The sequence below is a fragment of the Mycobacterium sp. FW102-FHT13B02 genome (genome assembly GCF_058790275.1).
The window spans coordinates 110,829-226,171 of sequence record NZ_JBYTCM010000008.1 but is presented as its reverse complement, the minus strand read 5'-3'; the positions used below and the strand labels follow the sequence as shown (position 1 = coordinate 226,171).

Annotated in this window: 107 protein-coding genes, 4 tRNA genes and 1 pseudogene (2 of these 112 cut by a window edge); 38 read left to right on the top strand and 74 right to left on the bottom strand. The window is 66.8% G+C overall.

What is annotated here, in order from left to right; all coding sequences use genetic code 11:
• From narH to AC3WTE_RS16710, 5 genes are all read right to left on the bottom strand, one after another.
• Positions 1-401: the 5' end (the start) of a nitrate reductase subunit beta gene (gene narH / locus AC3WTE_RS16730; RefSeq protein ID WP_492439162.1), read on the bottom strand. It extends 1,258 nt beyond the left edge of the window; the window shows 401 of its 1,659 coding nt (coding positions 1-401); the start codon lies at positions 399-401; the stop codon falls past the left edge of the window.
• On the bottom strand, positions 398-4,081 hold the full coding sequence (locus AC3WTE_RS16725; protein ID WP_492439160.1) for a nitrate reductase subunit alpha: 3,684 nt from the start codon (positions 4,079-4,081) through the stop codon (positions 398-400). The genes narH and AC3WTE_RS16725 overlap by 4 nt, the downstream gene beginning before the upstream one ends.
• Positions 4,082-4,335: 254 nt before the next feature.
• Positions 4,336-5,391, bottom strand: a complete 1,056-nt coding sequence (locus tag AC3WTE_RS16720; RefSeq protein WP_492439158.1) for a tellurite resistance/C4-dicarboxylate transporter family protein — start codon at positions 5,389-5,391, stop codon at positions 4,336-4,338.
• 85 nt (positions 5,392-5,476) lie between these two features.
• Positions 5,477-6,703 (bottom strand): NAD(P)/FAD-dependent oxidoreductase, encoded by a 1,227-nt coding sequence (locus AC3WTE_RS16715; protein ID WP_492439156.1) that lies wholly within the window; start codon positions 6,701-6,703, stop codon positions 5,477-5,479.
• 38 nt (positions 6,704-6,741) lie between these two features.
• Complete coding sequence (locus AC3WTE_RS16710) at positions 6,742-7,206, bottom strand: Rv2324 family transcriptional regulator (protein ID WP_492439155.1); 465 nt, start codon at positions 7,204-7,206, stop codon at positions 6,742-6,744.
• Positions 7,207-7,327: 121 nt separating this feature from the next.
• On the opposite strand from AC3WTE_RS16710, the gene ddaH reads away from it, so the two are divergent.
• From ddaH to AC3WTE_RS16695, 3 genes are read left to right on the top strand one after another with little or no spacing between them, the layout of a single operon-like run.
• Complete coding sequence (gene ddaH, locus AC3WTE_RS16705) at positions 7,328-8,206, top strand: dimethylargininase (RefSeq protein WP_492439153.1); 879 nt, start codon at positions 7,328-7,330, stop codon at positions 8,204-8,206.
• Positions 8,200-9,447 (top strand): ornithine--oxo-acid transaminase, encoded by a 1,248-nt coding sequence (gene rocD, locus AC3WTE_RS16700; protein WP_492439151.1) that lies wholly within the window; start codon positions 8,200-8,202, stop codon positions 9,445-9,447. Before ddaH ends, rocD begins: the two co-directional genes overlap by 7 nt.
• Positions 9,448-9,456: 9 nt before the next feature.
• Entirely contained in the window at positions 9,457-10,236 is a 780-nt protein-coding gene (locus tag AC3WTE_RS16695; protein ID WP_492439149.1) for a hypothetical protein, read from the top strand.
• Between the two features lies 1 nt (position 10,237).
• Here the strand turns inward: AC3WTE_RS16695 and AC3WTE_RS16690 are convergent, their stop codons facing one another.
• The 9 genes from AC3WTE_RS16690 to AC3WTE_RS16650 form a co-directional block, all read right to left on the bottom strand.
• Positions 10,238-11,089 (bottom strand): mycofactocin-coupled SDR family oxidoreductase, encoded by an 852-nt coding sequence (locus tag AC3WTE_RS16690; protein WP_492439147.1) that lies wholly within the window; start codon positions 11,087-11,089, stop codon positions 10,238-10,240.
• 92 nt (positions 11,090-11,181) lie between these two features.
• A complete protein-coding gene (locus AC3WTE_RS16685; protein WP_492439217.1) occupies positions 11,182-12,009 on the bottom strand; it encodes an SHOCT domain-containing protein in 828 nt (275 codons plus the stop codon).
• Positions 12,010-12,064: 55 nt separating this feature from the next.
• Entirely contained in the window at positions 12,065-12,784 is a 720-nt protein-coding gene (locus AC3WTE_RS16680) for a PP2C family protein-serine/threonine phosphatase (protein WP_459366680.1), read from the bottom strand.
• A gap of 147 nt (positions 12,785-12,931) precedes the next feature.
• Positions 12,932-14,122: an elongation factor Tu gene (tuf, locus tag AC3WTE_RS16675; RefSeq protein ID WP_138232222.1), complete on the bottom strand. Its 1,191-nt coding sequence runs from the start codon at positions 14,120-14,122 to the stop codon at positions 12,932-12,934.
• Positions 14,123-14,213: 91 nt separating this feature from the next.
• Positions 14,214-16,316: an elongation factor G gene (gene fusA, locus AC3WTE_RS16670; RefSeq protein WP_492439144.1), complete on the bottom strand. Its 2,103-nt coding sequence runs from the start codon at positions 16,314-16,316 to the stop codon at positions 14,214-14,216.
• A 109-nt stretch (positions 16,317-16,425) separates the two neighbouring features.
• Complete coding sequence (rpsG, locus tag AC3WTE_RS16665) at positions 16,426-16,896, bottom strand: 30S ribosomal protein S7 (protein WP_020101372.1); 471 nt, start codon at positions 16,894-16,896, stop codon at positions 16,426-16,428.
• Positions 16,896-17,270 carry a 30S ribosomal protein S12 gene (gene rpsL, locus AC3WTE_RS16660; RefSeq protein WP_133759556.1) on the bottom strand — a complete coding sequence of 125 codons (375 nt, stop codon included), beginning with the start codon at positions 17,268-17,270 and terminating at the stop codon, positions 16,896-16,898. Before rpsL ends, rpsG begins: the two co-directional genes overlap by 1 nt.
• 299 nt (positions 17,271-17,569) lie before the next feature.
• Entirely contained in the window at positions 17,570-18,742 is a 1,173-nt protein-coding gene (locus AC3WTE_RS16655; protein WP_492439142.1) for a SecDF P1 head subdomain-containing protein, read from the bottom strand.
• Positions 18,743-18,757: 15 nt separating this feature from the next.
• Positions 18,758-19,399 carry a TetR/AcrR family transcriptional regulator gene (locus tag AC3WTE_RS16650; RefSeq protein WP_459366682.1) on the bottom strand — a complete coding sequence of 214 codons (642 nt, stop codon included), beginning with the start codon at positions 19,397-19,399 and terminating at the stop codon, positions 18,758-18,760.
• A 241-nt stretch (positions 19,400-19,640) separates the two neighbouring features.
• Here AC3WTE_RS16650 and AC3WTE_RS16645 point away from each other — a divergent pair, with 241 nt between their 5' ends.
• Entirely contained in the window at positions 19,641-20,009 is a 369-nt protein-coding gene (locus AC3WTE_RS16645; RefSeq protein ID WP_492439140.1) for a DUF3060 domain-containing protein, read from the top strand.
• A gap of 48 nt (positions 20,010-20,057) precedes the next feature.
• A complete protein-coding gene (locus AC3WTE_RS16640; RefSeq protein ID WP_492439138.1) occupies positions 20,058-20,489 on the top strand; it encodes a DUF3060 domain-containing protein in 432 nt (143 codons plus the stop codon).
• A gap of 10 nt (positions 20,490-20,499) precedes the next feature.
• On the opposite strand, the gene AC3WTE_RS16635 is transcribed toward AC3WTE_RS16640, so the two are convergent.
• From AC3WTE_RS16635 to AC3WTE_RS16610, 6 genes are all read right to left on the bottom strand, one after another.
• Positions 20,500-21,264: a crotonase/enoyl-CoA hydratase family protein gene (locus AC3WTE_RS16635; RefSeq protein ID WP_492439136.1), complete on the bottom strand. Its 765-nt coding sequence runs from the start codon at positions 21,262-21,264 to the stop codon at positions 20,500-20,502.
• Positions 21,261-21,968 carry a PaaX family transcriptional regulator C-terminal domain-containing protein gene (locus AC3WTE_RS16630; RefSeq protein WP_492439215.1) on the bottom strand — a complete coding sequence of 236 codons (708 nt, stop codon included), beginning with the start codon at positions 21,966-21,968 and terminating at the stop codon, positions 21,261-21,263. Before AC3WTE_RS16630 ends, AC3WTE_RS16635 begins: the two co-directional genes overlap by 4 nt.
• A gap of 23 nt (positions 21,969-21,991) precedes the next feature.
• On the bottom strand, positions 21,992-22,906 hold the full coding sequence (locus AC3WTE_RS16625) for a crotonase/enoyl-CoA hydratase family protein (RefSeq protein ID WP_492439134.1): 915 nt from the start codon (positions 22,904-22,906) through the stop codon (positions 21,992-21,994).
• Between the two features lie 83 nt (positions 22,907-22,989).
• Positions 22,990-24,612 (bottom strand): acyl-CoA dehydrogenase family protein, encoded by a 1,623-nt coding sequence (locus tag AC3WTE_RS16620; RefSeq protein WP_492439132.1) that lies wholly within the window; start codon positions 24,610-24,612, stop codon positions 22,990-22,992.
• A 47-nt stretch (positions 24,613-24,659) separates the two neighbouring features.
• Positions 24,660-26,075, bottom strand: a complete 1,416-nt coding sequence (locus AC3WTE_RS16615; RefSeq protein ID WP_492439130.1) for an amino acid permease — start codon at positions 26,073-26,075, stop codon at positions 24,660-24,662.
• Positions 26,076-26,105: 30 nt separating this feature from the next.
• Positions 26,106-26,855, bottom strand: a complete 750-nt coding sequence (locus AC3WTE_RS16610; protein ID WP_492439129.1) for a deoxyribonuclease IV — start codon at positions 26,853-26,855, stop codon at positions 26,106-26,108.
• 287 nt (positions 26,856-27,142) lie between these two features.
• Here AC3WTE_RS16610 and AC3WTE_RS16605 point away from each other — a divergent pair, with 287 nt between their 5' ends.
• Genes AC3WTE_RS16605 through AC3WTE_RS16595 form a run of 3 tightly spaced genes read left to right on the top strand, consistent with a single transcriptional unit; the run spans position 27,143 to position 29,728 of the window.
• Positions 27,143-28,201 carry a type III polyketide synthase gene (locus tag AC3WTE_RS16605; RefSeq protein WP_459366689.1) on the top strand — a complete coding sequence of 353 codons (1,059 nt, stop codon included), beginning with the start codon at positions 27,143-27,145 and terminating at the stop codon, positions 28,199-28,201.
• A gap of 4 nt (positions 28,202-28,205) precedes the next feature.
• Positions 28,206-28,715, top strand: a complete 510-nt coding sequence (locus AC3WTE_RS16600; protein WP_459366690.1) for an isoprenylcysteine carboxyl methyltransferase family protein — start codon at positions 28,206-28,208, stop codon at positions 28,713-28,715.
• A complete protein-coding gene (locus tag AC3WTE_RS16595) occupies positions 28,712-29,728 on the top strand; it encodes an NAD(P)/FAD-dependent oxidoreductase (RefSeq protein ID WP_492439127.1) in 1,017 nt (338 codons plus the stop codon). The genes AC3WTE_RS16600 and AC3WTE_RS16595 overlap by 4 nt, the downstream gene beginning before the upstream one ends.
• Before the next feature lie 8 nt (positions 29,729-29,736).
• Here AC3WTE_RS16595 and AC3WTE_RS16590 read toward each other — a convergent pair whose 3' ends face one another.
• The 10 genes from AC3WTE_RS16590 to AC3WTE_RS16545 form a co-directional block, all read right to left on the bottom strand.
• Positions 29,737-30,456: a sensor domain-containing protein gene (locus tag AC3WTE_RS16590; RefSeq protein ID WP_492439125.1), complete on the bottom strand. Its 720-nt coding sequence runs from the start codon at positions 30,454-30,456 to the stop codon at positions 29,737-29,739.
• Complete coding sequence (locus AC3WTE_RS16585; RefSeq protein WP_492439123.1) at positions 30,453-31,190, bottom strand: sensor domain-containing protein; 738 nt, start codon at positions 31,188-31,190, stop codon at positions 30,453-30,455. Before AC3WTE_RS16585 ends, AC3WTE_RS16590 begins: the two co-directional genes overlap by 4 nt.
• 129 nt (positions 31,191-31,319) lie before the next feature.
• Positions 31,320-35,276: a DNA-directed RNA polymerase subunit beta' gene (locus AC3WTE_RS16580; RefSeq protein ID WP_492439121.1), complete on the bottom strand. Its 3,957-nt coding sequence runs from the start codon at positions 35,274-35,276 to the stop codon at positions 31,320-31,322.
• 60 nt (positions 35,277-35,336) lie between these two features.
• Positions 35,337-38,837: a DNA-directed RNA polymerase subunit beta gene (gene rpoB / locus AC3WTE_RS16575; protein WP_492439119.1), complete on the bottom strand. Its 3,501-nt coding sequence runs from the start codon at positions 38,835-38,837 to the stop codon at positions 35,337-35,339.
• A gap of 602 nt (positions 38,838-39,439) precedes the next feature.
• On the bottom strand, positions 39,440-40,465 hold the full coding sequence (locus AC3WTE_RS16570; protein WP_492439117.1) for an ABC transporter ATP-binding protein: 1,026 nt from the start codon (positions 40,463-40,465) through the stop codon (positions 39,440-39,442).
• A 259-nt stretch (positions 40,466-40,724) separates the two neighbouring features.
• Complete coding sequence (gene rplL, locus AC3WTE_RS16565) at positions 40,725-41,111, bottom strand: 50S ribosomal protein L7/L12 (RefSeq protein ID WP_138250490.1); 387 nt, start codon at positions 41,109-41,111, stop codon at positions 40,725-40,727.
• Positions 41,112-41,156: 45 nt separating this feature from the next.
• Complete coding sequence (gene rplJ / locus AC3WTE_RS16560; RefSeq protein ID WP_418004974.1) at positions 41,157-41,684, bottom strand: 50S ribosomal protein L10; 528 nt, start codon at positions 41,682-41,684, stop codon at positions 41,157-41,159.
• A 289-nt stretch (positions 41,685-41,973) separates the two neighbouring features.
• Complete coding sequence (locus AC3WTE_RS16555; protein WP_492439115.1) at positions 41,974-42,867, bottom strand: ATP-grasp fold amidoligase family protein; 894 nt, start codon at positions 42,865-42,867, stop codon at positions 41,974-41,976.
• Complete coding sequence (locus AC3WTE_RS16550) at positions 42,867-43,823, bottom strand: methionyl-tRNA formyltransferase (RefSeq protein ID WP_492439113.1); 957 nt, start codon at positions 43,821-43,823, stop codon at positions 42,867-42,869. Before AC3WTE_RS16550 ends, AC3WTE_RS16555 begins: the two co-directional genes overlap by 1 nt.
• Before the next feature lie 126 nt (positions 43,824-43,949).
• Positions 43,950-44,387 (bottom strand): anthrone oxygenase family protein, encoded by a 438-nt coding sequence (locus AC3WTE_RS16545; protein WP_492439111.1) that lies wholly within the window; start codon positions 44,385-44,387, stop codon positions 43,950-43,952.
• Between the two features lie 81 nt (positions 44,388-44,468).
• On the opposite strand from AC3WTE_RS16545, the gene AC3WTE_RS16540 reads away from it, so the two are divergent.
• Positions 44,469-44,897: a winged helix-turn-helix transcriptional regulator gene (locus AC3WTE_RS16540; RefSeq protein WP_459366700.1), complete on the top strand. Its 429-nt coding sequence runs from the start codon at positions 44,469-44,471 to the stop codon at positions 44,895-44,897.
• Here AC3WTE_RS16540 and AC3WTE_RS16535 read toward each other — a convergent pair.
• Genes AC3WTE_RS16535 through AC3WTE_RS16520 form a run of 4 tightly spaced genes read right to left on the bottom strand, consistent with a single transcriptional unit; the run spans position 44,798 to position 51,504 of the window.
• Positions 44,798-45,706: an ROK family protein gene (locus AC3WTE_RS16535; protein ID WP_492439109.1), complete on the bottom strand. Its 909-nt coding sequence runs from the start codon at positions 45,704-45,706 to the stop codon at positions 44,798-44,800. The genes AC3WTE_RS16540 and AC3WTE_RS16535 overlap by 100 nt on opposite strands.
• A gap of 8 nt (positions 45,707-45,714) precedes the next feature.
• Complete coding sequence (locus AC3WTE_RS16530; protein WP_492439108.1) at positions 45,715-46,326, bottom strand: DUF7158 domain-containing protein; 612 nt, start codon at positions 46,324-46,326, stop codon at positions 45,715-45,717.
• Positions 46,323-50,501 (bottom strand): glycoside hydrolase family 38 N-terminal domain-containing protein, encoded by a 4,179-nt coding sequence (locus AC3WTE_RS16525; RefSeq protein ID WP_492439213.1) that lies wholly within the window; start codon positions 50,499-50,501, stop codon positions 46,323-46,325. Before AC3WTE_RS16525 ends, AC3WTE_RS16530 begins: the two co-directional genes overlap by 4 nt.
• A gap of 40 nt (positions 50,502-50,541) precedes the next feature.
• Entirely contained in the window at positions 50,542-51,504 is a 963-nt protein-coding gene (locus AC3WTE_RS16520; protein WP_492439106.1) for a helix-turn-helix transcriptional regulator, read from the bottom strand.
• A 61-nt stretch (positions 51,505-51,565) separates the two neighbouring features.
• Here AC3WTE_RS16520 and AC3WTE_RS16515 point away from each other — a divergent pair, with 61 nt between their 5' ends.
• Positions 51,566-52,093 carry a DinB family protein gene (locus AC3WTE_RS16515; RefSeq protein WP_492439104.1) on the top strand — a complete coding sequence of 176 codons (528 nt, stop codon included), beginning with the start codon at positions 51,566-51,568 and terminating at the stop codon, positions 52,091-52,093.
• Positions 52,094-52,095: 2 nt separating this feature from the next.
• Complete coding sequence (locus tag AC3WTE_RS16510) at positions 52,096-52,695, top strand: DinB family protein (protein ID WP_492439103.1); 600 nt, start codon at positions 52,096-52,098, stop codon at positions 52,693-52,695.
• Between the two features lie 55 nt (positions 52,696-52,750).
• Here the strand turns inward: AC3WTE_RS16510 and AC3WTE_RS16505 are convergent, their stop codons facing one another.
• Positions 52,751-53,353, bottom strand: coding sequence for a TetR/AcrR family transcriptional regulator (locus AC3WTE_RS16505; protein WP_492439101.1), 603 nt, complete (start codon positions 53,351-53,353; stop codon positions 52,751-52,753).
• Between the two features lie 74 nt (positions 53,354-53,427).
• On the opposite strand from AC3WTE_RS16505, the gene AC3WTE_RS16500 reads away from it, so the two are divergent.
• The 4 genes from AC3WTE_RS16500 to AC3WTE_RS16485 all read left to right on the top strand — a co-directional run bounded on the left by AC3WTE_RS16500 (position 53,428) and on the right by AC3WTE_RS16485 (position 58,007).
• Positions 53,428-54,426: an oxygenase MpaB family protein gene (locus tag AC3WTE_RS16500; protein ID WP_492439099.1), complete on the top strand. Its 999-nt coding sequence runs from the start codon at positions 53,428-53,430 to the stop codon at positions 54,424-54,426.
• A gap of 71 nt (positions 54,427-54,497) precedes the next feature.
• Positions 54,498-55,850 (top strand): ABC1 kinase family protein, encoded by a 1,353-nt coding sequence (locus tag AC3WTE_RS16495; RefSeq protein WP_492439097.1) that lies wholly within the window; start codon positions 54,498-54,500, stop codon positions 55,848-55,850.
• Between the two features lie 120 nt (positions 55,851-55,970).
• On the top strand, positions 55,971-56,897 hold the full coding sequence (locus AC3WTE_RS16490) for an alpha/beta fold hydrolase (protein WP_492439096.1): 927 nt from the start codon (positions 55,971-55,973) through the stop codon (positions 56,895-56,897).
• A gap of 213 nt (positions 56,898-57,110) precedes the next feature.
• A complete protein-coding gene (locus AC3WTE_RS16485) occupies positions 57,111-58,007 on the top strand; it encodes a cyclopropane mycolic acid synthase family methyltransferase (RefSeq protein ID WP_492439095.1) in 897 nt (298 codons plus the stop codon).
• A 63-nt stretch (positions 58,008-58,070) separates the two neighbouring features.
• Here AC3WTE_RS16485 and AC3WTE_RS16480 read toward each other — a convergent pair whose 3' ends face one another.
• The gene (locus tag AC3WTE_RS16480; protein ID WP_492439093.1) at positions 58,071-59,987 is read right to left on the bottom strand and encodes a cellulase family glycosylhydrolase; all 1,917 of its coding nucleotides are present in this window, start codon (positions 59,985-59,987) and stop codon (positions 58,071-58,073) included.
• Positions 59,988-60,434: 447 nt separating this feature from the next.
• Here AC3WTE_RS16480 and AC3WTE_RS16475 point away from each other — a divergent pair, with 447 nt between their 5' ends.
• On the top strand, positions 60,435-61,379 hold the full coding sequence (locus AC3WTE_RS16475; RefSeq protein WP_492439091.1) for an endonuclease/exonuclease/phosphatase family protein: 945 nt from the start codon (positions 60,435-60,437) through the stop codon (positions 61,377-61,379).
• 1 nt (position 61,380) lies between these two features.
• On the opposite strand, the gene AC3WTE_RS16470 is transcribed toward AC3WTE_RS16475, so the two are convergent.
• The 13 genes from AC3WTE_RS16470 to AC3WTE_RS16410 all read right to left on the bottom strand — a co-directional run bounded on the left by AC3WTE_RS16470 (position 61,381) and on the right by AC3WTE_RS16410 (position 68,146).
• A complete protein-coding gene (locus AC3WTE_RS16470) occupies positions 61,381-62,043 on the bottom strand; it encodes a M15 family metallopeptidase (protein WP_492439089.1) in 663 nt (220 codons plus the stop codon).
• 172 nt (positions 62,044-62,215) lie between these two features.
• Positions 62,216-62,926: a 50S ribosomal protein L1 gene (gene rplA, locus AC3WTE_RS16465; protein WP_459366714.1), complete on the bottom strand. Its 711-nt coding sequence runs from the start codon at positions 62,924-62,926 to the stop codon at positions 62,216-62,218.
• Positions 62,927-63,044: 118 nt separating this feature from the next.
• Positions 63,045-63,476 carry a 50S ribosomal protein L11 gene (gene rplK, locus AC3WTE_RS16460; RefSeq protein ID WP_138232256.1) on the bottom strand — a complete coding sequence of 144 codons (432 nt, stop codon included), beginning with the start codon at positions 63,474-63,476 and terminating at the stop codon, positions 63,045-63,047.
• Between the two features lie 71 nt (positions 63,477-63,547).
• Positions 63,548-64,288 (bottom strand): transcription termination/antitermination protein NusG, encoded by a 741-nt coding sequence (nusG, locus tag AC3WTE_RS16455; RefSeq protein ID WP_492439211.1) that lies wholly within the window; start codon positions 64,286-64,288, stop codon positions 63,548-63,550.
• 155 nt (positions 64,289-64,443) lie between these two features.
• Positions 64,444-64,911, bottom strand: coding sequence for a preprotein translocase subunit SecE (secE, locus tag AC3WTE_RS16450; protein ID WP_492439087.1), 468 nt, complete (start codon positions 64,909-64,911; stop codon positions 64,444-64,446).
• Positions 64,912-64,974: 63 nt separating this feature from the next.
• Positions 64,975-65,047, bottom strand: a tRNA-Trp gene (locus tag AC3WTE_RS16445).
• 144 nt (positions 65,048-65,191) lie between these two features.
• Positions 65,192-65,704: a (3R)-hydroxyacyl-ACP dehydratase subunit HadC gene (gene hadC / locus AC3WTE_RS16440; RefSeq protein WP_492439085.1), complete on the bottom strand. Its 513-nt coding sequence runs from the start codon at positions 65,702-65,704 to the stop codon at positions 65,192-65,194.
• Between the two features lie 2 nt (positions 65,705-65,706).
• Positions 65,707-66,135, bottom strand: coding sequence for a (3R)-hydroxyacyl-ACP dehydratase subunit HadB (gene hadB, locus AC3WTE_RS16435; RefSeq protein ID WP_459366718.1), 429 nt, complete (start codon positions 66,133-66,135; stop codon positions 65,707-65,709).
• Positions 66,122-66,598: a (3R)-hydroxyacyl-ACP dehydratase subunit HadA gene (gene hadA / locus AC3WTE_RS16430; protein WP_459366719.1), complete on the bottom strand. Its 477-nt coding sequence runs from the start codon at positions 66,596-66,598 to the stop codon at positions 66,122-66,124. Before hadA ends, hadB begins: the two co-directional genes overlap by 14 nt.
• Before the next feature lie 9 nt (positions 66,599-66,607).
• Positions 66,608-66,775 carry a 50S ribosomal protein L33 gene (gene rpmG, locus AC3WTE_RS16425; protein WP_059015841.1) on the bottom strand — a complete coding sequence of 56 codons (168 nt, stop codon included), beginning with the start codon at positions 66,773-66,775 and terminating at the stop codon, positions 66,608-66,610.
• A 36-nt stretch (positions 66,776-66,811) separates the two neighbouring features.
• Positions 66,812-66,888, bottom strand: a tRNA-Met gene (locus AC3WTE_RS16420).
• A 66-nt stretch (positions 66,889-66,954) separates the two neighbouring features.
• Positions 66,955-67,027: transfer RNA gene (locus tag AC3WTE_RS16415), tRNA-Thr, on the bottom strand.
• 279 nt (positions 67,028-67,306) lie between these two features.
• On the bottom strand, positions 67,307-68,146 hold the full coding sequence (locus tag AC3WTE_RS16410; RefSeq protein ID WP_492439083.1) for a type IV toxin-antitoxin system AbiEi family antitoxin: 840 nt from the start codon (positions 68,144-68,146) through the stop codon (positions 67,307-67,309).
• A gap of 266 nt (positions 68,147-68,412) precedes the next feature.
• Between AC3WTE_RS16410 and AC3WTE_RS16405 the strand changes: the two genes are divergently transcribed.
• From AC3WTE_RS16405 to AC3WTE_RS16370, 8 genes and pseudogenes are all read left to right on the top strand, one after another.
• A complete protein-coding gene (locus AC3WTE_RS16405) occupies positions 68,413-69,126 on the top strand; it encodes an MBL fold metallo-hydrolase (RefSeq protein WP_459366721.1) in 714 nt (237 codons plus the stop codon).
• Positions 69,127-69,247: 121 nt separating this feature from the next.
• Positions 69,248-70,084, top strand: a complete 837-nt coding sequence (locus AC3WTE_RS16400) for a DUF8453 domain-containing protein (protein ID WP_492439210.1) — start codon at positions 69,248-69,250, stop codon at positions 70,082-70,084.
• Between the two features lie 75 nt (positions 70,085-70,159).
• Positions 70,160-70,867 (top strand): crotonase/enoyl-CoA hydratase family protein, encoded by a 708-nt coding sequence (locus AC3WTE_RS16395; protein ID WP_492439081.1) that lies wholly within the window; start codon positions 70,160-70,162, stop codon positions 70,865-70,867.
• A 47-nt stretch (positions 70,868-70,914) separates the two neighbouring features.
• Entirely contained in the window at positions 70,915-74,223 is a 3,309-nt protein-coding gene (gene recC / locus AC3WTE_RS16390) for an exodeoxyribonuclease V subunit gamma (protein ID WP_492439079.1), read from the top strand.
• The gene (locus AC3WTE_RS16385) at positions 74,223-77,534 is read left to right on the top strand and encodes a UvrD-helicase domain-containing protein (RefSeq protein ID WP_492439077.1); all 3,312 of its coding nucleotides are present in this window, start codon (positions 74,223-74,225) and stop codon (positions 77,532-77,534) included. Before recC ends, AC3WTE_RS16385 begins: the two co-directional genes overlap by 1 nt.
• 41 nt (positions 77,535-77,575) lie before the next feature.
• Positions 77,576-79,297 carry an exodeoxyribonuclease V subunit alpha gene (gene recD, locus AC3WTE_RS16380; RefSeq protein WP_492439208.1) on the top strand — a complete coding sequence of 574 codons (1,722 nt, stop codon included), beginning with the start codon at positions 77,576-77,578 and terminating at the stop codon, positions 79,295-79,297.
• A gap of 120 nt (positions 79,298-79,417) precedes the next feature.
• Positions 79,418-80,383, top strand: a pseudogene (locus AC3WTE_RS16375) (pirin family protein); the annotation flags it as partial.
• An 18-nt stretch (positions 80,384-80,401) separates the two neighbouring features.
• Entirely contained in the window at positions 80,402-80,731 is a 330-nt protein-coding gene (locus AC3WTE_RS16370) for a GNAT family N-acetyltransferase (RefSeq protein ID WP_492439206.1), read from the top strand.
• A gap of 12 nt (positions 80,732-80,743) precedes the next feature.
• Here AC3WTE_RS16370 and usfY read toward each other — a convergent pair whose 3' ends face one another.
• From usfY to AC3WTE_RS16345, 5 genes are all read right to left on the bottom strand, one after another.
• Positions 80,744-81,049, bottom strand: coding sequence for a protein UsfY (gene usfY, locus AC3WTE_RS16365; RefSeq protein ID WP_492439075.1), 306 nt, complete (start codon positions 81,047-81,049; stop codon positions 80,744-80,746).
• A 156-nt stretch (positions 81,050-81,205) separates the two neighbouring features.
• Entirely contained in the window at positions 81,206-82,519 is a 1,314-nt protein-coding gene (locus tag AC3WTE_RS16360; protein ID WP_492439073.1) for a L,D-transpeptidase, read from the bottom strand.
• A 356-nt stretch (positions 82,520-82,875) separates the two neighbouring features.
• The gene (locus AC3WTE_RS16355; RefSeq protein ID WP_492439071.1) at positions 82,876-83,928 is read right to left on the bottom strand and encodes a hypothetical protein; all 1,053 of its coding nucleotides are present in this window, start codon (positions 83,926-83,928) and stop codon (positions 82,876-82,878) included.
• A 120-nt stretch (positions 83,929-84,048) separates the two neighbouring features.
• Positions 84,049-84,519, bottom strand: coding sequence for a cyanase (gene cynS, locus AC3WTE_RS16350; RefSeq protein WP_492439069.1), 471 nt, complete (start codon positions 84,517-84,519; stop codon positions 84,049-84,051).
• A gap of 51 nt (positions 84,520-84,570) precedes the next feature.
• Positions 84,571-84,798, bottom strand: a complete 228-nt coding sequence (locus tag AC3WTE_RS16345) for a hypothetical protein (RefSeq protein WP_492439067.1) — start codon at positions 84,796-84,798, stop codon at positions 84,571-84,573.
• A gap of 107 nt (positions 84,799-84,905) precedes the next feature.
• Between AC3WTE_RS16345 and cynR the strand changes: the two genes are divergently transcribed.
• From cynR to AC3WTE_RS16330, 3 genes are all read left to right on the top strand, one after another.
• Positions 84,906-85,814: a transcriptional regulator CynR gene (cynR, locus tag AC3WTE_RS16340; RefSeq protein ID WP_492439065.1), complete on the top strand. Its 909-nt coding sequence runs from the start codon at positions 84,906-84,908 to the stop codon at positions 85,812-85,814.
• A gap of 177 nt (positions 85,815-85,991) precedes the next feature.
• On the top strand, positions 85,992-86,420 hold the full coding sequence (gene arr, locus AC3WTE_RS16335) for an NAD(+)--rifampin ADP-ribosyltransferase (protein WP_492439064.1): 429 nt from the start codon (positions 85,992-85,994) through the stop codon (positions 86,418-86,420).
• A 163-nt stretch (positions 86,421-86,583) separates the two neighbouring features.
• A complete protein-coding gene (locus AC3WTE_RS16330) occupies positions 86,584-87,210 on the top strand; it encodes a maleylpyruvate isomerase family mycothiol-dependent enzyme (RefSeq protein WP_492439062.1) in 627 nt (208 codons plus the stop codon).
• Between the two features lie 56 nt (positions 87,211-87,266).
• Here AC3WTE_RS16330 and AC3WTE_RS16325 read toward each other — a convergent pair whose 3' ends face one another.
• The 3 genes from AC3WTE_RS16325 to AC3WTE_RS16315 all read right to left on the bottom strand — a co-directional run bounded on the left by AC3WTE_RS16325 (position 87,267) and on the right by AC3WTE_RS16315 (position 90,312).
• Positions 87,267-88,463, bottom strand: a complete 1,197-nt coding sequence (locus AC3WTE_RS16325) for a permease (protein WP_492439060.1) — start codon at positions 88,461-88,463, stop codon at positions 87,267-87,269.
• A gap of 103 nt (positions 88,464-88,566) precedes the next feature.
• Positions 88,567-89,484 (bottom strand): alpha/beta fold hydrolase, encoded by a 918-nt coding sequence (locus tag AC3WTE_RS16320; protein ID WP_492439058.1) that lies wholly within the window; start codon positions 89,482-89,484, stop codon positions 88,567-88,569.
• 60 nt (positions 89,485-89,544) lie between these two features.
• On the bottom strand, positions 89,545-90,312 hold the full coding sequence (locus AC3WTE_RS16315; protein ID WP_492439057.1) for a glutaminyl-peptide cyclotransferase: 768 nt from the start codon (positions 90,310-90,312) through the stop codon (positions 89,545-89,547).
• A 389-nt stretch (positions 90,313-90,701) separates the two neighbouring features.
• Between AC3WTE_RS16315 and AC3WTE_RS16310 the strand changes: the two genes are divergently transcribed.
• The 4 genes from AC3WTE_RS16310 to AC3WTE_RS16295 are packed head-to-tail and all read left to right on the top strand — an operon-like array spanning position 90,702 to position 93,093.
• Positions 90,702-91,286, top strand: a complete 585-nt coding sequence (locus AC3WTE_RS16310) for an MspA family porin (protein WP_459370481.1) — start codon at positions 90,702-90,704, stop codon at positions 91,284-91,286.
• Between the two features lie 21 nt (positions 91,287-91,307).
• Entirely contained in the window at positions 91,308-91,937 is a 630-nt protein-coding gene (locus AC3WTE_RS16305; protein ID WP_492439055.1) for a hypothetical protein, read from the top strand.
• Complete coding sequence (locus AC3WTE_RS16300) at positions 91,934-92,338, top strand: hypothetical protein (RefSeq protein ID WP_492439054.1); 405 nt, start codon at positions 91,934-91,936, stop codon at positions 92,336-92,338. The genes AC3WTE_RS16305 and AC3WTE_RS16300 overlap by 4 nt, the downstream gene beginning before the upstream one ends.
• A 32-nt stretch (positions 92,339-92,370) precedes the next feature.
• A complete protein-coding gene (locus tag AC3WTE_RS16295; protein ID WP_492439052.1) occupies positions 92,371-93,093 on the top strand; it encodes a hypothetical protein in 723 nt (240 codons plus the stop codon).
• 218 nt (positions 93,094-93,311) lie between these two features.
• Here AC3WTE_RS16295 and AC3WTE_RS16290 read toward each other — a convergent pair.
• Positions 93,312-93,394, bottom strand: a tRNA-Tyr gene (locus AC3WTE_RS16290).
• Between the two features lie 116 nt (positions 93,395-93,510).
• Here AC3WTE_RS16290 and AC3WTE_RS16285 point away from each other — a divergent pair.
• Complete coding sequence (locus AC3WTE_RS16285; protein WP_020101292.1) at positions 93,511-94,002, top strand: YajQ family cyclic di-GMP-binding protein; 492 nt, start codon at positions 93,511-93,513, stop codon at positions 94,000-94,002.
• A gap of 3 nt (positions 94,003-94,005) precedes the next feature.
• Here the strand turns inward: AC3WTE_RS16285 and AC3WTE_RS16280 are convergent, their stop codons facing one another.
• Positions 94,006-94,428 carry a lipoprotein LppJ family protein gene (locus AC3WTE_RS16280; protein ID WP_492439050.1) on the bottom strand — a complete coding sequence of 141 codons (423 nt, stop codon included), beginning with the start codon at positions 94,426-94,428 and terminating at the stop codon, positions 94,006-94,008.
• 91 nt (positions 94,429-94,519) lie between these two features.
• Complete coding sequence (locus AC3WTE_RS16275; protein WP_492439048.1) at positions 94,520-96,373, bottom strand: alpha/beta hydrolase; 1,854 nt, start codon at positions 96,371-96,373, stop codon at positions 94,520-94,522.
• A 145-nt stretch (positions 96,374-96,518) separates the two neighbouring features.
• Here AC3WTE_RS16275 and AC3WTE_RS16270 point away from each other — a divergent pair, with 145 nt between their 5' ends.
• Positions 96,519-97,544, top strand: coding sequence for an NAD(P)H-dependent glycerol-3-phosphate dehydrogenase (locus AC3WTE_RS16270; protein ID WP_459366747.1), 1,026 nt, complete (start codon positions 96,519-96,521; stop codon positions 97,542-97,544).
• A 28-nt stretch (positions 97,545-97,572) separates the two neighbouring features.
• Here AC3WTE_RS16270 and AC3WTE_RS16265 read toward each other — a convergent pair whose 3' ends face one another.
• The 4 genes from AC3WTE_RS16265 to AC3WTE_RS16250 form a co-directional block, all read right to left on the bottom strand.
• Positions 97,573-98,130, bottom strand: coding sequence for a hypothetical protein (locus AC3WTE_RS16265; RefSeq protein WP_492439046.1), 558 nt, complete (start codon positions 98,128-98,130; stop codon positions 97,573-97,575).
• Between the two features lie 49 nt (positions 98,131-98,179).
• Complete coding sequence (locus AC3WTE_RS16260; protein ID WP_459366749.1) at positions 98,180-98,476, bottom strand: hypothetical protein; 297 nt, start codon at positions 98,474-98,476, stop codon at positions 98,180-98,182.
• 138 nt (positions 98,477-98,614) lie between these two features.
• Complete coding sequence (locus tag AC3WTE_RS16255) at positions 98,615-100,153, bottom strand: sensor histidine kinase (protein WP_492439204.1); 1,539 nt, start codon at positions 100,151-100,153, stop codon at positions 98,615-98,617.
• 64 nt (positions 100,154-100,217) lie between these two features.
• The gene (locus tag AC3WTE_RS16250) at positions 100,218-101,000 is read right to left on the bottom strand and encodes a response regulator transcription factor (protein WP_459366750.1); all 783 of its coding nucleotides are present in this window, start codon (positions 100,998-101,000) and stop codon (positions 100,218-100,220) included.
• Positions 101,001-101,464: 464 nt separating this feature from the next.
• Between AC3WTE_RS16250 and AC3WTE_RS16245 the strand changes: the two genes are divergently transcribed.
• The gene (locus tag AC3WTE_RS16245) at positions 101,465-103,642 is read left to right on the top strand and encodes a SulP family inorganic anion transporter (RefSeq protein WP_492439043.1); all 2,178 of its coding nucleotides are present in this window, start codon (positions 101,465-101,467) and stop codon (positions 103,640-103,642) included.
• 319 nt (positions 103,643-103,961) lie between these two features.
• Here AC3WTE_RS16245 and htpX read toward each other — a convergent pair whose 3' ends face one another.
• Positions 103,962-104,825 carry a zinc metalloprotease HtpX gene (gene htpX / locus AC3WTE_RS16240; RefSeq protein WP_459366752.1) on the bottom strand — a complete coding sequence of 288 codons (864 nt, stop codon included), beginning with the start codon at positions 104,823-104,825 and terminating at the stop codon, positions 103,962-103,964.
• Positions 104,826-104,927: 102 nt separating this feature from the next.
• Complete coding sequence (grcC1, locus tag AC3WTE_RS16235; protein ID WP_492439041.1) at positions 104,928-105,935, bottom strand: nonaprenyl/(2E,6E)-farnesyl/geranylgeranyl diphosphat synthase; 1,008 nt, start codon at positions 105,933-105,935, stop codon at positions 104,928-104,930.
• Between the two features lie 21 nt (positions 105,936-105,956).
• On the opposite strand from grcC1, the gene menJ reads away from it, so the two are divergent.
• Positions 105,957-107,207 carry a menaquinone reductase MenJ gene (gene menJ / locus AC3WTE_RS16230; RefSeq protein WP_492439039.1) on the top strand — a complete coding sequence of 417 codons (1,251 nt, stop codon included), beginning with the start codon at positions 105,957-105,959 and terminating at the stop codon, positions 107,205-107,207.
• Here menJ and AC3WTE_RS16225 read toward each other — a convergent pair.
• The 6 genes from AC3WTE_RS16225 to AC3WTE_RS16200 all read right to left on the bottom strand — a co-directional run bounded on the left by AC3WTE_RS16225 (position 107,200) and on the right by AC3WTE_RS16200 (position 111,797).
• Complete coding sequence (locus tag AC3WTE_RS16225) at positions 107,200-108,258, bottom strand: alpha/beta hydrolase (RefSeq protein WP_492439038.1); 1,059 nt, start codon at positions 108,256-108,258, stop codon at positions 107,200-107,202. The genes menJ and AC3WTE_RS16225 overlap by 8 nt on opposite strands.
• 78 nt (positions 108,259-108,336) lie before the next feature.
• A complete protein-coding gene (gene ppnP, locus AC3WTE_RS16220; RefSeq protein ID WP_492439036.1) occupies positions 108,337-108,618 on the bottom strand; it encodes a pyrimidine/purine nucleoside phosphorylase in 282 nt (93 codons plus the stop codon).
• 61 nt (positions 108,619-108,679) lie between these two features.
• The gene (locus AC3WTE_RS16215; RefSeq protein WP_492439034.1) at positions 108,680-109,435 is read right to left on the bottom strand and encodes an SDR family NAD(P)-dependent oxidoreductase; all 756 of its coding nucleotides are present in this window, start codon (positions 109,433-109,435) and stop codon (positions 108,680-108,682) included.
• A gap of 2 nt (positions 109,436-109,437) precedes the next feature.
• On the bottom strand, positions 109,438-109,887 hold the full coding sequence (locus AC3WTE_RS16210; RefSeq protein ID WP_492439032.1) for a hypothetical protein: 450 nt from the start codon (positions 109,885-109,887) through the stop codon (positions 109,438-109,440).
• Entirely contained in the window at positions 109,884-110,408 is a 525-nt protein-coding gene (locus AC3WTE_RS16205; protein WP_492439030.1) for a hypothetical protein, read from the bottom strand. Before AC3WTE_RS16205 ends, AC3WTE_RS16210 begins: the two co-directional genes overlap by 4 nt.
• Positions 110,409-110,417: 9 nt before the next feature.
• Complete coding sequence (locus AC3WTE_RS16200; protein ID WP_492439028.1) at positions 110,418-111,797, bottom strand: aromatic ring-hydroxylating oxygenase subunit alpha; 1,380 nt, start codon at positions 111,795-111,797, stop codon at positions 110,418-110,420.
• Positions 111,798-111,927: 130 nt separating this feature from the next.
• On the opposite strand from AC3WTE_RS16200, the gene AC3WTE_RS16195 reads away from it, so the two are divergent.
• Positions 111,928-112,530 (top strand): TetR/AcrR family transcriptional regulator, encoded by a 603-nt coding sequence (locus AC3WTE_RS16195; protein WP_492439026.1) that lies wholly within the window; start codon positions 111,928-111,930, stop codon positions 112,528-112,530.
• A gap of 127 nt (positions 112,531-112,657) precedes the next feature.
• On the top strand, positions 112,658-113,077 hold the full coding sequence (locus AC3WTE_RS16190) for a nuclear transport factor 2 family protein (RefSeq protein WP_492439024.1): 420 nt from the start codon (positions 112,658-112,660) through the stop codon (positions 113,075-113,077).
• Here AC3WTE_RS16190 and AC3WTE_RS16185 read toward each other — a convergent pair whose 3' ends face one another.
• Both AC3WTE_RS16185 and AC3WTE_RS16180 read right to left on the bottom strand, forming a co-directional pair.
• The gene (locus AC3WTE_RS16185) at positions 113,078-114,010 is read right to left on the bottom strand and encodes a CobW family GTP-binding protein (protein ID WP_492439022.1); all 933 of its coding nucleotides are present in this window, start codon (positions 114,008-114,010) and stop codon (positions 113,078-113,080) included. It abuts the gene before it with no gap.
• Positions 114,007-114,693 carry a demethylmenaquinone methyltransferase gene (locus AC3WTE_RS16180; RefSeq protein WP_492439020.1) on the bottom strand — a complete coding sequence of 229 codons (687 nt, stop codon included), beginning with the start codon at positions 114,691-114,693 and terminating at the stop codon, positions 114,007-114,009. Before AC3WTE_RS16180 ends, AC3WTE_RS16185 begins: the two co-directional genes overlap by 4 nt.
• A 95-nt stretch (positions 114,694-114,788) precedes the next feature.
• On the opposite strand from AC3WTE_RS16180, the gene AC3WTE_RS16175 reads away from it, so the two are divergent.
• On the top strand, positions 114,789-115,343 hold the 5' portion of the coding sequence (locus AC3WTE_RS16175) for an SDR family oxidoreductase (RefSeq protein ID WP_492439018.1). 270 nt of this gene lie beyond the right edge of the window; only the first 555 of its 825 coding nucleotides appear in the window; it begins with the start codon at positions 114,789-114,791; its stop codon lies off the right edge, out of view.

The window sequence follows — 115,343 nt, the reverse complement described above, 5'->3', positions numbered from 1 at the left end:
ATCGGCTCGCCACTGATCAAGCTACGCGGCGGAGCCACCGGCATGTGCTCCCCCAGCGGTGCCGACATCAGGTTCTCGTAGTCGTAGGTCCACGGCTCGTAGTAGTCATCGATCGACGGCAGCTTGGGATTGGCGAAGATGCGGGCCAGCTTGGCGAACCGACCGCCATCGCGCAGTCGCAGCCGCCCGCGCTTGTCCCGCACCCAGCCGCCGCGCCACTTCTCCTGATCCTGGTATGTGCGTGGATACCCTTGCCCGGGACGGGTTTCCACGTTGTTGAACCACACGTACTCGGTGCCGGCCCGGTTCGTCCACGCCTGCTTGCAAGTCACCGAGCAGGTGTGGCAACCGATGCACTTGTCCAGATTCATCACCATCGCCATCTGGGCCATGACCTTCACTGGTACCGCACCTCCTGGCTACGACGGCGCACCACCGTCACCTCGTCACGTTGGTTTCCGGTCGGACCGAGGTAGTTGAACGCGAACGTCGTCTGCGCATATCCGCCCGCCAGATGCGTGGGCTTGATGTGCAGCCGGGTCAGCGAGTTGTGGATGCCACCACGCCGGCCGGTGGTCTCCGTGAGCGGCACGTCGATGGTGCGCTCCTGGGCGTGATAGACGTACACCAGGCCCGCCGGCATCCGGTGCGACACGATGGCCCGACACACCACCACGCCGTTGCGGTTCACCGCCTCGACCCAATCATTGTCCTGTACTTGAATTTTCGCGGCATCCCCTGGACTCATCCACATGGTCGGGCCACCGCGCGACAGCGACAGCATGAGCAAGTTGTCCTGGTACTCCGAATGGATCGACCATTTGGAATGCGGCGTCACGTATCGCACCGTCAGTCCCACCCCGTCACTCGAGCCCAACTCGGGTTCGCCGAACAACCGCGCCATGTCCAGCGGCGGCCGGTAAGTGGGCAGCTGTTCGCCGAGCTCCTCGAGCCAGTCGTGGTCGAGGTAGAAGTGCATGCGCCCGGTGAGCGTGTGGAACGGCTTGAGCAGTTCGATGTTCACCGTGAAGGGCGCGTAGCGGCGGCCGCCCGTCTCGCTGCCGGACCATTCTGGGCTGGTGATCACCGGAACCGGACGGGCCTGGGCGTCGGCGTACGTGACGCGCTTCTCCTCACTGCCCTCGGCCAACTGCACCAGCCGCCGGCCGGTGCGCCGTTCCAGCTCTTTGAAGCCCGCCACGGCAAGACGCCCGTTGGTCGTACCGGACAGCGCCAGGATGACGTCGGCCATCCGCTCGGCCGTCGTCACAGCCGGGCGGCCCTGGCCCGCACCGGAATCCATCACGCCGAACTTGACCGCGAGCTCTGCCACCTCGCGGTCGGGGATGGTGGTGATGCCCTTGGTGGTCAACCCGAGTGTGTCCACCAACGGGCCGAGCGTCGACCACTTCTCGGCGATCGCGCCGTAGTCGCGCTCCACCACGACCAGCGGCGCCATCGTCTTTCCCGGCACCGGAATCTCGCCGGTTTCACGCCAATCCTTCTGCACTCCAGCGGGATACGCCATCGCGCCGGGGGTGTCGTGCTGGAAAGCACCCATCACCACGTCGGTGCGGCTGCCCAGATGCTTGCGGGCCATCACGCTGAAGGCGCGGGCGATGGCACCGAACGCCTCGTAGTCCGACCGGGTTTCCCACGGCGGGTCGATGGCCGGCGTGAAGGCGTGCACGAACGGGTGCATATCGGTACTGGACAGATCGGCCTTCTCGTACCACGTCGCCGCCGGCAGCACCACGTCGGACAACATGGTCGTCGAGGTCATGCGGAAGTCGATCGACATCAGCAGGTCGAGCTTGCCTTCGGGCACGTCGTCGGGCCACACCACATCCCTGGGCCGCACCGCTTCTGGTGCCGGCTGCGCCTGCAGGTTCGAAGCGGTGCCCAGCAGGTGCTTCAAGAAATATTCGTTGCCCTTGCTGGACGAGCCCAGCAGATTCGCCCGCCAGACACTGAGCACCCGCGGCCAGTTCTTCGGATTGTCCGGGTCCGTGATCGCCAGCTTCAGCTCGCCCGAACCGAGTTGCCGGGCCACATAACCGGGGATGTCTGCACCGGCCGCGGCGGCTTCGTCGGCGAGGTCGAGGCTCGATCTGTCGAACTGCGGATAGAACGGATTCCAGCCCATGGCCGTCGATGAGGCCAGCACGTCCATAGTGTGCTTGCCGGTGAACAGATTCCGCCCCACCGGACTGGACAGGGCGTCGGCGCGGTAACCGTCGTAACGCCACTGATCGGCATGCACGTACCAATATGATGTGCCGGCCACTTGACGTGGTGGGCGCGACCAGTCGGTGCCCATCGCCATTGCCGCCCAGCCGGTCACCGGCCGGCATTTCTCTTGGCCGACATAGTGCGCCCAGCCACCGCCGTTGCGGCCCATGGCACCCGTGAGCAGCAGCATCGCCAGCACCGCGCGATAGGTGGCGTCGGCGTGGAACCACTGGCAGATGCCCGCGCCCATGATGATCATGGACCGACCGCCGGACTCCTCCGCGTTACGGGCGAACTCGCGCGCGATCCGAATCGCCTGCGCCGCAGGGACTCCGGTGATCGACTCCTGCCAGGCCGGAGTGTACGGCCGGGTGTCATCGTCGTACCCGGCCGGCCACTCGCCGGGCAGCCCCGGACGCGCCACCCCGTACTGCGCAAGCATCAGATCGAAGACCGTGCACACCGTGTGTTCGCCCACCTGTAACACCGGAACACCCCGCCGCAGCGTCTCGCCGTGGCCGTCGAGGGTGTCGAACGACGGCAGTACCACCTCAGCGGTCCCGGAACCGTGTTCGGCGACCGTCAACGCCGGCACGATGCTGCCGAGTTCCAGATTCCACTTGCCGACCCCGTCCTCGCCGAACCGGTGTCCCAGCGAGCCGTTGGGCACCGCGACCTGACGGGTGACCCCATCCAGCAATACCGGTTTGAACGCGGCGTACTCGACCTCGTGCCCGAGGTCGGCGGCCGTCAGGTTCTTGCCCGGCACCAAGCCCCCGCCCCGTTCTTCGAGCTTGATCAGGAACGGCAGATCGGTGAACTGCCGCACATAATCGATGAAGAACGGGACCCGTTTGCGGACAAAGCATTCCGACAAGATGACGTGGCCCATCGCCATGGCCAGCGCACCGTCGGTGCCGGCCGCACACGGCATCCACTCGTCGGCGAACTTCGTGTTGTCGGCATAGTCCGGGCTGACGGTGACCACCTTCGTGCCCCGGTAACGCACCTCTGCCATGAAGTGCGCATCAGGGGTACGGGTCACCGGGACGTTGGAACCCCACAGCATCAAATAAGCCGCGTCCCACCAGTCACCGGACTCCGGCACATCGGTCTGGTCCCCGAACACCTGCGGCGACGCCACCGGGAGGTCGGCGTACCAGTCGTAGAACGACGTCATCACGCCGCCGAGCAACTCGATGAACCGGGAACCCGCTGCGAATGACACCATCGACATCGCCGGGATCGGCGAAAACCCCGCGATCCGGTCCGGCCCGTGCTCTTTGATCGTGTGCACGTGCGCAGCGGCGATCATCTCGGTGGCCTCAGCCCACGTGATGCGCACCAGGCCACCCTTGCCGCGGGCCTGCTGGTAACGGCGCCGACGCTCGGGATCAGCCTGAATATCTGCCCACGCCAACACCGGATCACCCAGGCGGGCCTTGGCTTCCCGATACATGTCGACGAGGAGGCCGCACCCGTACGGGTAACGCACACGCGTCGGCGAATACGTATACCAGGAGAACGCCGCACCCCGCGGGCACCCGCGCGGCTCGTACTCGGGACGATCGGGACCCACCGACGGATAGTCGGTCTGCTGAGTCTCCCAGGTGATGATGCCGTCCTTGACGTACACCTTCCACGAACACGACCCCGTGCAATTGACGCCGTGGGTGGACCGCACCACCTTGTCGTGGCTCCACCTGTCGCGATAGAACACGTCGCCCTCACGACCACCTTGCCGCGTGACGATACGGCCGTCGTCGGACACCGTCCCGCCGGGAAAGAACCGCGCACTGTCGATCAGAAATTCCTCGATGCGCCCGCCCGCGTGAGCCTCGGATGTCACGACTGAACGGCCTCGCCCACCGGCCCGGGTATTACGCTGTGCTGCCCTACTGCGCCGCTGTCCGTCATCGCTGACCCCACCTCGCTCGCCGACCGCTCGGACCGAACACCGCAACGTGCCCGCCACCCAGACAAGCACGACTCATCGACGCGAGTATGAATTTCGTCGAAATGACGCGAACCAACAGCATCGCCGAAAGACCCGACCAGCCGACCCGATCATCCGAAAAGGAATAGCCTGGCAGCGAATTGGGCCTACTTTGCCGTCCGCCCAGGCAGTACTCGAGCCACCAGGTGGCACACCATCGCAACGAACGTCGCCGCCCAGGCCGCCAATGCCACCCAGCCCTCGGCGTCACCGAACGCGACCAGCACCGGCACGTCATCGGCCAGGCCGAGGTAATGACCCGCCACCCCGTACATGCCCAACGGGAAGACCATGCTCCACAGCGCGGTGACGTAGTTCAGCGGTACGCGCTGGACCAGATGCCGCCAGACACCGGCAGCGATGAGCGCCGGAATGAGCCAGGTCCCGAAGCCGAAGAACAGCACTGCCACGCCGGCGATCAGCCCGCGCGTCGCCGCGATCAGCGGGGTGTCGACCATCTGCACCATGCGGGCACCGGCCAGCACGGTAATTGCCGTGGCTCCCATCGCAATCCAATACGGCGGGGTGAGCTCCTGGGCACTGACCGGATACAGCAGCATGCGCACGGCGACCAGGATGGCAGCTGCCGCATAGAGGAACCCGCCGACCGACCAACACACGACGGCGAGCAGCGCCAGCTCTCGGTGCCAGGAACCGAGCATCGGTTGCAACGCGGCCGCCAACACCGCGACGGACTGGCTGGCGACCACTGCGAGAAACCACGTCCCGTTGACCTGTGACAACGTCGGCCCCTCCGGATGGCCGAGGACCGCGGTCCACGGAATCAGGTACCCGAGGATCAGCCAGGCCAGGAAACCGACGCCCAACAGCCACACCGCAGACCCGACATGCCCGTCGGCCAGCAACCGGGTGCCCAGCACATTGGTGCCTGCGACGAAGGTGAACATGGTGAAACTGCGCTGCGGGTCGGCCAGGTCCGCCCGAAAGCTGGCACCGAACAACATGATCCGTGCGAGATTGCCGGCGACCAGCACGACGTAGGCGATGCCCGCGATCCACAGCAGCAGCTCCGACACCGCCGCGACCCGATGCACGTGCATCGCGGTCGAAACCACGCCGGTCGCCATGACCAGTGCGAAGTAGCCCGGTTCCAGGGTGCGCACCGCCTCGCGGAGGCCACCCCGGCTTGCGTCACCAGTCATGCCGACAGCCAAACACGGCACCCTGGGGACTTGTGCACGATTCCCGCGTGGCGCGCGGAAAATCGTGCACTAATCGCAAGGGTACTCAGCCCAACGCGTCGGCGATCGGGACGGCGGCCGCGACCTTGGCCCGGTTCTTCATCACCTTGCCCGGCATGCCGCCGCCGACCACGCCGGCAACCGCCCCGTCGCGCTCGTAGAACGCCAGGAACTTGCGGCCGTCGTCTTCGACGATGTGCACGGTGTCGCCGGCCTTGGGCTCACCGAGGCACTGGATCTTGACGTCGTACTGATCGCTCCAGAAGTACGGCACCACCACGGCCGGGTTGGATTCCTGGCCCAGCATCGCCGGCACGATCGCCCGCGCCTGCTCGGCCACGTTGCTCCAATGTTCCACCCGCACTTGGTGTCCGGCGGCATCCCGCCACGAGGCCACGTCACCGATGGCCCAGACATTCGGCGCACTGGTGCGGCCGGCGGCGTCGCACACGACGCCGTTGTCGACCGCGATGCCGCTGCCCTCCAGCCAGTCCGTGGACGGGCGCGAACCGATACCGACGACGACGACGTCGGCGTCCAGTTCGGTGCCGTCTGCCAGCTGCACCTTCTCGACATGATCTGTGCCGGTCACGCCGGTGACCCCGACGCCGCACCGCACGTCGACGCCCTCGGCGCGGTGCAGGCGGGCCACCAGCTCGCCGATCTCGGTGCCCAGCACCGACGCCAGCGGCGTGGGCTGCGGCTCGACGATCGTCACATCGATACCCAGCGTGCGCAGGCTGGCCGCCACCTCACAACCGATGAACCCGGCGCCGATCACCACCGCGCGCTTGGCCGAACCGGCGTGCTCACGCAACGCCACCGACTCGTCGTAGGTGCGCAGCACCCGGATGCCGTCGAGGGCCGGCAGCGACGGGATGGTCCGGGGCACCAGACCCGTCGCGATGACCAGTTCCGCGTAGGCGACGACGTCACCGCTCGCGAGGGTCACGGTCTGGGCGTCGGTGTCCAGCTTGACCGCGCCCGAGCCCAGCAGCAGCGTGATGTTGTTCTCGTCGTAGAACTCGGCCGGTTTGAGGGTCGTGTCGTCGGTCTCGGCGCGCAGCACGTCCTTCGACAGCGGCGGCCGGTCGTAAGGCAGATGGACCTCATCGCTGATCAGGGTGATCGGCCCGGCGTACTCGGCCTTGCGCAGTTGCTCGGCGGTACGCGCGGCAGCCAGACCGCCACCGACGATGACGATGCCTCCGTTTGTAGTCACGTGGGCTTTCTTACACGATGCAGCCGACCGGAGGTCGGCCACCCTGTCCATCGCTGCTCAGCAGAGCACCAGGTGGCGTCGGCGCGGGGCTAGCCGTGCCCCCAGCCCCCGCGCACCCTGCGCTCCACGATGTTGGACAGCACCACGATGCTCTCGCTGCGTTCGATGGCCGCACTACCCCGGATGCGCTCCAGCACCGCCTCCAGATGCCTCATGTCCCGGGTCACCAGATGCAGGATCGCGTCGGAGGTGCCGGTCACCGTCGCGGCCGAGACCACCTCGGGAATGCCCTCCCAGGCTTCCCGCAGCTGGGCCGGTGTGATGGTGCCGTGACAGTACACCTGGACGTACGCCTCTGTCCCCCAACCGATTACATTGCGGTCGACGACGGTGGTGAAGCCGCGGATGACGCCGGTGGCGAGCAGCCGGTCGACGCGTCTCTTGACCGCGGGCGCGGAGAGGCCCACCCGTTCGCCGATCTCGGCGAACGTGGCGCGTGCGTTGTCCGCCAATTCGGCCAGGATGCGCTCATCGGTCTCGTCGACAGTTTCCACCGACCGCGTACCTCCGTCACGCAATAGATTGTCGAATCGCGAGTCTTCAAACAATAGATCTGTTACACACGCGCAACAAGCATCGATTGCTTGCACGCAATAGTGCTCCTACCATCGAATTATGACGATTACTGATGTCGTCAAGATGGCGACACCAAACGCGGGTTGGCGACCAGACCGGGTAGCCCGCCCTCGGCACTACGTGATGACCCGGCCGACGCATTTCGCCGTCGAGTACGCGATCAACCCCTGGATGGACACTTCTGAGAGCGTCGATACCGCGCTGGCGGTGCGGCAGTGGGAGCGTCTGGTCCAGACGTATCGGAGCCTGGGCCATACCGTCCAACTGGTCGACCCGATCCCCGGACTGCCCGACATGGTGTACGCCGCCAACGGCGGACTGGTGCTCGACGACGGGTTCGAGAAGGTCGCCATCATCGCCAGGTTCACCTACCCCCAGCGGACCGGCGAATCGGTGGCCTACGCCGGCTGGCTGCTCGACCACGGGTACTGCCCGCTGTACACCGAGCACACCAACGAGGGCCAGGGCGACCTGCTGATCATCGGCTCGAAGATATTGGCCGGCTATGGATTCCGAACGGACCGCCAGTCGCACGACGAGGTCGCCAAGTTGTCCGGGCTGCCGGTGGTCAGCCTGCAGCTGGTCAACCCCCGCTTCTACCACCTCGATACCGCCCTGGCCGTCCTCGACGACGAAACCATCGCGTTCTATCCCCCGGCCTTCGGCGCCACGTCGGTGGCGTTGCTGCGCAAGATGTTTCCGGGCGTCATCGAGGTCACCGATGCCGACGCCGACGTGCTCGGCCTCAACGCGGTTTCGGACGGACTGAACGTGGTTCATCCGGCCGCGGCCACGGGCTTCGCCGCCCAACTCGCCGCCGCTGGTTTCCGGCCCGTCGGTGTCGACTTGTCCGAATTGCTCAAGGGCGGCGGTTCGGTGAAGTGCTGCACACTGGAGGTGTACTCGACGTCATGCTGAAGGCCGTTGCGGGAACGCCGGGGGCATCCGGCAGCACGGCTGCGCTGATCGACCTCGAGAACCGCTACGCCGCACACAACTACGCCCCGCTGCCGGTTGTCGCGGCATCAGCTGACGGGGTGTGGATCACCGACCCCGAGGGCCGCAGCTATCTGGACTGCCTCGCGGCGTATTCGGCGGTCAATTTCGGTCACCGCAACCCTGAGATCCTCGCGACCGCCCACGCTCAGCTGGACACCGTGACGCTGGTCAGCCGCGCATTCCATTCCGACCGCCTCGGTCCATTCTGCGCGGCACTCGCCCAGCTGTGCGGCAAAGATCTGGTGCTGCCCATGAACAGCGGCGCGGAAGCCGTCGAGAGCGCGATCAAGGTCGCGCGCAAGTGGGGCCGGGACGTCAAAGGCGTGACGGAACCGAACATCATTGTGGCGCAGGGCAACTTCCATGGCCGCACCACGACGATCGTCAGCTTCTCCGACGACGAGACGGCGCGACAGGGCTTCGGCCCGTACACGCCCGGCTTTCGCTCGGTGCCGTTCGGGGACGCCGATGCGCTGGCCGCGGCCGTAGATGACAACACCGCCGCGGTGCTGATCGAACCGATCCAGGGCGAGGCCGGCATCATCGTGCCGCCGGACGGCTACCTGCCGCGGGTACGCGGCCTGTGCACCGAACGCAACGTGTTGATGATCGCCGACGAGATTCAGTCCGGCCTGGCCCGCACCGGCCGCACGTTCGCCTGCGACCACTGGGATGTCGTACCCGACGTCTACCTGCTGGGCAAGGCCCTGGGTGGGGGCGTCGTGCCGCTCTCGGCGGTGGTGGCCGACCGCGATGTGCTCGGCGTGCTGCATCCCGGCGAGCACGGGTCGACATTCGGCGGCAATCCGCTGGCCGCGGCCATCGGCACCACGGTGGTCGGCATGTTGCAGCGCGGCGAATTCCAGTCCAGGTCAACCGAACTCGGCCGGCACCTGCACGCGCGTCTGACCGCGATGATCGGGCAGGGCATCACCGCCGTGCGCGGGCTGGGCCTGTGGGCCGGCGTCGACCTCGACCCCGCCGTCGGCACGGGACGCGAGGTCAGTCTGCGGCTCGCCGAGCGCGGTGTGCTGACCAAGGACACGCACGGCCCGACGCTGCGGTTCGCCCCGCCGCTCGTGATCACCCCGGCCGAAATCGATTGGGCGATGGACCGATTCGCCGAGGTGCTGGCCGAACCGCCGGCGGCGCGGTGGTAAACCCATAGGATGCGCTTCAACCCGCCACCCAACTGGCCGCCGTTTCCACCCGACTGGCAGCCCGGCCCGGACTGGCAGCCGGATCCGTCGTGGCCACTGCCGCCGCCCGGATGGGCACTCTGGGTGGACGACCAATACCGTTACGCCCCAACAGAACCAGGCCCACCACGCCGGCCCGATGGACGCAAATGGTTGATTGTCGGCGGCGTGGTACTGGCCGTGGTGATCCTGGTGGCGGGCGGCACCGTCGTCGTCACAAAGCTATCCCGCAGCAACGGCGCGGCCCAAGGCGGAACGACGACAACACCGTTCAACGGCCTGACCATCGTGCCGACGCACCCACCGGAGCCGACGAACTTCAACGTCTGGAGCCGCGTCGGCGGGGTCGACGCCACATTCACCGACGACGGCCGGACGGTGCGCCTCGATCCACACGACGTCGCCGGCACCCCGATGACCACGTGGACAGGGCTGATCGAGCCCGGTGATCCGGCGTGCTCACTGCGGTTCACCGGACGGGTTCGCGGCGCTTCGAGCGGCTACGCCATCGGGCTCACCACCGCCAGCAGTCCGGCCGATCCGGATTCGGGCCCGATCCCGGCACCGGCCGACAACGACTGGCACGCAATCGACGTGACGATCACCAAGACCGGCGACGTCTCGGTGGACCTCGACGGCAAATCTGCGCTGCGGCGCGGGATAGCGCCCGGCTGCGGCCGGCCCGCGATCAGAGTCTCAAGAGGCGCAACGGAATTCACCGATGTGCTGGTCGGGCAGGCGGCTGGGTAGCTCAGTACTTCATGACGCCGCGGTCGACGGCGATCTGGGAGCCGGAGATGGTCCCCGCGCCCGGACCGGCCAACCAGGTCACCACGTCGGTGACCTCTTCCGGCGTCATGAATTCCTGCAGACCGGCCTTGCCGTCGTGTGAGACGGGCTTGTACGGCATCGGTGCGAAGCTGTGCAGGTAGTTCGGGTACTTGGCGAAGATCGCGCCCATGGCGTCCGGCTCGATCATCGGCGTCATGATCGAGTAGGGGTGGATCGAGTTGACCCGGATGCCGAACTCGCCCACCTCGAGTGCCAGTGCGTTGGTCAGACCGACGAGGCCGAACTTGGAGGCCGCGTAGTGGCCGTTGCCCGGCGTCGCCTTGAGTCCGGCCGAGGAGCTGACGATGATGATCGAGCCACCGTTGCCGGCCTCGATCATCGCCGGCACCACCGCCCGGATGGTGCGCCAGGTGCCGGACAGGTTGACATTGACGACGCTGTCCCACTGGTCTTCGTCCATCTCGAACAGCCGTCCCCAGCTCAGGACGCCCGCATTGGCGACCAGGATGTCGAGCCGGCCGAACTGCTCGACGGCGTCGGCGACGACCTGCTTCTGGGCGGCCAGGTCGCGGATGTCGACCGCACGGGCGAGGACCTTGCGGCCTTCGGCCTCGACCAGGCGCGCGGTCTCGGCGAGATCGTCCGACGTCGGCATGGGATAGGTGATGGTGTCCGACACGGGACCACAGATGTCGATGGCCACGACGTCGGCGCCTTCGCGCGCGAACCGGATGGCGTGCGCCCGGCCCTGGCCCCGGGCCGCCCCGGTAACAAACGCCACCTTGCCTTCGAGTGCTCCGCCTGCCGCCATTGCCAGTCCTTCCATCACAGTTCGCGCGAGTTCTTAGCCAGGCTAGCAGCAAAACTGAAACGTGTTCTAGTAATGTCCGGACAGCGGGACAGCTAGAGCTCGGCGATGATCTGGGTGCGCTTCGCGGTGTACTCGGCCTCGCTGATGGTGCCCATCGCGCGCAGTGTCTCGATCTCCTGCAGCCGCTGCGCGGCCGACGGCGACGGTGGCGACACGACGGGTGGCGCCGCGGCGGCGGGTGCCGCCGTGGGCCCACGCTCGGCGGCCGTGGCCCGCCGCACCACATCCATGACCTGTTGCCGCACTGCCGGATTCGACCGCAGATCGGCCATCCCATCGAGCGGCACCCCATTGGCCTTCAAGATCTGCAGGATGTCCATGATCGGGCCCGCACGCCCGGTCAGATCGTAGGTGCGGCCGTCCTGCTCCGACGTCAACCGGACCGGCATCATGCCCGACACCAATGCGCTTCTCTGCCAGTCGATGTGGAACTTGTTGGTGGCCGGATCGACCAACACGACCAGCTTGCGTCCCGTGAGCATCGGCAACCGGCTCACCGACGCGAGCACCTTGTCCTGGGCATCGAACGGAGCCAGGCCCGGTCCTGATATGTGCAGATTGAGCCTCACCAGCGGTTGCTCGTTGATCCGCGTGCCCGTCTCGCCCATTCCGGTGACCTCGGCCAGCCCGAGTACACCACCGGCTTCCAGCGCCTGCAGCTCCGCCGACTGCTTGGCGCCGAAGTTCGCCAGGGCCAGCGCGACCAGTACGTCGATGCCCGTGACCAGCAGACCGGTCCAGAACATCCACTTCAGCAGCTCGTCCTGGCCGGAGAAGAAGTACACCGCCAGGAAGATCGGCCCCACGAGCCCGCCGCACAGCAGCACCATGGCCTGAGCCTTGAGGTAACGCACCAACATTTCAGCCACGCTCCTTGGATCAGCCGAACCGCTGCGAGGAACTCTAAGTGTGGCGTCAGTCGGCGAGGACGTCCAACAAGATGAAGGAAAAATTATCGGCGGCACCGTTGGTCCGGGCCGTCCCGATGATGATCGCCGCGCCATCGGCCCGGTCGTTGCATGACGTGGCCGCCTGCAGGTCGTGATGCTCCATCTGGCCGTGCACACCGTCCGAGCACATCAAATAGCTACCCGGCTGCAGCGGCGTCGCGGTCAGGTGGGCGGCGATGGGCACGCCCTGGCCCAGCGACTGCGTGATGATGTTGGTGGGCCGGCCCGACGCGTCGAGCACGGCGTCGTCGACCGACACCTGGGTCAGCGTCTCCCCGTCGATCGAATACACGCGACTGTCCCCGACGTTGAAGACGATCACCTCGTCCGCCGTCAGGCACACGCCCGCGATGGTCGTGCCCATGCCGGCCAACTCGGTGTCTCGGCCCATGTCGTAGAGCCAGTCACTGACGTACGACAGCGACGACGCGATGTCGTCGCCTCCGGTCCAGCCGGGCGACATGGTCGCAATCATGCTGAGCGCCGTCCGGCTGGCCACATCGCCGCCGACGTGCCCGCCCATGCCGTCGCACACCGCGCAGACGAACGGAAACCCGGGCTGCATCCGCATGTCCACCAGGACACCGTTGTGTGTCTGGCTGACCCAGCCGCCGACCATAACGGCATCTTCATTGCGCTTGCGCCGTAGTCCGGTGTCGGTGAATGCCCGCACGTTCACTCGCACGACAGGCCACCCCTCATCGCGTTCCCCTCCATCGCGAACGATCCTGCCATCTTGCCCGCAAGTACCATGCGTCGACACCTCTTTCTCGCCGCAAAACAAAGCGCCGCCCACCCGAAGGTGAGCGGCGCTCCGCCTGGAAAAACTAGATCACTTGATGATCTTGGTAACGCGACCCGCGCCGACGGTACGACCGCCCTCACGGATGGCGAAACGCAGACCCTCGTCCATGGCGACCGGCTGGATCAGCACGACGGAGATGTCGGTGTTGTCACCGGGCATCACCATCTCGGTGCCCTCGGGCAGAGTCACAACGCCCGTCACGTCCGTGGTACGGAAGTAGAACTGCGGACGGTAGTTGTTGAAGAACGGCGTGTGGCGACCGCCCTCGTCCTTGGACAGGATGTAGACGCTGCCCTCGAACTCGGTGTGCGGGGTGGTGGTGCCGGGCTTCACGACGACCTGGCCACGCTCGACCTCTTCGCGCTTGATACCACGAACCAGCAGACCGACGTTGTCGCCGGCCTGGCCCTGGTCGAGCAGCTTGCGGAACATCTCGACACCGGTGACGGTGGTCTTGGTCGTGGTCGGGCGGATGCCGACGATCTCGACCTCTTCGTTGACGTTGATCACGCCACGCTCGACACGGCCGGTCACCACGGTGCCACGACCGGTGATGGTGAAGACGTCCTCAACGGGCATCAGGAACGGCTTGTCGGTCTCGCGAACCGGGTCCGGGATGGACTCGTCGACGGCCTCCATGAGCTCCTCGACCGACTTCACCCAGGTGGCGTCGCCCTCGAGCGCCTTCAGCGCCGAGACGCGGACCACGGGGGCGTCCTCGTCGAAGTCCTGAGCGGCCAGCAGTTCGCGGACCTCCATCTCGACGAGCTCCAGGAGCTCCTCGTCCTCAACCATGTCGGACTTGTTCAGCGCGACGAGGATGTAGGGCACGCCGACCTGGCGGGCGAGCAGCACGTGCTCACGGGTCTGCGGCATCGGGCCGTCGGTGGCGGCGACCACGAGGATTGCGCCGTCCATCTGGGCGGCACCGGTGATCATGTTCTTGATGTAGTCAGCGTGACCGGGGGCGTCGACGTGCGCGTAGTGACGCTTCTCGGTCTGGTACTCCACGTGGGAGATGTTGATCGTGATACCGCGCTGACGCTCCTCGGGCGCGTTGTCGATCTGGTCGAATGCACGCGATTCGTTCAAATCGGGGTACTTGTCGTGCAGAACCTTGGTGATTGCTGCAGTCAGCGTGGTCTTGCCGTGGTCAACGTGACCGATGGTCCCGATGTTGACGTGCGGCTTCGTCCGCTCGAACTTCGCCTTCGCCACTTCTGTGTCCTCCTGGACTTGTTGGTGCTTGGTTAAGCAGGTGTGTTAACAGTGTTCAGTTGTGTGGTCCGCCAGGGACGCCGGTCAGAGACTACTGGCCCGTCGCCTTGGCGATGATCTCCTTCGACACGTTCGCCGGAACTTCGGCGTACGAGTCGAACACCATGGAGTAGTTCGCTCGACCCTGGGTCTTCGACCGGAGGTCGCCGACGTAGCCGAACATTTCGGACAGCGGAACCTGTGCCTTGACGACACGCGCACCGCTGCGCTCCTCCATGGCCTGGATCTGGCCACGGCGGGAGTTCAGGTCGCCGATCACTTCACCCATGTAATCCTCGGGCGTGGTGACCTCGACGGCCATGATCGGTTCGAGGATGACCGGCTGCGCACTCTGTGCAGCCTTCTTCAGCGCCTGCGAACCGGCGACCTTAAAGGCCATTTCCGACGAGTCGACGTCGTGGTACGCGCCGTCGAGCAGCGTCAGCTTCAGGTTCACCAGCGGGTAGCCGGCCAAGATGCCGTACTGCATGGCGTCCTGCGCACCGGCATCCACCGACGGGATGTACTCACGCGGAACGCGGCCACCGGTGACCTTGTTCTCGAACTCGTAGGTCGCGCCATCTTCGCCGACGAACGGCTCGATGCTGATGATGACCTTCGCGAACTGGCCCGAACCACCGGTCTGCTTCTTGTGGGTGTACTCCACGTTCTGCACGGCCTTGCGGATGGTCTCGCGGTAAGCAACCTGCGGCTTGCCGACGTTGGCCTCGACCTTGAACTCGCGACGCATGCGGTCCACCAGGATGTCCAGGTGGAGCTCGCCCATACCGCCGATGACGGTCTGGCCGGTCTCCTGGTCCAGGTGCACCTTGAAGGTCGGGTCTTCTTCGGCGAGCTTCTGGATCGCCGTGCCCAGCTTCTCCTGGTCACTCTTGGTCTTGGGCTCGATGGCCACCTCGATGACCGGGTCCGGGAAGGTCATGGACTCCAGAACGATCTGGTTGCTCGGGTCGCACAAGGTGTCACCGGTGGTGGTGTCCTTGAGGCCGATGACCGCGTAGATGTGACCGGCCGCGGCCGAGTCCACAGGGTTCTCCTTGTTGGAGTGCATCTGGAACAGCTTGCCCAGACGCTCCTTCTTGCCCTTGGTCGAGTTGATGACCTGGGCACCGGAGTCGACCTTGCCCGAGTAGACGCGCACGTAGGTCAGCTTGCCGAAGAACGGGTGCGTGGCAACCTTGAAAGCCAGGCCCGAGAACGGCTCGTCGGCCGACGGCTTACGCGAGATGATCTCGTCTTCCTTGCCCGGGACGTGGCCCTCGGCGGCCGGCACGTCCAGCGGGGTCGGCAGGTAGTCGATGACCGCGTCGAGCATGGGCTGCACACCCTTGTTCTTGAACGCGGAACCACACAGCACCGGGTAGGCGGCGCTGGTGACGGTCAGCTTGCGCAGGCCGCCCTTGATCTCCTCGATGGTCAGCTCTTCGCCGCCCAGGTACTTCTCCATGAGCTCGTCGTCGGTCTCGGCGACGGCCTCGATCATCGCGGTGCGGTACTCAGCGGCCTTCTCCTGAAGGTCGGCCGGGATGTCGATGGTCTCGTACTTCTCACCGAGCTTGGTCTCGCCGCGCCAGACCTTGGCCTTCATCTCGACCAGGTCGACGACGCCCTCGAAGTCACCTTCGGAGCCGATCGGCAGCTGGATCGGGATGACGTTCGCGCCGAGGCGGTCCTTCATGGTCTGGACCGAGAAGTAGAAGTCGGCGCCCAGCTTGTCCATCTTGTTGACGAAGCAGATACGCGGCACGTCGTACTTGTCGGCCTGGCGCCACACCTGCTCGGACTGCGGCTCCACGCCTTCTTTGCCGTCGAACACGGCAACGGCACCGTCGAGCACGCGCAGCGAACGCTCCACCTCGACGGTGAAGTCGACGTGGCCCGGGGTGTCGATGATGTTGATCTGGTTGTCGTTCCAGAAACAGGTGGTGGCAGCGGAGGTGATGGTGATGCCACGCTCCTGCTCCTGCTCCATCCAGTCCATGGTGGCCGCGCCGTCATGGACCTCACCGATCTTGTACGAGATACCGGTGTAGAAGAGGATGCGCTCCGTCGTCGTCGTCTTGCCGGCGTCGATGTGCGCCATGATGCCGATGTTGCGGACCTTGTTCAGGTCGGTCAGCACGTCCTGTGCCACGGCTTGGTTCCCACTCTTTCAGTTGCTTTGGTGAATCCGCGTCGCCCGGAAGGGCGGTCAGTTGTGAATCAGATGCGCCGGCCGCCGACATTGGCGGCCGGCGATTGAGTCACCAGCGGTAGTGCGCGAAGGCCCGGTTCGCCTCGGCCATCTTGTGGGTGTCCTCGCGTCGCTTGACGGCGGCACCCAGACCGTTGCTGGCGTCCAGGATTTCGTTGGCCAGGCGCTCGACCATGGTCTTCTCGCGGCGAGCCTTCGAGAAGCTGACCAGCCAGCGCAGCGCCAGCGTGGTCGAGCGGTCCGGACGAACCTCAACCGGCACCTGGTAGGTCGCGCCACCGACACGGCGGCTGCGGACCTCGAGGGACGGCTTGACGTTGTCCATGGCGCGCTTCAGCGTCACGACGGGGTCGGTGCCGGTCTTCTCACGAGCCTGCTCCAGGGCGCCATAGACGATGCGCTCGGCCAGCGACTTCTTGCCGTCCAGCAGCACCTTGTTGACGAGCTGGGTGACCAGCTGAGAACCGTAGACCGGGTCGTTGACCAGCGGCCGCTTCGGCGCGGGGCCCTTGCGTGGCATTAGCTCTTCTCCTTCTTGGCGCCGTAGCGGCTGCGTGCCTGCTTGCGGTTCTTGACACCCTGGGTGTCCAGCGAGCCGCGGATGATCTTGTAGCGCACACCGGGGAGGTCCTTCACACGACCGCCACGCACGAGCACCATCGAGTGCTCCTGCAGGTTGTGGCCTTCACCCGGGATGTAGGCCGTGACCTCAACCTGGCTCGTCAGCTTCACGCGGGCGACCTTGCGCAGAGCCGAGTTCGGCTTCTTGGGGGTGGTGGTGTACACGCGGGTGCACACACCACGGCGCTGCGGGCTGCCCTTGAGTGCCGCGGTCTTGACCTTGGTGGTCTTATCGTGGCGACCCTTGCGGACCAGCTGGTTGATGGTTGGCATCTATCGGCTTTCTCTATTGCGTGTCGTACTGCGGTTTAAGTCTCTGTACTGCGGTTTTCACCCAATCGCATACCCCGCGTCCGGGCGTGTCGCACGCGGCCAGGCACAAACCTTGCGGTGCACCACGGACATGCGAATTGGCCCGGCGTGCAGGCTTGCCCGCAAACACAATGAATGCAAGCGCCCAGTCGGCCAGGCACGAACCACCACGATACCAGTACGGACCGCCACGATCCAAACCCGGCCAGAGCACTCAAACCGCAGGTCAGAGGGGTTCGGCCCGGACCGTGATCAACACCTTATGGCTGACGGTACGCCTGTCGGGCCATCAGAACCACTCCGAGGATGACCGCGAAGATCACCACCAGACCGCCACCGAGAACCGCGATCCGTGGCAGCGTCCAGAACGTCGGAGCGATCTGTTTCGACTGCACCGCCTGCACCGATACCGGTAATGGCAGCGCCCCGCCGGCCACCACCGCGGCGAACGACTTCGCCGAATCAGCGGTGAACTGCCCATGGATCTGCGTGCGCCCGGTCGTGATGGGCTCGAGCAGCGCCGGCGCGCTGACCACCTGGGTGTCGACGGTGAAGGCGGTCCGGGCGCCGAGGTTGGCACCGGTGAACGTCGACCAGATGCCGGCAGCCTTGTCGTCGAACGTGACGAAGACGACGTAGTCGCCGCGCTGCCCACCCTGCCGGGCCGAGGCCTCCTTGATCTGATCGCCGCTGATGATGGACTTGTCCAGCAGATACACCTGCTTGTGGTCGTCCGAGCACGTGACCAGCGGCAGATTCGGGTCGTCATGGTCGGCCAGCAGGTCCGGCTGCGCGCAGCGGGTCGCCTGGAACTGCAGCGCCAGCAGCTGGATCTGCGGCTGCGTGCTCTGCCGCAGCGCCTTTTCATCAGCGATGCGCCGGCTGTCGGCCACCGGCGGGGTCCGCGGTGCGGGCGCCGTGTCCGAGTTCGCCGCAATCGCATGGATCACCGGCCTTATATAGAGGCGGCCGATCGCGGTGACGCCCCGCAGTTGGGCTTCGGTCACGTCGGTGGCCGTGACCTTGAGGGTGTTTCCGTCCAGCCCGACGGCCACGTCGTGTCCGCCGAGGTGGCCGATCCGCGATTCGACGATCTTCCGCGTCTGCGCCAGCGCGTCGGGGGTCGGCGCCATGCCGGGCAGCGGCTGAATCTCGAACGACGCCTGCACGACCGGCCGGGGTGCGCCGGGGCGCCAGATGTCCCTGGTCACGAACACCGTGACCCCATAGCTCAGGACCAGCACTGCCAGAACCAGGGCCACCAGCCACCGGGGCACTCCGGAGTGCGCAGGGGCGAGCGGTGGCGGCGGCCAGGCGGGCGGCGGTCCCGGCGGGAATCCCGGCGGCACGAAGCCGGGCGGCACCAAGCCGGGCGGCGTCTCCGGGGAGGGCGGCGGCTGGGGCGGCTGCCACCCGCTTTGATCTTCAGGCATCGCGCGGTTCCCCGATCAAGCCGAGTCGCGCTCGTTCATCCCCCGCGCCAGTCGCACCACCATGTCGGTGAACACCGCGTCGGTGTCGACACCGTCCATCACACCGGTCATCTCGAGCAGCACGAAGCCGTGCAGGGCGGACCAGAACTCCAGCGCTGCGTAGAAGGCGTTCTCGCCGTCGAGTCCGTAGGACGCCAGGACCGCGATGACGGGTCCGGCTGCCGCGTGCGTCGCCGCGGTGTATTCGGGGTCGTCGCCGCCCAGGGGCATCCGGGTGAACGCCGAGTACCGGCCCGGATGGTGATGCGCGTAGCTGCGATAGGCGCTGGCCATCGCCATCACGGCGTCGTCCCGGCTCCGACCCCCGCCCACTGTGTTGAGCATGCCGATGATGTCGTCGATGACGCGCATCCGGACCGTGCGCCGCAGGTCATCCAGGCTCTGCACGTGGTTGTACAGCGACGGCCCCTTGGTGCCCAGCTGATTGGCCAGCGCGTTGATGGTCAGCGCATCCCAGCCCTCGCGGTCCAAGAACGTCAGGGCCGCGCTGACGATAGAGTCCCGGCTGAGCTTCGTGGCGCGCGCAGTCGCCCGCGACCGCGCCGGCGCAGCCGGTCGGGCATCCCCAACGGCTTGCGACTCTGGGCGAGGTGCCATCTGCGCGATCCTCCGGTGTTCTATCTTTGAGTTCAACCGGCCGCGGCGCGACGAGTTAACTAATGACTCTAACCTCTAGACGCTGCAGATTCATGGCCATTTGGGCGAATCTTGTAACCGCGTCTCATGGCAAGTCCCACAGAACGGACCAACCTCCTCCGCGGCACCTCCCCGCAACGTAGGCTCCCAGATACCGCACCACGGTGCACATCATCGCCAGAGCAGAACGAAGGGGACCATCGTGATTCGCAAAGCGTGGGGAACCGCATTGGTTGCCGGACTGCTGACGGTCCCGTTCACGGTCAGCGCGCCGAACGCCGCCGCGGTCAACGACGACACCCACATCGTCGGCACGGGCCTCACGCAGACCATCGACTGCCACGGCGGCACCCTGTTCGTCAACGGGAGCGGCAACACCGTCAACGCGTTCGGGACCTGCTGGGCGGTGACCGTGCAGGGCTCGTCCAACACCGTCATCGCCGACACGATCGTCAATGACGTCACCGCCTACGGCTTCAATCAGACGGTCGTATTCCACAATGGGGATCCGGCACTCATCGACATCGGTCACCAACTGGGATTGGGCAACCGGCTCAACAAGATCCCCTGACCGGTTCCGGCATCGGGTGCCGGTAACGCCGACAGGGAGGGACACCGTATGAACCCCAACCGAATCGCGATTGCGGCCGCCGCCGTCGCCGCTGCCGCTCTGGTACTGACCGGCTGCGGATCGCAGGACAGCAAGACCGGTGGCGGCAGTTCGGCTGCGGGAGGCACCAGCGGTGTCTCTGGGGCACCGACCACCGCGCAGGTCGAGGTCGGCAACACCATCAACTACAGCGCGGTGGGCACCACCCGGGACCTCGATTGCGGCACCGGCAAATCGCTGACCGTGGGCGGCGCCAACAACACGCTCACCGTCAAGGGCACCTGCGCGAAGGCGAACATCGGCGGCACCGACAACAAGGTGACGTTCGAAAAGGTCGACCACGAGCTCGACGTCGTCGGCATGCACGCCACCGTCACCTACAAGGACGGGTCGCCGAAGGTCACCAACACCGGTACCGGCAACACGGTCACCAAGGGCTAGCGCACCGCCTTCACGACTGAGCGCCGTGTCGGCCCGCTCCCCCGGCGAACCGCTGCGCACCCGCCAGCGACTCCTCGGCCACCTGGGCCAGACTGGCGAACTCGAATTCCATTGCGGATTGCTCGGATTCACCCCACTGCCGCAGCGCCGACATCCGGTCGGCGCGCAGGCACAACTGCGGCAAGGCAGCCAGCTGGTGGGCCAGCTCTTCGGCTTTCTCGCGCGCCTGCCCGCGGGGCACCACCCGGTTGGCCAGGCCGATCTGCAACGCCTCGGCGGCGTCGACGGCGCGGCCGGTGAGGATCAGATCCATGGCACGGCTGTGCCCGATGAGCCGCGGCAACCGGACCGTGCCGCCATCGATGAGCGGGACACCCCAGCGTCGGCAAAACACGCCGAAGGTGGCGTCCTCCTCGACGACGCGCAGGTCGCACCACACCGCCAGTTCGAGTCCGCCGGCGACGGCGTAGCCGCTGACCGCGGCGATCACCGGCTTGGACAGCATCATCCGGCTCGGGCCCATCGGCCCCGGCCCGGTCCGGTGCGTCTGATTCATCTCCGGCGTGCCGAATGCCTTGAGATCCGCTCCGGCACAGAAGGTTCCGTGGTCGCCCCACAGCACCGCGACAGCAGCGGAGTCGTCGCGATCGAATTCGTCGAACGCCCGATGGAGCGCCGCTGCCGTCGGCCCGTTGACGGCGTTGCGGGCCTGGGGCCGGTCGATGACGACGGTCGTCACCGGCCCGTTCTTCTCGACGCGCACGGGCTCGGTCATATTGCCTCCATCGGTTCGTCGCGCCGCGCGACCAGTTCCGCGGCGAAGTCTGCGTAGGCCTGCCGTAATTGCTCGCCGGGCCAGCCGGCCGGCAGCAGTTCTGCAGGTAGTACCGGGTCGGCCAACAGGTGGCGGACGATCGCGGCCGCAGCCACGAACCGGCCGGGAATGTCTGTTGCCGAAGCCATTTCGTCGAGCAGCTGACGCGCGGTGGCGATCCAGGCCGGCAGGTCCCACAGGATGGCGGCCAGGCCCGCGGGGTCGTCGTCCCGGCTTGTCAGCACCCGGGCGTTGGCCGTGATCTCTTCCGGGATTTCGGCGGTCAGATTGGCCGGACGCAGCCACAGACCCTCGCGGAGCTCACCGAACCTGTTCTGTAACAGGTCATTTCGCAGCTCGGCCCGGGTCCGGGCAGCGGCCCCGACCGTGGTGATGACCACGGTCGTCCAATCGCCGTGCCATGGGCGAGTTTTCGGGTCGATGGCCGCATCCTGGCGACGTTGCCGGGCCAGCAGGCGGTCGGCGAGCCGGTAGCCGTCCGCCGAGCGCACCAGATCGCCGGCGCTGACCATCCTGGTCAGCGCCACCCGCAGCGTCTGCTCCTTGATGTCGAAATCCGAAGTGAGCCGGACCAACTCGGCCGCGGACGCCCAGGCCGGATGGGCACCCAGCAGCACGCTGAGCACCACCGAGCGCGCGGTCATCCGCTTCAGCTCAGCCACGGCCGTCAGACCCCGGAGGCAACCCGACCTGCGTCTCCGAACGGATCGTCGCGGTGCCGCACCGCCTGGCGGAACCCGTGCTCGACGGCGTCGGCGACGAAAGCATGCCCTTCGGGCGTGTGCCGGGCGATACCGTCGAACACTGTGCTGACCATCCGGCTGGTCGCAACCCCCTGTTGCAGGAGTGCGGTGTTGCAGGCCAACTTCGCCATGATCAGCTGGTTGACGGGCATCGCCGCAATGCGCGCGACGAGGCGCTCGGTCCGTTCGTCGAGGTCCTCGGGTTCCGGCGCCTCGACCGCCAGGCCCCACTCGGCGGCCTGCGCCCCGGTGAGGCAATCCCCCGTGAACAGAAGGCGTTTCGCGCGCTGGTCGCCCAGCCGGTGGGCCCACAATCCGCCCGCGGGCACGCCCCACACGCGCATCGGTGGATAGCCGATCTTGGCGTCGGAGGCCGCGATCACCTGGTCGGCATGCAGCGCGATGTCGGTGCCGCCGGCCACGCAGTAGCCGTGGATCTTCACGACCGTCGGCTTGTCGCAGTGCATGAGGCTGGAGAAGCCACGGACGAACCGGCTCATCATCTGGTAGTCGATCATGGGATCCCAGGGCTGGTTCGGCAGGTGGTTGACGGCCTGGGTCTTGCCGTCGAGCACGGTGCCCTGGTACGCCGATCCCCCGGCCGACGATGTCCCATCGGCGTAGGCGCTCAAATCGAAACCGGCACAAAAGCCTTCACCTCGGCCGGACACCAGGATCACGTGCACGTTCGGATCGAGGTCGGCCCGCTCCACACACGCCGCCAATTCCAGCGGGGTGTCCGCGACGATCGCGTTGCCCTTCTCCGGACGGTTGAACGTGATCCGGGCGACGCGGTCGGCGACCTCGTACGTCATCGTCTTCAGATTGTCGAAATCCACAAACTCACCTTTCCCGCGAGTTGACACAAACTGTCGAAAACCGCGGTTTTGGGACAGCTTTGGGTCAGCTCGACAGTTGAAGATCAGCCCTTGACGAGGGCGCGTTCGATGATCGGCGCCACGTCGAGGCCGGTGGGCAACGTGCCGAACGCACCACCCCACTGGCGGTCGAGGCGGCTGACGAGGAACGCCTCGGCCACCGCGGGGTGCCCGTGGCGCACCAGCAGCGCGCCCTGCAACGCCAGCGAGATGTCCTCGGCGACTTTGCGTCCGCGGTATTCGAGGGTCTGCGGATCGGTCAGCTGCGCCTTGAGTGCATTGACGTGGGCGTCCAGGCGGGGGTCCTGTGCCTGTGCCAACTCGTCGAGCAGCACCTCGATGCACTCGGGCTTGGTGGCCATGGCGCGCAGGGTGTCCAGCGCGCTGACGTTGCCCGAGCCTTCCCAGATGCCCATCAGCGGGGCCTCACGATAGAGCCGCGGCATGCCCGACTCCTCCGCGTAGCCGTTGCCACCGAAGCACTCCATGGCCTCCGCGGCGTGCGGCGTCGCGCGCTTGCACACCCAGTACTTGGCGGCAGCCAGACCGATTCGGCGGAACAGGCTTTCGCGCTCGTCGCCGCGGACAGCACGGTCGGTGGCCCCGGCCATGCGCATCGCCAGCATGGTGGCGGCCTCGGCCTCGACGGCCATGTCGGCCAGCACGTTGCGCATGAGCGGCTGGTCGATCAGGTAGGCACCGAACGCCTTTCGATGCTGGGCATGGTGCACGGCCTGGGTCAGACCGGTGCGCATGCTGGTGGCGCTACCGAGCGTGCAGTCCAGTCGGGTCAGGTTGACCATCTCGATGATGGTCGGCACACCGCGGCCTTCCTCACCGACCAGCCAGGCCGTCGCGCCGTCGTACTCGATCTCACTGGAGGCGTTGGCATGGTTGCCGAGTTTGTCCTTGAGCCGCTGGATGAACATCCGGTTGCGGCTACCGTCCGGCAGGACCCGGGGCAGGAAGAAACAGGACAACCCGCCGGGCGCCTGCGCCAGCACCAGGAACATGTCACCCATCGGCGCGGAGGTGAACCACTTGTGACCGCGCAGCGAGTAGCTGCCGTCGCCGTTGGGGGTGGCCTGGGTCGTGCCTGCGCGGACGTCGGAACCGCCCTGCTTCTCGGTCATCGACATGCCCGCCGTGATACCCGCTTTGGTGGCAGGCACTTTCAGCTCTGGGTCGTACACCCGGCTGGTCAGCAGCGGCTCGTAGATCTTGGATAGTTCGGGGTTGAACCGCAGCGCCGGGACGACGGCATAGGTCATCGAGATCGGGCAGACGTGGCCCGGTTCGGGAGTCCAGGCCGACATCTTCGCCGCGCGGACGACGTGGGCGCCGGGGCGGTCGTCGGCCCACGGTGCGCCGTGCAGACCGTGGGTCACCGCGGCGTTCATCAGCTGGTGGTAGGCGGGGTCGTATTCGACCTCGTCGATGCGGTGGCCGTAGCGGTCGTGCGTGTGCAGGATCGGAACGTTGCGGTCCGCGAGCTCACCCCAGCGCTGCACGACGCGGCTGCCGCTGAGGGCGCCGACCTCGTGGACCTCGTCGACGCCCCACGCTCCGCCTTCGCGAATCAGGGCCTCGGCGAGCGCCGGGAAGGTGGCGGGGTTGTAGTTCTCGAGCGGGGGAACTTGATTGGTGACGACATGCGTATCACTCATGCCATCACTATTACATTTTTCCTACAGTCGCACAAGAACTGTATATATCACTGGTGGCGCACCACGACCTCGGTGGCGGGATCCCCGCGGTGCACGAAATACCCCAGCGTCACGATGACGAACCAGATGGCGCCCACCAGGATCGCCGTCCGCCCGTCGTCGGTGAAGAACAGCAGCACGACCACGAGCGCCAGGAACCCGAGCGCCAGGAAGGTGGTGTACGGCGCCCCGGGCAGGCGGTAGTCCGACGCCGGCAGCACGCCTGCGGCCACCTGTCGCCGATACAGCAGGTGCGACACCAGGATCGAGCCCCACACGAAGATGATGCCGATGGTCGACACCGACGTGATGTAGGCGAACGCCTTGTCCGGCGACCAGTAGTTCACCAGGACGCCGACGCCCATGGTCAGGGCCGAGAAACAGATGGCCAGCATCGGCACGTGGCGGCTGCTCAGCGCCTGCAGGCCGGCGGGCGCGTCGCCGCGCTGGGCCAGGCTGCGCACCATGCGGCCCGTCGAGTAGATGCCCGAGTTGCACGACGACAGCGCCGCGGTCAGCAGAATGAAGTTCACGATGCCCGCGGCCGCCGGGATGTTCAGGTACTGGAACACCGCGACGAACGGGCTGTGGCCGGCGTGGTAGTGCCGCCAGCCCTGAACAGACAAGATCACGAGCAGCGCGCCGACGTAGAACAGGCCGATGCGGAAAGGCAGCGTGTTGATCGCCTTGCGCAACGTCACCTTCGGGTTCTCCGCCTCGCCCGCGGTGACACCTACCAGCTCGACGCCCACGTAGGCGAACACCACGATCTGCAGGCTCAACAGTGCCGAGCCGAGGCCCGTCGGGAAGAAGCCGCCGTCGTTCCACAGGTTCGCAACCGTCGAACCCGGACCGGGAGCCATACCGGTGAACGGCAGAAGCACGCCGATACCGATGAGGATCATGCCGATGATCGCGGTCACCTTGATCATCGAGAACCAGAATTCGGCCTCACCGAAGACCTTCACCGAGATCAGGTTCGCGATGAAGAGCACCACCAGGACGACCAATGCCGTCACCCACTGCGGGACGTCGTGTCCCCACGGCCAGTACTGCACATACTTGCCGGCCACGGTTATCTCGGCCATGCACGTGGTGGCCCACACCGCCCAGTACGTCCACCCGTTCGCGAAACCGGCGAACCGGCCCATGAATTCGTCGGCGTACTCCGAGATGCTGCCTGAAACCGGGCGGTACACCAGCAATTCACCGAGTGCCCGCATGATGACGAACACCGCCAGGCCGGCAAGGAGGTATGCCAGGATCAGCGCCGGGCCGGCTTTCTCGATGGCCCCACCCGCGCCGTAGAACAGGCCGGTACCGATGGCCCCGCCGATCGCGATCATCTGCACGGTTCTTGCAGACAGACCGCGCTGATAACCGGCGTCGGGAGTCTCTGTCACCTCAGTGTTGGCGTCTTGCACCCGAGGTGTCTATCACAATTGTCGGTTTGACTAAACGTTCTCGCGGAGGAACGCGATGTCGTCCTTACGGCCGTCTTCCGACGTCTCGCAGATGACCGGGGCATCCGCGGCGCGCACCACCGCTGCCAGCAACTGCGGATCGATCTGACCCATGCCGAAGTTGGCGTGCCGGTCGGCTCCGGAGCCGGCGGCGTCGCGGGAGTCGTTGCAGTGCACCAGATCGATGCGGCCGGTGATGGTCTTGATGCGTTCCACCGCGTCGACCAGCGCCTCCCCCGCCGCCCAGGCATGGCAGGTGTCGAGGCAGAAGCCGATGCCCTTGTCGCCGATGCGGTCCCACAGCCTGGCGATGGTGTCGAAGTGCCGAGCCATGGCGTGATCGCCGCCGGCGGTGTTCTCCAGATACACCGGCACGTCGGTCGTGAGGGCGTCGAGCGCCTTCACCCACCGCTCGAAACCGGCGTCCATGTCGTTGTCGTCGGCGTGCCCACCGTGCACGATGACGGCCGTCGCCCCGATCTCCGCCGCGGCGTCGCAGGTGTCCTGCAGGATCTTGCGCGACGGGATGCGCACCTTGTTGTTGGCCGACGCGACGTTGATCAGGTACGGGGCGTGCACATAGAGAGGCACAGCGGACGCACGTAGCGCCTCGGCGTCCTCGCGGGGCGCGGGCTTTTTCCAGCTCTGCGGGTTGCCGAGGAAGAACTGCACCGCATCGGCGCCGTCGGAGGCGGCAGCGGCCAGAGGATCGGTGTTGTCGACATGCGAACCAATCAGCACGGGCCCAGTCTAGGGCGCGGTCCCGACAACGGTTACCAGCTACCGAACCGGGTATTTGCCCCAGCAGCCATATGCGCTGCAGCCGGCGTTGCTGCCGCGCTGATCCGCAAAGTCCTGTGCCCGTTAGGAACCTGCGAAGTGCGCGATAACAGACCCGTCGAAAACGGTTGGCGCAGAACGCACACCGTCGCACAACAGCGCACCAGCCCGGCCCCGGCCACCGTGAGCTGCGTCACGAAGTGAACCGATCGGCGCTGGGTCTCGTGACCCCGGGTAAAGGAGAACAAATGAGCGTAATCGCAAGTGTCCGTGGAGAACTGCCCGCCAACCGGTACACCCAGGATGAGGTGACCGACGCACTCCTGGCGCTGCCAGGCTATGCCGAGCATGCAGATGCCATCCGCAAACTTCATCGCAGCGCCAAGGTCGCCAGTCGACATACGGTCCTGCCGTTGGAGGACTACGCCGGCATCACAGACTTCGGCCGCGCCAACGACGTGTTCATCGAACATGCTGTGGCCCTCGGCTGCGCCGCCGTTCTCGGCGCCCTGGAGGAAGCCGGATTGAAGCCGGCCGATGTCGACGTCATCTACACCACCACTGTCACCGGCGTGGCGGTGCCGACGCTGGACGCCCGGATCGCCGGACTGATCGGCTTGCGGCCTGACGTGCGGCGGGTACCGATGTTCGGGCTGGGCTGCGTCGCCGGTGCCGCCGGGGTGGCTCGCGTCAACGACTATTTGCGCGGGGCACCCGACAGCGTCGCCGTGCTGCTGGCCGTGGAACTGTGCTCGCTGATACCCAAGACCGACCCATCGATGGCGACCGTCGTCGGCTCGAGCCTGTTCGGCGACGGAGCCGCCGCGGTGGTCATGGTCGGCGACCGCCGCGCCGCGAGCGTCGACGCGTCCGGGCCGGAGGTGCTCGACTCGCGCAGCCACCTGTACCCCGATTCGCAACGCACCATGGGCTGGGACATCGACTCCAGTGGCTTCCGCTTGGTGCTGTCCCCCGACGTGCCGAAGGTCGTCGAGCAGTACCTCGGTGACGACGTCACGGAATTCCTTGCCGTACATGGACTTCAGACCACTGACATCGGTGCGTGGGTGAGCCACCCCGGCGGCCCGAAAGTGATCGAGGCGATCACCGCGACTCTCGGACTGCCCGATGACGCACTCGAGCTGACGTGGCGATCGCTGGCCGAGGTGGGCAATCTCTCGTCGGCCTCAGTGCTGCACGTCCTGCGCGACACCATGGCCAAGCAGCCACCGGCCGGCAGTGCCGGGCTGATGATGGCAATGGGTCCGGGGTTCTGCTCGGAACTCGTCCTACTGCGCTGGCGCTGACCCGGTGATCTGGTACTTCGCTCTGATTGCGGTGGTCGCCATCGAGCGCCTCGCCGAACTCGTCGTCTCCAGGCGCAATCTCGCCTGGTCGCTGGCTCGGGGTGGCCGCGAATACGGGTTCAGCCACTACCCCGCCATGGTGCTGCTGCACCTCGGCCTGCTGGTGGGCTGCGTGATCGAACCGCTGCTACTGCACCGACCGTTCCTCCCCGCACTGGGCTGGTCGATGCTGGCCGTCGTCGTGGCCGCGCAGCTGCTGCGGTGGTGGTGCATCACCACACTCGGGCCGCAGTGGAACACCCGCGTCATCGTCGTGCCCGGAGCACAGCGGATCGTCGGCGGCCCGTATCAGTGGATCCCGCACCCCAACTATGTGGCGGTGATCGTCGAGGGCATCGCGTTGCCACTGGTACACACCGCGTGGCTGACAGCGGTGGTGTTCACGGTGCTCAACGCGCTGCTGCTGCGCACCCGGCTGAAGGTCGAGAACACGGCGCTGGCGAGCCTGTCGTGATCGACCTGCTGGTGATCGGCGGCGGTCCGGCAGGGCTGGCGACGGCGACGTACGCGGCGCGCGCCGGTCTCGAGACGGTCGTCGTCGAGCGCCGCCCGGGCACGCTGGACAAGGCCTGCGGCGAAGGCATGATGCCGCACACCCTCGCGCAGCTCGATCGGCTGGGCGTGCAGGCGCCCGGGCACACGTTGCGCGGGATCAGCTACCACGCGGGCGCCACCCGGGTCGAAGCTGCGTTCCGCGGCGGTGTCGGCCGCGGGGTCCGCCGGACGACGCTCCACGCGGCGATGTCCGACGCCGCGCGGGCCGCGGGCGTGAAGTTCGTCCAGGGCGCCGCCGGCGCGATCGCGCAGGACGCGGACGGTGTGCGGGCCGGCGGGCTCCGGGCCCGCTATCTGGCCGCCGCCGATGGCCTGCACTCACCGATCCGTCGCGATCTGGGGCTGTCCCTCCCGGCGGCCGGCCCACGCCGCTGGGGTATCCGCCGGCACGTGCAGATGGCACCGTGGACCGACCACGTCGAGGTGCACTGGGGCAGCGAGGCCGAGGCGTATGTGACGCCGGTGGCCGACGACTGCGTCGGCATCGCGATCCTGTCGGCCGGCCGCGGGGGCTTCGATTCGAAGTTCGCTGCGTTCGACGAATTGCGGCAGCGCGTGGCGGGCCACGAGCTCGGACCAGACCGGGCGGCCGGACCGCTGCGGCAGCGCGTCCGGAGTCGGGTCGCGGGCCGGGTGCTGCTGGTCGGCGATGCCGCCGGCTACATCGACGCGCTGACCGGCGAAGGTCTGGGTCTGGCGTTCAGCGCCGCCGAGACGCTGGTCGACTGCGTCGTCCGGGATCGGATCGACGAGTACGACCGGCGCTGGCGCACCCTGACACGTCGCTACCGACTGCTCACCGAGGCTCTGGTCCGGGCCGGGGCCGTGCCTGCGCTGCGGTCTCGCATCGTCCCGGCCGCAGCGGCGCTACCTCAGGTATTCGCCGCAGCGGTGAATCAGCTCGCTTACTGAGTGCCGCACTACTGCGGGACCTTGTCCAGCATGGCGTTCTGGATGGCCATCGCCGCGCCCGCCGGATCGGCCGAACACACCAAGTTGTCGACGACGACGCGATTTCTGGCCGCCATCGTCCGCGTGCACTGGATCCCCGGCCCCACCACGGACTGCATCGACAACGCGTCTGGCTGGACCTGAAGCGCCTGGTTGTGTTGGGCGCCAGACTGATCGGCGACCTTCAGTACCACGTCGCTGTTGGCGCACTGCTGCCACACCGCCTGCTGCGCGCCGATCCAGGCACGCGCCGCGCCGGGATCAGGGAACCCGACAGCACCCGCACTCACCTGTGCCCCCGGCGATGCCGTGCTGGTGTAGTTGACGTAATACATGCCGATCTGCCCGCTGCCGTCGAGTGCTGCGTGCAAGCCGTTGCTGGCGATGACACTGCACTGGGGTGGGGTGAACGTGACACTCAAACCGACGCCTGCGTGCCGCCACGTCGCGGTCTTGACCAGGCTCGGATCGTTCGTGATGCGCCGGAGCTCGTCGACAGGCAAAGCGACGGCCTGCAGGTCCGGACCCGGAGCCGGCGCCGCGACCGCGCTGGTGGTCGACGGCGCGACGGTCTGTGGCGCAGCAGCCGGACTGCCGCCGACTGACGTCGTGCATGACGTCAGCAGAGCGACGGCGGCACCGAGCGCCAAAGCCATTGGTACGCAATGCTTTACTGAGATGGTTGTCATGCCGGCACCTTCCCGGCGATGAGGTTGACCAGCGCCGCTGCGTTGGCGCCGACCGCGGCGGGGTCACCGCCGCACACCGTCACGTCGATGACCACATTGCTACGGGAACTGATACCGCGGCCGCAGTTGCCGCCGGGCTCGGGGGGCGCGGTGCGGTTGTTGACCAGAGTCTGTACATCACCCGCGGCAGCCGGGGCACCGATCACATAGGTTGCCGGCGGCACCGTCTTGACCTGGACCGACTTACCCGAGCACCCCTGCCACCCCTTCGTTGTCGCGGTTACCTGGTCCCGGGCGTCCTGAGCTGTCTCATAAAGAATCGCCGACGTGATGGCCGAGAAGCGGGCGGAGCCGTCGGCCGGCGCATAGTCCTGGGTACGTACCAGCACGACGGGACTCTCCGAGTACGGCTGGATGGCTGCATCGGCGAACGCCCCCACACACGTCATGTCCGAGGCGTAATCGTCGGGCAGCAGCGAGAGGGCATCATGGCTCTCGCTGATTCCGAGATTGGGCACATTGACCGCGCCGCTGACCTGATTCCCTTCGGGCATAAGGCCTTTGAGCTGGTCCAACTGCACCAGCGGCCCGGGCGGCGGCGGTGGTGGCGGCGGTAGTGCGCTGGTGCTCGCCGGAGTGCTCGACGCTGACGTGGACGACGTCGTCGTCTGTGAGTTACTGGTGCTGTCTGAGCCGCAGCTCGCAGTCGATCCCACCAGAACGACAGCGGCCATGACGATATGCAGTCGCAAAATAGTCCCCTCCCCCAGGGACAGTCTCGCACGAGAACGCAAACGTCCCCGACACTTTGCAGTGTCGGGGACGTTCACGTGCGGGGCGGGGAAATCTCCCCGCGCAACTAGCTAGCGGTAGTCGCTGTACCCGTAGTCATCCAGCGGCACGGCAGCACCAGTGGCCTGGCCGAAGTCCGGGCTGTAGTACTGATCCTCGTAGGACGGGATCGTGTACGCCGCAGCGCGGGCTTCTTCGGTCGGCTGAACCTGGATGTTGCGGTACCGGTTGATGCCCGTACCAGCCGGGATCAACTTACCGATGATCACGTTCTCCTTCAGACCCTGCAGCTTGTCGCTACGGCAGTTGATTGCCGCATCGGTCAGCACGCGAGTGGTCTCCTGGAACGACGCCGCCGACAGCCACGAGTCCGTGGCCAGCGATGCCTTCGTGATACCCATCAGCACCGGACGTCCGGCCGCGGGCTCGCCGCCCTCGGCCACGACGCGACGGTTCTCGGTCTCGAACTCGCTGCGCTCGGTCAGCGAACCGGGCAGGAACTCCGTGGCGCCCGAGTCGATGATCGTCACGCGACGCAGCATCTGCCGGACGATGACCTCGATGTGCTTGTCGTGGATCGACACACCCTGTGCGCGGTAGACCTCCTGGACCTCCTTGACGAGGTGAATCTGCACCTCGCGGGGGCCCTGGACGCGGAGCACCTCGTGGGGGTTCGCCGAACCCTCCATGAGCTGCTGGCCGACCTCGACGTGGTCACCATCGGCCAACAGGCGCTCGGTGCCGTCGTCGTGCTTGAAGACGCGCAGGCGACGGTTACGACGCGGCAGCTTGTCGTAGACGACTTCCTCGCCACCATCGTCGGGAACGATGGTGATCTTGTAGAACTTGTCGTCCTCTTCCAGCTGCACCCGGCCGGCCACGTCGGCGATCGGAGCGACGTTGCGGGGCACCCGGGCCTCGAACAGCTCCTGCACGCGGGGCAGACCACCGACGATGTCGGCGCCACCGGTAACACCACCCTGGTGGAAGGTACGCATCGTCAGCTGAGTACCGGGCTCACCGATGGACTGGGCGGCGACGATACCGACGGCCTCACCGATGTCGACCAGCTTGCCGGTGGCCATGCTGCGGCCGTAGCACTTGGCGCAGACGCCGGTGCCGGTGGCACAGGTCAGCACCGAACGCACCTTGACGGTGGCGATTCCCGCCGCCAGCAGGGCCTCGATCGCCGGGTCACCGAGATCGTGACCACGCTCGACGACGACGTTGCCGTTGGCGTCGACCGCGTCCGTAGCGAGGGTCCGCGCGTAGGCGGACGTCTCGACGTGGGCGTCGCGCACCAGCGAACCGTCGGCCTGAACCTCGGCCAAGGTGACGGTGACGCCGCGCTCGGTCTCACAGTCGGTCTCACGGACGATGACGTCCTGCGACACGTCGACCAGACGACGGGTCAGGTAACCCGAGTCGGCGGTACGCAGAGCGGTATCGGCCAGACCCTTACGAGCACCGTGGGTGTTGATGAAGTACTCCAACACCGTCAGGCCCTCGCGGAAGGACGACTTGATCGGGCGCGGGATGAACTCACCCTTCGGGTTCGTCACCAGACCCTTCATGCCGGCCAGGGTGCGGGTCTGGGTGAGGTTACCCGTGGCGCCCGACTTCACGATCGTGATGATCGGGTTGTCCGCCGGGTAGTAATCCTCCAGAGCCTTACCGACCTCTTCGGTGGCCTGCTGCCAGATCTTGACCAGCGACTCGTTGCGCTCGTCGTGGTTCAGACCACCGCGCTGGTACTTCTTCTCGATCGCGTCGGCCTGGCTCTCGTACCGCTCCAGGATCTCCTGCTTCTGCGGCGGCACCAGAACGTCGGCCATCGAGACCGTCACGCCCGAGCGGGTCGCCCAGTGGAAACCGGCGTCCTTCAGCTTGTCGACGGTCTGCGCCACGACGATCATCGGGTAGCGCTCGGCGAGATCGTTGATGATCGCCGCCTGGACCTTCTTGTGCATCTGCTTGTCGACGAACGGGTAGCCCTTCGGCAGCAGCTCGTTGAAGAGCACGCGGCCCAGGGTGGTCTCCGCGGTCCACGCGTCGCCCGGCTTCCAGCCGTTCTCGAACAGCTGGGCCTCGATCTCGGCCGGCGGGCGCAGGTGCGTCAGCCGGATCTTGATCTTCGCGCGCACCGACAGCGCACCACGGTCCATGGCCATGATGGCCTCGGCCGGGCTGCTGTACACGCCCTGGTCCGCGCTGTCCTTCGTGGCGGCCACGAACTCGCCGGTGTCACCGGGGATTTCGGTGGTCAGGAAGTACAGACCGGTCACCATGTCCAGACGCGGCATGGCGAGCGGGCGGCCCGACGCCGGCGACAGGATGTTGTTCGACGACAGCATCAGGATGCGTGCCTCGGCCTGCGCCTCCGCCGACAGCGGAAGGTGCACGGCCATCTGGTCACCGTCGAAGTCGGCGTTGAACGCCTCACACACCAGCGGGTGCAGCTGGATGGCCTTGCCTTCCACCAGCTGCGGCTCGAAGGCCTGGATACCCAGGCGGTGCAGCGTAGGTGCACGGTTCAGCAGCACCGGGTGCTCGGCGATGACCTCTTCGAGGACATCCCACACCTGGGGACGCTGACGCTCGACCATGCGCTTGGCACTCTTGATGTTCTGCGCGTGGTTCAGGTCGACCAGACGCTTCATCACGAACGGCTTGAACAGCTCGAGAGCCATCAGCTTCGGCAGACCACACTGGTGCAGCTTGAGCTGCGGGCCGACGACGATGACCGAACGGCCCGAGTAGTCGACGCGCTTGCCCAGCAGGTTCTGCCGGAACCGGCCCTGCTTGCCCTTGAGCAGGTCGGACAGCGACTTGAGCGGACGGTTGCCCGGACCGGTGACCGGCCGGCCACGACGGCCGTTGTCGAACAGCGCGTCCACAGATTCCTGCAGCATGCGCTTCTCGTTGTTGACGATGATCTCGGGCGCACCGAGGTCGATCAGTCGCTTCAACCGGTTGTTGCGGTTGATGACGCGGCGGTACAGGTCGTTCAGGTCGGAGGTCGCGAAGCGGCCACCGTCCAGCTGCACCATCGGGCGCAGCTCCGGCGGGATCACCGGCACGGCGTCGAGCACCATGCCCATCGGCGAGTTCCGGTTGGTCTGGAACGCGGCGACGACCTTCAGACGCTTGAGGGCGCGCAGCTTCTTCTGGCCCTTGCCGTTCTTGATGGTGTCGCGCAGCGACTCGGCCTCGGCGTCGATGTCGAAGGTCTCGATGAGCTTCTTGATCGACTCGGCACCCATGGCACCGGTGAAGTACTCGCCGTAGCGGTCCTGCAGCTCGCGGTACAGCACCTCGTCGACGATGAGCTGCTTCGGAGCCAGCTTGGTGAAGGTGGTCCAGATTTCGTCGAGCCGGTCCAGCTCACGCTGGGCCCGGTCGCGCAGCTGACGCATCTCGCGCTCGCCACCGTCGCGCACCTTGCGGCGCACGTCGGACTTGGCGCCTTCCTTCTCCAGCTCGGCCAGGTCGGCTTCCAGCTTCTGCGAACGCTCGGCGAGATCGAGGTCCCGCTGATCTTCCACAGCCTTCTTCTCGACGACCATCTCGGCCTCGAGCGTGGACAGCTCGTTGTGCCGCATCTCGGTGTCGACCGAGGTGATGACGTAGGCCGCGAAGTAGATGATCTTTTCCAGATCCTTCGGGGCCAGGTCCAGCAGGTAGCCGAGGCGCGACGGCACGCCCTTGAAGTACCAGATGTGGGTGACCGGCGCGGCCAGCTCGATGTGGCCCATGCGCTCACGACGCACCTTGGCACGAGTCACCTCGACGCCACAGCGCTCGCAGACGATGCCCTTGAAGCGGACGCGCTTGTACTTACCGCAGTAGCACTCCCAGTCGCGAGTCGGTCCGAAGATCTTCTCGCAGAACAGGCCGTCCTTTTCCGGCTTGAGCGTGCGGTAGTTGATGGTCTCCGGCTTCTTGACCTCGCCGAAGGACCAATTACGGATGTCGTCCGCGGTGGCCAGGCCGATGCGGAGTTCATCGAAGAAGTTGACGTCTAGCACGTAACTCCCTTTCCCCTTGCGGGTGTATGAATCAGAAAAAGCTGACTACGAGCGGACGGTTTAGGCGAGGTCTTCAACAGACGCGGACTCATTCCGCGACAGGTTGATACCCAGGTTCGCGGCGGTGCGCTCCAGGTCCTCGTCATCGCTGTCGCGCATTTCGATCGCGGCACCGTCGGAAGACAGCACCTCGACGTTGAGGCACAGCGACTGGAGTTCCTTGAGCAGAACCTTGAACGACTCCGGGATACCCGGCTCGGGAATGTTCTCGCCCTTGACGATCGCCTCGTAGACCTTCACGCGACCGACGGTGTCGTCCGACTTGATGGTCAGCAGCTCCTGCAGCGTGTACGCCGCACCGTAGGCCTGCATGGCCCAGCACTCCATCTCACCGAACCGCTGGCCACCGAACTGCGCCTTACCACCGAGCGGCTGCTGGGTGATCATCGAGTACGGGCCGGTCGAACGCGCGTGGATCTTGTCGTCGACCAAGTGGTGCAGCTTCAGGATGTACATGTAACCGACCGTGACCGGGTACGGGAAGGGCTCACCGCTGCGGCCGTCGAACAACTGCGACTTACCCTGCGCGTTGACCATGACGTCACCGTCACGGTTCGGCAGCGTCGAGCCCAGCAGGCCCTCCAGCTCGCCCTCGCGGGCACCGTCGAACACCGGGGTGGCGACGATGCTGTCCGCCGGGGCACTGTGCATGCCTTCGGGCAGATTCGCTGCCCACTCAGGATATGCACCGCTCGCATCCGCCGGGATTTCCCAGCCCGCCTTGGCGACCCACCCGAGGTGGGTTTCCAGGATCTGGCCGATGTTCATACGACGCGGCACACCGTGGGTGTTCAGGATGATGTCCACCGGGGTGCCGTCAGGCATGAACGGCATGTCCTCCTGCGGGAGGATCTTGCCGATGACGCCCTTGTTGCCGTGGCGGCCGGCGAGCTTGTCACCGTCGGAGATCTTGCGCTTCTGGGCCACGTAGACGCGGACCAGCTCGTTGACACCGGCGGGCAGATCGTCGTCGTCCTCGCGCGAGAACACGCGGACGCCGATGACCTTGCCGGACTCACCGTGCGGCACCTTCAGCGAGGTGTCGCGGACCTCACGGGCCTTCTCACCGAAGATGGCACGCAGCAGGCGCTCTTCCGGGGTCAGCTCGGTCTCACCCTTCGGGGTGACCTTGCCGACCAGGATGTCGCCGTCGCGGACCTCGGCGCCGATGCGGACGATGCCGCGCTCGTCGAGGTCAGCCAGCACCTCGTCGGAGACGTTCGGGATGTCCCGGGTGATCTCCTCGGCGCCCAGCTTGGTGTCGCGGGCATCGATCTCGTGCTCCTCGATGTGGATCGAGGTGAGCACGTCCTGCTCCACGAGCCGCTGGCTCAGGATGATGGCGTCCTCGTAGTTGTGGCCTTCCCACGGCATGACTGCCACGAGCAGGTTCTTGCCGAGGGCCATTTCACCGTTCTCTGTGCAGGGACCGTCGGCGATGACCTGGCCGGCCTCCACACGCTGCCCCGAGTCCACGATCGGGCGCTGGTTGGCGCACGTGCCGTGGTTCGAGCGGTTGAACTTGCGCATCCGGTAGGTGTGCCGCGAGCCGTCGTCAGCCATGACGGTGACGTAGTCGGCGGAGACCTCTTCGATGACACCGGACTTGTCGGCCACGACGACGTCACCGGCGTCGATGGCGGCACGCAGCTCCATGCCGGTACCGACCAGCGGGGCCTCGCTGCGCACCAGCGGAACCGCCTGACGCTGCATGTTCGCACCCATGAGGGCACGGTTCGCGTCGTCGTGCTCGAGGAACGGGATCATCGCGGTCGCGACCGACACCATCTGGCGCGGCGAGACGTCCATGTAGTCGACGTCGGTCGCCGAGACGAACTCGACCTCGCCGCCCTTACGACGGACGAGGATCTTCTCCTCGGTGAAGTGACCATCCGCGTCCAGCGGCGAGTTGGCCTGCGCCACGACGTGGCGGTCCTCCTCGTCGGCGGTCAGGTAGTCGATCTGGTCGGTGACGATGCCGTCGGTGACCTTGCGGTACGGGGTCTCGATGAAGCCGAACGGGTTCACCCGCGCGTACACCGACAGCGAGCCGATCAGACCGATGTTCGGGCCTTCAGGGGTCTCGATGGGGCACATGCGGCCGTAGTGCGACGAGTGGACGTCGCGGACCTCGAGGCCGGCGCGCTCACGGGACAGACCACCGGGGCCCAGCGCCGACAGACGACGCTTGTGGGTCAGACCCGACAGCGGGTTGTTCTGGTCCATGAACTGCGACAGCTGGCTGGTTCCGAAGAACTCCTTGATCGCCGCCACGACGGGACGGATGTTGATCAGGGTCTGCGGGGTGATCGCCTCGACGTCCTGGGTGGTCATGCGCTCACGCACGACGCGCTCCATACGCGACAGGCCGACCCGGATCTGGTTCTGGATCAGCTCGCCCACGGTACGCAGACGACGGTTGCCGAAGTGGTCGATGTCGTCGACCTCGACGGGGACCTCGACGCCGCCGGGGGCGGTCATCTTGGTGTCACCGTCGTGCAGGCGCACCAGGTACTCGATGGTGGCGACGATGTCCTCTTCGGTCAGCGTCGTCGCGGTCACCTGAGCCGGGTTGCCGTCGTGCAGGCCCAGCTTCTTGTTGACCTTGTACCGGCCCACGCGGGCCAGGTCGTAACGCTTCTCCTTGAAGAACAGGTTCTCCAGCAGGGTCTGCGCCGACTCCTTGGTCGGGGGCTCGCCCGGGCGCAGCTTCCGGTAGATGTCCAGCAGGGCCTCGTCGGGACCGGCGGTCGGGTCCTTCTCGAGGGTGCCCATCATGATCTCGGAGAAGCCGAAGCGCTCGCGGATCTGCTCGTTGGTCCAGCCCAGCGCCTTCAGCAGCACGGTGACCGGCTGACGGCGCTTGCGGTCGATGCGGACACCGACGGTGTCGCGCTTGTCGACGTCGAACTCCAGCCACGCACCGCGGCCCGGGATGACCTTGACGCTGTGCAGGGTCTTCTCGGTGGCCTTGTCGATGGACTCGTCGAAGTACACACCCGGCGAACGGACCAGCTGCGAGACGACGACGCGCTCGGTGCCGTTGATGATGAAGGTGCCCTTTTCGGTCATCATCGGGAAGTCACCCATGAAGACCGTCTGGCTCTTGATCTCGCCGGTGGTGTTGTTGATGAACTCGGCCGTGACGAACAGCGGGGCCGCGTACGTCTGGTCCTTTTCCTTGCACTCGTCGACCGGGGCCTTGACCTCGTCGAAGCGCGGGTCGGAGAAGCTCAGCGACAGGGTGCCGGCGAAGTCCTCGATGGGCGACAGCTCGGCGAGGACCTCTTCGAGGCCACCGACGGGGTTGATGTCGCCGCGATCCACTGCCTTCGCCCGCCAGCGGTCGGAACCGATCAGCCATTCGAAGGAATCCGTCTGTACGTCGAGCAAGCCCGGAACCTCAAGCGGTTCGCGCAGCTTCGCGAACGAGACTCGGTTCGGCGCTCCTGGGACGGAGTTGTTGGAATCTACTGACTTGCTCTCGCGAGAGGCTGCCAAGATGCGTCCTTCCAGCACCTGATGCGAACATTTCGGGGCCGGTCGAAACCGGTCCGAATGGCCGCTGTATCTGCTTCGGTCCGGCTGGCGTTCTCACAGTCCGGGCCTTACAAGACACACGGCACGCGTCTAGATCACCGAGCAACGCTCAGGCTAGAAGGTGTCAGGTGCGGGTGAGGTGGGCAGGATGCAGCCAGCGCAACGTCCAACATTAGCGCAGGACGGCGCATTCCTCAACCACGGCATGTTTGATCAAGGGTTGGATCGACTGACGCTGGCTGGCGTTCGGAATCCTCGAATACATGCTGCCCAACAGATTGGCCCGTTTGCGGGCGTCAGTCAAGACTTGCCACGCTGTTTGGTGTGGAGTTTTGCCGGCAAATGGCGAACCGGGGCGCTCACATCGTGACGCAGCAGGTCCCGCGGCGCCAGTCGCACGCCGCCAGGTGCGGACGCGCCGTGACCAAGATCACCGACCCCCCGCTCGCGCAGTGCCCTCGAACGTGCGCTCAGCGCCCGATTGCGCGATCTGGCTGCACCCCCACCAACGAAATCGCGCCCGGGCTGATTCAGCCCGGGCGCGATTTTCGACGTGTTGCGGATCAGGCCCGCGGAATCTGCGCGGTCACCGGGTCGTCGGCACCGCGGCCGTTCTTCTCGAGGTCCTCGAGGATCGCGGCCTGCGCGGCCGGGGGCAGGGTGTGCAGGATCGAGCGCACGCGAGCCTGGCGACGCCCCACGGCCTGACGCACCGGCATCCCCGGGGTCACCTCGATCTGCGGCGGCACCCCCTCGACCTCTTCGACACCACCATCGGCGTGACCGGCATCCGACGCGGCCTGCTCAGCAGCAGCCGTCGCGGCGTCCTTCTCCTCCGACATACCGATGGGGCCGATACGACGACCGTTGAGGAACTGCTTGACCGCCGGCTCCTCACTGGTCAGCAGCACCTCGCGGGGGCCGAACATGACCAGGTGCTTGCGGTAGAGCATGCCGATGTTGTCCGGCACCGTCCGCACCACATTGATGTTGTGCGTGACGATCAGAATGGTCGCGTCGATCTGGGCGTTGATGTCGATCAGCAGCTGCGACAGGTAGGCGGTACGCACCGGGTCCAGACCGGAGTCCGGCTCGTCGACCAGGATGATCTTGGGGTCGAGCACGAGGGCTCGGGCCAGGCCGGCACGCTTGCGCATACCACCGGAGATTTCGCCCGGGAACTTGTGACCGTCGTTGGGCATACCGACGATGTCGAGCTTCTCCATGACGATCTTGCGGATCTCGGACTCGGACTTCTTGGTGTGCTCGCGCAGCGGGAAGGCCGTGTTGTCGTAGATGTTCATCGAGCCGAACAGCGCGCCGTCCTGGAACAGCACACCGAACAGCGTGCGGATCTCGTAGAGCTCCTTGGCCGAGCACTCGATGATGTTGGTGCCGTCGATGACGATCGAACCGCGCTCGGGACGCAGCAAACCGATCAGCGACTTCAGGAACACCGACTTACCGGTACCGGACGGACCCAGCATGACGCTGACCTCACCGGCAGGGATGGTCAAAGTGACGTCTTCCCAGATCTTCGACGACCCAAAGGACTTACTCAGCCCCGTCACGTCGATTTGGACGCCCATATGAGATCCCTTCCGCCAGCGCTCGCGCGCCATTTGCTGCCCTGCCTGTGGCTTGAGTCACTGTAGCGCATCGGTTGCCGTCCGAGACACGGTGTTCCAACTATCGGACCGCCCGATTTCGAACCCCGTCCGGCCAACCGGAGCCAACTACGCCATCATCGCCGCCGCCGTCCGGAATGCCCCGCTTTATAACCTCTGAAAAGCGAAATCCCCCGGAGTCCGCAAGGGACTCCGGGGGAAAACGTCAGTTCTGGCGAACTTACTTGACGGACACCGAAGCGCCGGCGGCCTCGAGCTTGGCCTTGGCGTCCTCGGCAGCTTCCTTGCTGACCTTCTCCAGCAGCGGCTTGGGGGCGCCGTCGACCAGGTCCTTGGCTTCCTTCAGGCCCAGGCCGGAAACGATCTCGCGGACGACCTTGATGACGCCGATCTTCTTGTCGCCGGCACCCTCGAGGATGACGTCGAACTCGGACTGCTCTTCGGCGGCCTCAGCGGCGGCGGGGGCGGCACCAGCGGCGGCAACGGCGACCGGAGCGGCGGCGGTGACGTCGAAGGTCTCCTCGAACTGCTTCACGAACTCCGAGAGCTCCAGCAGGGTCATTTCCTTGAACGCGTCGAGCAGTTCTTCGGTGGACAGCTTGGCCATGTGAATGGTCCTTCCTTGGTTTTTTGTTTGGTTGATCTAGATGGATCAGGCAGCCGACTCGGCGGCCTTCTTGTCCTGCAGAGCGGCCGCCAGGCGAGCGACCTGGGACGCGGGCGCAACAAACAGCGCCGCGGCCTGGGACTGCTTCGCCTTGAGGGCGCCGGCCAGCTTGGACAGCAGCACTTCGCGCGACTCGAGATCGGCGATCTTCTCGACCTGGGCCACAGACAGCGCAGCGCCGTCCATGTAGCCGCCCTTGATGACGAGCTGCTTGTGATCCTTCGCGAACTTCTTGAGTGCCTTCGCGGCATCCACCGGCTCGCCGGTGATGAACGCGATGGCGGTCGGACCTGCGAACAGGTCGTCGAGGCCTTCGATCCCGGCCTCCGAGGCGGCGCGCTTGACCAGGGTGTTCTTGGCGACCGTGTAGGTCGTAGAAGCACCGAGGGAACGACGCAGCTCGGCGAGATTGGCAACCGTCAGACCGCGGTATTCGGTCACGACAGTGGCCGTCGAGGCCTTGAACTGTTCGGCGATGTCAGCGACCGCAGTGGCTTTATCAGCCGTGGCCATACATGCCTCCTTGTGGTGTATTCATCCGCCCACTGGAGACTGCCGGGGATTCGGTCCGGAAATGCAAAGCGCCCCGACACAGAAAGGTCGGGGCGCGCAGAATAAAAACTCTGAAAACCTCGTCCTCCTGCGTGGGCCGCCAGGCGTTGCCTGGACCTTCAACCGATTGCCGAGCTGCTTACTCTTCGCGCGAGCGGCTCATCGGTGACCGACGGTCTTCGGTGGAACTGCATAAGAGTAGCCGACGACGTGCCGATCAGCCAAAACGGCCCAAAACGGCGAACGCGGGCTATGGCTGCCCGCGGCGGACCTGGTCCGGCGTCGGCAGCTGCCACTGCCGGCCCTGCTCGAGGTCGAAGCTCATGGGCTGGTACCGCAGCATGCCGGTACCGGGATATGGCGTGTACTCGCCGAACCACACGTCGCCGTCGACGGCGTAGAGGTCGATGCGGATGAAGTCCCAGTCAGCGCCAAGGACGCTCGCGATCTCCAGCATCTTGTCCAGCTCGACTGGCCGCTCCTCGACGGCGATCGGGTGGATCCGCCAGCGCACGGGCAGCGGGCGCCAGTCGGCGTCCAGAAAGGTGGTGGTCTGTTTCTTGTCGAACCGGCCGCGATTGACCTGGATCAGTTCGACGCGGCCACGAAAGACGAAGAACTTGTAGTCGACGGGCGGCCGGCCGTCGGGGGTGGGGATGCGTTCCTCGATGAGGAGCAGCGGGCGAGCTTGGCTGTATCCCCACTCGCCGAGTTCCAGCGGTGTGCGCTCGAACCAGCGCTCTGTCCGGCTCCGCAGACCCTGCAGGTCGGTGTGCACATCCGGGCCGAACAGCGCGTGACCGCTGCTGTGATTCGGTTTGAGTACCCACGGCGGCAGTGTCGTCAGATCCGGCGCCTCCCGCAGGTCGGTGCCGGCCCAGTAAGTGATGGGAATGCGCAGATTGGCGCCCGGATAGGCCGCCCGGGCCATCTCCTTCATCCACATCTTGTCGCAGGCCTTGACGATCCGGTCCCGCCGATCGTTGAAGATGCGCCAGTTCACCTTCTCGTTGAACGTCGCCGGCTCGGTGAAGTTGCCCCATCGCCGGATCATGAGGAGATAGAGCACTTTCCGCATCATGAGCAGCGGGATCAGCGCGACCATGCGGCGGCGTACGGCGGCCGGCCACTTGTTCAGCCGCATCACATCGCTCCGACCAGTTCGGCCGAGCTGGTCAGGTAGCCGCCGCGACGGAAGAATGCGTCGCCGGCGTGTTCGGCGCCGTCGGCCGTGCGGACGCGGGTGATCACCAGCGCCCGGTTCCGGCCGCGGTGCGCGCCCGGTCCAGAAACCACGGCGCCGCCGCCTTCCTGCACGATCACGCGGCCTGGCGATCCGCCGTAGCGGATTTCGGAGACCTTGGCTTCGAGCACTTCGATCCGTTCGCCGCGGTAGAAGGTGAACGCGCGTGGGTAGGGGTCCGACAGCGCACGGACGAGCCGTTCCAGGTCCTCGGCGGGCCAGCTCCAGTCGATCAGGCTGTCGCGCTCGGAACGCTTGTGGAAGTAGGTCCGCTCCGACTTCTCTTGCGGTCGCCAGTGCGCGGTGCCGGTTTCCAGCGCGGTGAGCGCCTGGTCCAGGGCGCCCGGGATGAGGTCGATACCGCGCATCACCAGTTCGGTGCCCGTGTCGGCGGGTCCGATGGGCAGCGAGTGCTGGACCAGAATGTCGCCGGCGTCGAGTTCGGAGTTCATGCGGTGGATGGTCAGCCCGATCTCGGATTCACCGCTGATCAGCGACCACAACACCGGCGAGAAACCGGTGCTCTTCGGCAGCAGGGAGTCGTGCATGTTCAGCGTGCCGTACGGGGGCAGGTCGTACAGCTCCTCCGTCATGCGCGTGTACCAGCTGTTGACGACGATGACGTCGGGCTCGGCTCGCTTGACCACGTCGATGGTCTCGTGGTCGGCCCGCACGGTCAGATGGACCGGGATGTCGCGGGCCCGGGCGAGGTCCTCGACCGAATCCGAGAAGATCGCCTTGTATGACTCCGTGCTGGTCGGATGCGTGACCACCATCGGCACGTCGTGTCCCAGATCGAGCAGCGCCTGCAGCGTCTTGACCCCCCATGTCTGGAAACCGAAGAAGACGACGCGCATGCCACTACCTCACTAAGTCTGAGTCTGCTGCGGATCGGGCGATGCGCACCGACCGCATATCAAGATCAAGTTAGCTAAGTCTTACCTAAAATTGTGAGCTACCTGTGAGCCTTAGCTCGCGGCCCGTCATCCAAGTAGCACCACCAGGACAAACACGCCGAGCAGTACCGCAACCCGGAGCCAGTGCAGGCGGTCCCAGCGGCGGGCCAGTTCCCGGCTGGTCGGCGCCTCGTCGGGGCCGGCGCCCGCCCACGCCGCGACCCGGTTGTTGATCGGAACCAGCGCGGTCAGCGACAGGACCGTCACCACGGCCATCAACACCACCGCGGCGATGGCGAGTGGCACCGGCGCGAGTGCCGCATCGGCGACCAGCAGCGCCGCCGCGGTGGCGTACCAGAACGGCATCACCGCGCCGAGGATCCGGCTGCCGGCGGCACGCGCCTGGCGGTAGGCGTCGTCGGGCAGCTGTTCCAGAACCGGGTTGGTGAATGCGGCGACGCCGAACTCGACGCCGACGAGCGTGCCGACGACGAGCACCGTGAGAATCTGCGCAAGACGTTCCATGGCATCGAGCCTGGTCACTACACTGCCAAATAACAAGGTACTGACAAATTGGTCAGCATATGAGCATCGGGGAGTCGGGTCATGGCGGTGTCGAAGAAGGAGATCGGTGAGTGCCCCATCGATGCGGCACTGTCGGTGATCGACGGCCGGTGGAAAGGCACCATCTTGTGGCGACTCGCGGACGGGCCGATGCGCACCGCAGAGCTTCGCCGCAGCATTCCCGAGATCACGGAGCGCATGCTCATCCGGCATCTGCATGAACTGGTGGCCGACGGCATCATCGAACGCCACGACGCGGGCACGGTGCCGCCGTGCGTGCACTATTCGATCTCCGCGTACGGCAAGACGCTGGGACCGGTGCTCGGCGCACTGTGCGACTGGGGCCGAAAGGACATGGCGCGCCGCGCCGCTCAGGACCGCCACAACGCGGCAGCACCGACCAGTCCGGCGTCACCGCCGAGTTCGGCCGGTACCACCCGCAGGCCGCGCAGGAAACTCAATCCGGCGTAGCGGGGCAGCGCCGCCCGCAGCGGGCCGAACAACACCTCCCCTGCATTCGCCACGCCGCCGCCGATGATCACCAGGTCCAGATCGCAGACCGCTGCCGCTGACGCGATGGCGACGGCGATGGCACCGGCTCCACGCGTAAAGGCCTGCACCGCAATCGGATCTCCACGGCGGGCCGCCTCGGCCAGCGCCTTCGCGTCGGCGCCTGGCGGCGCCGCCCAACCGTGCTCGTGCGCCCACCGCGCCAAGTGCGGACCCGAGGCCACCGCCTCGACGCAGCCCTGGCCGCCGCACGCACAGTGCGGGCCGTCGGGTTCCACGACGACGTGCCCGATGTGTCCGGCATTGCCGGTGCGACCCAGGTAGGGCACACCGCCCTGCACCAGACCACCGCCGATGCCGGTCGACACCACCATGCCGAGTAGGAACTGCGACCCGCGACCGGCTCCGCGCCAGTGCTCGCCCATGGCCAGGCATACGACGTCGCCGGCCAGCCGGACCGGCAAGCCGGTGCGATCGGCGAGCCGGTACACCAATGGAAATTGCCGCCAGGCAACGATATTGAGCGGGCTGACGGTTCCCGCGACCGTATCGATGGGACCGGCACACCCGGCGCCCACGGCCCGCAGCGGGCGCCCGTCGGCAGCGGCAAGCGCGCTTGCGATCAACGCATCGACCGTCGCCCACACCTGCTCGCTGTCCGCGTGCGGTGTCGGCAGCTGCTCGCGGTGCACGAGTACGCCGTCCGGGTCGACGAGGGCTGCGGCGATCTTGGTGCCGCCGATGTCGAGGGCGAGAGTCAGTTCGGGCATCGTCGCTTTCAGTGCCGGTGGACGTGGTCGGGCTGGCGCGGGTCGCCGGGATGTTCGTATCCGGGCTCCAGCCGCACCGCCTCGGCTCGGCGCGCATCGAGCCAATGCCGGAAGGTACGCCTGCGGGCCGACCCCAGCAGGTGTGCGGTGATCTGCGGCCGCACCCGGTCCAGCGCGGGGACGACGGTCGGCGCAGCAGACCAGCCGTCGGCACCGGGCACGGGCGGCGCGAACCGCAGGGGGTTGTGGACGTGGTAGCGCTCGATCTCGTCGTCGGTGACCTGGGCCGCCGCAGTCACGTGGACGAACACCGCCCGCGCCAGCGGCTGTTCGAGGGCGGCCGCGGCGATACTGCCGAGCTCCATGCGGGCGGCCGGGGCGGGCAGCAGGTCGGCTGCTGTTGGCGCGTCCCGGTCGGTCAGCCCGAGTTCGGCCGCCGCCAACCGCACCACCTCGTCGGTGACGAGCAGCTGGGTCAGCCAGCGCCGCAGCTGCCGCCCCTCACTGGTCCCGGCCGCAGGGAGCGATGACGCCAACGCGCTTGCCCGCAAACGCGATTCGCGCTCGTCGAGCACAGCGACGGGAATCTTCCGCCCGGCGACGACAGCAATGTGACTCATCGGACGCGCACCGATACCGCCGGCGTGTACAGCACCCGGCCGGCCGCGGCGATCCGCACCAGCGCCCACCACTGCCCCGGGCCGACCCACGGCGGCGGCGTCACGTCGAAGTCGAATGCGACGGAGCCACCGGCGGGCACGTCGGCCCCGAGCACGCTGGGCCCCAACCAGTCCCAGGTGCCCCACGGACTGATCAAGTGTGCTTCCAGGCTCAGCGGCGCCCCGGCAGCAGAGCCGACGATCACGCTCAGGTCCGCGTGTTCACCGGCGACGACGTCGACGGGTTCAGGCTCGGCAACCAACCTGAGCAGCGGGGTTTCGCCGGGGTCGCCGACCGTGACCACGCAGACGTCTTCGACCATCTGGCGCCAGGCCGCCGGAATCTGCGTGTCCTTGGCGCCGCCGGTGACGGCCAGCTCGATCCGTACCGGGTATCGGCCGGCAGGACTGTCGGCCGGAAGGGTCAGCTGCACTTCGGTTTCCAGATAGCCGCCGGGCGGCAGCACGAAGGGCAGCTCGCCCGGAGTGGCCACCCAGCCGTCGGGACACAGCACCCGCGCCCGGCCGTGGAGCGCGGCATCGGTGCAGTCGCTGGCAGCGGTGACGCGCAGCGGCAGCGACGTACCCGGTTCGCCGCAAATTTCGGTGGGGTGCACGTGGGCCACGGCCGGCAGTCCGCCCAACGGTGCCGGGCCGCGGTTGTGCAACCAGTACCGGGCGTAAAGCGGTTGGGCGACTTCGGCATCCGGCGCGAGGGTGACGTGGTCACCGCCCAGCACGTGAGGTAGATCGAGCCGTGCCCGCACTGTCGCGATCTCGAAACCGTGCAGCCGCAAGTCGTTTTCGCCGGCCACCGGCTGTTCGAGGAGATCCAGCCGTTCCGTGCCTTCGAGGTGCCGCATGCCCGAGGTGACGCTGACCTCCGTCGGACGTCCCGAGGTCTGCACCAGGCGCAGGGTGATGCCCGACTGCGGGTCGACGGGCGCGCAACTGCCGGCGGCAATGGGGTTGCCGGTGGCCTTCAGCGCGGCCAGCGTCACGTCGGATGCGGGTTCGACGCCCAGTAGTGAACCGGTACCGGGCAATCCGCCCGCCACCGCCGGATGATCGGTGTGCACCGCGAGCAGCGGTTGCGCGTACTCGGCGCTGCGGCCGGCAATGCCTGCGGCGCGCCAATCACCGTCGCCGGCCGCGACGGCGTAGTCGAAGGCGTGGGTCCAGTGCTGGAGCTGGAAATTCGAGCCGTCGGGTGCGGCGCGGCGCGGCGGGTCGATCCAGGTGCCCGACGGCCAGCCGGTGCACGACCGCATCAACGAGGTGTGCAGGACGCCGTCCGGCTCGACGGCGAAACCCGGTACGCCCCGGTTCATCACGGCGACGCTGCGCGCCTCGAAGGGACCGATACCGGCCGCGGCATCCTGCTCGACGGTGATCTCGGCGGTAGCGAGGGCGGTGATCAGTTCTTCGGTGGCACCGGCCCCGGCGACGATCAGCACCGGTAGCGCCCGCACACCCGTCAGGTCGGCGCCCGGAATCCAGCGCTGCACCAGGTCGGCATCGGCGGGCACCCAGAGCCGTGCGCTGCCCGTCGCCAGGCGGCGCTGTAGTTCCGCGCCGTAGCACGGATCCGCAGCCGCCAATACCTCTCTGGTGAAGGTGTTTTCGTCGGGTCCACCGAGCGCGATGCGGGAGTCGGGCAGGTTGGAGTCGACAGCGAGGTCGCCGTAGCGAGGTTTGTCGGCGCTGCTGCAGGTCGCCGTCACCCCGGCCCGGACGAGCGCCACCATCAGCTCGCGGGTCGGGGCCGCCGGATCGGCTGCGTTCGGGACCACGACCTCGGCCACCGACACCGCCCGCACGTGGTCGCCCTGCGCGTCTCGCACTCGGACCTGCACCGCCGCGGACAGTCCGAACCAGCCGTAGGCGGGGTTGTCCAGCGTGTAGGGATGGTCCGCCGTGTCGACGGCGTCATGCGAATCCCGTTGGTGCAGCAGGCCGAAACCCCGGCCGATCACCGCATCACCGACCTCGCTGACCGGCATCGCGCCCGGTACCGGGCAGGGCCAGCGCAGCCGCAGCAGCTTGTCCGCGCCGGCGAATTCGTCGATCACGGTGCGGCAGTCCAGGCGATCCACGCCGTGCCACAGCGTGATGGTCTGGGTGTAGGCCAGCACGTCACCGATCCGACCGGTGACCGCCAGCCGCTCCCCCAGCGCGCTGCGGTAGGCCTGTACCGACTGGGCCGGATATTCGGCGGCGCCCACCACGGGTCCCTTCGGCAGCAGATGCCAAGGTCCTTCGTGTTCGGTGGGATGTGCGGAATGTTCGTCGTAGACGGCGATCTCGTTGCCGACCCGGCCCGTGCCGATCAGCTCCACCCCGTCGCGCTGCAGTGACGACACCGCGCCGCCGCGGTCGGGGTCGACGGTGCAGCGGTAACGGTCATTGTTGATGGTGTTGCCGGCCACCGGTTCCCACCCCGACGGCACAGTGTTCCCGCCGAGCGTGTATCCCCGCCACCCGAGCGACGGCACCTCGCGGGCCAGCCAGGTGACGGTGCGGCCGTCGTCTTCGACCAGGACCGGCACCGGCGTGCCGTCCGCGCCCTGGATCGACCCTTCCATCGGTTCGTCGAGGTGGACGGTGACGATGTCGGTTCGATTGTGCGCCAACGGGTTCCACACCACGATGTCACCGTCGACAGCGCGGGACAGTAGCGCCACGGCGTTGTCCCGGGCGGTCCGGCCGAGCTCCCAGGCGTCGCGCCAGCCGGTGAGCAGGTCGAGGTACACCTGGTCAGATTCCGACCCGGTGATGGCGTCGTGGTGCGCCCCGTACGCCAGCTGCACCCAGGCCTTGGCCAGGGCCGCTTGCGGATAGGTGGCGCCGGTGAGCAATCCGGCGAACACCGCGAACCGCTCGGCTTCCAGCACGACGTTCTCGGCGGCCCGGTTGGCCTGTTTGGTGTCGATGTACGACACGTCCTTGCCCGTGTAGATCGGGTTCATGTCCCGGGTCTGCGGCGACGGCTGGGCGCCCCGGGCCGCCAGTTCGGCACGGACCGCGGCGAAGAACTCGCGCGGCAGGGCACACACGAAACGGGGCCACGTATACCGGGCCGCCCAGTCGCGGTGAATCTCGGTGACCCATTTGTTCGGCGGGGTGTAGTCGGTGCCCACCGGCAGCAGCACATTGCGGGTCAGCGCAACTCTTTTCAGCTTGAGAAACGTCTCATAGGTGGCGGCTTCAGCCTCGTGCAACGACGCCGACGAGTCCATCCACCACCCCGCGGCGTAGTGCGCCGGCATGTAATGCGTGAGCAGCCCGCGGCCCGACGGTGCGATCCAGTCGAATTCACTGGCGAACTGCATCCGCGCGGGATCGCCGTCGCGGTGCATCGGCCCCCATTGGTGATGCGGGCCGCGGGCCCACGAACTGGAGGTCAGCCCCGCGTCGGCGGCCATGCCGGGGAACTGCGGATCGTGGCCGAACACATCCAGCTGCCACGCCGTCGCCGGCTCGGCGCCCATGACGTCACGCTGAAAGCCGATGCCGTGCACGAAGTTCCGGATCGCCGTCTCGGGACTGGTCAGGTTGGTGTTCGGCTCGTTGTAGGTGCCGCCCATGATCTCGACACGGCCCTCGGCGAGCAGCGCGCGCAGCTGGGCACGTTGCTCCGGATGGGTGTCCCAGTAGGGTTTGAGGTAGTCGACCTCGGCCAGCACGAATTTGTATTCGGGCTCCCGCCTTGCCATTTCGAGGTGTGCGGTGACCAGGTCGAAGCCGTTGGCCTGCCGGCACCGTCCGGGCGGATCCTCGGTCCAGACGCTGGTGTAGGCGGCCTGGGTGTTCCACCACACCGGGTCGTAGTGGAAGTGGCTGATCATGTGCATGGTCCAGCCGGGCTCGGCGACGACGAACTCGAACGGCGTCCGTTCGCGACCGATCTCGAGCTGCGCGGCCCGGGTCTGCCCCGGCACCGGAGCCTCGACGGCCACCGCAATCTCCACCGTGCCGTCGCCCGGCGGAGCCTCGGCCCAGCCGCACAACCCGTCCCCGGCCACCCGGACCTCGGTGGCTGCCGTGCATCCGGCGTAATCCACGCGCACGATCTGCAGCGGTTGATCGCCCGGGCCGACGAACAACTCGGTGGAAACCACGGCCGTCACTTGCAGGGGTCGTCCCGTCGACACCCCTGCACCATACGGCGCCGCGTCACTGATCGGGAGGCATTGCGGCACGCAACCGGTCTGCGACCACCGCGGCCGCGGCGATCACCTCGGGCGGTTCGAGAACCTCGAACCGATACCCCGGCATCGCCAGGTACAGCACGATGCGCTCGGGATCGTCGCCCCCGGCGGTCACCATGCAGTGGCCCGGACCGTCCGGCGCAATCTGCGCGGAGGCAGCGGAAAACACCTGTGCCAGTTGACTTTCGGAGGCCTCGAACCGGGCCCGCACGACGTACCGGTACGGCGACGTGGTGATGGCCCGGCGGACGTACTCCGCCGCGTCCGGCGCCGGGCGCGCGGCGAACGTCGTCCCCGCGGCGTCGACGTCGGCCATCCGGTCCAGCCGCAGCGTCCGCCAGTCGTCGCGGTCGCGGTCGTATGCCAGCAGGTACCAGCGGCGTCCGGTCGTGACGAGTTGATAGGGCTCCAGGCGCCGCTGCGTGCTGTTGCCGCGGATGTCGGTGTAGCCGAGCCGGATGTGTTCGCGGTCCCGGCAGGCACGGGCCAGCGTCATCAGGTCGTCGGGCGACACCGCTTCGACGGCGCCGCCACCGGTCAGCATCACCGTCGAGTCGTGCACCGCGGCCACTTGCGACCTCAGCCGCGCCGGCATCACCTGGTCGAGTTTGGACAGTGCGCGTAGCGCCGACTCACCGACGCCCGCCACGCTGCCGCCGGCGGCCAGCCGCAGACACACCGCCATCGCGACGGCCTCCTCCGGGTCGAGTAGCAGCGGGGGCAGCGCGGCGCCCGCACCCAGCTGATAGCCGCCGTCGCGGCCCTTGCTGGCATGCACGGGATAACCGAGGTCGCGCAGCCGCTCGATGTCACGGCGCACGCTGCGTCCGGTGACCCCGAGCCGGTCGGTAAGTTCCTGCCCCGTCCACACCCGGCGCGCTTGCAGCAGCCCCAGCAGCTGGAGCACCCGGCTCGTCGTTTCGGACATGACAACACTCTGCCGCACTCATAGGACAGAAACAGTCCTAATTGGGTGTCAGGCTTTCCCTGTGACCGAAGAACGGACCGAAGAACTGGCCGAGCAACTCGACTGGCACTGGCAGCACCAACTACGTCCACGACTCGAGGGACTGACCGACGACGAATATTTCTGGCAGCCGGTGCCCGGCTGCTGGACCGTCCACCCCGACGGGTCGGTCGACTTCAGCTATCCCCCACCACAACCCGAACCATTCACCACCATCGCCTGGCGGCTGGCGCACGTCATCGTCGGCGTCCTGGCGATGCGCAACCATTCGCATTTCGGCGGCCCACCGGCCGACTACGAGTCGTGGCCCTACGCCCGCGACGCGCGCAGCGCGCTGGATCAGCTCGACGCCGCCTATGCGAACTGGATTGCCGGGGTCCGGGGGCTCGACGACGCCGCCCTGGCGCGTCCATGCGGCCCGGCCGAAGGTCCCTACGCCGACCTCACCATGTCCACCCTGGTGCTGCACATCAATCGCGAAGTCATTCACCACGGCGCGGAAATCGCCTGCGTCCGTGATCTTTACGCCCACACCGAGAAGGAGAACTAACCATGGCTGGACTGCCCGCACCCGCCGGCGACGAGCGTCGGACCCTGATCAACTTCCTGGCGTTCCAGCAGGACGCCTTCGCCGCCGTCGCCCACGGCCTCACCGATGAGCAGGCCCGCTCGACGCCGTCGGTCAGCGCGCTGTCGGTCGGCGGCCTGATCAAACACGTCACCGCCGTCCAAGCAGGCTGGGTGGCACGCGCGGTGGCGGCTCCCGACTTCCCGCCGCGGGACACCCGGCCGATGGCCGAACAGATGGCCGAGCACGAAGACCAACTCACGATGCGCGACGACGAGAAACTCGGCGATCTACTGGACGCGCTGCGCGCGCAGAACACCGAGACGCTGCGGGTCTTCGCCGATCTCGACCTGGACGCACTGGTGCCGGTACCGCACGAGGTGCCGTGGTTCCCCTCGGACATCGATCACTGGTCGGTGCGCTGGGTGGGCATGCACATCATCGAGGAGCTGTCCCGCCACGCGGGCCACGCCGACATCATTCGCGAATCCATCGACCGCGCCACCATGTACGAGCTGCTGGCCGCCGAAGAACAATGGCCGGAGACGGACTTCATCAAGCGCTGGCAGCCCGCCGTCCGGTAACGCTGTCGTGCGCGACGACATTGCTGCCCGGGCCTACGCCTGGGCAGCATTGTCGTCACTCTCGACGCAGAACCAACGCCAGCGCCGCGTCGACCACCACGTCGAGATCGGCGCCAAGCGCACCAGAGAGCCACTGCTGGGCCAGCTCGGCCATCGCGCCGGTGTACATCGCCGCGCCGACGCGCGCGGCGACAGGGTCCGAGTCGGGGTGCAGCCGGCCGCCCTCGGCCAGCACCGCATCGAGCAGCAGGTCCTGGGTGACGGCCCGGCGCGCGGCGAGCACGGGGTTGGCGCGCGCTTCGGTGAACAGCACCCGCCCGCGACGCGGATCTTGGGAACCGAAGCCCAGCACCGCAGCGATTCCGGCGCGCATCCGTTCCCGCACCGAATCCCCCGCGACGATGATCGCGGCGTCGACCACAGCCGCCAGTTCGAGGCTCACCTTGTCGTAGACAGCGCCCAGCAGGTCGTCGATGCCCTCGAAGCTCTCGTAGAAGTAGCGGGTGTTGAGTCCGCACGCGCGGCACACCGATCGCACCGACAATGCCGTCTCGCCGCCGGAGCCGAACAACTCGAATGCCGCGTCGACCAACAAGCCGCGGCGCTCGGCGCGGCGGTCGTCGAGCGGAACCCCCGCCCACCTGGTCGGTGTCGACATCCCTACAGCCTAGGTCTGGTCACACCCGTCACCAAATACTATTCTGGTTACGACCGTGACCAGAAGGGGTTGACGTGTACCTGCCGCACCAGTTCATCGAGCACCAGCTTCAGCACCAGTTCGACCAGACCATCCGGCGGAACTACTTCCGCGGCATGGACTTCGCCGGTCCGACCGGAGATCCGGGGTGGTTCGGCCCCGGCAGCGCCGTCTGGCACGTGCACTCCCACACCGAGGCCCTGGTCTTCGGCCTGCAGTGCGCCGCGTTCATCGAGCGGCTCGACCCGTCCATCTACTGGATGGGCATGCACCACTCCCGCCTGGTCCAACGCGACGCGAACGGGGTCGCCAGCCCGGTGATCGACCCCAAGGGCGCGGCCGTCCGGCTGGGTCATTCCATCGCGTTCTTCATCGGCACCGCGTACGGCAGCACCGAAACCGCCGAGAACCTCGCCCGGACCGTGCGCGCCATGCACCACACCATCAAGGGCGTGCGGCCCGACGGCGCCGCGTACGACGCCGACGACCCGGACTGGCTGCGCTGGAACTACGCCACCGTGGTGTGGGGCCTGGCCAGCGCGCACGAGCTCTATCACCCAAACCCGTTGCGCGGCAAGAAACTCGACAGGTACTACGGCGAGTTCATCCGCGTCGGGCACGCCCTCGGCGGCACCGACCTGCCCACTACCAAGGCCGAGACCCTGGACTGCCTGAAGTCCTATCTCCCCAAGCTTGCCCTGACGTACGGCGCCGCCATGGCCACCGGGCCGAACCTGCCGATGCCGCAGAGCGCCGTCGATTGGGCAGTGCGCGACACCATGCCCAAATGGGCCAAGCAGTTGCTCGGCCACACCGATCCCAACCCGATCGAGCGCGCCGCGCGCCGCGCCGTCGTGTGGTCGATCATCAACGGCCTGCACACCGCCGCCGGACCGTTCCCCGAATTCCGGCAAGCGAAAGCCCGGGTCAAGGGTGGCCTCGATCCGGAGCTGGCTCCGCACACCGTGCCGACGTACGTGCCCGGTAGCGACCCGGTGCGCAGCCGCGCCGACATCGAGGGCGTCTTCGCCTGACGCCCCGCCGCCATGGAGTGACGCAGGGCACACCTTTTTGGCGGTACTCGCGGTTTTGAGACACTTCCTCAATGAGTTCTACGCGGAAGACCCCGCACCGCGAAGGCGCCAGGCTGGACCGGGTGCCGCTGCCCGTCGAAGCCGCCCGCATCGGGGCCACCGGCTGGCAGCTCGCCCGGACCGGCATACGCGTCGCCGGCAACGCCTTCTCCAAGGGCAGCCTGCAGCAGAAGGTGATCAAGCAGGTCCCGAAGGCCTTCTCCGACCTCGGGCCGACGTACGTCAAGCTCGGCCAGATCATCGCGTCCAGCCCAGGCGCCTTCGGCGAGCCCCTGAGCCGTGAGTTCCGTAGCCTGCTGGACCGGGTCCCGCCCGCGAACAAGGACGAGGTCCACAAACTGTTGCGCGAGGAGCTCGGCGGCGAGCCGTCCGACCTTTTCGAGAGCTTCGACGACGAGCCCTTCGCCTCCGCCTCCATCGCCCAGGTGCACTACGCGACGCTGCACTCGGGTGAAGAGGTCGTCGTCAAGATCCAGCGCCCCGGTATCCGCCGGCGGGTGGCCGCCGACCTGCAGATCCTCAAGCGCGGCGCACAGATCGCCGAGCTGGCCAAGCTGGGCCAGCGGCTGTCCGCACAGGACGTGGTCGCCGACTTCGCCGACAACCTCGCAGAGGAACTCGACTTCCGGCTCGAGGCGCAGTCCATGGACGCGTGGGTGGCGCACATGCACTCCTCGCCGCTGGGCCAGAACATCCGGGTGGCCCAGGTGTACTGGGACCTGACCAGCGAGCGCGTGCTGACCATGGAGCGCGTCGAGGGCATCCGCATCGACGACGCCGCCGCCATTCGCAAGGCCGGATTCGACGGCGAGGAACTGGTCAAGGCGCTGCTGTTCAGCGTGTTCGAAGGCGGCCTCAAGCACGGCCTGTTCCACGGCGACCTGCACGCCGGCAACCTGCACGTCGACAAGGACGGCAAGATCGTCTTCTTCGACTTCGGGATCATGGGCCGCATCGACCCGCGGACCCGGTGGCTGCTGCGCGAACTCGTGTACGCCCTGCTGGTCTCGAAGGATCACGCCGCGGCCGGCCGGATCGTCGTGATGATGGGCGCCGTCGGCACGGTCAAGCCGGAGGGCCAGGCGGCCAAGGACCTCGCGGCCTTCACGACGCCGCTCACCATGAAGTCGCTGGGCGACCTGTCGTACGCCGAGATCGGCAAGCAGCTGTCCGCGCTCGCGGACGCGTATGACGTCAAGCTGCCCCGCGAGCTGGTCCTGATCGGCAAGCAGTTCCTCTACGTCGAGCGGTACATGAAGCTGCTGGCGCCGCGGTGGCAGATGATGAGCGACCCCCAGTTGAAGGGCTACTTCGCCAACTTCATGGTGGATATCAGCCGCGACCACAAGAACGCCGAGGAGTAGGCCGGAGGCCGCATCCGACCATAAGGCCCGAGGAGTAGGCCGGAGGCCGCATCCGACCATAAGGCCCGAGGAGTAGGCCGGAGGCCGCATCCGACCATGAAAGCTGAGGAGTAAGCACTGATGCACCCCGAACGAGACACCACCCCCGAAGTCCGGACCGGCTTCGCCCGCTCGGGCGACCTGGACATCGCCTACGAGGACATGGGCAACCCGGACCATCCCGCGGTCCTGCTCATCATGGGCCTCGGCGCGCAGTTGCTGCTGTGGCGAAAAGGCTTCTGCGACAAGCTCGTCGAGAAGGGCTACCGGGTCATCCGGTTCGACAACCGGGATGTGGGCCTGTCCACCAAGATCGAGGGCAAGCACTCCGGATCCTCGCTGCTGCCGCGGATGCTCCGGTCGTATGCCGGGCTGCGCAGCGATGCGGTCTACACCTTGGAAGACATGGCCGACGACGCCGCGGCACTGCTCGATCACCTGGAGATCGACCAGGCGCACATCGTCGGCGGCTCGATGGGCGGCATGATCGCGCAGGTCTTCGCGGCGCGCTACCAGCACCGGACCAAGACGCTCGGCGTCATCTTCTCGAGCAACAACCAGCCGCTGCTGCCGCCTCCCGGTCCTAAGCAACTCAAGGCCATCACCACGCGGCCGCAGGACACCTCCCGTGCGGGCGTCATCGCCAACGCGGTCAACGTCGGCCGGATCATCGGCAGCCCCGGCTACCCGACGCCGCTCGATCAGGCCGAGGCCGATGCCGCCGAAAGCTACGACCGCTCCTACTACCCTGTCGGCGTCGCCCGGCATTTCGGGGCCATCCTGGGCAGCGGCAGCCTGCGGCATTACGACGCGCTGATCACCGCACCGACGGTTGTCATCCATGGTCGGGCCGATAAACTGATGCGACCGAGCGGTGGTCGAGCAGTGGCCAAAGCAATCAAGCGCGCTCGGTTGGTGTTGTTCGACGGCATGGGTCACGACCTGCCCGAGCCTCTCTGGGACAACATCGCGGGCGAGCTGGCCACGACATTTGCCGAAATTCGATAGACGTATCAGTCCGATCACAGACCCCGCCACGCTGGGGGAATGAACGCGGCGTGCGGGTACGTCGGCGCTACGGTTGCTCCATGAGCTGAGCGTGACGACGCGTCACACCAACGTCAAGGCACCGGTCGGCGACCAGGTATTGTGCGGTCACAATTGTGAGATTTAGTGACCGACATCACCCGCGAGTGAGGAAGGTCAAGTTAGGTGTTACAGATGATTCAGGATTCGACTGAGGCCAAGGACATGCGGCCGCATTTCGAGGACATCCAGGCGCACTACGACCTGTCTGACGATTTCTTCGGGCTGTTCCAGGACAACTCCCGCAAGTACAGCTGCGCCTACTTCACCGGACCCTTCGTCACGATGGAAGAAGCGCAGATCGCCAACGTCGATCAGCACCTCGACCAGCTGGACCTCAAGCCCGGCATGACGCTGCTGGAGATCGGCTGCGGCTGGGGCCTGACCATGCAGCGGGCCATGGAGAAGTACGACGTCAACGTCATCGGCCTGACACTGAGCAAGAACCAGCAGGCGTTCTGCACGGAACTGCTGAGCAAGACCGGGTCGGACCGCACGCACCGGGTGCTGCTCAAGGGTTGGGAAGAGTTCCACGAGCCGGTGGACCGCATCGTGTCGATCGAGGCCTTCGAGCACTTCGGCTTCGAGCGCTACGACGACTTCTTCAAGAGCTGCTACGCCATCATGCCCGACGACGGCCGGATGACCATCCAGAGCAGCGTGAGCTACCACCCGATGGACATGGCGGCGCGGGGCAAGAAGCTCACATTCGAGATGGCCCGGTTCATCAAGTTCATGGCCACCGATATCTTCCCCGGCGGCCGTCTGCCCAGCACCCAGATGATGGTCGATCACGGCGAGAAGGCCGGCTTCCACGTCCCGGACCCGGTGTCCCTGCGCAACCACTACATCAAGACGCTCGGCGTCTGGGCAGCCAACCTGGAGCACCACAAGGAAGAGGCCATCGCCATTTCCGGCCAGGTGAACTACGACCGGTACATGAAGTATCTGACCGGTTGCCAGTACTACTTCCTCGACGAGGTCCTCGACGTCAGCCTGGTCACCTACAACAAGTCCAAAGAAGCCGCCTGAACGGCTTTCACCAGAAGCGCCCCCGGCCGCACGGCAGGGGGGCGCTTCTGTTTTGCCGGGTTCCTAGTGGTCGGCGTGGTCAGCGCCGTGCCCGCTGCGCGATCCCTTGTTGGTGCCGGTCGATCCGTTGTCCGACGAGGAGTCGCCGGATTTGGTGGGCTTGCCCTTCACACCAGCTGAGTCGTCCGCGTTGCCCGACGTGTCGGACTTGTCGGACTTCCCCGACTTGCTGGACTTGACCTTCGAGTCGTCCTGCGCGCCAGACGCGTCATCCGCCTTGCTGCCGGGGCCCGACGACTTGCCGGAGGCAGTGGTCGACGAGGCTGCGCTGGAGACGGGTCCGGATGTGCCGGTTGAAGGCGAGGGCGATGACTCGCCAGCGGGTGACGAGGTGCTCGGCGTCGTACCCGAACCCGTTGCGCCGGAAGACGACTGACTCGTTGCCGACGACGTCGCCGTGGCGGCCACCGGCACCGCGGTGACGGTCGTCCCGGTCGACTCGGTGGTTCCCGTAGTGCCCGTCGACCCGCTCGTTCCAGTCGTTCCGGTCGTTCCAGTCGTGCCCGTCGTCCCAGTCGTGCCCGTCGTCCCGGTTGTCCCCATTGCTCCGCTTGTCCCGGTCGACGAGCTCTTCTGGGTTCCCGACGTCGTCACGGTCGTGGTTTGCGCCGCCACAGTCGTCGCGGCCGTCGCCGCGGGCGTGACCGCCGCGGTCTTGAGCGGAGCCGCCGTCACCTTCGCGGCCAACGGAGTGGACGACGGCAGGGTTCCGGTCAGTTGCGAGGAGACCGCCGTGAACCACGCATTGATCGCCTGCCCCAGTTGCTGAAATTCGCCCTGGATGGCCAAGCTGATCGATTGCAGCAGGTTGGCCAGCGACTGGGCCACCGAGGTGACTCCCGAGACGACGCCGCCAACAGTCGAGCCGATGGCGCCCAGCAGGCCGCCCGAATACTGCTGAATCGCTTGTTGGACCACGGCAACGGCGAGCTTCGGCGTCCAGTCGGCGTTCCAGATGCCGTACCCGGCGGCACCCGGAACACCGTCTTGGGCGGTGTAGATGAATACCGGGCCGGCGTAGGCGATGGTCTGCCAGGTGTCGAGGAGGTTCTTGATCAGGTCGGCCTGAGTCTGCTGACTCACGTCGTTGGTGGACGCGCCGAACTCGCTGATCCAGATCTTCTTGAGCCCGTCACCGTATTGCGTCATCAGCTGGTAGATCGTATTCAGCTGCGTCAGAGGAGAATTCGCGACGCCAAGGCCCTGGGAGAACGGCAGCGACTCCTGATACGGATGGAACGATAGTGCGTCGAAGTAGTTCGCCGCACCCGCGGCCAGCATCTGCTGGACGAAGGTCGTCGGGTCCATCGTGATGCTGCCGAAGGTAATCACGCTACCCAGCGCACCGGCCACCACGGTGGCAGATGGGTTGACCGCCTTGATCGCCGGATATGCCGCCTTCAACAAGGCCGCATAGGCGACGGGGTCGATCGGATCGGACGACAGCACGTAGTTCGGCTCGTTCCAGATCTCGTACGCCGAGATGGCCGTGCCGTACCGCTGGGCCACCTGGGTCACGAACGAGGCGTAGTCAGCGGGGTTGGGCGTCCCGGCACCGGTGATCGCGGTGGAAGAGCCCTCCCACAGCGGCGTGCTGGCGACCTCGGCCATGACGCCCATGTTCCGCGCCTGGGCAGCCTGGATGACCATGTCGATGCTGGACCAGTTGTAGACGCCGTTGGCGGGTTCGACGTAGATCCACGGGACGAAGACGCGGACATCCTGGACCCCGATGGACTGCAGGGTGTCGAGCGTCTGGTTGATCTGCGCCTGAGTCTCGCCGTACAACCCCGAATCGGCGATCCCGATACTCGACGGGGACGAGACGATTTCCGCGGTGTTTTCCACCTGCGCCGTGACCAGTCTCGCCGGCAGGACCGATGGCGTGCTGTACACGCAGATCATCGAGACCGGAAGCACCGCGATAAGCCCACGAAATGTGCAAGTACGAAGCGACCCGCGCAGCGATGAGTACATACGTGTCCCCTTGCCCGAAATTCGGCACCTGGCGAACCATTACTAGGCCGCCTATTAATGGCGGGAACACTACCGGTAATTGACATGTGGAATCCACAGAACCGTTACACGCGTAAACATACCTATGGTCAATAAGCAGCTGAAACGCCGTAATTAGCTCACAGTAGATTTCTAGCTCATTGGCAGATAATTCCAATTTACCATTTTGAATATTTTTCCTTATCACAACGAATCCGCGCTTGCAGCAAATGCCGATTTTTGTTGCCAAACTCGCTTGGCGAGGACGGTAAATACCTACGGTACATTTTTTGCACCGGTTCGGTAGCCGGTGACGCGAGGCCAGCCCATAGGCTTCTGCAGCACCGATCAATGGAAGGGCGAGCCGACACCATGTGGCATTCAGTTCTGACGTACGCGGGCGCCATCGCACTGTGCGCGGCCGGAGCCGGGATCGCGGTGCGCTGGATTCCGATCGTCAACCGGTCGCTGTTGGCGTTGGCCGCCGCCGTGCCGTACCTGGTCGTCGGCGCTCCGGTGGCTGCCGCGCTGTTCGGGATCGCAGAGAACTGGCCGCTGACCGCAGTCGCGATGGCCGCCGCCGTCGCAGCGGTCGTCGTGCAGCTGCCCCTGTTCCGACGCGCGAAAGCACCGGCGGGCACTCCGCTGCGGTTCTTGTCGGCCAACCTGCGCTATGGCCGGGCCGAGGCCGAACCGATCGTCCGGTATGCCGAGGACGGCGCGGATATCGTTGCGCTGCAAGAACTTACACCTGCCGCGTTGTCACGACTGGAGGCCGCCGGGCTGGACCGGCTGTTCCCCTACCGCGCCCTGCGTGAGATGGATGAGCCCGGCGGTGTCGGCATTTGGAGCCGCTACCCGATCAGTGACGTCCGCATCGACGACGGCTTCTGGCTCGGCATGCTGGCCGTCGATGTCGACGTTCCCGGAGCGCCGATCGCACCGCGGGTGATGACCGTTCACCTCTCGGCGCCGTGGCCGGACCCCCTGCAGGGCTGGCGCGACGACCTGGCCCGACTGGCCGATACGTTGCTGAAGGCGGTGCAGGTGAGCTCCGGTCCGGTGCTGCTGGCCGGCGACCTGAACGCCACCCCGGACATGCGCGAGTTCCGGCGGCTGCTGCGGCAGGGCTATCAGGATGCCGGCGCTCAGGCCGGCGCCGGAATAGTGCGCACGCACCCGGCCGACATCTTCACGCCGCCGGCGTTCGCCGTCGACCACATCCTCACCCGCGGCTACGTGGCCACGTCAGTGCAGACGCTGCGGGTGGCCGGTTCTGATCACCGGGCGCTGCTGGCCCAGTTGGTCGCCGCCTGACTCAGTTCACCGGTACGTCGAGGATCGGGCGCGGCTCGGCCGCTCCCGGCCCGTTGAAGTGCCACCACTCCCCCGGATACACGCTCAGCCCACCGGCGACCATGGCGTCCCGCAGCCGGGCGCGGTTGGCCTGCTGCGCCGGGGTGACGCCCGCGGTCGCATACGCCGTCGCGCGCGGGGTGAAGTCGTCGAAATCAGTCCCCATGTCGACGCCGGTGATGGTGACGTCCACCGACAGACCCGACTCGTGGCTGCGCGCGAACTGGCTGGGTTTGGCGACCCAGTTCGGATCCGGCACTGCCTGAAACATCCGGACCTGCACCTCATGCGGTCGGTAGCAGTCCCAGAACGTCAGCACCTCGCCGCGCGCGCGCAGGATCCGGGCAGCGGTGGCCAGCCCGGCCGCCATGGATTCGTGGATCAGGCACCGCGCGTCGGCCGGATACAGCGGAACGCCGACGAAGTTGTTCGGCGTGGCGTACCGCAGGTCGATCACCGCATCGGGGACGACGGTCCGGACGTCGATCAGTCCGGCCGCCGCGGCCTGCGGCGACACCGGCGGCGGGGCGGGCTGGGGTGCGGCCGAGGCGGTGCCGAGGTCCGGCCCGAAATTGCCGACCGATAGCAGGGCGCCCAGGGTGACGGCGAGTGTTCGCACGAACATGTGTCGAGGTTGCCAGATCCTGGCGCCGCACCACTACCGGATCGGGTCGGTACGCCGAGGTGCGCCGGCGCGGAACCAGCTCTGCCACTCGCTCCTGGAGACGTCGACCGGAAACGACGGAGCCCCGCACGACCTGGGTCGTGCGGGGCTCCGTTACGAAAGCGGATTCGGACTACGCCTCTTCGGTGAAGTTCCGGGTGACAGCCGGGTCGACCTGGATACCCGGGCCGGTGGTCGTCGAGACAGTGACCTTCTTCAGGTAACGGCCCTTCGACGACGACGGCTTGGCACGCAGCACCTCGTCCAGCGCGGCACCATAGTTCTCGGCCAGCTTGACCTCGTCGAACGACGCCTTGCCGATGATCAGGTGCAGGTTGGACTGCTTGTCGACACGGAAGTTGATCTTGCCGCCCTTGATGTCGGACACGGCCTTGGCCACGTCCGGGGTCACCGTGCCGGTCTTCGGGTTCGGCATCAGGCCACGCGGGCCGAGAACGCGGGCGATCTTACCCACCTTGGCCATCTGGTCCGGCGTCGCGATCGCGGCGTCGAAGTCGGTCCACCCACCCTGGATACGCTCGATCAGGTCATCGCTACCGACGGCATCGGCGCCGGCGGCCACAGCGGCCTCGGCCTTCTCACCAACCGCGAACACCACTACGCGGGCGGTCTTACCGGTGCCGTGCGGCAGGTTGACGGTGCCACGCACCATCTGGTCTGCCTTACGAGGATCGACACCCAGCCGGATCGCAACCTCGACGGTCGCGTCCTGCTTCTTCGAGGACGTCTCCTTGGCCAGCTTGACGGCCTGGAGCGGGGTGTACAGGTTGTCGCGGTCCACCTTCTCGGCAGCTTCGCGGTATGCCTTGCTGTTCTTGCTCATTCAAATCTCCTGATTAGAGGTTGTGGTCTGGATTGAACGCTCTTCGCGAGAGCGCTCATCACCGAGCCGAAGCGGGCTCTTCCACAGGTGGATTCACGCAGTTGCGCGAACCCGGGGATTACTCGACGGTGATGCCCATCGACCGGGCAGTGCCGGCGATGATCTTGGCGGCGGCGTCGATGTCGTTCGCGTTGAGATCTTCCTTCTTGGTCTCGGCGATTTCGCGGACCTGGTCCCAGCTGATCTTGGCGACCTTGGTCTTGTGCGGCTCGGCCGAACCCTTCGGGATACCCGCAGCCTTGAGCAGCAGCCGGGCAGCCGGCGGGGTCTTCAGAACGAACGTGAACGTGCGGTCCTCGTAGACGCTGATCTCGACGGGGATGACGTTTCCGCGCTGGCTTTCTGTCGCGGCGTTGTACGCCTTGCAGAACTCCATGATGTTGACGCCGTGCTGGCCGAGCGCCGGACCCACGGGCGGGGCGGGGTTGGCCGCGCCGGCCTGGATCTGCAGCTTGATCAGCCCGACGACCTTTTTCTTCTTCGGGGCCATTGGTGTGGTGTTCCTTTCTAGGTAGTCGCGGCGCGACTACGTTCCTGCTAACCGAGAGCCGAAGCTCGCGATTAAATCTTGCTGACCTGCGTGAAGGTCAATTCGACGGGCGTCTCGCGTCCGAAGATGGACACCAGCACCTTGAGCTTCTGCTGCTCGGCGTTGACCTCGCTGATCGACGCGGGCAGCGTGGCGAACGGGCCGTCCATGACCGTGACCGACTCGCCGACCTCGAAGTCGACCAGGATCTCCGGACGCGCCAAGGTGGCCTCGCCCTCGGAGCCCGACGCAGCGGCGGCCGAGGTCGCCTTCGCGGGCTTCTTCGCGGCGCCCTGCGGCAGCAGGAACTTGACGACGTCGTCGAGCGACAGCGCCGACGGCTTCGAGGTCGCACCGACGAACCCGGTCACGCCCGGGGTGTTGCGCACGGCGCCCCACGACTCGTCGTTGAGGTCCATGCGCACCAGGATGTAGCCCGGCAGCACCTTGCGGTTGACCTGCTTGCGCTGACCGTTCTTGATCTCGGTGACCTCTTCGGTCGGCACCTCGACCTGGAAGATGTAGTCGCCGACGTCCAGGTTCTGCACGCGGGTCTCGAGATTGGCCTTCACCTTGTTCTCGTAACCGGCGTACGAGTGGATGACGTACCACTCGCCTGCCTGCCGACGCAGCTGCTTCTTCAGCGCGACCGCGGGATCCTCGTCCTCGGGCTCCTCGGCGGCGGCCTCGACCGTCTCGTCGACAACCACGTCGGTCGCCTCGGGCGCTTCTGCAGCGTCGGCCGAGTCGGCTACGGCGTCGTCGGCATCCACGGTGTCGTCAGCGTCCACGGTGTCTTCCGAGGTCTCCACCGACTCGACTGCCTCGGCGGTCACGTCGGACTCATCCGAAGGTGTCTCGCCATCGAAAGTCACGGTAGTCAGTCCTCTCTTACGTTCTTGAGCTCGTCACCGGCGGGCGCTCGGCGTCAGCCGAACACCCACATGACGAGCTTGGCGAGGCCGAAGTCGACCCCACCGATCAGCGCCACCATGAAGACCAGGAACACCAGTACGACAGTCGTGTAGCCGATCATCTGCTTGCGGTTCGGCCAGATGACCTTCCGCAGCTCGGCGACGACCTGCTTGAGGTAATTCCAGACGAACACGAACGGGTTCCGAGACGCACCGGTCTTGACGGCCTTCTTCGGCTTGTCGCGCTTCTTCGATTTCTTGTCCGCGTCGGCGGCACTGTCTTCAGCGTCGGAGTCCGCGGCGTCGGTTTCGACGTCCGACTCGGAATCGTCGACCTCGACGGCCCGCCGGGCCCGCTTTCCGGTCGGACGCGCCGGGCGCGTCACAACTGCGGTCTGGCCCTGCGACTCGCCGTCGCCCGCGTCGGTGCCCGCTTCAGTACCGGCGCCTGCGGAGCCGGCACTATCGCGCTCGTCGCTCACCGCATGCCTTTCGTCTGTTCCAGGTGGTCACATTTCCAGTGTCCACATCGATGTTCAGTTGAGCAGGGGCGACAGGACTTGAACCTGCAACCTGCGGTTTTGGAGACCGCTGCTCTGCCAATTGAGCTACGCCCCTTCAGTACCGGCCACGCCGGCACTTCTGGCTGGGTCCTCACACAATTCGCGCGCTCCCCGATCGGTCGATACGTAACCGACGGACAGCGCGCTGAAAAGGGTGGATCCCCGAGGACCGAGTGTACAACGGCCCCAGTCTGAGTTACTAATCCGCTCCGGCCGCCGCGCGCAGGACCTGCCCGGTCTCGCGGTCGTATCGCACGGACACGGAATTGTCGCCCTCGTGGCCCATCAACGTGGTGAAGGCCTCCATGATGAGGCCGCCGTCGTCATCGGTGAGCGTGTTGCGGGTCTGCACGATGTCGGCACCGAACCGATGCTCGATCGAGACGATCTCGACAGTCGCGTGCAGCCGATCCCCGACCTTGATCGGGCGGTGGTACACGAATTTCTGGTCGACCTGGATGATCTGCATGGTATCCATGCCGACATCGACGACGCGGAAGAAATCCTGCTGGACCAGCAGCGCAACGATCGCCACAAACGTCGGACCGGCGATCAGGGTGTCATGGCCCAACTCGGCGGCGGCGGCTTCATCCATCGAGACGGGGTGATCCGACTTGACGGCCTTGGCGTACTGCCGGACCTGCTCGCGCCCCACCGTGAAGACCTGCGGGTACTTGTGGACCATCCCGAGGATGTCGGGGTTCACCGGCATGACTAGGCCAACTTCGCGGTCGCGACGGCGCGGCCGAAGATCTTCTTTCCGCCGGTCGTGGCAGAAAGCGCGATGGTCACCGACTTGGTGTCCTCGTCGACCGACTTCACGCGGCCACTGAAGACCAGCTCGGCGCCGATGCCGTCGTTGGGGACCGGGACCACCGAGGTGAAGCGGACGTTGTACTCGGTGACGGCAGCCGGATCACCGACCCAGTTGGTGATGAACCCGCCGCCGAGACCCATGGTCAGCATGCCGTGGGCGATGGCGGTGTCCAGACCGACCTGCTTGGCGATCTCGTCGTCCCAGTGGATCGGGTTCAGGTCGCCGGAGACGCCGGCGTAGTTGACCAGATCCTGCCGGGTCAGCTTGATGGTCTTCTCGGGCAGCTCGTCACCGACCTTGACCGAATTGAACTCACGAAGCGCCATCTGCGAACCCCTTATCTCCGTCTTCACCCGACCGACCCGCCAGGGTCGTGTAGGCCTCCTGCACAACGTCACCACGATCGTTGGTGATGATGTTCTTGGTCACAACGATGTCAGTGCCGTGTGCCTGGCGGAACGAGTCGACGTACACGTCGTAGTAGAGCTTGTCCCCGGCCCTGATCGGAGCGAGGAACCTCAGCTCTTGGTCGACGTGAATGATCTTGGCGTCGGAAATGGCGATGCCGGCGGCCTCGAACATCGCCAGCTGCGCCTGATAGCCGAAAATGCTGATGAACGTCAACGGTGCCAGCAACGAGCCGTGGCCGAGTTCAGCCGCGGCCGACTCCTGGTGAAAACACGCGTCGTCGTTCTGGACGGCGATCGCGTGCTCACGGATCTTCTCGCGACCGACCTCGTAGCACTCGGGATGCCGGTAGTGAAAACCGACAATGTCCGCCAGACCCACGACGAGTGACTAACGCGACTCTTTGTGCGGCTGGTGCGTACCGCAGTTCGGGCAGAACTTCTTCAGTTCGAGCCGATCCGGGTCGTTGCGGCGGTTCTTCTTGGTGATGTAATTACGGTGCTTGCACACCTCGCAGGCCAAGGTGATCTTCGGCCGTACGTCGGTACTCGACGCCACGATTCTGCCTCTTTCGCTTCGAAATCTCTGTTGTGCTGGTAGCGGTGGGGAGGCTCGATCTCCCGACCTCACGATTATGAGTCGTGCGCTCTAACCAGCTGAGCTACACCGCCCCGACAGACACAGGCGGCGCAGCGGCGGATATAACTTCCGTCGCTCCGCTCGCCATATGTCCACCGAGCCCCCTAACGGAATCGAACCGTTGACCTTTTCCTTACCATGGAAACGCTCTGCCGACTGAGCTAAGGGGGCCTGACCCTCGGTTTCGGACTGCCGGTTACGACCGTCTGCCCCGCGGGCCTTAAAGAGGTTACCGTCTCGCAGTTTCACCTGCCAAAACGGCAGCGTAACCGCCGTATTTTGGCTCGTTCAGCGGCCCCGCCGCGGGGTTTGCTCTTGATGTCTCCCTGGCTTCGGTGACGACCCACCTCGTCATGCGCCGATTGAAGCCAGGTACTTCTGCGGCGTCGAATCGATCCCTGTGCTCAATCACCCAGCCCACCCAGACGTGCTGATTGAACTCAGGCACTGCTAGGCGGCCCGCCACCCGCGGCGGAACAAGGCTGCCGCCACCCGGGCCAGGACGTCATCGTCGCTGTCCTCCTTGATCACCTTGACGACGATCCAGTTGCGCGCTTCGAGCTTTGGCAGCGCCCGCTGATCGCGTACGTACTGGTCGCGATCGGTCTGATGGTGACCGCCGTCGTATTGGACCCCGACGAGAAGGTGCTTCCAGCCCATGTCGAACTTGGTGATCAGGCGGTTGCCCTCGTAGACCGGGATCTGGGTGTCGGTCGGGCGCATTCCGGCGTCGGTGAGGAGCAGACGCAGCCGCGTCTCTCGCGGTGACTCGGCGCCGTCGTCGGCCAGGTCCAGCGCCACGCGCAGCTGTTCAAGACCTCGCGCCCACCGATACCGCCCGATGATCGGCTGAACGTCACGCACGCCGACCCGACCCACCCACAGCAGCGCGTCGATCCGTGCAACGGCCGCATCGCGATCGAGGTGTCGACCCAGGTCGAAGATCGTCCGCGCCGGCGTGGTGAGCGGAATCCCGTTGTACGTCGTGACCTCATCCGCGGCGTACGCCTCATTCCGCACGATCAAACCGGTCGGCGGGCGACCATTCCGCCAGAGCATCTCGACCGGGACGTCGTCGTCGACGTATTCCGCCCAGTGCAGCGCCGACGCCGCCACTCCCGCGATGACACCGCGGCGGCCAGACCACAGCCACGCACCCCGCGCACGGTCCCGAATGGAGGGCTCGGGCGGTCCGTAGACGTTCGGAAACATGCGCTTGTAATGCCGTCGCAGGTCGTTGCGCGTGACCTTCCCCGCGGCCAATGCCTCGCTGCCGATGAATACCCCCATGGCGCGATGCTGTCGGCGGCCTCCGACACTGCCGCGTCCACGCAGTGCCGCTGAGTTCACTCTGTGGATGAACGTCGCACTGTGGACTGCTCGGATGTCGCGAAAATCCCAGGCGTCAATGAATAGGCGGCCCCACCGCTCCTGATTGACGCCAGGGACGCCCCGAGCCCGAAATCGGTACGTGGCTTCAATCAACGCGCGTGCCGCGCCGTGAGATTGCAGCTACGCACTTCAACGCGGCCCGACCGCCCTCCTAGGCTGTCGGCATGCCTGATGACCGCCTGTATTTCCGTCAGTTGCTCGCCGGCCGCGACTTCGCCGCGACCGACCCGATCGCCCAGCAGATGCGCAACTTCGCCTACCTCATCGGCGACCGAGACACCGGCGACTGCGTCGTCGTCGATCCGGCCTACGCCGCGGGTGATCTGGTCGACGTCCTGGAGTCCGACGGCATGCACCTGTCCGGCGTGCTCGTCACCCATCACCACCCCGACCACGTCGGGGGCTCGATGATGGGTTACACGCTGGCGGGCCTGGCCGAGCTGCTGGAGCGGGTCAGCGTGCCGGTACACGTCAACGCCCACGAGGCCGACTGGGTGTCGCGGGTCACCGGCATCGCGCCGTCGGAGCTGACGTCCCACCAGCACGGCGACGTCGTGCAGGTGGGGGCCGTGCCGATCGAGCTGTTGCACACCCCCGGGCACACTCCCGGCAGCCAGTGCTTCCTACTCGACGGCCGATTGGTGGCCGGCGACACCCTGTTCCTGGACGGCTGCGGTCGCACCGATTTCCCCGGTGGGAACGTCGACGACATGTTCCGCAGCCTGCAGGCGCTGGCCGCGTTGCCCGGCGATCCGACGGTCTTCCCGGGACACTGGTACTCGGCCGAACCCAGCGCGCCGCTCGACGATGTGCGCCGCAACAACTACGTCTACCGGGCCAGCAACCTGGACCAGTGGCGCATGCTGATGGGCGGCTAGCGGCGCCGTCGCCTGAACCTCAGCGCGCAGCTACTGCCTTGCTTCCGTTGTACAAGTTCACCAGCGAATATTATTGTCGGATTCAAAACCGATCGTTGACTTGAGCGGACTGGATGGCGCGGTGGACTGGATATCTCAACGCTGGGACGATCTGACGGGTCTGGGATCGGGCGGCTGGCTGGCCATCGCAGCCTGGGCAGCCCTGGTGTTCGGCGTCGTCGTACTGATCGTCGTGAACCGCCAGCTGTCCAAGAATCGCCAGCTCAAGCAGGATCAGGTCCGCCCGCAGGTAACCATGTTCATGGAGCCGCACGCGTCGGACTGGCACCTCATCGAACTGGTGGTCCGCAACTTCGGGCAGACCGCGGCGCACAACATCTCGTTCGCGTTCACCAATCATCCGACCGTCGCCATCTACGAGGACTCCGACCACGACGGCGAGCTCGACGTCACCGAGCTCCGGCTGCCCAGCGAACTATCGGTTCTGGCTCCGGGACAGGAGTGGCGAACCGTCTGGGACTCGGCGATCAGCCGTGAGGAGCTGGGCGGGTCCATCCGGTCGCGGTTCGAGGGCACCCTCACCTACTACGACATGCCGGCTCCCGCGGCCGGCAAGAAGTCTCGGTTCGGCCCGAAGCCCCGCGAGTTCGAGTCCAAGGCGGTGCTGGACTGGGCCGCACTGCAGCCGGTGCAACGGCTGGAACTGATGACGACCCACGACCTCGCCAAGCGGGAGAAGCAGAAGCTCGAGCTGCTCCGCAGCGTGCTGACGTACTTCCACTACGCGTCCAAGGAGACCCAGCCTGAGGTCTTCCGGGCCGAGATCGATCGCATGAACCGGGCGGTGCGGGAAACCCAGGACCGCTGGCGGAGCAGGGAGTCCGACGAGACCACCGAGCTCGAAATCCAGTGGATCGACGACGGCCCGAAAGGCCGCCACCGCAACGCCGTCCACTGAGAGGACGCCGCCCAAGGCCCGTCTAGCATCGGCTCAAACCAGTTCCCGGACTGGGGACCTACCGAGGGAGAACCGATGAGCACCGTCGCCTACGCCGTGACCGATGCAGTCGCCACCATCACGCTGGACGACGGCAAGGTCAACGTCCTGAGCCCGACGATGCAGGAGAACATCCACGCCGCGCTGGACCAGGCCGAGCAGGCAGCGGCGGCCGGAGCGGTCAAGTCGATCGTCCTTTCCGGCAACAACCGGGTGTTGAGCGCCGGCTTCGACCTCGCGATCTTCGGCTCGGGGGACGCGGCGGCCGGGTTCGCGATGCTGCGCGGCGGTATCGAACTGATGGTCCGGCTCCTGCGCTTCCCCGTTCCCGTGGTGGTCGCCGCCACCGGGCCGGCCGTCGCCGGCGGATCGTTCCTACTGTGCTCGGGTGACCACCGGGTCGGCTCGGAGAAGACCCGCTGTCAGGCCAACGAGGTGGCCATCGGTATGACGGTGCCGCAGGCGTGCATCGACATCCTCCGCATGAGGTTGACCAATTCGGCCTTCCAGCGTGCGGTCGGTCTGGCGGCGACGTTCACCGGCGAAGAGGCGCGGGCCGGCGGCTGGCTGGACGAGATCGTGGCGCCGGAGGACGTGTTGAGCCGTGCTCAGGAGGTGGCCGCCGGATTCGCCGCGACCCTGCACGCCCACCATCACCTGGCCAGCAAGCTCAAGGCCCGCGCCGACTCACTGGCCGCCATCCAGGCCGGCATCGACGGCCTGGCCGCCGAGTTCGGCGGATAACGCCCCGCCTCGACGAAGCTGTCGGTATCCCGACCTAGGGTGGTCCGATGGCGCTACATCTGCACCGAGCCGAGGACACCGGCGCGTTGGCCGCCGGGCTCGGTGCGCTGCTCGCCGAACCGTTGGCGGATCCGTTCGCCGCCGAGCTCGTCCTGGTGTCCGCGCGCGGTATGGAGCGCTGGCTCAGCCAGCAGCTGTCTCATGTGCTGGGCACCGGCGCGGCCGCCGACGGCGTCTGCGCGGGCATCGAATTCCGCTCCCCCACATCGCTTCTCGCCGAGGTCACCGGGACCACCGACGGCAACCAATGGGACCCCGACGCCATGGTGTGGCCACTGCTGGAAGTGCTCGACGACCTCGGTGCGGACCACCGCTGGGCAGACGCCCTCGCCGCGCACCTGGGCTACACCGAGCAGGGCAGCCCTGAGGAGACCCAGCTGCGGCAGGGCCGTCGTTACGCGGTGGCCCGGCGGCTGGCGGGCCTGTTCGACACCTACGCCAAGGCCCGGCCCGCGATGCTCGCGAACTGGCTGGACGGCGGCAGTGCCGATGGCGCGGGCGGCCATCTGGACGCCGACCTGCGCTGGCAACCGCACCTGTGGCGCGCGACGGCCGACCGGATCGCCGCCGACCCGCCCCCGGTGCGGCAGGCGAAAACAATTGCCCGCCTTCGTCATTCACCGTCTGAGCTGCCGGCCCGCCTGTCCTTGTTCGGCCACACCCGGCTACCCGCGGCCGACCTCGAACTACTCGGAGCACTGGCCACCCACCACGATCTGCACCTGTGGCTGCCACACCCCAGCGACCCGTTGTGGCAGGAGCTGTCCGGCCTGCACGGGCAGGAGGCCCGACGCACCGACACCAGCCGATTGCGGGTCGGACATCCACTGCTGCAGACGCTCGGCCGCGATGTGCGGGAGCTGCAACGCGGCCTGCCCGCCGCGCAGACCGATCGGTTCCATCCCCGCGCCGGATTTCCGGACACGCTGTTGGGCTGGCTGCAGTCCGACATCTCGGCCGACCAAGTGCGGCCAGCGCAGCGGCACCTCACGAAGGACGACCGCTCCATCCAGATCCATCGCTGTCACGGTGCGGCGCGCCAGATCGACGTCCTGCGCGACGTCCTGCTCGGCCTGCTCGACGACGACGAGACCCTGCAGCCGCGCGACATCCTGGTGATGTGCCCGGACATCGAAACCTACGCACCGCTGATCACCGCCGCGTTCGGGGCGGGTGAGCATGCCGACCTCAGCCATCCGGCCCAGGGTCTGCGAGTTCGGTTGGCCGACCGCGCGCTCACCCAGACCAATCCGCTACTGGGCGTGCTCGCCGAACTGCTCGACATCGCGGACGGCCGGGCCACCGCCAGCTCGGTGCTGAGCCTGGCACATGGCGACCCGGTGCGCCGCCGCTTCGCTTTCGGCGACGACGACCTGGCGACCATCACCGAATGGGTTGGCGCAGCGGGTATTCGGTGGGGTTTCGACGCGCCGCACCGCAGTCCCTACGACCTGCAGCGGTACCCGCAGAACACCTGGCAGTTCGGTGTCGACCGGCTGCTCGTCGGCACCGCGATGTCCGACGATTCTCAGGGCTGGCTGGGCACCGCCCTGCCGCTCGACGACGTCGACTCGAACCGGGTCGAACTGGCGGGCCGGCTGGCGGAGTACGTGCAGAGGCTGCGCGGCGTCGTCGACCGCCTCGCCGGCGCGCAGCCTCTGGACGGCTGGGTCGAGGTGCTGCGGGACGGCATCGCGCAGCTCACCCGGGTCGGCCTCGACGAGCAATGGCAGCAGACGCAGCTGGACCGGGAACTGACGAAAGTGTTGACGCATGCGGGGTCTCGGTCCGGCACGATGTTGCGGCTGCCCGATGTCCGCTCGCTGCTGCGCCGGCAACTGGCCGGCCGCCCGACGCGCGCCAACTTCCGTACCGGCACCCTGACGGTGTGCACCATGGTCCCGATGCGCTCGGTGCCACACCGCGTGGTGTGCCTGGTCGGGCTCGACGACGGCGTCTTCCCGCGCACCAACATCGCCGACGGCGACGACGTCCTGGCCCGTCACCCGCTGACCGGAGAACGCGACATCCGCTCCGAGGACCGGCAATTGCTGCTCGACGCCATCTGCTCGGCCACCGACACCCTGGTTATCACGTACACCGGCACCGACGAGCACTCCGGTGAGCACCGTCCGCCCGCGGTCCCCGTGCAGGAGCTGCTCGATGCGGTGGAGAACACCTCAGCCCGGACCGTCGACCAGACTGAATCCGTCCGCGACCGCGTCGTGGCCGATCACCCGTTGCAGCCCTTCGATATTCGCACCGTCGCCCGTGGTCGGCTGGTACCCGGCCGGCCGTTCACCTATGACCCGGCAGCACTGCGCGGGGCCCGGTCCGTTCTCGGGGAGCGCCGGCCGAAGCCGCGGCTGATCGAGGGTCCGCTGGACCAGTCGCCGTGCGGCGACGTCGAGCTGGCCGAGCTGCTGCGGTTCTTCGCGAACCCCGTCCGGGGCTTTTTCCGGGCGCTGGACTACACCCTGCCGTGGGACGCCGACGAAGTGTCCGACGAAATGCCGGTTGCCATCGACGGCCTCGGCAAGTGGGCGGTCGGGGAACGCATGCTCGACGATCTGAAGATCGGCCGGGAACCCGACTTCGTCATCGGCGCGGAATGGCGGCGCGGCACGCTGCCGCCGGGACACCTCGGCTGGCGTCAGGCCCGCGAAATCCGCGGCGAGGCGATGGAACTGGCGACGGCCGCGCGAACGCTGCAGCGGGGCGAGCCGAGCGCGTTGGACATCGACGTGGACCTCGGTGAGGGCCGCAGACTCACCGGCACCGTCGCCCCGCTGTGGCAGGACCGCACCGTGGCGGTCACGTATTCGAAGCTGGGAGCCAAACACCGGCTGCAGGCCTGGGTCACCCTCGTTGCGCTGGCCGCGAGCGCGCCGGAGCGGGAGTGGGAGGCCTACTGCATCGGCCGCGGTCCACGGAACACCATGGCGGCCATGGCGTATCAGCCACCGGAGCAACCGCTGTCGGTGCTGCATGACCTGGTGGCGATCTACGACGCCGGCCGGTGCGAACCGCTGCCGCTGCCGCTGAAGACATCACTGGAATGGGCGCGGGCGCGGCAATCCGACGACCCGGTGCCGGAACGGGGCGCCGAGTCGGAATGGCGCTGGGAGAAGGACGGCGCCGAGTACGTCGAGGTGTGGGGACCGGGCGCACCGTTGCACGTTCTGCTCGATGCGCCGCGGCCCGACGAGATCGCCGTCCCCGGGGAGAACACGCGCCTCGGGGCCTACGCGTCCCGGCTGTGGCGGCCGCTGCTCGATGCGGAACGGCGGATCTGATGGACGCGTTCGATCTGCTCGGCCCACTGCCGCAGCGAGCGACGACAACGGTGCTGGAAGCCAGCGCCGGGACGGGCAAAACCTATGCCCTGGCCGGTCTGGTGACGCGGTACATCGCCGAGGGCGCCGCCAAGCTGGACGAGATGCTGCTGATCACGTTCAGTCGTGCGGCCACCCGGGAACTGCGGGAGCGGGTGCGCGCTCAACTGGTCAAGACCGTTGCCGCGCTGGATGATCCGCCCGCGGACGCCGACGACCTGATCCGCCATCTGGCCGCCGCGGCGCCCGCCGAGCTGGCCCAGCGCCGCAGCCGCCTGCGCGACGCACTGTCGGATTTCGACGCCGCGACCATCGCCACCACCCATGAGTTCTGCGGGCTCGTGCTGCGCTCGCTCGGCATCGCCGGTGACACCGATTCGGGCGCCCAGCTGGTGGAGAGCCTCGACGATCTGGTGGGCGAGATCGTCTCGGATCTGTACCTGACCACGTACGCAGACCAGCGCGACGAACCCGCGCTGAGCTTCGCCGAGGCGCTGGAGCTGGCCAAACGGGTCGCCGGCGATCCCAGTGCACAGCTTCGTCCCGTAACCGCCGATCCCGACAGTGTTGCGGCGGAACGCTTGTCGTTCGCTGCCGGGGTGCTCGAAGAACTCGAACGCCGCAAGCGCCGGCTGGGCGTGCTGAGCTTCGACGATCTGCTGAGCCGGCTCGCCACCGCGCTGGAGGAATCCGGCGCACCGGCGCGTGACCGGATGCGCCGGCGCTGGCCCATCGTCATGGTCGACGAGTTCCAGGACACCGACCCGGTGCAGTGGCAGGTGATCTCCCGGGCCTTCGTCGGGCACAGCGCCGTCGTCCTGATCGGCGATCCGAAGCAGGCCATCTACGCGTTCCGCGGCGGGGACATCGTCACCTACCTGGATGCCGCGCGCAGCGCCGACCAGAGACTGACGCTGGCCGAGAACTGGCGCAGCGACAAGGTTCTGGTGGACCGGCTGCAAACCCTGCTCAAGGGTGCGGCCCTCGGCGACGTGGACATCGTGGTGCACCCCATCGAGGCCCGCACCGAACGGCACCGACTCACGGGTGCGCCGCGGGGCGATCCCTTCCGGCTGCGGGTCGTGGCGCGCACGGAGTTCGGGACGCCGCAGCGCAAGATGGTTCCGATCGGCCAGTTGCGGCCGTACATCGCCAAGGACCTGGCCGCCGACATCTCGGTGCTGCTGGCCAGTGGTGCGCAGTTCGACGGCCGGCCGCTGACCGCCGGCGACATCGCGGTGATCGTCGACAGCGGCCTCGACGCCATACCGTGCCGGGATGCGTTGCTGGATTTGGGCATTCCGGTGGTGTATTCGGGTGACACCGATGTGTTCGCCTCGGCCGCGGCGGCGGAGTGGCTGCGGCTGCTCGATGCCTTCGACACCCCCAATCGCAGCGGCGTGGTGCGGGCCGCCGCGACCACCATGTTCTTCGGCTACCGCGCCGCCGATCTGGCGGCCGGCGGCGACGAGTTGACCGATCAGGTCACCACCACGGTCCGGCAGTGGGCCGGGCTGGCCAGGGATCGGGGTATCGCGGCGGTGTTCGAGTCGGCGGTCTCCCAGGGTTTGCCCGAACGGGTGCTCGGACACCGCGGTGGGGAGCGGCACATGACCGACCTGGCGCACGTGAGCCAACTGCTGCACGAAACCGCCCACCGCGAGCGTTTTCACCTTCCTGCCCTGCGTGATTGGCTGCGCCGCCAGATCAAGGACCGCGGTGGCCCGGCCGAGCGCAACCGCCGGCTGGACAGCGACGCAGCGGCCGTGCAGATCATGACGGTGTGGCGCAGCAAGGGGCTGCAGTTCCCGGTGGTGTACCTGCCGTTCGGGTTCAACCGGTTCGTCAAGACCGACACGGTGCTGCGCTTCCATGACGCCGACGGCACGCGTTGTCTGCATGTCGGCGGCGCCGGGGCGCCCGACCGGCCCGCCGCCGAGCAGGCCGGCCTGGCCGAGACCGCCGGGGACAACGTCCGGCTCACGTATGTCGCGCTGACCAGGGCCCAGTCGCAGGTGGTGGCGTGGTGGGCGCCGTCGCGCGACGAGCAGAACGGGGGCCTGTCCCGGCTACTACGGGGACGCCGCCCCGGTGCCACCGCGGTACCGGATTCTGTTGTTCCGCAGACGCTTTCCGACGACGATGCGATGGCCTGCTTCACCGCGTGGGAGCACGCCGGCGGCCCGGTGGTCGAGGCGGCCGAGCCCGTCACGCCGATGGCACCACCACGCCGGGAGGCACCCACGGACCTGGACGTGCGGCATTTCCACCGGAGCATCGACACCCATTGGCGCCGGACGTCGTACTCGGCACTGGTGCGCGTCGTGCACGACGACGGGCAGGCCGTGAGCAGCGAGCCGGACGCCGCCCTCCGGGACGACGAATCTGCCGAGGTTGTCAGCGAGGCGCCCCCCGGGCCCCTGGCCGGTGATGTGCCGTCGCCCATGGCGCACTTGCCGGCCGGTGCCGCCTTCGGCTCTCTCGTGCATGCCGTGCTCGAGCGGGCCGACCCCCTGGCCGCCGAGCTCATGGCCGAGCTGGCCGCCCGCATCGACGAGCAGACCGGATTGTGGAACGTCGAGGTGCCGACGGAGGAATTGGCCACGGCCTTGGTGCCGATGCACGACACCCCGCTGGGCCCGTTGGCGCCGGGCCTGACGCTGCGACAGATCGGGCTGCCAGACCGGCTGCGGGAGCTGGATTTCGAGATGCCCCTCGGCGGCGGCCAGGACCGGCCCGACGCCGCCCGCGACATCCGGCTCGGCGACGTGGGCGCGCTGCTGAGCGAGCTGCTGCCGGCGTCGGATCCGTTGTCGGCCTACGGCGCCCGGTTGCAGGGCGAACCCCTGGCACACCAGCGGCTGCACGGGTACCTGTCGGGGTCCATCGACGCGGTGTTGCGCATCCCGGACGAAAGCGGCCACAAGTACCTGGTGGTCGACTACAAGACCAACCGGCTCGGCGATTTCGGGACCGAGAACACCGCGGCCGACTACACCGCGCCCCGGCTCGCCGAGGCCATGATGCACTCCGACTACCCACTGCAGGCGTTGCTGTATTCGGTTGTGCTGCACCGATTCCTGCGGTGGCGACTGCCCGGCTACGTGCCCGGCCGGCACCTGGGCGGCGTGGCTTATCTGTTCGTGCGGGGTATGTGCGGAGCCCAGACTCCCATCGTCGACGGTCACCCATGCGGGGTGTTCAGCTGGCAGCCGCCGGTCCAGCTGGTCAGTCGGCTGTCCGACCTGTTGGACCGCGGGACGCAGTCATGACCGCGCCGCTGGAGACGACACCGGACCGGCTGCCCGACCCGATGGACTGGCGGCAGGTGCCGGCGGCCACCGGCCTGCTGGCGACGTTCAACGCCGCCGGCGTGCTCAATGCCGCCGATGTACATGTCGCGGGGCGTTGTTGCGCGCTGGCAGAAGAGCCCAGCGAAGTCGTTGCGCTCGCAGTCGCATTGGCGGTCCGGGCGCTGCGGGAAGGCTCGGTGTGTGTGGACCTCGCCACCGTCGCCGAGGACATCGGCAGTGGGGCCGGCGACGGTGAGCTACCGTGGCCGGCGCCCGACGAACTGATCGCCGCGGTCGCGGGCAGTTCGTTGACGGGCACGGCCATCCGGCTGGACCACGAGCGGCTGGTGTATCTCGATCGCTACTGGCGCGAAGAACAGCAGGTGTGCGCCGACCTGCTGGCGCTGTCTGCACACGCGTCCCCCGCCATCACCGGCACAGAACTCGAACGCCTTTTCCCGCCAGCGCGTTTCGCCGAGCAGCGGGCCGCCGCGCAACTCGCGCTGACCCAGCCGGTGACCGTTCTGACCGGCGGCCCCGGCACCGGCAAGACCACGACCGTGGCCCGGCTGCTCGCGCTCCTGGCGCAGGCCGCGCACCCGGCCCGGCTGCGCATCGCACTCGCGGCGCCGACCGGGAAGGCCGCCGCCCGGCTCCAGGAGGCCGTCACGGCAGAGGTGGCCCGGCTCGAGGCCGCCGATCAGGAGCGGCTCAGCGGACTGCGCGCCGTCACGCTGCACCGGTTGCTCGGCCGGCGCCCCGACAGCGCCTCGCGGTTCAAGCATCACCGCGGCAACCGGTTGCCGCACGACGTCATCGTTGTCGACGAAACCTCCATGGTGTCGCTGACCCTGATGGCCCGGCTGCTCGAAGCCGTGCGGCCCGACGCCCGGCTGCTGCTGGTCGGCGATCCCGACCAGCTGACCTCGGTGCAGGCCGGCGCCGTGCTGGCCGACCTGGTCGACGGGCTGGCCGATCATCCGTCCATCAAGATTGCCGCGCTGCGTACCACGCACCGGTTCGGGGCGGCCATCGGCGGCCTGGCCGAGGCGATCCGGGCCGGCGACACCGATCAGGTGCTGACGCTGCTGCGCGCCGGGGACGCCGCAATCGAGTTCGTCGAGGATGCCGACCCGGCCGCGGTGCTGCGCCCGGTACTGGCGAGTCACGCGCTCAAGGTCCGCGAGTGCGCGCTACGGGGCGCCGGCGACGACGGCCTCGCCGCCATGGACGAGCACCGACTGCTGTGTGCGCACCGCGACGGCCCGTACGGGGTTCGGCACTGGAACCACCAGGTGGAACGCTGGCTCACCGACGAAACCGGGCAGGCCACGTGGTCGCCGTGGTACCCGGGCCGCCCGCTGTTGGTCACCGCCAACGACTACGCGCTCGGCATCTACAACGGCGACACCGGGCTGGTCACCGCAGGTCCTGACGGCGTGCAGGTGCACATCGCCGGAGCGACTGCGACGCAACAGTTCTCGCCGAGCCGCATCGTCGACGTCGAGACCATGTACGCACTGACCATTCACAAGAGCCAGGGCTCACAAGCCGACGAGGTGACGGTGATCCTGCCGCCCGCCGACTCCCGGCTGCTGACCCGCGAGCTGTTCTACACCGCCGTCACGCGCGCGAAGAAGAAGGTGCGCATCGTCGGGTCGGCCGACGAGGTTCGGGCCGCGGTGCAGCGGCAGGCACTGCGCGCGTCCGGGCTGCGGGACCGGCTGCGGGCCAGTACCTAGGGCCGCCCCAGCGGCGGCCCTAGGTGACAGCGGTCGCCACTGCCGCCAGCATCCGGTGGTCGAGGGGCGCAGGTATGGTCGGAGCGAACGCGACGATGGTACGCACGAGAAAGGCGGAGCGTGAGCAATCTTGAGGCGGAGCCCGTCGAATACGACTGTGCCGCCGGGCCTCCCAACCGCATCGAGATTCTCCAGCCTCGTGAGGTGCCACTCGGTGGCCCGCGGGCGATGCAGGTCCGTCGCACCCTGCCGCAACGTGATCGTTCGCTCGTCGGCGCGTGGTGTTTCGCCGACCACTACGGCCCGGAAGACGTCCGGACCCAGGCCGGCATGAATGTCCCGCCGCACCCGCACACCGGCCTGCAGACGGTCAGCTGGTTGTTCAGCGGCGAGATCGAACACCGCGACTCGCATGGTGTGCACGAGATGGTGCGGCCCGGCGAGCTGAACCTCATGACCGCCGGCGCCGGCATCTGCCACTCGGAGGTCTCCACGCCGGCGACGACCATCCTGCACGGAGTGCAGTTGTGGGTCGCGCTGCCGGACGCCGCGCGCCACGGCCCCCGTAACTTCGATCACTATGCGCCGCAACCGGTCTCATTCAGCGACGCCACGGTATCGGTGTTCCTCGGCACACTGGCCGGGCAGCAGTCGCCGGTGCACACGCACACTCCGCTGCTGGGCGCTCAGGTCGATCTACCGGCCGGCGCCACCGTCGAGTTCGAGGTCGACCCGACGTTCGAGCACGCCGTACTGCTCGATCAGGGCGCGCTGACCGTCGCCGATACGCCGGTGCAGCCGGCCGAAATGGCTTACCAGGGCGTCGGATCCACGCGCCTGACGCTCGCCAACACCGGTGCCGAACCGGCGCGCGCCGTCATCCTCGGTGGTAGGCCGTTCACCGAAGAACTGCTGATGTGGTGGAACTTCGTCGGCCGCACGCACGAGGAGATCGTCGAGTACCGCAATAAGTGGCAGGCCGAATCCGCACAATTCGGCGAAGTCATCGGGTATCAGGGTGGCCCGGCGCGGTTGCCCGCTCCCCCGCTCCCGACCACCCGCCTGGTCCCGCGGAAACCGCCCACCGGAGGAAAGGCCCGAGTGATGCTCACCGACAAGAACGGCGCACCCGTCGACGTGACCCAGGAAGCCGATCGGTTCAGCATCGCGGTCGACGGAAAGCCCGTGGGGCTCACCGCTTTCGTCGAGCACGGTGAGCAGCGGGTTTTTTACCACACGGAAATCGATCCGGCGTTCGGCGGGCGCGGACTGGCCACTGTGCTGATTGCCCAAGCGCTGGCGACCACCCGGCAACAGGGCAAGCGCATCGTGGCGATCTGCCCCATGGTCAAGGCGTACGTCGAGAAGCACCACGACTTCGACGACATCCTCGATCCGCGGACGCCTGAGATTCTGCGGCTGCTGCCGCATTAAACCGCCGGACGGTCAGCCTGCGTGCAGGCGCCGTTCGGGATGGTCGGCCAGCCAACGCTGTTCGACTCGGTTGACCCGCAGGTGCTCGAGCGTGATGACGAGTGCCCCCGCGGTGACCAACGCGCCCGCGATCAGGCCGAGCGGTAACTCGAGGTCCGCGCGGTGGTATGCGGTTGCGAAGACGAAGCCGGCGATGGTGACGATGCCGAGTGCGATCAGGCCCAGGCCAGGAAGCCACAGCGTGTCGATGAAGGATTCACCGGCGTGAGGCTGAGTGGTTCGGGAATGATCCACCGGATCGTGGTACGCGCCTTTCATTCGCGTCTCCCTTCTTGCAGAAGATGCTCTAAGGCTACGCCCAAATACCGGCCATAGTGAGATAGTTCACACTGGACCCCACCACCCCGCCGAGGACACACGGTCCGACGGCCCTCCGGGTGAAAATGGGCGGTTTGGGCGACTACTCAGAAGTTGCTAGCGCGGCGGCAGCGGCGCGGCCTGCGCGGGTGTCGCGGGCGGCGGCGTCAGCGCGGAACCGCGCACCCACTGGTCCCACGGCATGCTCCAGTCGCCGTTCTGGCTCAGCATCTGTGGCGGGCCGCCGGTGAACTTCACCTCGACGACGTCGCCGGGCACCGAGAAATCGTAGAACCACTTGGCGTTCTCGCTGTTGAGGTTCAGGCAGCCGTGCGAGGTGTTCTGTTTGCCCTGCGCCCAGATGGTCGCGTTCAGCTGGTGCAGGTAGATGCCGTCATGACTGATCCGGGTAGCCCACGGGATGGTCTCCTTGTAGCCGAGGCGGCTACCGATCGGCAGGCCGAACGTCGAGGAGTCCATGATCACCGGATTGGCCTTGTCCATCACGGTGTAGACACCCGGCGGCGTCCAGAACGAGATGACGGTGTTGCCGATGGTTTCGGTACCGCCCATGCCCATGGAAGTCGGCATGGTGCGCACCAGCTTGCCGTTGTCGAAGACGCTGACCTGGTGGGTGTGGTCGTCGGCGACCGAGACGTGGGCGTTGCCGATCCGGAACGACACGTGCTCGTCCTGCTGGCCGTAGGTACCGTCGCCGACCCTGACCCCGTAGATCTTGGCCGCGACGTCAACCGTCGTGCCCGGCGCGAAGTACTTCTCGGGTCGCCAGTGCGCGTTGGCATCGTCGACCCAGTGCCACGAGCCCGGCACCGGCGGGTTGGTGGTGACGACGAGATTGCGCTCAGCGGCGGCTTTGTCTTCGATCTTCTCGTCGAAATGCGCGACGACGACCGTGCCGATGCCGTAGGTCTCCCCATCCTTGAGGGAGGCGCCGGACACGGTGTTGAGGTACACCGCCGTCTGGTAGGTGGGGTCCAGCGTGGTGAAGCTGGAGGTCTGTCGCGACGGCATGCCCGAGGGCCCGCGCGCTTCGATGGTCATGGTGTACTTGCGGCCGTAGCCCAGCTGCTCCGCGGGCGTCCAGGTCTTGGCGTCGGGTGCGAGGGTCCCGGGAATCTCTTTTCCGGCGCCGTTGACCATCGTCACCGCGGTGATGGTGCCGCTCGTGGCGGTGACATTCACGGGCGCGGCCGGGCTGACGTCTTTCGCCCCACCGGCCGGTGTGACGGCCAGTACGGCTGGCGCGGGTGCGGCCGGCTGCGAGACGGACAGATCGCGCGCCGCGGCGACCACCTTGCAACCCTCCTGGCAGCGCGACGTCGACGACACCACGGTCCCACCGAGCACGGCAAGGACGGCCAGCGCAGCGGCCAGCCAGGCGCCACGGACACGGCGGGATGACGTCAACACAGCTCCAAAGTTCGGCGTCGGCCAGGAATTGTCTGATTTGTGTACTCGAGGTACCGCATCAGAGTAAGCGGTCGGCAGGGTTCTTTGCACGTCGTGTAAAGCTCGCCCTGAATTCACCACGGCGCCGCCTCGGCGTGTCGGCTGGCAAACGCTCGCCGATGTGTGCTAGATGCCGGTTCGGGGGTGTTTCGCCGGAGGTCGGCGGCGGCCGACCGGCCCGGCGATTCCGCCAAACATACGGCATCCCAACAGCTTTGGGTAACGCCGGCCCTACTGCGTCCAAATATGTTCGGCGCCAGAATAATTCACGACGCAGAGCGCGCTCTGCGTCGTGAATTCAGGGCCCGGCGAAAGGGCTACCGCCCGGCAAATCGCGTGAGAGATCCGCTGTGCATCGCGCGGCCGGCGCGGGCCTGCCGGAAGCCGATCAGCCCGCCCGCGCCCGTCAGCACCAGCAAGCCGGTGAAGCCGGGAACCGCGACGGCGGCGACCTCACCGAGACCGGCCGCACGGAGGTCGTCCGGGTATCCGGCCCGGTATGGCGCCGCCGCGACGAGCGCGTTGTCCGCCGCGAAAACCCGATCCGCCGGGGCAGGTCCGCCGGTGGGCAGCTCGCCGATGCCGTCGGCGTGACCGGCAAAACGTGAATCCAGCTGCGCCCCACCGGATGCCGGCGGGCTGACGTGCACACCGAACCCGCGCCCAAGGGGGACGGCCGGCGTGACACCGGGGAACGGAGTGGTCAGGGTCGACGTCAGCGAGGCCGCGGCGGCGGTAAACCCGTTGACCACCGGCAGCGCCTGCGCCACAGCAAATCCGGGCAATGCGGCCACGCTGACGATCGGGTCGCCGATGGCCGCGGGCAGCGGTCCCGTCAACGCCGTCACCGGCGCCAAGGGTGCGTCCGCCACCACGACGGCGGTCTGACCGGCCGCGGCACTCGCCTGGAGCAACGAGGCGGAGACCGACTGAACAGACGATGCCACCGCAGGGGTTTCGGCAATGTTCCCAGGTTCGCTGGCAGCTGCGCTCACGGTTGTGTTGACGGCGCCCGACGGCTGACTGGTCGACGTACTCGAGGACGAACTCGTGGACGCGATGTTGGAGCCGTTGCGCCCGTCACCGAACTTGGGCGCCAGTTGCTGGCTGCCCGAGGGCGAGACGCCGAAGCTGGAGAGAGCGCCGGTGCCTGCCGTGGCCGCAGCGGACGTCAGCCCACCGAGCGTCCTACCCAGGTCCCCGATGGACGGCAGGCCCGGACGCGAAGTGCCCGAGCTGTCGCCACCCGAACCGGATGACGTAGCGGGAGCGAGCGGCACGTCAAGGGGTGCAGCGTGCGCCAATCCGGCACCGAATACCGGTGCGGCGACCAACCACGTCACCGCTGCCATCCTCAGGTGCGTCGCCACGCTGCGTCCATCCTCTCGAAGCAGGCCGTCAGCGGCCTCCGTCTAGTTTGCCACGAGAATTTGCTATTGCGAAAATTTCTGTGACCGGCACGACCATATTAAGCCAGTCGGCGCCAGAAATCAGAACGGGACGGTAGGGAGATACTTACCGTCCAGGGTGATGACCGCACGTTCGCCACCATCAGGGTCAGCAACTTTCTTCACATCCAGCCGGAAGTTGATGGCGGAGATGATGCCGTCGCCGAACTGCTCATGGACCAGCGCTTTGAGGGTGGTGCCGTAGACCTGCAGCATCTCGTAGAAGCGGTAGATGGTTGGGTCGGTGGGCACGCCACCCGGGATGGAGCCGCGGGTCGGGATGGTCTGCAGCAACCGGACCGCGTCCTCGTCCAGTCCCAGCAGCGCACCGACGGCCTTGGCCGATTCTTCCGGCAGGGCATGCTGGCCGAGGATGGCCGCGGTCGTGAACGCCACGGATAGGCCGGCGGCGTCGGCAAGCTGCTGCCAGGACAGGTCCTTACGCGTCTTGGCCTCGACGGCGGCGGCAGCCAGGAGCTGACGGGCGGTGGGGTCGAACTGTGCGTGGATCATGGCGGGCTTCCTTCCGGGGTGAGGCTTCGCGAACGCGGCGTCAGTGCCGGATCAATGCTGCGCCCAGGTGCCGTACGGCACCATCGGGCTGGTCCCGAACGGCACGTAGGGGTTGGCGCCGCCGAGGAAGGAGTCCTGCGCATACACCGGAACCGGCCCGGGCAGCGCCACGGTTCCCCCGTTGTCCGCCAGCGCCGGAGCGGCCAGACCGATGCCGACCGCGGCCAGTCCAGCGCCGATCAGTCCAGCTGTCACGGCGGCGAGGTTGTTGTTCTTCATGATGATGATGCTTCCTTTCTTGCTGCATTCACCATGCATGAACAGCATCTATAACGTCCAATAGATGAATTTCAAGTGAACCATAGGCAGCGTCTATAGTTGAAGTTATGGCCGGACTCGAGCTCCGTCACCTGCGGTATCTGCTCGCCGTCGCTGAGCACGGCAACTTTTCCCGGGCCGCTGAAGACCTATATGTGTCGCAACCCACGCTCTCTCAGCAGATCAAACAGCTGGAACATGAGCTCGGCGTCCAGCTGCTCGACCGCAGTGGCCGCACGGTGCGACTGACCGATGCCGGCGCCGCCTTCGCCGAGCGCGCCCGCAGTGCTCTCCGCGAGCTGGCCGCCGCCGAACGTGCCATCGAGGATGTCCAAGACCTCTCGCGCGGGCACCTGCGCCTGGGGATCACGCCGACGTTCATCACCTATCTCATCGGCCCGCTCACCGCCGAGCTGTACGCCCGTCATCCCGGGATCAGCCTGACGGTGGCCGAGATGCCCCAGGACAACATCGAAGCGGGCCTGCTCGCCGACGACCTCGACGTTGGCATCGCGTTCGTCGGCACTCCGGTTCCCGGCATCGACGCCGCCGCACTGTTCACCGAGCACCTCGGCCTCGTGACCAGCGGTGTACGCGCCCGGAGCCTGCCGGCCCCGCTTCCCGTCGGGGCGCTGGACGCCGTCCACCTGGCCCTGCTGAGCAGCGACTTCCTCACTCGCACGCACATCGACACGTACTTTGCGGCGCACCACGTTGACCCGCGGATCACCGTCGAGGCCAACTCTGTCCAGGCCCTCACCGAGATCGTGCAGCGCACGCCGCTGGCGACGGTCCTGCCCGACGCCGTCACGCACGAACATCCGCACCTGACGCCGGTGCCGCTGGACCCGCCGATACCGACGCGCACCGTCGCCCTCCTGCGCCGGGACGGCGGCTATCAGAGTGCGGCGGCATCGGCCTTCGTGCGGCTCACCCACGAACTCGTCGCCGCGCGGGGTTACGCGACGCCCGGGTGATTCACCGCCGAACCCCGGTTGTTGTCCTGCAACGTATTTCGCGCTACTGCCCCACCGGAGCAGTCGGGCACAGCAGTCCTCCCACTCTCAATTTATGGCAGACCCCGGGGCTTGCGGCAAGGCCCCGGTCGTGCCGCACAATCGTCCGGCCAGGTGCTGCGACGAATGGGGGATGTCATGCCGAACACACCGAAGCCGTTTGAAGTGCACGAGTCGGGGGCGCTGCTGCACGGCACCCGAGCCGATCTATCGGTCGGCGATCTGCTGCTCCCCGGACGTGCGTCGAACTACGAAGAGGGCCGGATCTCGAACCACGTCTACGTCACCCGGACGCTGGATGCCGCGGCATGGGGAGCCGAACTCGCGGCCGGCGACGGCCGCTGCCGCATCTACGTCGTCGAGCCACAGGGCGACGTGGAGGATGACCCGAATGTGACGGACAAGAAGCTGCCGGGAAATCCGACCCACTCCTACCGCACCCGGGAGCCGGTACGAATCGTCGGCGAACTCGCCGACTGGGTCGGGCATTCGACCGAACAGCAACAGGTCATGCGCGACGGCCTGGCCGACCTCCAACGCCGTGGACTCGCCGTCATCTACGACTGACGAGGACGCATGATTACTTACGAAACCATCGATCCCTGGGCCGCGCTCGCCGATCGCACGAGACGGACGATCTTCAAGCGGTTGGCCGACGAAGAAGGGAAACGCTCGTGACAACCGAGGTGACACCGATTCGCAAGAGCGACGTCGTCGCAGAGGAGGCGTGATGGCGGCGCACCCGTCGACGATGGATCTGGCCACCGACGAGCGCCGCGACCTCGCCGCCTACCTGCGGACGTTGTCCGACGCCGACTGGAACGCCGCCAGCCTCTGCGCCGGGTGGTCGGTGAAAGACGTTGTCTCGCACCTCGTGAGTTATGAGGAACTCAGCACATTCGGTTTGTTGCAGCGATTCGTCCGCGGGCGGATCGTGCGCGCCAATGAAGTCGGCGTTCACGACTTCGCGTCGTACACCCCTGCTCAGCTGGTCGACTTCCTGGAAGCACACCTGCGTCCGCGAGGACTGACATCTGGATTCGGCGGGATGATCGGCCTGGTGGACGGGACGGTCCATCATCAGGACATCCGTCGCGCGCTCGGTCACCCACGCACCATCCCGGCCGAACGACTCGAGCGCATCCTGCCGGCCGTCCCGGGCAATCCGAGACTGGGTGCCGGCAAGCGGATTAGGGGACTGCATCTGCGGGCCACCGATGTCGATTGGGAACACGGCAGCGGACCCGAAGTGACCGGCACCGGCGAGGCACTGCTGATGGCCATGACCGGTCGCCCGGCAGTCCTCGACGAATTGAGCGGCCCGGGCCGGCCGGCCCTCGCCGCGCGGCTGCGCTAGTCAGCCGCCGAGAAGATCCGGTCGCGCAATGCTGCGATACCGGTGCCGAACATCGGCTAGTGCGGATGAGCTTCGTGGCCGGCCTGGTGATCGTGGCCCTCATGCCCGGAGTCGGGTGAGCCGCCCATCATGCGCAGCATCGGGATGCCGCCGGTGCGGATGAAGCGGATCACCAGCACCGCGGCCAGCAGCAGGAAGGCGATGTTGAGCCAGGTGGTGTAGTTCCAGGAGATGCCGCTCTCCATCACCATGGCGTTGCGCTGGGTGGGGACGAGACCGGTTGCGCCGAAAAGCAATTCGACAAGATAGCCCGCCGCGACCATCGAGACGTAAAAGGTGGCCAGCAGCGTCAGCATCATCCGGGTGCCGTAGTACTTCCGGTAGATGTTGAGGATCGGCAGGATCAGCAGGTCGGCGAAGATGAAGGCGACCACGCCACCGAAGCTGATGCCGCCGTTCCACAGCACGGCGGCCAGCGGCACATTGCCGATGGAGCAGACGAATGACACGATCGCCACCACCGGCCCGACGACCGGCCCCCAGACCGCGGCCCACGTCGGGTCGTCGGCGAGGAAGAAATTCTCCCAGAACGCATTTGGTACCCACGCGCCGATGGCCCCGGCGATGAGCAGTCCGACGATGAGGTCACGCAGGATTGCCGCCCACTCCATGACGAACACGTGCGACACCGAAGTGAACCCGGGCGCCGAGAACAGGCGCTTGGCGAACGAGCCCTCGCCCTGCACCGACATGTCCATCGCGGCATGGCCTTCCATCGACCCGGCGATGCCCTGCTCTGCCTGCACGCGGGCATCGTCGATGAGCCGGCTCCTGACGAACAACCGGAACAACACCGCGAGCACGACGATCATGATCGGGCCGCCCACGAACTCCGCGGCGGTGAACTGCCAGCCCATCAGCAGGGCCAGGATGATGCCGAGCTCGACGACGAGGTTGGTGGAGCCGATCTCGAACGCCATCGCGGCCGTGAAGTTGGCGCCCTTGCGAAACAGCGAGCGGGCCAGCGCCACTGCCGCGTACGAGCACGACGACGATGCCGCACCGAGCCCCGCCGCGATCGCCAGGGTTTTCGGCTTGTCGTCGCCGAGCAGGCGCACGATCGTCGACTTCCGGACGACAGCTTGCACCACTGCCGACAGCGCGAACCCGAGGATCAGCGCCCAGAGAATCTCCCACGTCATCGAACCGGCCAGGGCCAAGGCGTGACCGATCGCGGCGATTACGGCGTCCACCCCAGTGACGTTAACCCGTCAGCGGCAATCCGAATCGCCGAGCGAGGGGTTTGCGCGGAAAATCGGCCGGATCTCCTCGTCATGCCCCACGCTCGACGGAGGTTTAAACCGGGCTGCCAATGAAGTCGATGCCGGCGGTGATCGCCGGGCGGTGCCGCAGCATGCGGTAATGGGCCAGCTTTCCGAGCCCCTTGGTGGTCAGCAGCTGGGCACCGGGCCACGACGCAGCGAGTTTCTCGCTCGACGAATAGGGGCTGTCCGGGTCGTCCGGGTCGTGGACGAGCAGCAGCGGCGGGCGGCCCGCCCGCGCCGCGAGGTTGACCATGTTCGTCTCTTCCAGCGACATGCCGATCCGGCGCACCAGTCGCCTCTGCAGGCCGGCCCGGATCCGCGGGCCGAAGTTATGCCGGGCGGCGAACAGGTCCAGGTACATGGGGTAGTCGCCCATCGGCGCCAGCAGCACCAGGCGGCCGACCTTCGCGCCATTCACGGCCGCGGCCATGGTGGTCGCGTTGGCCCCGAGCGAATGCGCGACGACGGCGTGGGCCGGCCCGTGCTCCCGGATGACGGCCGCGACCGCATCGGCACATTCGATGGCGGTGGTGCGTCCCGGCGCGAGCGCACCCGGGTCGGACTCGTTGTGGCTGGGCAGGTCGAAGGCGATGACGCGGTAGCCGGCCGCCACGAGCGGCTTGACGAACATCCCCAGGTGGGGACGGCGCCCGCCCCAGCCGTGCACCAGGTACACCGGCGGTCCGTCGCCCCAGGATTCACCGACGACGCGGTGGCCGTCCCAGTGCGCTTCCAGCGGAGCGCCCGGCCCGACGCCAGGCGGCATGCGCAGACTCTGCTCGATGATCGGCGGCGTGCACCACAGCTCGGTGGCCCACCGGGATCCGATGGGCGGCACGAAACGCTCGAGCAGCGCGAACTGCTTGCGAATCTTCGGGTCTACCGGCGGTTGCACACCGGAGCCCTCTACGTCGAGCACGACGTCCTGATCCGAAGTGGACTCGACCATGCGTCAAATCCTAACGACCGCCCCGTGCGCGCATGCCGTACATCGGTCTCAGAGCGGGCGTCAGAGCGGAGTGAACCGCACCCGGTACATGGCGGGCCAATTCTTGCCGGTGAGCAGGAACTCCCCCGCGCCGACGTGCGCGATGCCGTTGAGTATGTCGGCGGGCTTGTGCGGCGCATCGAGCAGACCGTCGGCATACACCAGCGACGTGACGACGCCGGAGGTCGCGTCGATCTGGACGATCCTGTCGGCCGGAAACACGTTGGCCCAGATCTGGTTGTCGAAGCAGGTGAGACTGTTGAGCCCGGTTACCGGTTCTCCGTTGTGGGTGACCGTCATGACGCCCGTTTCGTGCATGTCGCCGAGCTGGTGGAAATGCAAGCGGGCCGACCCGTCGCTGCGGATCAGACGCTGACCGTCATTGCACAGCCCCCAGCCGTCGCCGTCTAGGGGAACTTCTCGCAGCATGGTCAGCGTGGCCTTGTCCCACTCGATGGCTACGCCGTTCTGGTAGGTCAACTGCCAGATGTGGTCACCGTCATCTGCAATTCCCTCACCGAAATATGCCGGCGGCAACGGCGCGGCGCGGCGCAGCTGGCCGGTGGCGGCATCCAACTCCCGCAACTGCGAGCGGCCGACCAGCCCCGAACTTTCGTAAACCGTTGCGCCGCTGCTGAATAACCCCTCGGTGAAAGCATCTGGGTCGTGGTCCAGACGGCTCACTACCGCCGGGCGCAACAGGGTCACGGTTCCGGAATCCGCCCGCGTCACCGGGGTTTCTGCGGACACGACGAGCAGTGCGATCAACAACGCACCTACCCGCCTCATGGCGGTGAAAGTATCACCCGAACCCCGTTCGACCCGGACGAGCGCGGCGCGGGGACCCGCTTCGCGACTGCACTGCGGCGACGCCGGCGAGGTGAGATCCGGCCACGTGCAATGCGTTTGACTTGCGGCTCCACCACCAACCTGTGTTTTTCCTTGAGGCAAGCTGAAGAAGTGATGGGAGTATCCGGATTAGCAGCGAAGCAACGATGAGATAACAGAGGCGCAACAAACGATTGGCTATATGACCCTGCGGCAAGGACCGAACGGGCACCAGGCACGTTGGGCCGCAACGAAAGCTGAGGCACCGCATGGCAAACCCGTCTCTCCTCAGGCCAGTGACCTTACTGTCACCGAAGCGCATCGCCGCCATCGCCGCAGCATCGATCTGCATGATCGCTGCGGTAGAGGTACAGCCGGCGCATGCCGACCCTGCCGAGATGGCTCCGCAGGTGTACGACAAGGTCAGCCGTGATGGGTGGCATCTGCAGATCAAGATCGATCATGAGTCGATCAATTCGGTGCCGAACCTGGCCGCGGCGGTGAACTCGCGGGAGGGCTTTGTGACCGCGTCGGGAACGGCGACCGCGACCGGTGGCTCGAGCCCGATCACCGACAGCATCTTCATCCTGGGGTACCAGTTGGGTTGCCAGTCCGACGTTTCGACCGGTCTGCAGCTCGGCGGTACCGGTGGCGCGGCGGGTTCGGCCGGGCTGCCATTGACCGGGGTCAGCGGCACGATCGGTGCGGCCGGGTTCGTGCAGACGGTGATCCAGCCGGGTGTGATCGTGGATCTGCCGTTGGCGAACATGGCACTGTCCGACAGTGGCACCGCGATGCTCGACATCGACAACATTCACATCAAGGCCGACGCCTGTGGTGGTGATGTCAACATTCGGTCCTATGCCTACCTGAGGATTTCGACTGCCAAGTCGCACACGGAGTTCGCGATCTACGGCGACCCGAGCAAGATCTGACGCAAGGGGAATCGAATCATCATGTCGCTCAAAGGACTAGGGCCGAAGGCGCTGGGTGTGATCCTGGGGTTGGTGGGGATACCGCTGGCGCCGGGGGTGGCCGATGCCCAGCCGCCGGCGCCGGTGTTGCCATGGTTCCCGGGTCCACCGGTCCCGGTGAGCCCGACCATGGGTAGCTACACGTTCGCCCCGAACTGGATCACCAGCCCTCCGCCGGCTGCGTACGACGCTCGCGGAGTCCGGGCGTCGGCCAGCGTCGACCCCGCCATGAACGCCGACGGCTTGCCCGGCAGCGCGTTGGGGCTGAGCCCCAACAAGGCCAATCTGCTGACCTCCAGCAGTACCCGGTACCGGATCGGGGCCGGGATGAGTCCGAACCCCACGCTGCCCACGGTGGCCCCGGGTACGAACATCGGGGCAGGCATGGAGGTTCCCACTCTCGAGGATCCGGGCGGTGCGGCACCGAAGACGGCACCGGGCGCCGAATCGGCGCAGCCGACCACCGCGCCCGTGGTGCCGGGGCAGCCGGCGCCGATCTTGGAGGCGGCCACCGGGCAGCCGGCGGCGGCCACGCCGACCTCGACACCGGAGCCGGCACCGTCGGGTCCGCCACCGGTTCAGGTGCCCGCCGGGGTGTCGCCGAGTTCGTGAAGCGACGCAACGGATTAGCCGGGGCCGGGGCGGTCGTGGCCGCCCTGGTTGCCGGCTGTTCGGCCCAGCACGGCGGGGCCCCCGGCACCACGGCGGCGGCGAGCTCGCCGTCGTCGGCAGCGTCATCGTCGCAGGCGGCGGGGCCGTGCACGCTGCCGCATTTCGGAAACCTCATCGAGTGGCTACACGAGCCCGGAGAGCCCGACCGCGCTATCCGAATCAGTGACATCGACGCGACCAAATGCGAACCGACACTGAACAATTGGACGGCCAACCTGGTCGAGCGCCCGGGTGTGTGCTACATGATCGGCTGGGAATCGGCCAATCCCGGGTACAACAACATGGCCGTACCGGCGCCGCGGTTGCCCAAGGCCATGGACACCATCGGCGACGGTTGCTGACAACCGACAACGCAAAGGAGCCTGGAATGCGCATGACCGCCACCAGAATCGGATGGGCCATCACCGCCGCCATGACGGCGGCGTGCCTGGCCGGCACCGGGCCCGCGGCAGCGCGACCAGGCTCCGACTTTCGGCAAGCCCCGCCACAGAGCTGCTCGGAAGCCAATGTCAGCGGGGGCACAGCCTCCTACATTCCGGTGGCCGGGGACCCCACCGCCTACCAGAAGTGCGGGCCCGCCGGCCCCGTCGGCATCAAGCACTGCCAGAGCGGGTCGGCGTTCGACAGCTCCACCGGTTACTGCGTCGCCTCACAAGGCACGGGTGCGACCCTGAGCGTGGATGCGGTGTGGCAGGAAGGCGACGGCGCCGACTGCCAGATGGGCTGCCCACCCAAACCCATCAAGGTGCGCTTGACCTACAGCGGCACCACCGTCGGCATGGCCTCGGTGACCCTGGTCGACCCGACCTCCCCGAACAACGCCTGGGGCGGATCAGCGAGCGCACTCACGGGTGATGGCGCAACACATTCGGTGGTGATCACCGCCAACAAACTCACCCCCACCGCCGCGGACTGGGTGCTCAAACCCGGCACCACCGTCGCCGTGCAGGGGTACCTCACCGACGGCAAGGCCAACCCCGATGGCGACCCCACCGTCGCCATCGCAACGCTCAACCAGACCATCGCCGCCACCACCAAACCAGCGGGCGCCGACAGCACCACGAAACCGACGGGTGCCAACAGCGCAACGGCGTGAGAGCGCGGCGCCTGCCGGCCACCCACGATCACCCACGTGTGCAACACCACAACGCCCGGTCCACTCGCGCAGCTGAGCTACCCCGACCACGCGCCGGGGTAGCCGGGACGATCCCCCGCACCCAGCAGGTCGATACCGCGTCGCCGGCTTCTCTCGTGATCTCCTCGCACTGAGTGCACAAACACGTCAGGCCCCCTCGAAAGGGGGCCTGATCAGTGTGGCAGGTACAGGATTCGAACCTGTGTAGGCTTTCGCCGACGGATTTACAGTCCGCTCCCATTGGCCGCTCGGGCAACCTGCCGGGTTTGTCGCCTTCCGGTACCCCGGGTTTGGCGCGAGTAGCAGAGTACAACGAAGATGTACCGAACACGAAAACGGGCTCCTGAGCAGGGGCGGATATACGAAAGAGGCAATCCAATGGCGGATTCATCGTTCGACATCGTCAGCAAGGTCGACCGACAGGAGGTCGACAACGCCCTGAACCAGGCCGCCAAGGAGCTGTCCACCCGCTTCGACTTCCGTGGCACGGACACCACCATCGCCTGGAAGGGCGATGAGGTCATCGAGCTGGTCAGCTCGACCGAGGAGCGCGTCAAGGCCGCGGTCGATGTGTTCAAGGAGAAGCTGGTTCGCCGCGACATTTCGATGAAGGCCTTCGACGCCGGCGATCCGCAGCCCAGCGGCAAGACCTACCGCGTCTCGGGCACGCTGCAGCAGGGCATCAGCAGCGAGCAGGCCAAGAAGATCACCAAGATCATCCGCGACGAGGGCCCCAAGGGCGTCAAGGCGCAGATTCAGGGCGACGAGATCCGGGTGTCCAGCAAGAAGCGCGACGACCTGCAGGCCGTCATCGCGCTGCTCAAGGGCGCCGACCTGGACGTGGCGCTGCAGTTCGTCAACTACCGCTAGCGCTCACGAGTCGCTGTTCAACTCCTTGTCCAGGTGGGTGCCGATGTTCTTGCTGTCGCCGTGATGATTGGTCGTGTTGCGGCATTCGCCGTACAGCTTGAACGCGAGCCGACTTTCGCCCTGGTAATACTCGATGTTGATCGCGACGCCGTCCCGGTTGATGGTGCCGCCGTACATGTGCTGTGTGGGTAGCTTGTCCGACCAGCCCACGGCCAACATGGCGGTCTTGACCTGCTCGGCATAGTCGTGGCCGCTGACGCCCGGAGGTAGTTGCGCACTCATCTCGATATACCCGCGGTTCGGTGGCGCACCATCGTCATTGCAGGACTCGAGATAGCCACCACCGGTAACGTCTTGCAGCCCAGCCACTTTCCGCAACTGCCGGCCGGCGTTGATGACTTGGGCCATGGACTCTTCATCGGTCATCGGGTGCGCTGGACGATCACTTCGGGGAAGCAAGCCACATCCTCCTAACATCAGGGCACACGCGACAGCCGCTGTACCGACGCGATATCGACTACTTGTAATCATGGTCGTTCTTCACCGTCTCACCTGGGCGATTGGATTCGGGATCCGAATATGCCGCGGTCCCGGGAATGGGTATGTCGACGTGAGGCACCGGGACGTCGATACCGAACGGCAGGTCGACATGGTCGGGCGTCGAGAAGGTCGGCCGATGCCGGTCCTCGGCCAGTAGTCCGTCGGTCGCAAGGCGTTCGCTGTGCCCGCTGGCGATATCGGTCATGGCCCGCAACGACTCACTGCCCATGTCGTAGTACCTCGAGTGATCGTGAAAGCTCCAGCCGGTTTCGCCGGCCACCTCGGCCCGGAACCGGGTGGCGCCGAATCCCTCCGCCGATGGATCGGTCCCCAGACCGGCCACCGGCCCCAGCGGATTACCGAGCTCGGCGTTCAGCCATTGCGCCGCCCCCGGTCCGCCCATACCCAGTCGGGCGACGGGATCAGTCGACGCGGCGCCGACATACACCTGACCGCCGTTGACGTGGAAGTCCGCTGCGCTATGCGCCAAATCTGTTCCAGGACAGCCAATCAACACGACATCATTGACTTTCATGCCGCTACCCGCACACGCATCGGCAACCGTGGTGGACCCGTAAGAGTGACCCATCACCGTCACGTGCGACGTACCCAGATGCGTCGCGGCCAGCCCGTTGACGTCGGCCGCCAGTAGGTCGCCGCCCTGCCGGGCCAGGGTCGGGTTCGCGATCCGTGGATCGGTGAAGCTGTCGGGCGCGTCATAGCCCATCCACATCATCACCGCGGTGGAGCGGTTCGGGTCGGCCAGCCTCGCCTGGTCGTATACGTGAATCGCATCGTCATGGCCGTCGGCCAGCCAGCCGTCATGGACGCTGCTGCCGGTGCCGGGCACGATCACCGTCGTGTTGTTCGCGGTGTCGGGGTTTCCGAGGCAGATGGCTGCCCGCCCCTGCCCACCGTCCGCCTCCGGTTGGTAAGCCCACAGCATGACCGGACGTTCCCTCCTCGAGTCGGTGCCGGAGCCGCGTTGGTGCGCGAGACCTTCGCTGGTCCGCCGGGCGTTGTAGAACCGCGTGGCGTCGGTTTGCGTCAGCCCGAACCGGCCGGGGTCCTTGAGGACGTCGTCCTCGGAGACGTGATTGCGGCCCGCGACGTCGCGGACGCGGTTCAGGTCGTCGTTCATCACCTGCTGATTGACCGCGTCCCGAGCACTCGCCGGGACACCGTTGAGGTTGCCCAATTCCGGCGGATGCCGGGCGATCAGCTGCTGTCGTTGCTCCGGTGTCAGTGCGGTCCACCACTTGTCGACGTCCTCGGGGTTGGTCCCCGGGGGCGGAATCTGGATCTCCTGCCCGCCGATATTCACCGGCGCCGAGGGTTTCTGGCCTTGTACGGCCTGGTCGATGGCCGTGGCAGTGAGTGTGTCGGTGGTGTCGAAGGCCTTCAACTGCTCCTGAATGGACGTCGTGAAGAACTCCGCCATCTTCTTGAGGGGCCCGGTGTCCCCGATCAGCCACTGCTGCGGTGTGACCACGCCATCGTCGCTGACGGAAAACCCGAGTTTGATCGCGGTGTCGACGAATTCCAGAAGGGTGCTGCGCAGCGAGGTCAGCTGATTTCCGCCGTCGGTCAGCGCCTTGCTCAGCTTGTCCAGCCTGGCGCGGTAGGCCTCCTGCTCGTCGATCAGCTTCTGCGCCTTGGCGATCGCGGCATCGCTCGCCTGCCCCTGCCAGTTCGCTTTCAAGTCGGCCAGTTGGCGGCGCTCGACGCCGATGGCGATCTCCAATGCGGCCGACGTGGTCCGCACGTCATCGGCAGCATCGAGCATCGCCCCCGGCTTTGCCGCGCGCACGCGCGACACTGTCACCGTCACTACTGCCGCACCCCCTCGGCGCTCGCTCCTCCGATCGTCGCACAGCGTGCGGGTACCAACCGACACAACATCCAATTCGCACCACCGGCCGGACACTCCGTCAATCCCGTCGCTCCGCTCGCCCAGGCGACATAACCTGGTCGCCATGGCACCAGCGCAGCGCGAACCGACCGTCGTCGTCCTTGGTGGCGGATCCTGGGGCACCACGGTGGCCGCCATCTGTGCTCGCCGCGGCCCGACGTTGCAGTGGGTGCGGTCCGAGGAGACCGCCGCCGACATCAACGAAAAGCACTGCAACAGCCGATATCTGGGCGACGGGGTGGCGCTGCCCCCATCGCTGCGGGCAACCACCGATTTCTCCGAAGCGGCGGGCTGCGCCGACGTCATCGTGATGGGAGTGCCGTCGCACGGCTTCCGCAACGTGCTGGGCGAGCTGGCGAAGGAACTGCGGCCGTGGGTTCCGGTGGTATCCCTGGTCAAGGGCCTGGAGCAGGGCTCCAACATGCGGATGAGCGAGATCGTCGACGAGGTGCTGCCCGGGCACCCGGCCGGGATTCTCGCCGGACCCAACATCGCCCGCGAGGTCGCCGAGGGCTACGCCGCCGCAGCGGTGCTGGCCATGCCGGACCAGCACCTCGCCGCCAATCTCGCGACATTGTTCCGCACCAGGCGTTTTCGCACCTACACCACCGACGATGTGGTGGGTGTCGAGATGGCCGGTGCACTCAAGAACGTCTACGCGATCGCCGTCGGCATGGGGTATTCGCTCGGCATCGGCGAGAACACCCGCGCCCTGGTGATGGCCCGGGCAGTGGCCGAGATGTCACGACTGGGCGTGGCGATGGGCGGCGACCGCGACACCTTCGCGGGCCTGGCCGGCATGGGTGACCTGATCGTCACCTGCACCAGCCAGCGCAGCCGCAATCGGCACGTCGGCGAACAGCTGGGGCAGGGCAAGACCGTCGCCGAGATCATCGAGTCCATGAACCAGGTCGCCGAGGGCGTCAAGGCCGCGAGCGTGATCATGGAGTTCGCCGAGAAGCACGGGCTCAGCATGCCGATCGCCCGCGAGGTGGACCGCGTCGTCAACCACGGCTGCACGGTGGAGGACGCCTATCACGGCCTGATGTTCGAGAAGCCCGGTCACGAGGTGCACGGCTCGGGGTTCTGACCTCAGCGCGCGCGGCACGAGACGGCGATCAATTGGCGTAGGGGTTACGGTCTTTCGGCCTGTCCAGCAACGGATTCGACTCGTTGACGATGAAGCTGCCCGACGGGCTGACCACGAAGCCGGACTGGTCGAAGCTGTTGACGCACGCCGTCATGGTGCCATCGGTGCCGCAGGTGATGTTGCGGTAAGTGATCCGGGAACCGGCCGGCAGGGTCTGCACGGGACCGGGCATCTCGCCGACGTACTTCGGTCCGGTCAAGGTGTTGAACGCCGGCGCACCGACCTGTTGGCCGACGACCACGTTGGCGCCGTCCGGTGCCCCCGGCAGCGGTCCGCTGCAGCCGTACTCGCCTTCGTTGCGGCGCATGATGCAGGTCAGACCACCGGGAGCCTGGAACATATAGAACGTGCCGTCCTTGCCGGCGTACGTCGACGGGCTGACGGGCTTGAATCCGTTCAGGTTCGGCGCGGCGGGCCCCGGGGGCGGGGGCACCGGCTCGGGCGGCGGATCGGCCGCGGCAACGCCCGGCACCAACGAGATCGCCCTAGCGGCCGCGACCACACCGATCAGGAATCTGCTCAACACCCGCTCAGAGTAAAACCTCGGCCCCACGCCCCGCAGCGTCAGTGGCAAATCACTTGCAGCCCAGGTCGACGTAAACCGTGGTGGTCTGGCCACGCAGTCTGCCTCCCTGACTCGAAAGTTCGCGACCATGCCGGACGGCGGTGACGGTGCATTTGTCGATGGATCCGCTGCCGACCCGGGATTCGATCACCCGGAAACCCTCGTTCTGCAACCGATGGATGGTCTGGGTCGCCGACTCGCCTGGGGCGGGCGGCGTCACCGGACGCGCCGCGGCCGGGGCGGCCAGCGCAACCATCAATGCCAGGACGATTCCGGTTCCGACGGGGATCTTGGTGGGATTCTTCATTGTTTTCCCTCTCCCGCATTCAGCGCCGATAGCACTGAATCAATGAGTTCAGCGTAACCACGGAAATCACCGAAAAGGGAATTCTCAGGCCGAACACATACGGGCAGCCGCGCGCTTCAAGACGAATACAGGCGAAACTCAAATATTCGATTCGGACGTACGCGGGTCGTGCGATTCGCCAACCATCACAAACTCGCCGAGGTCCCGGATCATCGGCAGCCGCACCCGGAAAACCGTTCCCGCAGTGTTTGATTCGACTTTGACCCGGCCGTCGTGCGCCTTGACGATCGTCGAGACGATGGCCAGGCCCAGACCCGTGCTGCCGAGCGTGCGAGAACGCGACTTGTCGGCGCGCACGAATCTGTCGAACAAAATCGGCAACAATTCTTCGTCAATTCCCGGGCCGTCGTCGGCGACCGTCAATTCCACATATCCGGGACCTGGCATCAAACTGGTCGTGACCGTCACTCCCGCCGGGGTGTGCACCCTGGCATTGGCCAGCAGGTTGCCGACCACCTGATGCAGCCGCGACGGGTCACCACGTACCCACACCGGCACGTCAGGGATGCGGGTGCGCCACCGGTGCACCGGCGACGACACCGCGGCATCGTTGACAGCGTTGATCACCAGGTCGCCCAGGTCGACGTCGTCCGTCTCCAGGTCCTGGCGCTCTTCCAGCCGGGAGATCAGCAGCAGGTCCTCCACCAGACCGGACATCCGGTGCGCCTCGGACTCGATGCGGGCCAACGCGTATTCGGTGGTCTCCGGCAGCGAGGCGCTGTCCTGGCGGGTGAGCTCGGCGTAGCCACGGATGGCGGCCAGCGGGGTCCGCAACTCATGACTGGCGTCGGTGAGGAACTGCCGGGTGCGACGGTGCGACGCGGCGAGTTCGGCCAGCGCACTGTCGACGTTGTCCAGCAGCTTGTTGAGGGTGTCCCCCACAATGCCGACCTCGGTGCGCGGGTCGGTGTCCTCCGGCCGGACGCGTTCGGTGATGCGGTGGTCCTCGCTGTCGAATTGGCGCCTCGCCACCTTGGCCGCGGTCGAGGCCACCCGACTCAGCGGCCGCAGCGCATAATTCACGACCGCAATGGTGCCGACGGCCGTCAGCGCGATGGCCAGCAGCGTCATGACGGCGACGGCGACCGTCTTACGCGCCACCACATTGTTGGCCTCTTCCATGGACACCCCGGAGACCAGCACGTCACCGTCTCCGACGTCCTCGCCCGCCATTCGGTACCAACCGAGCCGCGGCAGTTTGACCGACCGGGGCCCGAGGTTGGTCCACTGTTGCCCGCTGACCGCCTTGACCACGTCTGCCGGGACCGGTTTCGGCTCGCCGTCGGGGAACACCGCCGACTGCACGACGACGCCCTTGTGCACGACGGCGATGAGATTGCCGGGAGCCTGGCCGCCAAAAGCGGTCAGGCCGTCCTCTCCGGCATCGATCGGATGTGCCGGGTCGCCGCGCTTGATCTCGAGCCGGTCATACGAATGGCCGAGAGCATCGAGCGACCGGTCCAGTTCCCCGTCGCTCATCGCCGACACGTAGCTGTGCAGGCTGTATACCGACAACACCCCGACCGTCAGCAGCACCACGGTGACCAGGGAGGTGACACCGAGTACGAGACGACGGCGCAGGGTCCGTGGACGCCACCACGGCACCCTGACTGGCACTTTGGCCGGATTTCGGGCAAGCACTCGAGTCGGCACCCGGGTCACGCGCGTCACCTCGGGCAGGTTAGTCCTCCGCGTCGGCAGGGCGCAGCATGTAGCCCACGCCGCGCACTGTGTGGATCATCGGTTCGCGGTCGGTGTCGATCTTCTTGCGCAGATACGAGATGTACAGGTCGACGATGCTGGACTTGCCGCCGAACCCGTAGTTCCACACCCGGTCGAGGATCTCGGCGCGGGCGATGGCGCGTCGCGGGTTGCGCATGAGGTACCGGAGCAGTTCGAACTCGGTGACGGTCAACGCGATGGGCTCACCGCCGCGCGTCACTTCCCGGCTGGCACCGTTGAGCACCATGTCACCGACCTTGAGCACCTCGTCGGATTCGGGCGCCAGGTGGCTGGAGCGGCGCAGCAGCCCACGCAGCCGCGCCACGAGCTCTTCGAGGCTGAACGGCTTGGTCATGTAGTCGTCGGCACCGGCGGTCAACCCAGTGACCCTGTCCATCACCGAATCCCGCGCGGTCAGAAAAAGCGTCGGTGTGTAGCCCTCGGCCGCGCGCACCCGCTGCAGCAACTGCAGGCCGTCGGTGTCGGGCAGCATGATGTCCAGCACCACGAGGTCCGGTTCCATCTCACCGAACTTGGTGACGGCGTCACGGCCGTTGTGGGCGACCTCGACAACCCAGCCCTCGTAGTGCAGCGCCATCTTGACCAGGTTGGTCAGCGCCGGCTCGTCGTCGACGAGCAACACCCGGATGGGAGATCCGTCGGCACGTTCCATGCGCGGCAGCTGGCCGAGCACTGCGGCTCGGGGATGGCGCTCTCGTGGTGGTACCGACATCGTTGTCATTCTTCCATTGTGTTGAGAACACAGAAACTTGTCACTGCGTTCATACCGAGTTCAAATATTAGTCCCTACATATGACCCACGTCACTCAAGCGGTCCGATGTGATGCATGAGAGTCGTTGCCATACAGCAATTTTGACCGGCCGGGCCACGATCTCCAGCGTACCGACACGGCCCACACCAGCCCGTAGCCCAGGATCGACAACCGATCAACGCTTCCGCGCGCCAAGAAAATTTGCGTTCTCTATGCGTACTCGCCCTCGCCTTGCGGCCCTGTCGGGCGATAAATACTCTCGCACTTAGCAATTGGCGCAGCCTGTTATCGGTGACCGCCGAAACAATATGAAACATGTTGTGTTGCAACATGTTCAATCGACAACGGCGTCGGCGGGCGCGCGGACCGAAACCCGCGCCGCGTATCTGCACATGTGTCCACCGGACAACCATCGGAGAACGGAAACCTAGGCATGCTAGAAACCGCCCCGCCGGCAAAGGGTTTGCGCGCCATACTGCGCTACGACCTGCCTGCGTCACTTGTCGTATTCCTGGTGGCATTGCCACTGTCGCTCGGCATCGCCGTCGCCTCCAACGCGCCGATCCTGGCCGGCATCATCGCCGCCATCGTCGGCGGCATCGTCGCCGGTGCGCTCGGCGGCTCGCCGTTGCAGGTGAGCGGGCCGGCCGCCGGCCTCACCGTCGTCGTGGCCGGACTGATCGCCGAATTCGGCTGGGCAGTCACATGCGCCATCACCGTCGGTGCCGGCATTCTGCAGATCCTGTTCGGCTTGAGCCGGGTGGCCCGCGCGGCGCTGGCCATCTCCCCTGTCGTGGTGCACGCCATGCTGGCCGGCATCGGCATCACCATCGCGCTGCAGCAGCTGCACGTGCTGCTGGGCGGCAAATCCAACAGCAGCGCGTGGGAGAACATCGAGCAGCTGCCCGCCGGGCTGATGAATATCCATGGCCCCGGATTCCTGCTCGGCATGCTGGTCATCGTCACGCTGGTGGCCTGGCGCTGGGTGCCGGCCCCGATCAACCGGGTCCCCGGTCCGCTGGTCGCCATCGTCGGCGTGACAGCGCTCTCCGTCCTGCTGCCGTTCGACGTCAAGCGAATTCAGATCAACGGCTCGCTGCTGGACTCGCTGTCGCTGCCCACCCTGCCCACGGGCGACTGGGACGGCATCATCGCCGGCGTGCTGACCGTCGCCCTCATCGCCAGCGTCGAGAGTCTGCTGTCGGCGGTCTCGGTCGATCGCATGCACAACGGTCCCCGCACCAACTTCGACCGGGAGCTCATCGGCCAGGGCACGGCCAACGCCATCTCCGGCGCCATCGGCGGCCTGCCCGTCACCGGCGTCATCGTGCGCAGCTCAACCAACGTCACGGCCGGCGCCAAGACCCGGGCGTCGGCGATCCTGCACGGTTTCTGGATTCTGTTGTTCGCGGTGCCATTCGCCGGCCTGGCACAGATGATCCCGACGTCGGCGCTGGCCGGCCTGCTGATCGTCATCGGCTGCCAGCTGGTCAAGAAGGCGCACATCGAAACCGCCCGGCGCACAGGCGATATCGCGGTCTACGCGATCACGGTGCTCGGCGTCGTCTTCCTCAACCTGCTCGAGGGTGTGCTGATCGGCCTCGGCCTGGCGGTCGCCCTGACCGTGTGGCGCGTGATCCGGGCCAAGATCGTCACCGAGCACATTGCCGGCAACGACTGGCGCATCGTGATCGAGGGCTCCGTCAGCTTCCTGTCGCTGCCACGCCTCACCTCGGCACTCGCGGCGGTGCCGACGGGCTCCGACGTCACCATCGAGTTGTCGGTCGACTTCATCGACCACGCCGCCCACGAGACCATCGACGAGTGGAAGCGCCAGCACATCGCCGGCGGCGGCTCCGTCGAAATCCATGAGCACGGCACCGCCGAATTGGACAACGCGGCAGCCGGCCCGCCGACCCGCACCTTCACCCCGTTCGACAAGCGGTCCGGTGTCGTCCCGTGGAAGTCGCGGCCGCAGACCAACTCCGTCATGGACGGCCTGGAGGCCTACCACCGCCGCACCGCGCCGATGCTCCGCCCGCACATGGAAGAGCTGGTCCACACCCAGAAGCCGCAGACGCTGTTCATCACGTGCGTCGACTCGCGAGTCGTGCCCAACGTGATCACCAGCAGCGGTCCCGGCGACCTGCTCACGGTCCGCAACGTCGGCAACATGATCCCGGAGGGGCGCGCCGACGCCTCGATCGAAGCGGCCATCGCCTTCGCCGTCGACGTGCTGCAGGTCTCCTCGATCGTGGTGTGCGGCCACTCCAGCTGTGGTGCCATGACGGCGGTGCTGAGCGGCGATCACGGCCATGACGAGCACCTGCACACCTGGCTGGAGCACGGTGACGTCACGCTGCGTGCCTTCGACGAGGGCCGCCATCCCGTGGCCCAGGCCGCGGCCGACGAGGGGTTCGGCATCGTCGACCAATTGTCGATCGTCAATGTCGCCCTGCAGACGCAGAGCCTGACCGCCCACCCGCTGGTCCGCGAGCGGCACCGCGCCGGTGACCTCGAGGTGATCGGGTTGTTCTACGACATCGGCACCGCCGCTGCCCTGCGGGTGACGCCGGTCGGCGTCGACCGCCTGATCGAGGTGGCTGAATAAAACCTGGTTGATCCTGCGCCCAGGGCCGTAAACCGCGAAAGCGGCAGGCCCTGGGCGCAGTGTCATTTCATGCACAGCAGCAGGAATGCGCGTCCGGCAGCTCGCCGCGTGGTGTTGGGCCGCCGGACCGCCGGTCGCCCCTGCAGCGCCCGCGGCGTCCGTTGACCCTGTAATTAGGGCGCAAAAAGCCGAGTAACGACGACCCTCAATGCAGAGTCAACGCAGCATCACCCCGCACATCCGTTGAGCCCGAACCCAGGCCACAAAAGTGCACGTAGCGAAGGCCCTCGGCGCAGGGTCGGGGCGGGAAACCAGTGCGCTACCGCCCGGCCATGCGCTCCAGGCGCGCGATCCGGTCCTCGATGGGCGGGTGGGTCGAGAAGAGCTTGCCGATCTTCTCGCCGGCGCGGAACGGGTTGGCGATCATCAGGTGGGCCTGGTCGGCCAGCTGCGGCTCAGGGGGCAACGGGGCCTGTTGCACGCCGGCGGTGATCTTGCGCAATGCGCTGGCCAGCGCCAGCGGGTCGCCCGTCAACTCGGCGCCCGACTGGTCGGCCTGGTACTCGCGCGAGCGCGACACCGCGAGCCGGATGATGGTCGCGGCCAGCGGACCCACGATCGAAAGAACCAGCAGGACAAAGGGATTGGGCCGGTCGTCACGGTCGCCGCCGAACATGCCGATGAAGTACGCGACGTTGACCAATGCCGTCACCACCGACGCCATGGCGCCCGCGACGCAGGAGATCAGGATGTCGCGGTTGTAGACGTGCGACAGCTCATGTCCGAGCACGGCGCGCAGCTCGCGCTCAGTGAGGAGGTTCAGGATGCCCGTGGTGCAGCACACCGCGGCGTTGCGGGGGTTGCGCCCGGTGGCGAAAGCGTTGGGCGCGGCGGTGTCGCTGATGTACAGCTGCGGCATCGGTTGCCGTGCGGTGGTGGCCAGCTCGCGGACGATCCGGTACATCGCGGGCGCCTGCATCTCGCTCACCGGCTGCGCGTGCATGGCCCGCAACGCCATCTTGGCGCTGTTGAAATAGACATAGGCGTTCATGCCGATGGCGAACAGCACCGCCAGGTACATGATGTTCTTGCCGAACAACGAGCCGATCAGCACGATGAGCGTCGAGAAGCCCACAAGCAGCGCGAACGTCTTCACGGTGTTCGCGTGGGGATTCCACGTCATCGGCTACCTCCTCCAAGCGCAGTCAGTACTCAGCACAGTCCAACTCACTGCAAATTAACGCTCGGCGGACGGCACCTGGTTCCGCGGTTTCCCGATCGGCGGTCAGCCGTGGCGGTCAGCGGTGTATTCGACCAGGTTGAGCAGGGCCAACCGGCCCGGCAGGTCCGGGAGATTGTCCAGCTCGGCGCGAGCGTCAGCGGCGAACCGCTGGACGGTGCGCTTGGCCTCGGCCATGCCGTCGGACGCCCGCAGCAACCCCAGCGCCTCGGCGAGTTCGTCGTCGTTGTCGATGGGCGTGGCCAGCAGCTCGCGCAGCCGGTCGGCGTCGGACCCGGAGCCGCGCAGCGCGTACAGCACCGGCAGGGTGTGCACACCTTCGCGCAGGTCGGTGCCCGGCACCTTGCCCGACTCGTCAGGATCGCTGTCGATGTCGATGATGTCGTCGGAAATCTGGAAGACGGTGCCGACGATGCCGCCGAGCCGGCTCAGCCGCTCGATCTGCTCTTCGCCGGCGCCCGAGAACGTCGCACCGAAGCGGCCGGATGCCGCGATCAGGCAGGCGGTCTTCTCGTACACGACCTTCAGGTAGTGCTCGACCGGGTCGGCGCCTTCGACAGCGCCGCGGGTCTCACGCATCTGACCCGTCACGAGCTGGGCGAACGTGTCGGCGATGACGCGGACCGCGTCCGGTCCCAGCCGGGACACCAGGCGCGAGGCGGTGGCGAACAGGTAGTCACCGGCGAGGATCGCGATGTTGTTGCCCCAGCGCGCGTTGGCACTGTCCGCACCGCGCCGCACCTGGGCCTCGTCCATGACATCGTCGTGGTACAGCGTCGCCAGGTGCACCAGCTCGATCACGGCACCGGCGATCGCGACGTCGTTGTTGTCGGGATCAGGCCCCAGCGACGCAGACAGCACGGTGAACAGCGGACGGAAGCGCTTGCCACCGGCCTGGAACAAGTGCTGGACGGCCTCGGCCATCAGCTCGTCGGCTTTGCCCAGCTCGGTCGACATGAGGTCTTCGATACGCGCCACCGCGTCACGAACCTGCGCGGCGAAGGCGGCGTCACCAAAGTCCACGCCCGCGACCACTGTCGCTGGTGTCTTCATGGGTCCAACATACTGGGCGGCATGGTCGTGCACGCAGATGTGGTCGTGGTCGGAGCCGGGCCGGCAGGGTCCGCCGCTGCCGCCTGGGCGGCGCGCCGTGGCCGCGACGTCTTGGTCATCGACTCCGCGCAGTTCCCCCGGGACAAGGCCTGCGGCGACGGGCTGACGCCGCGGGCCATCGCCGAACTGCGTGAGCTGGGGCTCGGGGCGTGGCTCGACGGCCGCGTCAGCCATCACGGGCTGCGCCTGGCCGGCTTCGGCGCGCAGCGCGAGGTGCGCTGGCCCGGGCCGTCTTTCCCGGCCACCAGCAGCGCAGTGCCCCGCACGGAGCTCGACGACCGGATTCGGCAGGTCGCCGCTGACTCCGGCGCGAAGATGCTGCTCGGCGTCAAGGCCGTTGGGGTCGAGCACGACGCCAACGGCCGGGTGGGCACGCTCACGCTCGACGACGGCCAGGAGATCGGTGTCGGCGAATTGATCGTGGCCGACGGCGCCCGCTCGACGCTGGGCCGGGTGCTGGGCCGGCAGTGGCATCAGGAGACCGTGTATGGGGTGGCGATTCGCGCGTACGTCGAGACGCCGCGGCACGCCGAGCCGTGGATCACGTCGCACCTGGAGCTGCGCTCGCCCGAAGGCATCCGGGGCGAGCGAAGCGCCGGGAAAGGCGCCATCCTGCCGGGCTACGGCTGGATTTTCCCGCTGGGCAACGGTGACGTGAACATCGGCGTGGGTGCGCTGGCCACCGAGAAGCGGCCGGCCGACGCCGCGCTGCGCCCGCTGCTGGCCCACTACACGAACCTGCGCCGCGACGAATGGGGCTTCGAGGGCCAGCCGCGGATGGCCAAGTCGGCCCTGCTGCCGATGGGCGGCGCGGTGTCCGGAGTGGCGGGGCCGAACTGGATGCTGATCGGCGACGCGGCGGCGTGTGTCAACCCGCTCAACGGTGAAGGCATCGACTACGGCCTGGAGACCGGGCGGCTGGCCGCGGACCTGCTGGGCTCCGGTGACCTCAGCGTGGCCTGGCCGGCGGTGCTGCAGGACCACTACGCCGCGGGGTTCTCGGTGGCCCGCCGACTGGCAATCCTGTTGACCCTGCCGAAGTTCCTGCCGTTGACGGGGCCGGTCGCGATGCGGTCGCAGTACCTGATGACGGTCGCGGTCCGGGCCATGGGCAACCTGGTGACCGAAGAGGACACCGACATGATCGCCCGCATCTGGCGCCGCGCCGGCCGAGGCTCGCGCCTGCTGGATCAGCGCAAGCCGTTCAGCTGAGCGACCGCGCGAAACCGACGATGTCGCGGACGGTGGCGGCGAACACGTCGGGCATGGCACCGGCCAGCAGGATGTCACCGGCGTGGCAGGTGCCGGCGACGATCCGGCCGACGACGCTGACGCCGGCCGCCGCCAGCCGCCGGTAGTAGATCAGCCCCTCGTCGCGCAGCGGGTCGAGTTCGTTGACCGAGATGACATGTGGCGGAAGGCCTTCCAGCTCCAGATCGGAGGCCTCCGCGGCCCAGCAGATGCCGTCCTGCGCGTGCTCCTGATCCGGGTCGTAGACCGAACCAAGCAGCGCCAGCTGCAGGCGGCTGATGAAGTACTGGTCGTTCTCGCGCAGCGACGTCAGCTCGTCGGTGTCCTCCAGCCACCGGTTGGAGATGTAGGGGCACTGGGCGTAGACGCCGGCGATCTCGCCGATCCAGCCTTCCCGCTTGGCCTTCAGCGCGACCGTCAGGGTCAAGTTCCCGCCGCCGGACTCCCCCGCCACGATGAGGTGACTGATGTCGAGCTCATCTTTGTGCGCTACCGCCCACCGGACGGCGTCCGCGCAGTCGTTCAGCCCGGCCGGGAATGGGTGCGGGCCGAGCGCACCGCCCGAATTGCGGAACTCGACACCGATGACGACGAGGCCTGCGGCCGCGAGGTTTTCGCGCAGCCGCAGGTACTGGACGTCGGCGGCACTGCAGATCGCCATGCCGCCGCCGTGCAGGTGCACAAGGCCCGGCAATGGCCCGTCGGCGTCGGTGGGCCGGCTGATGAACAGCGTGATGTCGTTGCCGTCGACGCCCGCGATGGTGGTGGTCGTGGTGGTGACGCCCTCGGCGGCGGGTGCCTGCTCGCCGAACATCTTCAGTACGGCGCCGGTCCCCTGCTCGGCGAACGAGACGAACTCCAGACGCTGCGCCAGCGGGGCATCGACCGTCAGGTCCGCTTCGGGGAGCCGCCCGTCCATCCCGAAGGCGGCGAGAGCCTTGACCATGCGCGGGTCGGCGCGAGGGTCGGTGCCGATGGTGCGGTCAGGGTCAGCGAGGCGTCCATAGGGCATGGCCCCATCTTGGTGCCGAACGCGAACGTGGTCGCGACTTTGCGAAAAGTCGCGACCACGTTCACCGAAGGCGGAAAGTTACCGGTATTCGCAGAGGTACGCGGTCTCGACCTCGACCCGGACGCCGAACTTGCTGTCGGCGGGCACGGTGAATTTCGTTCCGGCGGCGAAGGTCTCCCACTCGTCGCTGCCGGGCAGCTTGACGGTCAGCGCGCCGGACACGATGTGCATGATCTCGAGGCTGGAGGTGCCGAATTCGTATTCGCCGACGGCCATGACGCCGACGGTCGCGGGGCCTTCGGCCGGCGCGAAGGCGATCGACGCAACCTTGCCATCGAAGTACTCATTGACCTTGAACAACTGGGACTCCTCGAACTCAGGTGAGGGGTCAGGATATCTGGGGCCTCGGAGCCTCCGGTGCTCACATCCGGCGGCCACCGTTGACCCCGATGACCTGGCCGGTGACGTAGGAGGATTCGTCCTGGCACAGGAACATCGCGGCATTGGCGATGTCGTCAGGCCGGCCGGCGCGGCGCACCGGAGTGATCTTGGCGAAGTGTTCCAGCGAGTCGGTGAACCGGCCCTCGTCGATCGCCTTCTCGAGCATCGGCGTGACGACCATGCCCGGCGGGATGGTATTGACGGTAATTCCCTTGGGGCCCAACTCAAGTGCCAGACTCTTGGTGAATCCGATGACCCCGGACTTCGAGCTCACATAGGCCGCCATGTAGGACTGTCCGCCCTGCGCGCTCGACGACGAGATGTTGACGATGCGGCCCCATTTGGCCGCCAGCATGTCCGGAAGGATCACCTGCGTGCAGATGAACGGGCCCCGCAGATTGACCGCCATCACCTTGTCCCACTGCTCATCGGTGATCTCGGAGAACTTACCGAACTGCTCGATGCCGGCGTTGTTGATCAGAATCAGCACCGGCCCGAAGTCGGCCCGTACCTGACCCACGGCGGCTTGAACCTGACCGCGATCGGAGACGTCGACGGCGTAACCGTTGACGGTACCGCCGGCCGCACGAAGCCGCGCGACCTCGGTGGCGATCCGATCAGCTGCGAGATCGAAGATCGCCACTTTGGATCCGCGTGCGGCGAGTGCTTCAGCGATCGCAAGCCCGAGGCCTTGTGCGCCACCGGTCACGATCGCGGTGGTGTCGAGGAAAGCCATTGTCAGTTCCCGCCGAAGGACGGTAGCGCGCCGCCGGGCAGCTCCATCTGGAGGTACACCGCGATGTGCCGGATCTTGTTGTCCGCGTTGAACTCATAAACCGACATCGAGTTGACGACGCTGCTGAAGTCACCGACCTTGCTGCGCTCCTCAAGTTCCAGGAACACCGCGTCGGGCGTCTCGGTAATGCGTTGGAACGAGCAATCCCACTCCGACGACATCGCCCACCCGGTCAGGAACTGCGTGTACGCAGGCCATGCCATCTCGTCTTTGAAAGGACCGATACGGATGAACTCGTCTACGGCAACCAACTCCGCCAGCGGTCCCCAACTGTCGGCCGAAAACCCGGGCTGCTTGGCCATTCTGACCAGAGCCTTGGTGGTCTGGCTGTACTCCAGGACCGCACGCGTGCGGCCCGTCGTACCGGCGATGACGTCGTCGATCGTCCTCACACCGCCACCCCGGCAGCGGCGAGAACCCGCTCGAGTGCTTCGACGTATTCACCGGTGCCGTGGAACGGACCGTGCACGCCGATGGCCACATCGAGGAAGGCGTTGTACTCGTCGTTGACGTGGGTCTCCCAGCGGACGAGTTCGCCGGCGTCGTTCGTGTCGATGAAGCTGTACGAGTAAAAGCCCATCTTCACACCGTCTTTGGTGTGGCCTTCCCAGCGCGTCTTCATCACCACGCCGTTGTCGGCTGGCCAGTAGTTGAAGCTGGCCGGCTTCCAGTCGGGGAAGGTCAGCGAGTAGGCCTTGGCCTCCATCGTCGAGGCCTTGGCGGTGTCGGCCGGGAACTCGCTGAACGGGAACACCTGGTCGCCGGTGAAGTACGGCGACACGTAGACACCGTCGGCGGCGAACTTCCACGCATCCGCGAATGCCGCACCGTCCTCGATGCCCTGGCTCAGGTAGGCGTCGCGGTAGGCCTCGGCCATCCGGGCGTGGTGGGCAATGCGTTCTTCGATATTCATTGGTTCCTTTCAGAATTCTTGTAGCGCATGAGATTTCGTCGCGGCCAAGTAGCGGTCGACCACCGAGTGGTAATGGGCGATGACGACCTCCTCCTTGACCAGCGAGATGTGGTCCAGGCGGTCGTTGCGCAGGCCGAGCTGCTGCCGCGGCATCTGCTCGTAGTCCTGGTTCAGGGCCTCGAAGTACTTGTAGCTTCCGGGCTCGTCGACCACGATCGCCTCGGCCCGCACGGCGTCGCGGAACGCCTCCGGCAGGTACATGTAGCTGGCGACGTGCCAGATGCACCGGTTCGGATCGCCGTCCGGGTGCGGCGCGGCCATGATGACGTGGCATTCGCCGGCGCGCACGGTCATGAAGTAGTTGGGGAACAGCACCCAGCCCTGGTTGTCGACCATCTGGTTGTCGGTCAACCCGGTGACGTCGAGCCCCATGCCCGTCAGCACCTCGCGAGTCGCCTGCTGCAACAGTGCGCGGGCAGTGACGCCGTCGGGGAAGTTCACCTTGCCGTCGTCGGCAAGGTACGGGGCGAGCAGCTCCTTGAACCGCGGTATCACCGCGACGGTGCCGGGGAAGGTCTCGGGCAGGGCCAGCATGCCGGCGACCTGAGCGTCGGCGCCGGCGCCGGCCACCTCGAACGGAGCCATTGCGACACTGTGGTTTTCGAAGAACTGGTACCGCGCGGTCGCCGGGTTGATGTGCAGGACCGACAGCAGCTGAGGGTGGATGCCGTTGATGTGATAGCCCTCTTCGAAGGCATCCATCACGACTTTCCAGTTGCAGTCGATGGCTTCCTTCACGTCCATGACCGTGGTGAACTGCTCGATGTTGTAGGGCTCGAGCAGGTGATAGACGTCGTCGCCGAGGTACTCCCGCAGTGGCGCCGCATCGGGATCCGGATTGAGGAACACGAAGCCGGCGAAGGTGTCCACCGGCACTTCGAGCAAACCGTTCTCGATCTTGTCGATGGTGCCGTCGTCGCGCAGCATGCCGCGGAGCGTGCCTTCGAGGTCGTATGACCACAGGTGGTACTGACACAGGAAGCCACGCTTGGCATTTCCGGTTTCGGTGATGCAGAGTGCGTTGCCGCGGTGGCGACAGGCGTTGACGAAACCGCGCAGCTTCCCGTCCTTGCCCCGGACGATGATGAACGACTGGTCGTGGATGTCGTACTTCTTCCAGTCGCCGGCTTTGGGGAGATCATCGGCGCGGCCGGCGATCTGCCAGACCCGCTTCCAGATCGCCTCCCGTTCGCGGGCCGCGTATTCGGCGGACCGGTAGCGGTCGGTGGTGAGCGTCATGTTGAACGTTCCGGGTTTGACGTCGTCCAAACCCAGTCCGACGCCCGAATCCTGGTCGGCCCATACCCCGGGTCGTTTCGCTTGCAGCACGACAGTCCTCCTTGCCCGACACTTGTGACTGCGATCACTTTATGCACGAATGTATCGCCGATACAAGAATGTATTAAAGTGGGCCAGGTCACACCGCGGGGCGCTGCCGAGAAGATGGGAGGATGGCGCCATGGCCGAACGTTGGACCCGGGAGCGCCGTGCCGAGCACATCCGGAGCGTGCTGCTCGATGCCGCCGAGGAAGTCTTTGCCCGGAAGGGATTGAGCGGCGCAGCGCTGGAGGACATCGCCGACGCCGCGGGATTTACCCGAGGCGCGATCTATTCGCAGTTCGGGGCCAAGGAGAAGTTGTTCCTTGCCGTCGTCGAGCGTCAGCGTCAACGTTTTCTCGACGGGTTCGCCGAAGTCATGGAGTCCTTTCATCAGTTGAGCGACGTCAACATCAACGAACTCTCCGACCGGTGGCGCGAGCTCAGCAGCGGAACCGACAGGGCGGCACTGGGTTACGAACTTTCCCTCCTGTTGTTGCGCAACCCCGAAGCACGGGAACGTGTTGCGGCGCAACGACTCGAGACCATTCGGACGTTGGGCGAATTCATCGCGAAGAACGTGGCGCGCATCGGCGGTACCCTGTCCATCCCGGCGGAAACCCTTGCCCGCGTGGTGCTCGCGGCCAACGATGGCATCACGATCGACAGTCACATCGACGGCGAGGACCTCTATCGACCGTATCTGCAGTTGGTCATGTCCAGCGTGGTGCCGCCTCCCGCTTAGAACTCTCCCGGTAGCGAGAGGGCTCCGCGCCTGCCGCAACAGCGAACAACAAAGGAGTCAATCGTGACCGGCAACGGCGCCACGGCTACCAGGAGTGCCTGCCCATCGAGATCATCGGTTTGCCCGAATGAGTGACGACCTCCTGGAGATCTCCGAACTGCTGTACCGCTACGCGCGTGCAGTCGATACGAAGGACTGGGACCTGTACCGGTCGGTGTTCACGGACGATGCCGTGATCGACTACTCCTCGGCCGGTGCCGTCGCGGGCAGCCGCGACGAGGTCACCGAATGGCTGGCAACAGGTTTTGCCGCCATTCCGATGTCTATGCACTACATCACGAATATCGAGGTGCTCGACCACAGTGGCGACGCCGCAACGGTACGAGCCATGTTCTATAACCCGATGCAGCTCCCCGGCATGAGGGATATGAGCTATTGCGGCGGCTATTACCACCACGAACTGGTACGCACAGTTGACGGGTGGCGCAGCCGCAGCCTGCGCGAAGACAACATCTGGTTCACCAACGCCCCCGGGAAACCGAGCTAGCTACACCACGTACTTGTGGACCCCGAGGATCGCGTTCTCGTCGGCCGGCTCAGTGGTGCACTCGTGCAGCGCCGCGCGCACGCCGTCGGTGTCCATGCCAGTTCCGATGCACACCAGCTGAGTGCCCGTACCGCGGCGTTTCTGCAGCCGTAGCGAACCACCGACCAGCTGCAGCAGGTACCGGTGTCCGGCGCCGAAGTCGACGAAACCCTTCGCCCGGTAAAGGCCTTCGGGACGGTCGCGCAGCAGCGCCAGCAGCCGGCGCGGATTCAGCACGTCGCCGGTGCTGTATTCGACAGCCTGGTAGACGGGGTGCTCATGGTCGTGTTCGTCATGCAGCAGTTCATCGAAGGACAGTTGCGCCTGCGGGGCGCGCTCCGGAACATCGATGAGCAGCATCGGGTCGATCCGCGCGAAGTCGGTGGGCTGCACCGGAACTCGCGGATTCTGCGCACGAATCCGGGCCACCACGTCATCGACGTCGGTGACTTCGCTCGCCCGGTTGAGCACGACGAGGTCTGCCACCGGCAACCCGTGCCCGAACTCCGGCTCGGTCGCGTTCACCACCAGCACCAGACCGGCGTAGTGGAAGTCCGCTGAGTCGGCGGTCATGATGGTGCGCGCCACGGCGGGCGGTTCGGCGACGCCGCTCGCCTCCACCACGATGAGGTCCAGGGCTGGGCGCACCGCCGCGAGCTTGCCCAGCATCTCGGCGACCTCACCGTCCTCGGCGACACAGCAGATGCAACCGTTGGACAGCGATGCCATCGCATCGACCTGGCCGGCGACCAACATGGCATCGATGTTGACGGACCCGAAGTCGTTGACCAGCACCCCGATTCGCGCACCCCGGCCGCCCCGCAGCAGATGGTTCAGCAGCGTGGTCTTACCCGCGCCGAGGAAGCCGGCGACGGCGACGACGGGAATGCTCAAGGCTTGACTGCGGCGTGCAGCGCGACGATCCCCCCGGTCAGGTTGCGCCACCGCACCTGCGACCAGCCGGCCGCCTCGATCTGGCGGGCCAACTCGTCCTGATCGGGCCACGCCCGGATCGACTCGGCCAGGTAGACGTACGCCTCGGGGTTGGACGACACCGCGGTGGCAACGGTCGGGAGCGCCTTCATCAGGTACTCCTTGTAGGCCGTGGCGAACAGGCGGCTGGTGGGCGTGGAGAACTCGCACACCACCAGGCGGCCTCCCGGCCGGGTCACCCGCGCCATTTCGCGTAGGCCGGCGCTGAAATCGACGACGTTGCGCAGCCCGAAGCTGATGGTCACCGCGTCGAATACCGCATCGTCGAACGGCAGCCTGGTGGCGTCACCGGCCACCTTCGGGACGTTCCGGCCCGCACCGGCGGCCAGCATCCCCACCGAGAAATCGCAGGCCACACACCAGGCGCCCGATGCCGCGAGCTCGACGGTCGATACCGCGGTCCCTGCGGCCAGGTCAAGCACCTTGTCACCTGGGCCGATGCCCAGCGCCGCCCGCGTCTGCCGCCGCCAGAACCGGTCCTGCCCCAGGGACAGCACGGTGTTGGTGATGTCATAGCGACGGGCGACGCCGTCGAACATCGACGCAACCTCGTGCGGATCCTTCTCCAATGACGCGCGACTCACCCGGTTGACGCTACCGGCTCACCTTGGCCCCCGCGCTCGCGGCAGTCGCCGGAATGGACGGGAATGGATATGCCGTCATGGGAGCTATAAGCCGCATGGGTGCAAAAGTCTGGTTCATCACGGGTACGTCGCGCGGCTTCGGACGGGAGTGGACGATCGCGGCGCTGGAGCGCGGCGACAAGGTGGCCGCGACGGCGCGGGACGTGTCGACGCTCGACGACCTCGTCGCCAAGTACGGTGACGCGCTGCTCCCCCTCGCTCTCGACGTCACCGACCGCGATGCCGACTTCGCCGCGGTGCAGGCGGCGCACGACCACTTCGGCCGGCTGGACGTCGTCGTCAACAATGCGGGCTACGGCCAGTTCGGTTTCATCGAGGAGCTGTCCGAGGCCGAGGCGCGCGATCAGATCGAGACCAACGTCTTCGGCGCGCTGTGGGTCACGCAGGCGGCGCTGCCGTACCTGCGCGCGCAGGGCGGCGGACACCTCATCCAGGTGTCCTCGATCGGCGGCATCAGTGCGTTCGCGGGCCTCGGCGCGTACCACGCGTCCAAGTGGGCACTCGAGGGTTTCTCGCAGTCACTGGCCGCCGAGGTGGAGCGGTTCGGGATTCACGTCACGCTGATCGAGCCGGGCGGCTTCTCGACGGAC

Excerpts from the sequence above, each read along its gene's own strand:
- AC3WTE_RS16475 (WP_492439091.1), top strand. The coding sequence starts at position 60,435 with ATGTGGCATTCAGTTCTGACGTACGCGGGCGCCATCGCACTGTGCGCG.
- rocD (WP_492439151.1), top strand. The coding sequence starts at position 8,200 with ATGCTGAAGGCCGTTGCGGGAACGCCGGGGGCATCCGGCAGCACGGCT.
- AC3WTE_RS16655 (WP_492439142.1), bottom strand. The coding sequence starts at position 18,742 with ATGCCTGAAGATCAAAGCGGGTGGCAGCCGCCCCAGCCGCCGCCCTCC.
- AC3WTE_RS16685 (WP_492439217.1), bottom strand. The coding sequence starts at position 12,009 with ATGTTGGTGCGTTACCTCAAGGCTCAGGCCATGGTGCTGCTGTGCGGC.
- AC3WTE_RS16320 (WP_492439058.1), bottom strand. The coding sequence starts at position 89,484 with ATGGTCGAGTCCACTTCGGATCAGGACGTCGTGCTCGACGTAGAGGGC.
- AC3WTE_RS16245 (WP_492439043.1), top strand. The coding sequence starts at position 101,465 with ATGCTAGAAACCGCCCCGCCGGCAAAGGGTTTGCGCGCCATACTGCGC.
- AC3WTE_RS16545 (WP_492439111.1), bottom strand. The coding sequence starts at position 44,387 with ATGGAACGTCTTGCGCAGATTCTCACGGTGCTCGTCGTCGGCACGCTC.
- ddaH (WP_492439153.1), top strand. The coding sequence starts at position 7,328 with ATGACGATTACTGATGTCGTCAAGATGGCGACACCAAACGCGGGTTGG.
- cynS (WP_492439069.1), bottom strand. The coding sequence starts at position 84,519 with ATGATCCACGCACAGTTCGACCCCACCGCCCGTCAGCTCCTGGCTGCC.
- AC3WTE_RS16495 (WP_492439097.1), top strand. The coding sequence starts at position 54,498 with ATGAGTTCTACGCGGAAGACCCCGCACCGCGAAGGCGCCAGGCTGGAC.
- rplL (WP_138250490.1), bottom strand. The coding sequence starts at position 41,111 with ATGGCCAAGCTGTCCACCGAAGAACTGCTCGACGCGTTCAAGGAAATG.
- htpX (WP_459366752.1), bottom strand. The coding sequence starts at position 104,825 with ATGACGTGGAATCCCCACGCGAACACCGTGAAGACGTTCGCGCTGCTT.
- hadC (WP_492439085.1), bottom strand. The coding sequence starts at position 65,704 with ATGCCGGTGAACCCCGACATCCTCGGGATGGTCCACAAGTACCCGCAG.
- AC3WTE_RS16650 (WP_459366682.1), bottom strand. The coding sequence starts at position 19,399 with ATGGCACCTCGCCCAGAGTCGCAAGCCGTTGGGGATGCCCGACCGGCT.
- AC3WTE_RS16190 (WP_492439024.1), top strand. The coding sequence starts at position 112,658 with ATGAGTGACGACCTCCTGGAGATCTCCGAACTGCTGTACCGCTACGCG.
- rpsL (WP_133759556.1), bottom strand. The coding sequence starts at position 17,270 with ATGCCAACCATCAACCAGCTGGTCCGCAAGGGTCGCCACGATAAGACC.
- AC3WTE_RS16530 (WP_492439108.1), bottom strand. The coding sequence starts at position 46,326 with ATGAGTCACATTGCTGTCGTCGCCGGGCGGAAGATTCCCGTCGCTGTG.
- AC3WTE_RS16570 (WP_492439117.1), bottom strand. The coding sequence starts at position 40,465 with ATGGGCGTCCAAATCGACGTGACGGGGCTGAGTAAGTCCTTTGGGTCG.
- AC3WTE_RS16195 (WP_492439026.1), top strand. The coding sequence starts at position 111,928 with ATGGCCGAACGTTGGACCCGGGAGCGCCGTGCCGAGCACATCCGGAGC.
- AC3WTE_RS16305 (WP_492439055.1), top strand. The coding sequence starts at position 91,308 with ATGTCGCTCAAAGGACTAGGGCCGAAGGCGCTGGGTGTGATCCTGGGG.
- arr (WP_492439064.1), top strand. The coding sequence starts at position 85,992 with ATGCCGAACACACCGAAGCCGTTTGAAGTGCACGAGTCGGGGGCGCTG.
- grcC1 (WP_492439041.1), bottom strand. The coding sequence starts at position 105,935 with ATGAAGACACCAGCGACAGTGGTCGCGGGCGTGGACTTTGGTGACGCC.
- AC3WTE_RS16620 (WP_492439132.1), bottom strand. The coding sequence starts at position 24,612 with ATGAGTGATACGCATGTCGTCACCAATCAAGTTCCCCCGCTCGAGAAC.
- AC3WTE_RS16295 (WP_492439052.1), top strand. The coding sequence starts at position 92,371 with ATGACCGCCACCAGAATCGGATGGGCCATCACCGCCGCCATGACGGCG.
- AC3WTE_RS16590 (WP_492439125.1), bottom strand. The coding sequence starts at position 30,456 with ATGACAACCATCTCAGTAAAGCATTGCGTACCAATGGCTTTGGCGCTC.
- AC3WTE_RS16405 (WP_459366721.1), top strand. The coding sequence starts at position 68,413 with ATGCCTGATGACCGCCTGTATTTCCGTCAGTTGCTCGCCGGCCGCGAC.
- AC3WTE_RS16540 (WP_459366700.1), top strand. The coding sequence starts at position 44,469 with ATGGCGGTGTCGAAGAAGGAGATCGGTGAGTGCCCCATCGATGCGGCA.
- AC3WTE_RS16370 (WP_492439206.1), top strand. The coding sequence starts at position 80,402 with ATGCTCACCGACAAGAACGGCGCACCCGTCGACGTGACCCAGGAAGCC.
- AC3WTE_RS16550 (WP_492439113.1), bottom strand. The coding sequence starts at position 43,823 with ATGCGCGTCGTCTTCTTCGGTTTCCAGACATGGGGGGTCAAGACGCTG.
- menJ (WP_492439039.1), top strand. The coding sequence starts at position 105,957 with ATGGTCGTGCACGCAGATGTGGTCGTGGTCGGAGCCGGGCCGGCAGGG.
- AC3WTE_RS16630 (WP_492439215.1), bottom strand. The coding sequence starts at position 21,968 with ATGACCGCGCGCTCGGTGGTGCTCAGCGTGCTGCTGGGTGCCCATCCG.
- AC3WTE_RS16690 (WP_492439147.1), bottom strand. The coding sequence starts at position 11,089 with ATGGCGGCAGGCGGAGCACTCGAAGGCAAGGTGGCGTTTGTTACCGGG.
- rplK (WP_138232256.1), bottom strand. The coding sequence starts at position 63,476 with ATGGCCCCGAAGAAGAAAAAGGTCGTCGGGCTGATCAAGCTGCAGATC.
- AC3WTE_RS16485 (WP_492439095.1), top strand. The coding sequence starts at position 57,111 with ATGATTCAGGATTCGACTGAGGCCAAGGACATGCGGCCGCATTTCGAG.
- AC3WTE_RS16310 (WP_459370481.1), top strand. The coding sequence starts at position 90,702 with ATGATCGCTGCGGTAGAGGTACAGCCGGCGCATGCCGACCCTGCCGAG.
- AC3WTE_RS16280 (WP_492439050.1), bottom strand. The coding sequence starts at position 94,428 with ATGACCGATGAAGAGTCCATGGCCCAAGTCATCAACGCCGGCCGGCAG.
- AC3WTE_RS16510 (WP_492439103.1), top strand. The coding sequence starts at position 52,096 with ATGGCTGGACTGCCCGCACCCGCCGGCGACGAGCGTCGGACCCTGATC.
- AC3WTE_RS16410 (WP_492439083.1), bottom strand. The coding sequence starts at position 68,146 with ATGGGGGTATTCATCGGCAGCGAGGCATTGGCCGCGGGGAAGGTCACG.
- AC3WTE_RS16640 (WP_492439138.1), top strand. The coding sequence starts at position 20,058 with ATGAACCCCAACCGAATCGCGATTGCGGCCGCCGCCGTCGCCGCTGCC.
- AC3WTE_RS16505 (WP_492439101.1), bottom strand. The coding sequence starts at position 53,353 with ATGTCGACACCGACCAGGTGGGCGGGGGTTCCGCTCGACGACCGCCGC.
- rplJ (WP_418004974.1), bottom strand. The coding sequence starts at position 41,684 with ATGGCCACGGCTGATAAAGCCACTGCGGTCGCTGACATCGCCGAACAG.
- AC3WTE_RS16270 (WP_459366747.1), top strand. The coding sequence starts at position 96,519 with ATGGCACCAGCGCAGCGCGAACCGACCGTCGTCGTCCTTGGTGGCGGA.
- AC3WTE_RS16585 (WP_492439123.1), bottom strand. The coding sequence starts at position 31,190 with ATGGCCGCTGTCGTTCTGGTGGGATCGACTGCGAGCTGCGGCTCAGAC.
- AC3WTE_RS16555 (WP_492439115.1), bottom strand. The coding sequence starts at position 42,867 with ATGCGGCTGAACAAGTGGCCGGCCGCCGTACGCCGCCGCATGGTCGCG.
- AC3WTE_RS16470 (WP_492439089.1), bottom strand. The coding sequence starts at position 62,043 with ATGTTCGTGCGAACACTCGCCGTCACCCTGGGCGCCCTGCTATCGGTC.
- AC3WTE_RS16490 (WP_492439096.1), top strand. The coding sequence starts at position 55,971 with ATGCACCCCGAACGAGACACCACCCCCGAAGTCCGGACCGGCTTCGCC.
- cynR (WP_492439065.1), top strand. The coding sequence starts at position 84,906 with ATGGCCGGACTCGAGCTCCGTCACCTGCGGTATCTGCTCGCCGTCGCT.
- AC3WTE_RS16315 (WP_492439057.1), bottom strand. The coding sequence starts at position 90,312 with ATGAGGCGGGTAGGTGCGTTGTTGATCGCACTGCTCGTCGTGTCCGCA.
- rpsG (WP_020101372.1), bottom strand. The coding sequence starts at position 16,896 with ATGCCACGCAAGGGCCCCGCGCCGAAGCGGCCGCTGGTCAACGACCCG.
- recC (WP_492439079.1), top strand. The coding sequence starts at position 70,915 with ATGGCGCTACATCTGCACCGAGCCGAGGACACCGGCGCGTTGGCCGCC.
- AC3WTE_RS16215 (WP_492439034.1), bottom strand. The coding sequence starts at position 109,435 with ATGGCTTTCCTCGACACCACCGCGATCGTGACCGGTGGCGCACAAGGC.
- usfY (WP_492439075.1), bottom strand. The coding sequence starts at position 81,049 with ATGAAAGGCGCGTACCACGATCCGGTGGATCATTCCCGAACCACTCAG.
- AC3WTE_RS16605 (WP_459366689.1), top strand. The coding sequence starts at position 27,143 with ATGAGCGTAATCGCAAGTGTCCGTGGAGAACTGCCCGCCAACCGGTAC.
- AC3WTE_RS16345 (WP_492439067.1), bottom strand. The coding sequence starts at position 84,798 with ATGAAGAACAACAACCTCGCCGCCGTGACAGCTGGACTGATCGGCGCT.
- rplA (WP_459366714.1), bottom strand. The coding sequence starts at position 62,926 with ATGAGCAAGAACAGCAAGGCATACCGCGAAGCTGCCGAGAAGGTGGAC.
- recD (WP_492439208.1), top strand. The coding sequence starts at position 77,576 with ATGGACTGGCGGCAGGTGCCGGCGGCCACCGGCCTGCTGGCGACGTTC.
- AC3WTE_RS16695 (WP_492439149.1), top strand. The coding sequence starts at position 9,457 with ATGCGCTTCAACCCGCCACCCAACTGGCCGCCGTTTCCACCCGACTGG.
- AC3WTE_RS16535 (WP_492439109.1), bottom strand. The coding sequence starts at position 45,706 with ATGCCCGAACTGACTCTCGCCCTCGACATCGGCGGCACCAAGATCGCC.
- AC3WTE_RS16330 (WP_492439062.1), top strand. The coding sequence starts at position 86,584 with ATGGCGGCGCACCCGTCGACGATGGATCTGGCCACCGACGAGCGCCGC.
- AC3WTE_RS16715 (WP_492439156.1), bottom strand. The coding sequence starts at position 6,703 with ATGGACAGGGTGGCCGACCTCCGGTCGGCTGCATCGTGTAAGAAAGCC.
- AC3WTE_RS16395 (WP_492439081.1), top strand. The coding sequence starts at position 70,160 with ATGAGCACCGTCGCCTACGCCGTGACCGATGCAGTCGCCACCATCACG.
- AC3WTE_RS16260 (WP_459366749.1), bottom strand. The coding sequence starts at position 98,476 with ATGAAGAATCCCACCAAGATCCCCGTCGGAACCGGAATCGTCCTGGCA.
- AC3WTE_RS16720 (WP_492439158.1), bottom strand. The coding sequence starts at position 5,391 with ATGACTGGTGACGCAAGCCGGGGTGGCCTCCGCGAGGCGGTGCGCACC.
- AC3WTE_RS16520 (WP_492439106.1), bottom strand. The coding sequence starts at position 51,504 with ATGTCCGAAACGACGAGCCGGGTGCTCCAGCTGCTGGGGCTGCTGCAA.
- AC3WTE_RS16635 (WP_492439136.1), bottom strand. The coding sequence starts at position 21,264 with ATGACCGAGCCCGTGCGCGTCGAGAAGAACGGGCCGGTGACGACCGTC.
- AC3WTE_RS16385 (WP_492439077.1), top strand. The coding sequence starts at position 74,223 with ATGGACGCGTTCGATCTGCTCGGCCCACTGCCGCAGCGAGCGACGACA.
- AC3WTE_RS16250 (WP_459366750.1), bottom strand. The coding sequence starts at position 101,000 with ATGACAACGATGTCGGTACCACCACGAGAGCGCCATCCCCGAGCCGCA.
- AC3WTE_RS16285 (WP_020101292.1), top strand. The coding sequence starts at position 93,511 with ATGGCGGATTCATCGTTCGACATCGTCAGCAAGGTCGACCGACAGGAG.
- AC3WTE_RS16225 (WP_492439038.1), bottom strand. The coding sequence starts at position 108,258 with ATGCCCTATGGACGCCTCGCTGACCCTGACCGCACCATCGGCACCGAC.
- AC3WTE_RS16205 (WP_492439030.1), bottom strand. The coding sequence starts at position 110,408 with ATGAATATCGAAGAACGCATTGCCCACCACGCCCGGATGGCCGAGGCC.
- hadB (WP_459366718.1), bottom strand. The coding sequence starts at position 66,135 with ATGGCGCTTCGTGAGTTCAATTCGGTCAAGGTCGGTGACGAGCTGCCC.